Genomic DNA, 93548 nt, shown 5'->3' with positions numbered 1-93548 from the left:
GGGAAACCGGGCCGCTCCGCGCCCCGGCGGCCGCCCTCCGGCCGACCCGTGGCCTCCGCGTCGCTCCAGCCACCCGCTGGTAGCCCACCAACTGCCCCGCGGGGCAGGCGTGCCACGCTCCGCGCGGCCCACCCATGGATCTGCGGCTCGGGCAGCGGTGAGAGGGGCGGGCGTGTTGCACAGCTCCCTTCGAGTTCTGCTCGGAGGGAGCTGTGCAGGGTCCGCTGCGCTCCCTCCCGGCACATCCTCTCCTCGGACTGGGCCCGGTGTGCTCACGCAGGCCGGGAAGCGGAGTTCAAGCGTGTACGTGGTCGGGGGTGGCGGCCCGCCGGGGTGCGGCGTGGTGTGCCGGGGTGCGTGGCAAGGCTTTTTGGACGCGATGCAGCCACCAGGAGACGGTGGTGAGCAGGCCGGTGAAGACCACCATGAGGAGCAGGGAGACCCACATCTGTCGGCTCCCGGGATGAGTCGACCCCGTCCAGAGCGCGATGGCCGCCCACAGCAGGGCTCCTGCTTGGTAGAAACCGCGGGTCCGGCGCAGTTGTCGTGCGGCCCGCAGGGACAAAGAGTGTTCGGTCTTCGGTGGCATGTTCATCCGTGTGCCCTTGATGTGTTGCGTCTACCGGGCGCGTAGGGGTGCTTCTGCCGGTCCCAGCTGCTGGGGCCGGCAGAAGCACCTCGCGGCCCGGACTCTTTTCGTTCTGGTCAGGGTCGCTGCCTGCCGTCTCCCTCAAAGACCCTTCGTGCAGCTACACCCTGGTCTCCAACCAGCCCTGCGTTGTCCGGCAGGCCCAGGACGCTGCCGCAGTGCTCGCATAGCTTCCCGTCCTCTGCAGGTGTGCCGCATGCCTTGCAGAACCGGTTTCCCTGCTGGTCTTCAGTCCTCTGGTTCATGGCGTCTCCGATACGGTGGTGGACAGTATTCGTATCCGCGTACCCATGGCGTGCGTGTTGAGTCGTCTCTGATCTGATTCATTTTTTTCTTCAGATAGGCTCTGCAATGAGATGCCTATCAGGCTTGAGCGGCAGGCATCTCGGGCCGGTGCGGGGTCCCATGTCCGGGCGGCTTCGCTGTAGTCCTGCTGGGCGGTGTCCATGGGCCTGTATGTGAGCCCCGGGCCGGATGCAGGGACTCCTGCGGCCGAAAGAGAAGGGGGACATCGCAATGGCAGTCAGGGAACTACGTGCCCACCAGCGGGAAGCCGTAAATGCCGTATTGCGTGCTCTCGAATCTCCTACAGGCTCACTTGTACCCGAGCAAGAACTCCGGACCCAGGCCCAGGTCATCATGGCGACCGGATCTGGAAAAGCGCCGAAGAGCTCCACACCCGACCGGGTACTGGCGCTCGTGCCCTCGCTGGACCTGCTCACCCAGACCGAGGCCACATGGCGCGAAGGAGGCCGCAGGAAACCGATAATCGGAGTGTCCTCCCTGCGGGGTGAGGAAGTGTCCCTCCCCAACACCACGGACGTGGACGAGCTGGTGGAGTGGACGCGAAGCATGGACAAGGTAACCGTCTACGCCACGTACGCCAGCCTCGGACTCGGCACACTGGAGCGGGCACACGCCGGGGGCCTCGCAGCCTGGGACCTGATCGTCGTGGACGAAGCCCACCGCGTCTCGGGCCGGATCGGAAAGCCCTGGGCCGTCGTCCACGACAACCAGAAGATCCCCTCCCTGCGCCGCCTCTACATGACAACCACCCCCCGGCTCTGGCAGCTCGGAGACAATGACGAGGTCGGTGCACCGGGTGAGCTGGCCGCGAGCATGGACAACAACCCCAAGGGCCCCTTCGGCCGCCGGGCGTTCACTTTGACGCTCTCAGAAGCGATCGACCGGGGAATCTGCGCCCCCTACCAGGTCGTGTGTGGACATCACCAACACCCAGCTCAAAGTCGCCCAGCTCCGGGGTACTGAGGGCCGTTCGGCAGAAGTCCGCAGGGCCCGACTCGCCGCCCGGCAAACCACCCTGGTGAAGGCATCGGCCGAAGAGGGCTTCCGCAGGACGCTAGTCTTCAGGGGAGACGCAGCAGGTCAGCGACCCGCTGATAGAGGGCCTGGTGTCCGGCGTCGTTGGGGTGGAAGCCATCGGTGGTGTAGCCGCCGAAGGCCGGTCGCCCTGCCGGAAGTCGATGGGCGGGGACGTCATAGAGATCGGCGCACGGGACGAAGATCCCACCGTTCTCGGCCCAGCACTCCGCGAGGAGCTCGTCCCAGTACGCGACCCTGGAGACCGGGCGGGGACAGTCCTCCGGGCTCCAGAGGAGCGTGCGGTCGCCCCAGACGCCGAGACCGACGACGACCGCGCCGGGGCTGGCGGCCGCGACTGCAGTGAAAAGTGCCCGGGCGGCGCTACGGGTGTCTTTGGGTGTGTAGACGTATCTGTTGTCCCGTCGCTCGCGGCAGTCGTTGGTGCCGAGGCCCACGACGACCAGATCGCATCCGAAAGGCACGGTGTCCACGGTCGCCAGGCAGGTCAGGCCCTGGCCGTCCCGTGAGGTGACGCCGTTGACGCGGGTGACCTGCCAGGTCTTCGACAGGCGGGCCTGCAACAGAGAAGTCCATGCCAGGTCGGCGCTGGAGGCGAAGCTGCCACGGCCGGTGATGCTGTCACCGATGACTCCGTAGACGAGTGGTTCCCCAGGGCCGACCAGAGCACGCGGACGCTGCGCCACGGCGGCCCCGGCAGCCGTGCCGATGGTAAGGAGCGTAGCGGGGGTGGTGAGGGCGGCGGTGGTGAGCAGGGCGCGACGGCTGGGGTGCATGGGCATTCCTGACGTTCAGTAGGTGTCGGGCGGGTCAGCGGGCCCGAACCGGGCCACCGTGCGTGCCTTACGGACCTCGGTGTCGAGGCCTTCCAGCGTTGACCGGCGGATGCTCTCCCGCTCGGTCTCCGCCATCGCCGCGAAGAACGCGAACAGCAGCTTCCCCGGCCCGATGGGGTCGTAGATGCCGGACAGGAGCCCGGCGGGCATCTCCAGGACGGGTATGAAGCAGTCGGCACCAACCCGGAGGAAAAATTCTGGTGCTGGTGCGGGTATGCGGCTAAAGGAAAAGTGCTCTGCGTAGAACAGGACATACTGAGACGCACCTTTTCCTTGGCCTTGCGTCCCGGTGTCGGCGCTTTTCCCACCTGGTCGGCGGCACGTCGATGGTCTGCGGCCATCGTGCAGGCCTATGAATGCGAGGAGCAGGGGCGGGCCGATCAAGTCGACGATCAGCTACCTGGCGGAGCATCGTCCGAAGCTGCCCGGTCGGAACCACGCGGCCCCACTGTCTGACCGCGACAGTTCACGGGGACCTGCACTTCGCGAACCTCACCATGGACGGGCCTGTTCTTCTCGACCTGGGGGGACACGGCCTCGGGCCGGTTGGGTATGACGCGGCAACGCTGTACCTGTACGGGCTCCTCGCGCCGCACACCGCGGTACGGAGAACCGAGGACCACCGTTTCGCCAGCGTCCTCATCGTCGAGACAGCACCCGACGGACGGCTCGACACGGTCGACTGCGGCCGTGTACGCCCTCGTTCCTGTCCGCCGAGGGGATACGCGAGGTCGTCCTGCCACCGGGAGCACTGCCAGGCGTGTTCGCCCACATACCTGGCAGGGCACCTCAGGCGGTTTCCTGCACGATCCCGCCCGGGGCGTGCCTACTGGTGGTCGCGGACGGGGTCACCGAGGCCCGAGAATCCCGGCCGAATTCTTCGACCTGAAGGAATTCTTCCGTCGGCAAGCTCCTGGCTCCTGCCCGTGCGATAGTGCGACCGCTCTGCTTGCAGCCCTGGCCGCCCATAACGGGGGCGTTCTTTTCGACGACGCCGTCCGCGGTCTGCGACACCGCCCGCCGCAGCCTGAAAGCGGTGTCGGCACCGGCGCGTCCAATCGCGGTGTGCACGCCGTCGCAGGCCCGGCCTACGGCCACGAGGCCGCTCCAGGCCGGCCGACAGCTGTGGCCTACAGCTTCGAACGGGTTCGCGCGGCGGGCAGCCGCCCGGTATGGGAGGCAGCTCGAAAAGGTCCCCAGTAATTGTGGCCGAGTCCCTGATGATCTCGGGCCTCGGCGGGGTGGCGGGCGCGACCCTGGGCGCGGCGGCGACGGGCGGGTACGCGTACGTCGCCGGGCTGCCCTGGGTGGTGGGCGGTAGTTTCGGCGCGACGCTGGTGATCGGGACGGTGGCTGGGCTCCATCCGGCGGTCCGGGCCTCCCGGCTGTCCCCGACGCTGGCGCTCCAGGCGTAGGAGAGGGGACGCCCGGGGGCCGGGGCGGCTTCGCCCCTCGGCCCCCGGGCTTTCCGGGGATGTTGCTCGCGGGCCGGTCTGGTCAGATGCGGGAGTTGCGTACCGACTGCCAGACCGCGCCGGCCAGGGCCCGCGTCGCCCGCGGGACGGACAGGTGCTCGTGCTCCCGGTAGAGGGCCCAGTTGTACTGCACGAGGGAGAGCTTGTTGGAGGACAGCGAGCCCGCCTGCTGGGCCCGGTAGACGGCCAGGGGCTCGGCGAGGCCCCGGGCGTCGGCGCCGTCGCGCATGATGCTCAGCCACAGCGCGTAGTCCTGGCGCTTGCGCATCTGCGGCATCAGCCTCGTGCCGAGGGCGTTGCGGTCGTACATGGCGGTGAGGGCGCCGATGTGGTCCTGGACCAGCATGTCGCGGTAGGTGACGTGGGCCCGCGCCTGGATCACCCGTCCGTTCGGAATCCAGTCGGTGCTCTCGCCGGGGTAGGAGGCGTCCATCTTGAAGTAGGAGGTGAACGTCAGCGGGGCGGTGCCCTCCTGGGCGAAGGCAAGCTGCTTCTCGGTCTTCTCCGGGAGCCACATGTCGTCACTGTCGAGGAAGGCGATGTAGTCCCCGCGGGCCCGCTCCATCGCGAGGTTGCGGGCCCGGCCGGCGCCGCCCTGTTCGGGTGCGGTCCGCGGCAGGACGCGTTCATCCTGCGCGGCGAACTCGCGCAGCAGTTCCATGGAGGCGTCGGTGGACCGGTCGTCGGTGACCAGCAGCTCCAGGTCGGTGTGGGTCTGGGTGAGCACCGACCGGACGGCCGCGCCGAGAGTGGCTGCCGAGTTGTAGACGGGCATGACGACAGACACCAGGGGCACAGCACTTCTCCTCGCAGACCAGGAACGACTGGTCTATTCAAGCACTGCGGCCGGGCGGGAGCCGCCACGCCCGTGGTCGTCGCTGATCATGGACTGCGGATGCCCTTCCCGGTCGCGGGTGCGCACGCTTCCCCTTACTGGACGTGCGGCTTCAGCCGTTCCGCCAGGTGGGCCAGGATCTCGTCCCGGGCGCGGACGGTGGGGTGGCCCTCCTCGTCGACGAAGTGGGCCGTGACGACGCTGTGGGCGCAGCCGACGACGTCGCGGAAGAAGGGCGGGGGGTCGGGGTTCGCCGTCTCGGCCGCAAGCACGCGGCCGTCGAAGGCGTCGCCCAGCAGCTTCTGGTAGGCGGCGAAGCGTCGGCCCGTGCACCAGGCGTCGTTCTCGAAGCGGTAGGCGAGGACGGTGAGGCCGTCCCGTTCGACGCGGGCGGCGACGGCTGCGGCGTCCTCGTCGCTGAGTTCGAGGGCGCCGGGGTCGTCGAGCGGGAGGGAGGGGTGGTTGACGACGGGGGCGATGACGGCGGGTTCGAGGGCCATGGTCAGGGCAAAGTTGCCGGTGAAGCACAGGCCGACGGCGCCGACTCCCGGACCGCCGCACTCGGCGTGTGCCAGGCGGGCGAGGCCCCGCAGCCAGGCGGTGACGGGGCTGGTACCGCCGCCGGCGAAGGCGCGGAACTCAGCGCTGACGCAGGCGCGGGCGACCACGGTGCGGCGGGCCTCGGCCAGGGGGTAGGCGCCGTCGACGCCGAAGAGGGAGGGCAGGTGGACGGTGAAGCCCGCGTCCCGGATCCAGCGGGCGAAGCGGGCGACGTCGGGGCTGATGCCGGGCATCTCGGGCATGAGGACGACCGCCGGTCCGGAACCGGCGACGTACACGGTCTTCTCCGTCCCGTCGACGGAAACGGTTCTCCGTGTGAAGTCGTCCAGGGGGTCGCGCTGTCCGCGTGTCAGGGGCATGGGAGTGATGGTGCGTGCCGGTGACCGGTGCGCGGAAGCGGCGGCATCGCCAGGCTTCCCGGTAATCTCGCCACACCGGTGGCGGGAGGGGGAGCATGGGTGCGTTGCGGATCGGTGTGCTGGCCCATCCGGGTTGTTTCGCGTCCGAGGTGTACGGGGTGCCGGATGTGCTGACGATGGCCGGGCACGTCAGTGCCGTCGGGGAGGCGGCGTTCGACGTAACGGTCCTCTCGCCGCGGCGACGGGTGACCGCGTCCGGTGGCACGAGGCTCGACGTGGCGGCGGTGCGGCCGGTGGACGTACTGGTCGTGCCGGGTTTCGAGCTGTCGCCGGCGCTCGATCTCGACGCGGCGCTGGGGCGGCTCGGGCCGGAGACGGCGGTCATCCGGGAGCGGGCGGCGGCCGGTACGGCGGTCGTGTCGATCTGCGTGGGGGCTTTCCTGCTGGCCGAGGCCGGGTTGCTGGACGGGCGGGAGGCGACGACGTCGTGGCTGTTCGCGGATCGGCTCGCCCGTCGGTATCCCGAGGTGCGGATGTGTCCGGAGAGGCTGGTGGTGACCGACCGGGGGGTGACGACGACCGCGGGTTTCAGCACGATGTACGACTTCGCGCTCCAGCTCGTGCGCACGCATCTCGGCCCCGGCGTCGCCCGGAGTACCGCGCGCGTCGCACTGGTGGACGACGCACGGTCCACGCAGGCCCCGTACGTCGACGCGGCGCTGCTGCCGACGCCCGGCCTGGAGTTCTCGCTCGGCGTCAAGCGGTGGCTGGATCAGCATCTCGACGTCCGGTACGACCTGCCCGCGCTGGCCCGGGAGTTCCACGTCAGTACGCGCACTCTGCTGCGGCGCTTCGGTGACGAGGCCGGTGAGTCGCCGCTGGCGTACTTGCAGGCGGCCCGGGTGCAGCGGGCGCGGCGGTTGCTGGAGAGCACCGACCGGAGCGTCGCGCGCGTCGCCGCCGATGTCGGCTACCGCGACGCCGGCACGTTCAGTTCCGTCTTCGCCCGGCACACGGGGCGGCGGCCGCGGGAGTACCGGGCGGCGTTCCAACGCCGGTGATCCCCGGGGCCGCCTGGAGCGGGCCCCGGGGACGGGGCGGGGTCAGACGCGGTCGGCGGCGATCAGGACGTACTGGAAGGAGCCGTCCTCGTACGCGTTGACGAACGCGTCCTCGATGCCCGTGACCAGGGACGACGTGGCCCGGAGCTTCCAGTAGGGCAGCGTGTCGGGGGTGAGGTCGATGACGGCCTGCGGGACGAGACGGTTGTCGGCCATGGCGCGCAGGTATTCGCGGCGGGAGTGGATGTTGCACTCGAAGTGGGCGTTGATCTGCGAGACCCACTTGGAGGGCTGGCCGTAGCGGGGGTTCCAGCAGCCGGTGATGGTGACGTAGCGGCCGCCGACCGCGAGGACGCGGGAGTGCTCGGCGAAGAGGTCGTGCAGGTCGACGTACATGCTGGACTCGTTGTTCCAGGAGCCCTGGGCCTGCCCGGTTTCGAAGGGCATGGTGAGCATGTTGCAGACCTGGGCGCGGACGTGGTCGTCGATGCCGAGTTCCTGGGCGCGCCGGTTGCCGAATTCGGCCTGCTTGGCGGAGAGGGTGACGCCCTCGACCGTGCAGCCGAAGCGCTGGTGGGCCATGACGCTGGTGCCGCCGCGGCCGCAGCCGGCGTCGATGAGGGTGTCGTCGCGGCCGATGTCGCCGAGGTGGTCCAGGAGGAGTTCGGCCTGGGCGGATTCGAGGCGGTGCAGCTCGGCGACGAGCTTCTTCTCGGCCTCGCTGTCCTGGGGGTCGCCCAGCGCCGTGTGGTCGACCTCGCCGATGCCGTAGTGGTGGTGGTACAGGCCGTCGACGTCGCCGAGGCGCAGGTTGACGGGCCGGGCCTCGCCGTCCCAGTAGCGGGCGATGTCGCCCTGGTAGGGGGTGGCGGGGGCGGGGACGAAGGCGGAGGTCGTGCTGGTCACAGATGATTCCGTTTCTGTTCGGTGAGTGGTGCGGCTCGATGTGCTGTGCGGTGCCGCTCGCTGCGCGGTGGCGGGTGCGGGCCCGTCACCAGAAGTCGGGCAGGGTGTAGCGGTAGGTGTTGGTGCAGTGCCAGCGGTGGTTGCCGTCGACCCAGGCGGCGACGCCGCGCAGGAAGCGCTGCACGCTCGGTACGGGGCAGGCGGCGGCCAGGGCGGCGGCCTCGGACTCGAAGGTGTGCATGAGGTCGTTGTGGACCTCGACGGCCTTGAGGTAGGCGTCGCGTTCGGAGAGGTCCTCCCGTTCGGCGAGGACCACCGGCAGGTTCAGGTGGATGCCGGGGGCGTCGAGTTCCTTCGTGTACGAGTAGAGGTCGTTGACGATCGTGGTGGCGTTGCCCGCGAGCGCGATGACGCGCTGCATGGCGGGCTGGGCGTGCAGGTCGGCGGGGAGTTCGTAGCCGCCGACGGTGTCGGTGATGGTGGGGCAGGGGCGGAAGTTGTTGAACTGGCGCATCGCCAGGTACTCCCACACCTCCGGTACGCGTTCCTCCAGGGCCCAGGCGGCTTCGGCGAGGTAGCCCAGGTGGAGGCGGGCCATGTCGTGGCGGAGCCGGTCGGCCTGGGAGGCGGTGGCCGCCTTCATGAAGTGCTCCATGGCGGAGCGGTAGGCGCGGCGGGGGGCGTCCGCGTGCAGGGACCGGGCCCAGCCGCCCGCGTACTCCGTGGTCGTGTGCAGGGGGTCGAGGGCGGTGTGCGCCAGGAGCAGGCGTTCGCCGAGGCCCACGGGCGAGCCGCCGTGGTCCTCGCAGTAGCAGTCGTCGACGGCGTTCTCGGCGACCATCAGGCGGGTGGCGAGCATCAGGTGGTCGACGGTGGGGGCGTCCGGGTGGCAGCCGACCATGTAACCGGCGACGGAGAAGCCGTCGAACTCCTCCTCCCAGTCGTCGGGGTAGAGGTCGACCTCGTCCATCGCCCAGTCCTTGATTCGGCGGCTGACCTCGGCCACGCGTACGGGATCGGGTTCGGGCACCGGATGGAAGTAGAGGCCGGGAATGGGGCGGCCGGCGGGCTGTGCCGGGGGTGGTTCGGGCGGTGGGGCCGGGGCGGTCGCGGTGGTCAGGCGCAGGCCGGAGGTGCCGAGGCCGCTGGGGCCGTGCGGGAGGTGCGGGGTGGGCGGCGGAGGTGTGGCGGCGTCGGGGGCCGCGGGGGTCGCGGGTGGCCGCGGCGGGGAGGGTACGAGCGCGGGGCCCCCGGTGGCCGCGGTCGCCAGGCCGAGGGCGCGGGCCGCCGCTTCGGCGAGGACGTGCACCCCGGGGTGCGAGGCGGCCTCGAGCATGTTCGGCTGCGCGGGGGTCGGGTCGGGCACGGGCATGGGGCTCCTTGTCCGAGGGGGCGGAAGGGCGGGGCGGGGAGCCGGTCAGGTGCGCCAGTGGCCGATCTGGACGTTCTCCAGCACGCCGAGGGCGTCCGGGACGAGGACGGCGGCCGAGTAGTAGGTGGTGACCAGGTAGGAGAGCAGGGCCTGTTCATTGATGCCCATGAAGCGGACGGAGAGGCCCGGTTCGTACTCGTCGGGCAGGCCGGTCTGGTGGAGGCCGATGACGCCCTGGTCGTCCTCGCCGGTGCGCATGATGAGGATGGAGCTGGTGTTGTCGTCGGCGATCGGGATCTTGTCGCAGGGCAGGATCGGCACGCCGCGCCAGGCCCGCACCGGCTCTCCGCCGAGGTCGACCTGGTCCGGGCAGAGGCCGTGGGCGTTCCACTCGCGGCCGATCGCCGCGATCGTCCTGGGGTGGGCGAGGTAGAACTTGGACCCCCGTCGGCGGCACAGGAGTTCGTCCAGGTCGTCGGGGGTGGGCGGGCCGGTGCGGGGCTGGATGCGCTGCTTGAAGTCGGCGTTGTGCAGGAGTCCGAACTCCCGGTTGTTGATCAGCTCGTACTCCTGGCGCTCCCGCAGCGCGTGCACGGTGAGCCGCAGTTGCTCGGAGGTCTGGTGGAAGGGGCCGTTGTAGAGGTCGGCGACGCGGGAGTGGACGCGCAGGACGGTCTGCGCGACGGAGAGTTCGTACTCGCGGGGCCGGGCCTCGTAGTCGGCGAACGCGCCGGGCAGTGCGTGTTCGCCGGTGTGGCCGGCGGACAGGGCGATCTCGGCCTCGCCCTTGTGGTTCTGGCGCTGGCGCGGCAGCGACCGGATCCGTTCGATGTGCGTGTGCAGGGCGGGAGCGGAGGCACGCACGGACTCGAAGGCGTCGCGGGTCAGGGTGAGCAGGGTGCCGGCGGTCTCGGCGGTGGCGGTGTACTCCCACCGGGCGTCGGAGTCCAGGAGGGCCTGGTCGCCGAAGCGTTCGCCGTCGGCGAGTACGGCCAGTTCCTGCTCGTCGCCGTACTTGCCGGCGGCCTTCTTGCTGATGCGGCCGTGGGCGATGAGGTGGAGCCGGTCGGCGGGGGCGCCCCGTTCGACGAGCGTCTCGCCCGCGCGGAAGTCGCGCTGCTCGCAGCGGTCGGCGAGCGCGGTCAGGACGTCCTCGTCGTCGAAGCCGCGCAGCAGGGCGAGTTCGCCGAGTTCGCGGGGGATGACGCGCACGTGGGCGCCGTCCTGGACGAATTCGACGCGCCCGTCGCCGACGGTGTACGTCAGGCGGCGGTTCACCCGGTACGCGCCGCCCTTGGTCTCCACCCAGGGGAGCATCCGCAGCAGCCAGCGGGAGGTGATCTCCTGCATCTGCGGGGCGGACTTGGTGGTGGTGGCGAGATTGCGGGCGGCACCGGTGCTCAGGGCCTGCTGGGGTGTCTCCACGTGCCGTTCGGGGCTCGTTTCCAGGCTCATCGGGCGGCTTCTCCTTGGGCAGGTCGACTCGGTGGGATGCCGGTGGGGTACGCCCGCCCGGCGGGCAAAGGGGCAGAAGGGGGGTCAAAGGCCGGGGAATCGGCCCGGACACCGTGGAACAGTAGCCACGGGTACGGCCCTTCGGCCCGCGAAATCCGGTGACATTAACTCGATACGATGATCGCGCCCGCAGAATGTTTGCCCTGGGGACGACGTGATCCGGCCACGCCGAAGCGGACTTCCCCCTCGGCTCCGGGTCGCTTCGGCGGAGTCCGGCGGGGTGCCCCCGGGACGGCGGTCAGTCCGCCCAGGACCGGGTCAGGCAGCGTCGGCGCGACGGGTCGGGGTGGTCGGTGAAAGCGGTACGGCCGTGCAGTACGGCGGTGTTGTCGAGCAGGAGGAGGTCACCGCGGCGAAGGGGCACCCGGAGGGCGAGGTCCTGGTCGGCGAGCACGCCGTCGAAGGCGTCGAGGGCGCGGGTCCGGGCCTCGCCGAGCGGGACGCCCGCCGCGTGGTGGCCGCGTTCGATCTGGTGCCTGTTGTAGTGGACGGCGAGCCGGCTGTCGTGGCGGGCGAAGACGGGGCCGGTGCGTGCGAGGCCGGGTTCCGCGCCGAAGTGGAAGTCCGCGTACAGCGCGGCCAGTTGGCCGGGGTGACGGGCCGCGAGCCTGTCGTGCACGGTGGTGGCGCTGATCAGCAGTGAGGCGCCGCCGGTCGGCGCGGGCCGCACGCACAGCAGGGCGAGGAAGTGCGGGGGGCCGGGCGGACCGGCACGGTCGGTGTGGGGGGCGAGTGCCGGGACTTCGGGCATGGGGTCCTGGGTGTCCGCGGGGCCCGTGGGGGCGGCCGGCGGCGGGGCCGTGGCGAGGGGGGCGGTGCTGAGCAGGTGGTCCCCGGGTGCGGCGGATTCGTGGGGGCGCGGAGTGCCCGCCAGCGCGGCGATCCGTCGGCCGAGTTCCGCGCAGGCCTGGTCGTCGAGCCCGTCCAGCCGCAGGCCGCGCAGCACGGCGAATCCCGGCCCCTCGCGCAGGGCGGCGAGCAGGCGGGCGGCCGGGCCGGGCGGCAGGCACGTGGGGGCCGATCGGGCGGTGGGGGCCGTCGCGGGGCGGGCGTCGGGCAGATGGATCAGCCAGTCCCGCTCGCTCAGGGCTGCCGGTTCCCACGCGTGCGGTCCTGAGGCGGCGACGAACTTCCCCATGAGCACCCCTGGCGTCGTGCGGTCAGGAACCACGAGGGCATCCCTTCCCCGCCCGGCAGCGGCGAAGCGCCACCGGGCCGGGGAGCGGACGCACCGGTGGGTCGGCGTGCGCGGCGGCACGTGCGCGGGCGCCCTCCCCGACGGCATGCCGCGGGAGGGACGCAGCGGGCTCACCGGTCGCTCGTCCCTCCCCGCCGTCCGGGAACACCGCCGCGGGACAAGGACGTTGTACCGGCGCAGCACTGTGACGTACCGGAAGACGCCCCTCATCGAGCTCCCGAGCGAAGGACACAGATGACCCTCCCCATCACTCTGGACGACGTACGCGACGCCGCCGCCCGGCTGAAGGGTGCCGTGCACCGCACCCCCGTGCTGCGTTCGCGCACGCTGGACGAGCTGGTCGGCACCCAGGTGCACCTGAAGTGCGAGAACTTCCAGCGGATCGGCGCCTTCAAGATCCGTGGTGCGTACAACGCGATCTCCCGGCTCTCTCCAGGACAGCTCGCCAAGGGGGTGGCGGCCTTCTCGTCCGGCAACCACGCGCAGGCCGTCGCGCTGGCGGCCCGGGAGCTCGGGACGAGCGCGGTGATCCTCATGCCCGAGGACGCCCCGAGGTCGAAGGTGGAGGCGACTCTCGGGTACGGGGCGGAGGTCGTCACGTACGACAGATACGCGGGTGACCGGATCGCGCTCGGCAGCACCCTGGCGGCGGAACGCGGGCTGGCGCTCGTCCCGCCGTACGACCATCCGCACGTCATGGCCGGGCAGGGCACGGTCGCGCTGGAGCTGGTCGAGGAGAGCGGCGAGCTCGGGGCGCTGGTGTCCCCGGTGGGCGGCGGCGGCCTCATCGCAGGGAGTTCCACGGTGGTCAAGGGGCTGTACCGGAACACCCGGGTGGTCGGGGTCGAGCCGGAGGCGGGGGACGACACCAAGCGGTCGCTGGAGGCGGGACGGCGGGTCACGGTGCCGGTGCCGCGCACCATCGCCGACGGGCAGGCGATCCAGAGTCCGGGCGAGCTGACCTTCGCGGTCAACCGGCAGTTGGTGGACGAGGTGGTGCTGGTGACGGACGACGAGATCCGGGAGGCGATGCGGTTCGCCTTCGAGCGGCTGAAGATCGTCGTGGAGCCGAGCGGGGCGACCGGGCTTGCCGCGCTGCTGGCGGGGCGGATCGGGGACCTGCCGGACCGGGTGGGCGTGATCGTGTCCGGTGGGAACATCGACGCCCGGCGCTTCGCGGAGCTGTGCGCGCGTTGAACAGGCCGGCCGGGAGGGTCCGGGCGTCGGCGGGAGCGCCGGGGGCCGTCCGGGCGGCGGCCCGCGCCCCCGGCGCCACTCCCCCGACGGCCGGGGTCGTGGCCGAGCCGGGGGCGGGGGCCCGGGCCGGCCGCGCGGGTTTCAGACGAACGCGCCGAGGCCGGTCACCGCACGCCCCGTGATCAGGGTGTTGATCTCCCGGGTGCCTTCGTACGAGTAGAGGGCCTCGGCGTCGGCGACGAAGCGGCCGATGCCGTAGTCGAGGACGATGCCGTTGCCCGCGAGGAGTTCGCGGCCCCAGCCGACGACTTCGCGCATCCGGGTCGTGCAGTGCGCCTTCGCCATGGCGGAGTGTTCGTCGCGGAAGGTGCCCGCGTCCTCCAGCTGGGCGAGCCGTACCACCATGCCGAGGCAGGAGGTGGCGTCGCTGAGCATGCGCACCAGGAGGTCCTGCACGAGCTGGAAGCGGGCGACGGGGCCGCCGAACTGCTCGCGTTCGCGGGTGTAGTCGAGGGCGATGCGGTAGGCGGCGAGCATCACCCCGACGGCTTCCCAGGCGACGCCGCTGCGGGTGTGGCGCAGGACGTCGGCGGTGTCGCGGAAGCCGTTCGCCTCCTGGAGGCGGTTCTCCTCGGGAACGCGGCAGTCGGTGAGGACGATGTCGGCGTTCTCGACGGTGCGCAGGGCGATCTTATTCTCGATGAGGGTGGCGCGGAAGCCGGGGGTGGCGGTGTCGACGACGAAGCCCCGGACGCCGCCGTCCTCGCCCTCCTCACGGGCCCAGACGACCACGAGGTCGGCGAAGGTGGCGTTGCCGATCCACCGCTTCTGGCCGTTGAGGACCCAGGTGTCGCCCTCGCGGCGGGCGGTGGTGCGCAGGCCCAACGCAACGTCGGAGCCGCCCTGCGGTTCGGTGAGGGCGAACGCGCCGACCTTCTCCATGCGGCCCATCGCGGGGAGCCAGCGCTCGCGCTGCTCCGGGGAGCCGCAGCGGGCGATGCTGCCCATGGCGAGGCCGGAGTGCACTCCGTAGAAGGTGGCCAGGGAGGCGTCGACGCGGGCCATCTCCAGCGCGACGAAGCCGTTGAGGAGGCTGCTGGCGGGGGTGTCCGTGCATTCCTCGTAGGCCATGCCCGCGATGCCCAGCTCGCCGTAGCGCGGGATCAGGTGGTGGGGGAAGGACGCCTTGCCCCACCAGGTGTCGGCGTGCGGGGCGACCTCGTCGCGCAGGAACTCGCGGACCCGGTGGAGGGTCTCGCGCTCCGTGTCGTCGAGGAGTTCCTCGAATCGGTACAGGTCCTCTTCCAGCAGGTTGTCCGCCATGCGTCCGCCTCCACGACCGTTCGGTGAGCCAAGGTGCCCGACCTCGTACCCGGTGATCCATTGGGGATGCGCGCGCCGCCCTCAGAGGGGTCGCGCGTACGTCACGGACTCGCGGTCGGCCACGAATCCGGTCTGTTCGTAGAAGCCGAGCGCGCCGCTGGGGTTCGCGGTGTCGACCGTGAGCGAGGCCGTGTCGTACCCGGCGTCGGCGGCCGCGCGCAGCAGGTCGGCGAGCAGGGCGGGGGCCGCGCCCCGGCCGCGCCAGGCCCTGCGCGTACCGAGGTAGCCGACGTGGCAGTCGCGGCTGCCGGTCGCCCTGGTGTCCGCCTCGTTCTCCTCCGCCAGGAGGTAGGCCACGACCTCGTCGCCCGCGACCAGCAGCCGGGACAGGGCGGGCCGGAAGGCGCTGACGCCGGTCACCCAGGTCTTCCAGTCGGCGGCGTCGAGGCGGGCGAAGTCCCAGTGGTCGCGGAAGGCGTCGTTGTGCGCGAGCCGGGTGCCTTCGTCGTACGCGGTGTCGTACGGGACGATGCGGGTGCCCTCGGGGGCGGGGCGCGGCTCCTGGAGGTCCTGGAGCGGGTGCTTCATGAAGAACCACCAGCGGACGGGTGTGAAGCCGCACGCGGCGGCCAGCTTGCGCAGTCCCTCGTCCCCCGCTGTGCCGCCGAGGAGGAGTTCGCCGTTCAGGGCGGAGAGTTCCGCGTCGGCCGCGTACCGTTCCCGCGCGCGGTCGTGGAGCCAGGTGACGAGCCGGGTGCCGATGGAGCGCCTGCGCCAGTCGGGGTGCACCGCGGCGTCCGCGCCGAAGCGTGCCGCGTCGACCGCGCCGTGCGGGGTGTGCAGGAGGGCGTACGCGACCATGCGCGGCCCCTCCCAGAGGGCGAGGCTGTCCTGCCGGAGGTCGAGTTTGGGGTCGTCGAGGGCTTCGGCGAGTTCGGCGGCGCCGACGTGTTCGCCGGTGCGGTCGGTGCGTTCGACGGCTTCGTGGAGTTCCAGCCAGGCGGGGACCGCGTCCTCGGTGAGGGGGCGGGTTTCCAGGCCCTCCACGGTGATGGCGTGCTGTCCCTGCATGGTCTGCCGTCCTTTCGGGTGCGAGCGCCCCGGTGGGGTGCCCCGGGGCCTGGAACGATCAAATCATCATCAGGACAAGGACGGCATTTCGGGGCAGCGCCGCAGGCTCCCGGGGCGGCCGGCCACGGTGCGCGGTCAACGGACGGTCAAGGACGCGGTCGCGGGGGAATCCTCGGAATAGTCGCCCCAGGAAACAGGTTCGAGTGGCACGTACCCTGCCGGCGACTCCTGGCCGGCCCCCGGCCTGTTGCCCGTTCCCGCCCGAGACCGCTCCCCGGAGGCCCCTTCCCATGCCACAGCCGACGACTTCCACGCGCCGGACGGGCGGCGTCGTCCCTGTCCTCGCCTTCGCCGGAATCGTCGTCGCGGTCATGCAGACCCTGCTCGTACCGGTGATCAAGGACCTGCCCGCGCTCCTCGACACCTCCCCCTCGAACGCCACCTGGGTCATGACGGCGACCCTGCTGGCCGGCGCCGTGGCCACGCCGGTCATGGGCCGGCTCGGCGATCTCGCGGGCAAGCGCAGGATGCTGGTCACCAGCCTGGCGGTCATGGTGGTGGGGTCGCTGATCTGCGGTCTCACCGATCAGTTGCTGGTGATGATCGCGGGCCGGGTGCTCCAGGGCTTCGCCATGGGCGCCATTCCGCTCGGCATCGGACTGATGCGCGACATGCTGCCCCCGGAGAAGCTGGGCTCGGCCATGGCGCTGATGTCCTCCTCCATCGGCGTGGGCGGCGGGCTCGCGCTGCCGGTCGCCGCCCTCGTCGCCCAGCACGCGAACTGGCACGCGCTGTTCTTCGGCGCGGCCGGGCTCGGCGTCCTGTCGATCCTGCTGACGCTCCTCGTCGTCCCGGAGAGTCCGCTGCGCGCCCGGGGCAGCTTCGACGTGCCCGGGGCCCTCGGCCTCACGCTGGGCCTGGTCCTGCTCCTGCTGCCCCTCACCAAGGGCAGCGACTGGGGCTGGGGCAGCGGCACCACGCTGGGCCTGTTCGGCGCGGCCCTCCTGGTGCTCCTCGGGTGGGGCGTGCTGGAGCTGCGGCTGAAGGCCCCGCTGGTCGACCTGCGCACCTCCGCCCGGCGCGAGGTGCTGCTCACCAACCTCGCCTCGGTCATGGTCGGTGTCGCCTTCTACGCGATCTCGCTGGTGCTGCCCCAGCTCCTCCAGCTTCCGTCCGCGACCGGGCACGGGCTCGGCCAGTCGATGGTCGTGGCGGGGCTGTGCGTGGCCCCGCTCGGCCTGACGATGATGTTCACCGCACCCGTGTACGCCCGTCTCTCGGCGCGGTTCGGGCCGAAGGTCACGCTGATCCTCGGGCTGCTGGTCATCGCGATCGGGTACGGGGCCGGGCTCGGCCTGATGAGCGCCGCCTGGCAGACCGTCGTCGTCTCGGTGGTCGTCGGCGCGGGCATCGGGCTCGCCTACTCCTCGCTGCCCGCGCTCATCATCGGGGCGGTCGACCCGTCCGAGACGGGCGCGGCCAACGGGCTCAACACCCTGATGCGGTCGATCGGCACCTCGGTGTCGTCGGCGGTCATCGGCATGGTGCTGGCCGACACGGCCGACCACGTGGGCGGGGTGGCGGTGCCCACCCTGCACGGCTTCCGCCTCTCGTTCCTGATCGCGACCGGTGCGGTCGTCGCCGGTGTGCTGCTCGCGCTGTTCCTGCCCGGCCGTCGCGGGCCGGCCGGGCAGTTGCGGGCCGGCAGCGAGCAGGACGCGGTCCTCGCGCGGGCCGAGGAGGCCCTCGCGGCCTTCCGGGGCAGGGTCGTGGGCGCGCAGGGCGCGCCCGTCGCCCGCGCCCGGGTGACCCTGCTCGACCGGGGCGGACGCCGGGCCGGGACCGCCGTGACCGACGCGGCGGGCCGGTACGTGCTCGCGGTCCCGGCGCGGGGCCCGTACATCCTCGCGGCGAGGGCCCCCGGTCACGCTCCGCGTGCGGCGGCGGCCACCCACTCCGGGGAGGACCGGGCCGTACACCTGGACCTGGCGCTGGAGGCCGCCGAGGAGGTCGCCCCGGGGTAGGGACGCGGGCCCGGGTACCGCGTACGGCCCACTCCCCCGCGACCGCGGGCCCCGCGGCTCCTTCACTGGAGGGATGGACCATGCACCCGAGCCCGCGGCCGTCCGGCCCCCGGCCGCCGCGTACCGGAATCTGCTCGTGGCCACGCTGGGGTTCACGCTCACCTTCTGGGCGTGGGACCTGATCGCTCCGCTGGCGGCCGACTACCGGGACCGGCTGGGGCTCAGTTCGTTCCAGCAGTCGCTGCTGGTGGCGGTGCCGGTGCTGGTGGGGTCGGTGGGGCGCATCCCGGCGGGCGCGCTGACCGACAGGTTCGGCGCGAAGCTGATGTTCCCGCTGGTGTCCGCGCTGACGATCGTGCCGGTGCTGCTGCTGATTCCGGCGCGGGACAGCTATCTCGTGCTGCTGCTGGTCGGGTTCCTGCTGGGGCTGGGCGGAACGACGTTCGCGATCGGGGTTCCGCTGGTCAACTCGTGGTTCCCGCCCTCCCGCAGGGGGTTCGCGCTGGGCGTGTTCGGCATGGGCACGGGCGGGGTGGCGCTGTCCGGGTACTTCACGCCGCGGATCGCGGCACACGGGGAGAATCTGCCCTTCGTGGTGGTGGCCGTGGCGCTCGCCGTCTTCGCCGTGCTGGCGGCCGTGCTGCTCACGGACCCGCCGGACCGCACGGTGCCGACGGCCTCGCTCGCCTCCCGGCTGGGGCGGGCGGGCAGACTGCGGGTGACGTGGGAGCTGTCGGCGCTGTACGCGATCGGGTTCGGCGGTGTGGTCGCGTTCGGCGTGTACCTGCCGACGTATCTGAAGACCTGGTACGAGCTGTCGCCGACCGACGCGGGCACCAAGGCCGCCGGGTTCGCCCTGGTCACGGTGGTCTTCCGGCCGATCGGCGGGCGGTTGTCGGACCGCTTCCACCCGGCCGCGGTGACGGCGGGCGCGCTGGCGGCAGTGGCGGTGTTCGCCGTCGTGCAGGCCTTCGACCCGGCCCTTGGGCCGCTGGGGACGATCGCGCTGCTGTCGATGGCGGCGGGGCTCGGGGCGGCGGGCGGCAGCGTCTTCGCGCTGGTGGCGCAGGTGACTCCGCAGGCCCAGGTGGGCAGTGTCACGGGCATCGTCGGGGCGATGGGCGGGCTCGGCGGGTTCCTGCCGCCGTTGCTGATGGGCGCAATCTACAGCGCCAAGGACTCGTACTCGATCGGTTTCATGCTGCTGTCGGACCTGGCGCTGGCCGGGTGCGTGTACGCGTACGAGCGGATGCGCGTCCGGCCTCCCTCGCCATAGCCCCGTAGCCACCCGTAGTCCCGCGCGGCCGTGGCACGGTCCGGGGGCCCGTACGGAGGCGCTTGCCGCACCGCGTCACGCCGTGAGGCCCCGTCGGACGGCGTGCGCGTCCGACGGGGCCTCACGGCCGGGGCGGGCAGGATCAGTCCGTGCCGAACTCCATGGCGGCGCGGTCCAGCGCCTCGTCCTCGGCGGAGACCTCGCCGCGCGAGGCGATGGCCTGCGCCCCGCCCTCCGGCATGTCCGGCATCGACGAGCCGATCAGACCGGTCGAGGCGGCCTGGGCCGCGCCGATCGCCGGATCGGAGGAGCCGATCAGGCCGAGGCCCGCGTACTGCTCCAGCTTGGCGCGCGAGTCGGCGATGTCGAGGTTGCGCATGGTGAGCTGGCCGATCCGGTCGACCGGTCCGAAGGCCGAGTCCTCGGTGCGCTCCATGGACAGCTTGTCCGGGTGGTACGAGAAGGCCGGGCCGGTGGTGTCGAGGATCGAGTAGTCCTCGCCGCGCCGCAGCCGCAGCGTCACCTCGCCGGTGACGGCCGCGCCGACCCAGCGCTGGAGGGACTCGCGGACCATCAGCGCCTGCGGGTCCAGCCAACGGCCCTCGTACATGAGGCGGCCGAGCCGCCGGCCCTCGTTGTGGTACTGGGCGAGGGTGTCCTCGTTGTGGATGGCGTTGACGAGGCGTTCGTAGGCCGCGTGCAGCAGGGCCATGCCGGGGGCCTCGTAGATGCCGCGGCTCTTGGCCTCGATGATCCGGTTCTCGATCTGGTCGGACATGCCCATGCCGTGGCGGCCGCCGATGGCGTTGGCCTCCATGACGAGGTCGACGGCGGAGGCGAACTCCTTGCCGTTGATCGTGACCGGGCGGCCCTGCCGGAAGCCGATCGTCACGTCCTCGGCGGCGATCTCGACGGAGGGGTCCCAGAACCGGACGCCCATGATGGGGTCGACGGTCTCGACGCCCGTGTCGAGGTGCTCCAGGATCTTGGCCTCGTGGGTGGCGCCCCAGATGTTGGCGTCCGTGGAGTACGCCTTCTCGGTGGAGTCCCGGTAGGGCAGGTCGTGGGCGAGGAGCCACTCCGACATCTCCTTGCGGCCGCCGAGCTCGGTGACGAAGTCCGCGTCGAGCCAGGGCTTGTAGATCCGCAGGTGGGGGTTGGCGAGCAGGCCGTAGCGGTAGAACCGCTCGATGTCGTTGCCCTTGTAGGTGGAGCCGTCGCCCCAGATCTGGACGTCGTCCTCCAGCATCGCCCGCACCAGCAGGGTGCCGGTCACGGCGCGGCCCAGCGGGGTGGTGTTGAAGTAGGCGCGGCCGCCGGAGCGGATGTGGAACGCGCCGCAGGCGAGTGCGGCCAGGCCCTCCTCGACCAGTGCGGCGCGGCAGTCGACCAGGCGGGCCAGCTCGGCGCCGTAGGCCTGGGCGCGGCCGGGCACCGAGGCGATGTCGGGCTCGTCGTACTGGCCGATGTCGGCGGTGTAGGTGCACGGGACGGCACCCTTGTCGCGCATCCAGGCGACCGCGACGGAGGTGTCGAGACCACCGGAGAAGGCGATGCCGACGCGCTCGCCGGCGGGGAGGGAGGTGAGGACCTTAGACATAGGAAGAGTATGCATAAAGATGCATGCCCATGCAAAGTCGTTCGGTGTGACACGGCCGACTTCGGACGGGTGTACGAGTTTCTGCGCAAAACGGCTCGCCGGGGCGGGCCGCGTGCCTACGGTTTCGGGCATGACACGTTTCGGCGGACACGGCGTACTCATCACCGGCGCGGGCCAGGGCATCGGGGAGGCGACCGCGCGGCGGTTCGCGAGGGAAGGGGCCGGGGTGCTCGTCACCGACCGGGACGAGGCGCGCGCCGGGCGGGTGGCCGCGGCGATCCGCGCGGAGGGCGGGTCGGCACTGGCACGGGCGTGCGACGTCGTCGACCGGACGGCGGTGGAGGCGGCGGTCGGGGCGGCCGTCGAGGCCTTCGGGCGGCTGGACGTGCTGGTCAACAACGCGTACGCCTGTCATGCGGAACCCGCGCTCTTCGAGGAGACGCCGGACGGCCCCTGGTACGAGGACTTCGAGGTGAGCCTGCACGGCGCGTTCCGCTGCGTGCGCGCCGCCCTGCCGCACCTGGCGGCGGCCGGAGGGCGCGGCGCGGTCGTCAACATCGGCTCGGTCAACGCCGAGCGGCACTTCGGCAACCACGCCTACAGCGCGGCCAAGGCGGGCCTGGCCTCCCTCACGCGCACGCTGGCCGTGCAGTGCGCGCCGCGCGGGGTGCGCGTCAACGTCGTGGAGCCCGGAACCGTCCGCACGAGGGCCTGGGAGGGGCGGGAGACGCCGCTGGACGCACTGCCCGCGCACTATCCGCTGGGGCGGCTCGGGGAGCCGGAGGACGTCGCGGCGGCGGTCGCTTTCCTGGCCTCGGCGGACGCGTCGTGGATCACCGGGGTGACGCTGCCGGTGGACGGCGGGCTGCTGGTGAGCAACATGGCGATGCGGCGGACGATGGACGGGCTGCCCGCCGAGTAGCGGCGGGAAGGGGGTCCGGCGCCGGGGCGGGCGCCGCCGGGCGGGAATGCGGTGATCGCCTAGACTCGGCAGATGGCCAAGTACTTCGACGTGCACCCCGAGAACCCCCAGCCGCGCACCATCGCGAGCGTGGCCGACAGCATCCGGGCGGGCGCGCTGGTCGCGTATCCGACGGACTCCTGTTACGCGCTGGGCTGTCAGCTCGGCAGCAAGGACGGCATCAACCGGATCAGGACCATCCGGAACCTGGACGACCGGCACCACTTCACCCTGGTCTGCCACGACTTCGCGCAGCTCGGGCAGTTCGTGCAGCTCGACAACCGGGTGTTCCGCACCATCAAGGCGGCGACGCCGGGCAGTTACACCTTCATCCTGCCCGCGACGAAGGAGGTGCCGCGCCAGTTGCTGCACCCGAAGAAGAAGACGGTGGGGGTGCGCATCCCCGACCACGTCGTCGCACAGGCGCTCCTGGCGCAGCTCGGCGAGCCGCTGGTGTCGAGCACGCTGCTGCTGCCCGACCAGGAGGAGCCGATGACGCAGGGGTGGGAGATCAAGGAGCGGCTCGACCACGTCGTGGACGCGGTGATCGACTCCGGCGACTGCGGAACGGTGCCGACGACGGTCGTCGACTTCTCGGGCGGCGAGGCGGAGATCGTCCGGCGCGGCGCCGGGGACACCGAGCGTTTCGAGTAGGCCGCGGGAGCGGAACGCGGTCGGTCCGCGTCGTGACGCAGCCACCGGAAGAGCATTAGGTTAGGCTTACCTAAGTTGCTCGATCCGGCGTCCTGCCGTTGCCTCTTGGAGATCCCGCATGCGCCTGCCCCGCCCCTCCCGCGCCCAGCAGCCGACCAACGCCGAGCGGGCCAGGTCCGTCCTGGCCGCCGCCCACTCGATGACCGTCGTCAGCGACGGTGTGCACACGGAGGTCCGCAGGCTCGACGGGGAGGGCGTGATGAGCCGCGTCCACGTCCACGAGCCCACCGACGAGGCGTCCCCCTCCCCCGGGCACCGGCGCATCCCCGTACGGCTGGAGTTCACCGATGTCGCGCCCACTCCGGTACGGGACCGGGTGCGCTGCCGGGTGACGGTCACCGGACTGCTCGCCGCGCCCTTCGACGCCACGGAGGCGCACCAGGGCAGTACGTGCATGGAGTTCGGGCAGGCGGTGATCGAGGACGCGGACGGGCGGGCGTTCGTCGCCCTCGAAGAGCTGGAGCAGGCGGTCGTGGATCCGCTGGCCACCTGCGAGGCGGGCATGCTGACCCATCTGCTCGACGCGCACGCCGAGTTGGTGCCGCTGCTGCTGCGTCTGGTGCGTGCGCCCCGGACCGCCGATCTGACGCGGGCGATGCCGGTGGCGATGGACCGGTACGGGCTGACGCTGCGTCTGGAGTACCCGCGTGCGCACGCCGACGTACGGCTGGCCTTCCCCACGCCGGTGACCGGGGTGGAGCAGGCGGGCCCGCAGATCCAGGGGCTGCTGCGGGCGGCGCGCCGGATGTCGCACCCCAACCGGCTGCCGGCCTGAACCGGGGGCGCGGTCCGGGCGCCCGGCTGCTCTTGCGGTCTGCGGCTCCCGAGGTGAGGCCTGCGGGCTCTGACGCTGCCTCCCCGCGTCGTCAGAGCCCGCAGATCTCGCAGCCGAGCCGGGCGGCCTCCGCCCGCCAGGCCGGCTCGGGATCGGCGTAGTACTGGACCTCGCCGCGCCGGTAGGCGTCGAGGTCGTGCTGGATGACGGCGCAGCGGTCCTCACCGGGGCCGGGGCGGTCGGCCGCCGCGGCGCCGGACAGGAGGCCGGTGGCGAGCAGGGCGGTGGCGACGGCCGCGGAGGCGGGGCGGGGGCGGAACATGGCGGGACCTCCCGGCGGGTGGAAGGCTGACCGGGGGCGGCCAGTCCTGCTCCCAGTAGGCAGCGCGGGCGCCGCTTTCGCACGCGGGGCCGGGGGCGCTCCCCCGGCCCCGGGCGGGCCGCGGCGCACCGGCTTCCGGGAAGCAGTCCGGCCGTCGCTGACCGGCCTGCGCGACGCCCTGCGGTATTAGGGTGGCCGCATGGCTTCGGAGACGGGAACGGTACGGATCGACAGCTGGGTGTGGTCGGTGCGGCTGGCCAAGACCCGGTCGGCTGCCGCCGCGGCCTGCCGGGCCGGGCACGTGCGCCTCAACGGCGAGCGGGTCAAGCCCGCCCAGTCGGTGCGGATCGGCGACGAGGTGCGGGTGCGGCAGGAGGGCTGGGAGCGCGTCGTGATCGTGTCCCAGCTCATCCGCAAGCGTGTGGGCGCCGCACCGGCCGCCGAGGCCTATGTCGACAAGAGCGCGCCGCGTCCGCCGCGCGAGGCGATGGGCGCGGGTGTGCGCGACCGTGGTGCGGGCCGTCCGACCAAGCGCGATCGCCGGGAGTGGGAGCAACTGCGCGGGGGTCTCTGAGCCCACGGGCCGGATGCGGTGCGGCCCCCTGCCGGGCGGGCGCGCCGGGGTGCGGGACCGGGCCCCGGCCGGGTCGGAGAAGATGGGCACATGTCCAAGGCCTCACGCTCCCGTCCTTCCCGTACGTCCTCCGCGGCTGCCGGACCGGCCCGCTCCCCCCGGTCCGCGCCCGTTCCGGCCGGCCCCGGCGGCAGCCCCTGCCCGTGCGGGCGCGCGGAGCCGTACCGGGACTGCTGCGGCCGCTTCCACCGCGGTGACGCCGTCGCCCCCACCGCCGAGCGGCTGATGCGCTCGCGCTACAGCGCCTTCGTGGTCCTCGACGTGCCCTATCTCCTGCGGACCTGGCATCCGACGACCCGGCCGGCCGGCCTGGACCTGGAACCCGCGATGCGGTGGGCGGGGCTGGAGATCCTGCGCACCGAGGGCGGCAGCGCCTTCCACCAGGAAGGGGTCGTGGAGTTCCGGGCGCACTACGTCCATGAGGGCGAGGCCGGCAGCCAGCACGAGGTGAGCCGGTTCGTACGCGTCGACGGGCTCTGGACGTACCTGGACGGTCAGAACAGCGGGAGCTGACCGGGGAACTCCGGTACCGCGTAGCCGTCGAGGGACGGCTGCACGGCCGAGCCGAGCGGTGCGGTGGTCCGGGAACCGGGGCAGGAGATCAGCTCCGTCGTACCGCGCGCGCCCGGCGGGTCGTGACGGGCGAAGCGCGCGGCGACGACGGCGATCTCACGACGGCACACGGGACAGACACGGCGAGGAGAAGACACGTCGCTCAGTGTGCCTCATGTGCCCGCGGCTCCCGGCTGCCCCCGGCCCACCTCCTCGCCGACGCCTTCCACGACCGCCACGGCACGCGGTCCAGACCGCGCAGCAGCCGGACCCGGTGTGCCGGGAGACTTTCACCGGGTCCGCCGCCGCCCGTGCCTGCTTGACCGGCGTCTCCGCCTTGACCCGTGCTCCCTCCTTCGGCCGTGTCGCGTCACAGGCCCGGGTCATGTCGCACGCCCGTGCCTCGTCGCGCGCCCGTGCCTCGTCGAGTGACATCGCCAGGTTCAGCACGATCCAGTCGGCCTCGTCGGGATCGTCGGCCACCAGCAGCTTGTGCACCGCTTCGCGGGCGGCGGGGCCGCGGGGCTCCGCCGCGACGAGCCCGGCGCGCAGCCCGGCGAGACGGTCCGCCTCCCGCGGAGTGTCCACCACCCGGGCGACCCGGTCGGGCTCCAGCAGTGAGCTGAAGAGGGCGGCCTGCTCCCAGGGGTCCTCGGTGCGGGACAGGAACTCACCGAGCCGTCGGCTGCGCCAGTTCCGCGGCCGGCGGTCCTCCCCCGCGGCGAGGACGGCGCGCATGGCCGGCGGGTAGCCGCCCCGGAGCAGCTCCGGGTGCCGGGCCGCGAAGTCGGTCAGTTCCTCCACCAGGTAGAGCCAGACGACCGCCCGGTAGCGGTTGAGGTAGAAGCGCACGGGCCGCAGGTACCCGGCGCGGGCGAGCCCGGTGAAGCGCGCGCTCCCGATGCCCAGCAGCGCCGCCCCCTCGCTGGTCCCCGCGGTGCGCAGGCGTTCCCCGAGCGGGGTGGCCGTCCGCTCCGACTCCAGCAGCCGGTCCAGCTCTTCGCGGGCCACCCGTCGCCGTCCGCCGCCGCAGTCGGCGACGGTGCGGATGCGTCCGAGCTGCACCGCGAGATCGAACTCGCGTTTCTTCAGGCCCAGTTCCCGGGCCGCCCGCACGGCGGTGACACTTCCGTGCCCCAGCCGGCCCGAATTCCGGTCGGCGTGCTCCTCGGCGCGGGCTTTCCGCATTTCCTGTACGGCCACGACGGTCCTCCCCAGTACGGTTGGCATCACTCTCAGTGACGACCGTAGCCCGGGCGGACCTGACCGCGCCCGGCCTGTGGAAAACTCTCAGACCGAGCGCGTTCATGCAGGTCAGCAGCGATTCTGACGGGTCAGTCAGAAGCCCGGCTGGCGTGCGTCCACTGTGAGGTGCTCGCCGACGCGGTTGACGAGCAGCGTCATCTCGTAGGCGACCTGTCCGAAGTCGGCCTCGGCCGCGCCCAGGACGCACAGGCAGCTGCCCTCGCCCGCGGCGGTGACGAAGAGGACTCCGTCATCGAACTCGATCATCGTCTGACGCACCTTTCCGGCCCCGAAATGCCGGCCGGAACCCTTCGCCAGACTGTGCAAGCCCGAGGAGACCGCGGCGAGATGCTCCGCGTCGGGTCGTGCCAGTCCCGAACTCGCTCCGGTCACCAGTCCGTCGTTGGACAGGACCAGGGCGTGCCGGACGTGCTGGATCCGGTTGGTCAGGTCGTCCAGCAGCCAGTCAAGTCCCTTGCTCAGTGCCATGTTTCGGCTCTCCCCGCTCGGTCGTTCCCCGTTTCCCGTTTTCCCCTGTTCTCCCGCAAGCCTTACCCACAGTCGCCGCAGCGGCAAGCAGATCGGGATCACGGAGGGAGACGCCTGTTCGGTCGCGGGTGCCGGAGGCCCGGTCAGCTGATCGCGTCGAGCATGCGCGCGGTGTGGACACGGCCCGCGTACTCGACGAGCCGGATCAGCACCTCTTTGCCGGAGTCGCGGTCCCGGGCGTCGCACAGCACGACCGGGGTGCCCCGGTCGAGGTCGAGGGCACGGGAGACTTCGAGCGCCCCGTACGTCTGCGAGCCCGCGAAGCAGTTGACGGCCACGACGAAGGGGATGCGGCGGTCCTCGAAGTAGTCCACGGCGAAGAAGCTGTCGGCGAGCCTGCGGGTGTCGGCGATGACGACGGCGCCGAGCGCCCCGTGCGAGAGGTCGTCCCAGAGGAACCAGAAACGGTCCTGCCCCGGGGTGCCGAACAGGTACAGGGACAGGCCGGAGCGGATGGTGATGCGTCCGAAGTCCATGGCGACGGTGGTCGCCGCCTTGCGGTCGAGCCCGGCGGTGTCGTCCACCGACTCCCCCGCCGCGCTGAGCACCTCCTCGGTGCGCAGCGGGCGTATCTCGCTCACCGAGCCGACCAGGGTGGTCTTGCCGGCGCCGAATCCGCCGGCGACCAGTATCTTCAGGGCGAGCGGCGCGGCCTCCTCTTCGACGCCCTCTCCCGGGCTGCCGGCGGTCTCGGCGCGGGAGGGGTCGGTGCTGTCCGGGCGGTCGCTGCGGTCGAGGGCCATCGGGTGCTTCCTTCGGAGGTGGGTCGGAGGCCGGGAGGGGCCCGCCCGGCGCCGGGCGTCCGTCACAGGGCGCGCAGGGCGTCGACGACGTCCTGCAAGGGGAGGCCGGCGGGCAGGGCGGTGGGGCGGGCGGGCCCGCGCAGCTCCAGCCGGCCCGCGCTGAGCAGGTCGTTCAGGAGGGTGCGTACGGCTCCGGTGGGCAGCCCCACGGACGACGCGAGGTCCGCGACGGTGTGCGTGCCGCCGCGGCACAGGGAGAGCAGCGCCTGGTGTTCGCGGCCGAGCAGGGAGGCGTCGGGCGCACCGGCTCCGTCGGCCGCCGTGACGTGGGCGACCAGGTCGAGGTGGCGGCCTCCGGTGCCGGTGGCGGCACCCGTCGCGGTCGTGGCGTAGGGGCGTACGAGGGGGCCCGCGTCCGCGTCGTACCACTGGTCGGTGCCTTCGGCCGCCCTCTGATGCTCGGTCATCCGTGGGTCTCTCCGGCTCCGGCCTGGGTGCGGCGCGCTGCGCACCTGTGAGGTGTGGACGGTAGTACCGGGACCTCGGCTTTCCGGGGCTCCTTTCGAAAGGCGGCGCAATGTGGCCGCGGGGTGTCCCGGGGGGATCATGTGGACATGACGAATGACCACACGCGGGTTCACGACCGGACGCAGGTGCAGGAGTTCTTCGGGTCCCGTGCCGCCCGGTGGGACGAGCGCTTCCCCGACGACGGTCCCGCCTACGAGGCCGCCGTGGCCGCGCTGGGGCTGGGTCCGGGCGACGCGGTGCTGGACGCGGGCTGCGGCACGGGGAGGGCGCTGCCGTACCTGCGGCGGGCGGTGGGCGGCGCCGGGACGGTGCTGGGCGCGGACCTCACCCGGGAGATGCTGGACGTGGCCGCCGGCAAGGGGCGCGGGCGCGGGGCCCTGCTCCTGCAGGCCGACGTGGCGCGTCTGCCGCTCGGTACGGGCGTGCTGGACGCGGTGTTCGGGGCGGGGCTGATCTCCCATCTGCCCCGCCCCGGGGAGAACCTCGGCGAGCTGGCCCGCACGGTGCGTCCCGGTGGGCTGCTGGCCCTGTTCCACCCGGTGGGCAGGGCCGCCCTCGCGGCCCGCCAGGGGCGGCGGATCACCGAGGACGACCTGCGGGCCGAACCCCGGCTGCGGCCGCTCCTGGAGCGGTCCGGGTGGCGTCTGCTGTCGTACGTCGACGAGGACGACCGGTATCTGGCGCTGGCCGTCCGCGAGGAGTGAGCCGGGGCGTCGCGCGTGAGCCGGGGGTTACGGGGTGCGTCGGCCGTGCGGTACGGGGCAGCCGCGCACGCCGGGCACCGGGAACGTGCCAAGGGCGGCGAGGTCGTACCCGTCCGGGTAGCCCTTGATCTCGGGGTTCTGGCGGGCGTAGTGCGGTGCGCGGCGCGGTGGCAGCAGGCGCACCGCCCGGCCGCGCAGCCGCAGGGCTCCCCGGACGGCGGCGCGGGCCGCCGGGTGCGGTCGTTCGTAACGGAAGGCCCGCAGCAGCGGATCGTCCAGGAGGGCGAGGCTGGCCCCCTTCGCGAGGGGTGCCAGGGGCCCGTACCAGGAGCCCATCAGGTCGAGCGTCGCGTCGGAGACCTTGCGGGCGCCCTCGTCCCAGCCGAAGCGCTCGGCCTCGTAACTGTCGAGGAAGCTCTCGAAGTCCTCGTAGGTGCGCGGCAGTTCCCGGATGCCGAGGTGTGCGCCGAGGGTGCGGTAGTACGCCGCGCAGGCACGCAGTTCGTGGTCGCAGAGCCTGCGCCACCCGTAGGCGTCGATCCAGCGCTTGGGGGTGACGACGAACGTGCACAGGACGTACCGCATGTCGTCGTCGCTGATGTCGTAGCTGCGGTGCATCCGGTTGATGCGCTGGATGGCGGTGCGCCCCTCCGCACTGGCGAAACCGTGTTCCACGACGGCGTCCAGCAGCAGCGCGGTGTCGTCGTAGCGCTTCTGCGAGCGGTCGGTGAGCTCGGCGGTCTCGGCGAGGAGGCGGCCGATGGAGGGGACCGCGTAGGTGCGGTAGAGGGCCAGTTCCAGGGCCCGGGTGAAGTCCCAGGGGAATTCGTAGGTGGACGTCAGGCGGTAGATCCGCAGGAAGTCCTTCTCGGGGTCGAGTCGGCGGATCTGACGGAGCCGGTCGTAGCGCTTCACCATGTGTCGCCCTTCTGCCGGGTCGCCTCCGGCGGTCGGTCCCTGCTCGCGCCGCACCGCGCGAGGCACTGTCGCTCACCATCGCGGACGGTCCGCGGCGGCTCAACCCTACGGCCAGGGGGCACACTTGGAGCATCCGAGACCTACGGCTCACGGGATGTGGTGCGGATGCTGAACAGAATCGCCCGGCTCTTCCGGTCCTCGCAGGAGCCTCGTCCGGTGAAATCCCCGACGGCACGTCCGCACAACCTCTTCGAGGCGGCCGCCGAGTACGTGGCGGCCCGCGTGGAGGACGACGAGCCGCGCAGCGACGAGGCCGCGGGCTGGGTGTCGCCCGAGGCGCTGTCGTTCGGGGTGACGGAGCTGGCGTGCCGGGCGGTGATCGCGCTCGCCCGGGAGCGCGACGAGGAGCCGCAGCGGGTGGCCCGCAGCCTGCTCGGTCTGCCCGCGGCCTGACCTCGGCGGCGGGCCGACCCCGGGGTGCGGGGCGGCCCGTAGCGGATCGGCCGTCACCTCTCGACGCGCAGGTTACCCACTGGTTAAGGTGCGCCGACGACCGAACGTCTGGGGAGGGTGCTGTGACCGGGACGGAAGCTGCCGGGGGCGACTTCCCGCAGGAGACGGCGGCCGCGCGTCAGGAGACTGCCGGGGAGGACGAGCTGTTCGTGCTCACGGCGGTGCTGCTCACGCCCGCGCAGTTCCCCGCGGTGCTCGGCGACGACTTCCCTGAGGCGTGCGGGGCGCTCGGCCTGGCGCCCGACGAGCGCGGCTACGGGCTGGTGCTCGGGCAGGACGGGTCCGGGGCGCGCTGGACGGTGGTCGTGGACGACGTGTCCCTGGTGGCGGTGGCGATCGCCGCGTGGGACTGCGGCATGGAGTACGACCTGTCGCCGCCGGAACGCTCGGTGGTGGCGGCTCTGCCCGGCTGGCCGCTCGCCCTCGCGGTCGCCGCTCCCGGTGTTCCCGCGCCGCACGACCCCGAACTGCCCGACGGCTCCCCGGACGGGCCGCTGCTGACGCCGCCCGACACCGGGGAGTGGGGTCCCGCCCAGCGCCGGCTGGGCGCCGACGAGATCGCCCGGCAGTGGGCGACCTGGCGCGGCCGGCTCGACGAGCAGAGCGCGTCGGACACCTTCGAGGGCACCGAGGGCGAGCTCCATCCGCTGGTGCGCCGGGTGATCGACGCCCTGCACGGGTACGTCGCGGACCCGCCGCCGGCCGGGCGGGTGCGGTCGGCGTTCGCCCCGGGCGGGGCGCGGACACTGCGGGCGGACGGCCCGGGCTGGTCGTTCGTGGCCAGGACCGACGACATCGCCTTCCTGCTGCTCGACGACGAGCCCGGAGAGCTCCTGCCGGTGGGACGGGGGGCCGAACTGCCGGGGCTGCTGGAGTCGCTGGAGAAGCTGGCGGCGCGGCCGTCCTGACGCCCGCGCCGGGCTGGGGGCCTGACGCGTCCGAGCTCGGCGGTGAGGAGTGTCGGACGCGCCCTGGCCGGGCGCCGGTGCCGGCGAGCGTCGGATGCGTACGAGCGGGCGGTGCGGGATGTCCGTCGCGTCCGGGCGGGCGGTGGCGAGTACTCAGACGCGTTCGAGCGGGCGGTGCGGGGCGGGGGGCAGTTCGACGGTGTTGGGGTCGCCCGGGCGGACCACGCCGCCGGTGCGCACGACGCTCATGATTCCGGCCTTGCGGACGACCTTGCCCTCCGCGTCGCGGCCGACGACCTGCTTGAGCAGCCCGTCCTGGAAGGCGTCGATCTGCAGGCAGGGGTTGCGCAGGCCGGTGACCTCCACGACCGCCTCCTCGCCCAGCCGCAGCAGGGTGCCGGTCGGCAGGGCGAGGAGGTCGATGCCGCTGGTGGTGACGTTCTCCCCGAGCCGGCCGGGGCCGACGTCGAAGCCCGCTTCGCCCACCTCGTCGAAGAGTTCCCGGTGGATGAGGTGGACCTGGCGAAGGTTGGGCCGGGTGGGGTCCTGGGCGACGCGGGAGCGGTGCTTGACCGTCTCGCCGCAGTGGACGTCGCCCTCGACGCCGAGCCCGGCGAGCAGGGTGATGCTGTCGCGGTCGGGCTTGGTGAACGTGTGGGTGCCGTTGCTGCTGACCGCCGTGACTGCCGCGCCCATGACGGGGCTCCCCTCCTCCCGGACCGATGATCGTTCCTGACCTTGGTACGGACGGTTCTGGCGTCTTCCGGCAGGAGCGGCCGGGCGCCCGGGCGGGCGGGGCCTCAGCGGCCGAGCTCCTTGCGGGTGATGCGCTGCAGCCTACGCCGTTGGGTCTTGTCCAGCATCAGGTAGGCGGCGACGGGCACGCCCACCATGACCAGCAGGGCGGGCCAGAAACCGATGAACCAGATGAGGGCGATGCCCACGACGACACCGCCGGCCGCGACCTTCGAACTCTTCGACATCTTCGACGCCTCCTTCGCGGCTGTCGCCGCTCCTGCCTGAGACAACGCAGTGCGGGCCGGTGTGGTTCCCTCCCGCCCTGGTTCACACGTTCGGGGGACGGGGCTCCTCACGCAGCGGTGCGCCGACCTCGTGCATGTGGCGGAGCGCCTGCCGGTAGGAGTCGAGGAGTCCCGTCTCGGTGTACGGGATGCCGGCCTCGCGGCAGTGGTCGCGTACCAGGGGCTGCGCGAGCCGCAGGTGGGGGCGCGGCATGTTCGGGAACAGGTGGTGCTCGATCTGGTAGTTCAGGCCGCCGAGGAACCAGTCGGTGACGGGACCGCCGCGCACGTTGCGCGAGGTGAGCACCTGGCGGCGCAGGTGCCCCCAGCGCTCGCCGTCGGGGTCGGGCATCTCCATGCCCTTGTGGTTGGGGGCGAAGGCCATGCCGAGCTGGAGCCCGAACAGGGCGTGGTGCAGGAGGGCGAAGGCGAGCGCCGTCAGCGGGGCCATCGTGGTCAGCAGGAGCGCCGCGTAGAGGGCGAGGTGCGTGAGGAGGAGGGCGCCTTCCGTCCTCGCCTCGCGCCGGTCCTGGCGGCGCAGGTCCTGGAATCCGTACACCTTCAGGGCGATGCCTTCGAGGAGCAGCATGGGGAAGAAGAGCCGGGCCTGGTTGCGGGTGAGCCAGCGGGCGAACCCCGCGCGTCCGGCGGCCTGTTGCTGGGTCCAGACCAGTGCGCCGACGCCCACGTCCGGGTCCTTGTCGACGTGGTTGGGGTTGGCGTGGTGTTTGTTGTGCTTCTCGTTCCACCACGCCTGGCTCATGCCGAGGAGCAGATTGGCGTGGGTGAGGGAGATCCACCTGCCGGTGCGGCGGCTGCTCGATATCTGCGCGTGCCCGGCGTCGTGGCTCAGGTAGGCGGCGCGGGTCCACACCAGGGAGAACGGGACGGCCAGCAGGAGCACCCACCCACTGTGTCCCAGCAGGACCACGCCGGTGACCACGGCGGCCAGCGAGCACAGGTTCACGAGGACGCGGGCGGTGTACCAGCCGTGCCGGCGGTCGAGCAGTCCCTGTCCCCTGACCGTGCGCAGCAGGGGGGCGAAGTCGCTTCCCGGGGTGGTTCCGGCGGAGGGCGCCGGTGCGGCGTCGACGGCCTGGGGCATGTGGGGCTCCGGTCTGTGGCGGCGCGCTTCGCCTCTGCGGCGCGCGTCTACCGGAAAAGCTACGGAGCGGGGCCTGTCGCGGCCATGACGGCACCACCCGGACCCGGTGGGGGGCTTTCCCCCGTGACACCCGGAGGCGGGCGTGCACCGGCGCGGGTGTCAGGGAAAGGAGGTGCCGAAGTCGGAGGGGAAATCGGACGGGAGGCCGGAGAGGAGGTCCGAGGGGAAGCCGCTCGGCAGTTCGGTGGGGAATGCCGAGGGGAGCTCCGTCGGGAAGCCCGACGGGAGGCCGGTGGGGAACTCCGACGGCAGGTGGAAGGTGGGCTTCGGCGCCGGGCTGGTCGTCGTGGGTGCGCCGGGTTCCTTCGCACCGTTGTCGCCGGTCAGCACGAGGACGACGGCCACCGCGGCGGCGATCGCCAGGACCACGGCGAGCACGATCAGCAGCGGGCGCCGCCCGCCGCCGCCCCCGCCGGGCGGCCCTGCGGGACCGGGCGGGGGCGGGCCCTCTGGGGGCCACCCGTGCCCTCCCCCGGCCGTCGGCGGGCCGAAGCCTCCCGGCGGACCGGGCGGCGGATCGTACGGCGGCCCCCCGGGAGGCGGCCCCGGAGGGGGTCCGGAAGGGGGCCCGGGAGGCGGGGCCTGAGGGGGGCCGAAGCCTCCTTGCGGCGGTGTTCCGGGCGGCTGGTGCGGAGGAGGTGCGGGCGGCGTGGCCATACCCTCCAGGGTCGGCCGTACGGGGGCGACTCGCGACCCCCGTACCGAAGTTGCGGCCCGGCCCGTGACGGATCGCGACATTCCGCCTCCTGTGCGGCCGGTCGCGGCACCGTCCTGCCCCTCGGCGGGCGGCGCCGACCGGCCGCGTGCCTCTGGACGGTCCTCCGGGCGGCCTGTACCAAGGTTCCGACCCGTCCCGCCCCGGAAGTGGAGCAGCGCAGCGATGACCGATCCCCGCGTGGTGACCGTACGACCGCAGGAGGGCGACTACGCCTGGACGTTCGGCGGGGCCGCACCCGTCGCGCGGATCGCACCGGGCACGGTGCTCGACCTGTACACCGAGGACTGTTTCGCGGGGCGGGTGCGCTCCGAGAAGGATCTCGTCTCGCAGGTGTGCGAGTTCCCGTTCCTGAATCCGCAGACGGGCCCCTTCCACGTGGAGGGCGCCGAGCCCGGCGACACGGTGGCGGTGCACTTCGTGTCGATCGAACCGGCCCGCGACTGGGCGGCGTCGACGACGGTACCGCTGTTCGGCGCGCTCACGTCCACGCACACCACGGCCTCCCTGCAGGCGCCGCTGCCGGAGGTGGTGTGGATGTGGGAGCTGGACCGTGAGCGGCGGACCTGTCTGTTCCGGGCGCGGGACAGCGGCATCGAGGTGGAGCTGCCGATGGACCCGATGCACGGCACGGTGGGGGTGGCCCCGGCGAATCTGGAGGTGCGCTCGGCGCTGGTGCCCGACGCGCACGGCGGCAACATGGACACCCCGGAGATGCGGGCGGGGGTCACCTGCTACCTCGGCGTCAACGTGGCGGGCGCGCTGCTCAGCCTGGGCGACGGGCACGCCCGGCAGGGCGAGGGCGAGACCTGTGGCGTGGCGGTGGAGTGCGCGATGAACACGGTGGTGGTCGTGGAGCTGCTCAAGGGGGTGGCGACGCCGTGGCCGCGGCTGGAGTCGGACACGCATCTGCTGTCGACGGGGTCCGCGCGGCCCCTGGAGGACGCGTTCCGGATCTCGCAGCTCGATCTGGTGAGGTGGCTGGCGCGCGACTACGGGCTGTCCGAGCTGGACGCGTACCAGCTCGTCAGTCAGGCCGGCGAAGCGCCGCTGGCGAACGTGTGCGACACGAACTACACGTGCGTGGCCAAGATCCGCAAGGAGTGGCTGCCGCCCGGGGACCCGCACCGGGGGCTGCACCGGCACCTGCGGCAGGTGGCCGGGACGCTCGGCGCCCTCGGCTGACCCGCACCTCCGGTTGGCCGTGTGCTCCTCCGCCGTGCCAGTATCCGCAGCATGGACACCGAGAAGAGCCTGGCTCCGCTGGAACTGGCCGTGCAGCGCCTGCAGGAGGCCGAGGTCGCGCTGAACGCGGCCCGTGCGGACGTCGAGACCGAGGCCGTGGCAGCCGCCCGGGCCGGGGCGGACGTCGAGGAGGTGGCGGCCCTTTCGGGGATCTCCGCGGGCGATCTGCGGACGCTGAGCGCCCAGCTCGGCGAGATCCCGCCCCGGTAGGCGCGCGGTCGTGGAGGAGTTCGAACTGCTCGACCCCTGGTCGATCGAGATGCTCGCGCCGATCGTGGTGGCGGGCGAGGGACCGATGGCGTGCCCCGGCTGCGCGGCCGTCACCGGTTTCTCGGCCGGGGGCAGGTGGGGCGACGTGGTGCGGATGCGGTGCCGGTGCGGGCGCGACTGGCTGCCGTTCGAGGACGATCCGGAGCTGAGCCGCGAGCTGATGAAGGAGCTGATCATCGCCGCGCAGTCGGAGGGCTGAACCGGCCCGGGAAGCAGTCGGAGGGCTGCCCCGGTCCGAGGGAACAGTCAAAGGGGCTGACCCGGCCCGGAAGGGGCACTGCCGGGACGGTTGCCGCCCTCCCCCGGCGGGGCGACGATGGGGCTCATCGGCCGCTCGGCACCGGCCGAGAAGCCCACTGTCGCCCGAAGTCTTCGCCGGGGAGGCCGAGTTGACCGATGCCTGGGTGGCTCTGGAACCGGGCGCCGATCCCGGTGCGCGGCTCGGCGTGCTGCGCCGGGCGCACGAGGCGTTCACCTCGGCGGGCCGGGTGGAGCGTCCGGTGCGCCCGGTGGTGGCCGCTTCGTGGCGGCGTTCGGCGCGCGCCCGGGTGAGCCCCGACGGCAGCGCGCGGGTGGAGCTGGCGGAGGACGACCTGAGCGCGTACCGCGAGGGTCACCCGCTGGCGCGGGCGATGCCGCTGTTCCGGGAGCTGATGGGCGCATACGCCCGTGACGGGGAGCACCTGGTCGCCGTGTGCGACGCGTCCGGCCGCCTGTTGTGGGTGGAGGGGGACGCCCGGTCGCGGCGGCGGGCGGGGCGGATGAACTTCGTGCCGGGGGCCCGCTGGGCGGAGTCGTCGGTGGGCACGAACGCGCCGGGCACGGCGCTGGCGCTGGACCGGCCGGTCCAGGTGTTCGCGGCGGAGCACTTCCTGCGCCCGGTGCACCCCTGGACCTGCGCGGCGGCCCCGCTGCACGATCCGCACACCGGGCGGCTGCTGGGCGCGGTGGACATCACCGGCGGCGACAGCCTCGCCCATCCGCACAGCCTGGCGTTCGTGCAGGCGGTGGCGCGGGCCGCGGAGTCGCACCTGGCTCTGTCGGCGCCCCTGCCGCGTGACGACGACGACCGCGCCCTGCTGTACGCGCTGGGGCGGGACGAGGCGCTGCTGGTGGCGGGCGGCTCCCGGGTCCGGCTGAGCAGACGGCACAGCGAGATCCTGGTGCTGCTCGCCCGGCACCCCGAGGGCCTGTCGGGCGACCGGCTGCTGTGCGAGCTGTACGAGGACGAGTCGGTGACTCCGGTGACCCTGCGCGCGGAACTGTCGCGGTTGCGACGCCTGTTGGGGGACGGGCTGCTGCGCTCGCGCCCCTACCGGCTGACCGTGCCGGTGGAGGCGGACTTCACGGTGGTGGCCCGGCGGCTGGGCTCGGGTGCGGTGGCCGCCGCGATGGGCGCGTACGCGGGGCCGCTGCTGCCCCGCTCGCAGGCTCCCGCCGTGGTGCGGCTGCGCGGGCGGCTGGAGGGCGAACTGCGGGCGGCGCTGGTGGCGCGGGCGGACCCGGGGCTGCTGTCGGACTGGGTGCACAGCCCGTGGGGCGAGGACGACTGTGCGGCGTGGCGGGCACTGGCGGAGGTCGCTCCCGTACGGCAGCGTCCCGTGGTGCGTGCGCGCATGAGGGAGCTGGACGGTGAGCTGCGCGCGCCGGCGCCGGTGCGCGGGTCGCCCTTCGCAACGGTGTCGCAACGTCCGCCGTCCTAGCGTGCCTGCCGGTGCCGCCCGACGGCTGGCGGCGCCGCCCGAGGGAGGCCACGCCATGACCCGATACTCCGCACCCGGCAGCGACGGCGCGATCATGTCGTACCAGGGCCGCTACGACCACTGGATCGGCGGCGCGTACGTCGCCCCGGTGCGCGGCGGTTACTTCGAGAACCCGAGCCCCGTCGACGGACGCCCCTTCACCGAGGTCGCCCGCGGCACCGCCGAGGACGTCGAACTCGCCCTGGACGCCGCGCACGCGGCCGCGCCCGGCTGGGGGCGGACCGCGCCGGGCGACCGTGCGAACGTCCTGCTGCGGATCGCCGACCGGATGGAGGCGCACCTGGAGGAGCTGGCGGTCGCCGAGAGCTGGGAGAACGGCAAGCCGGTCCGTGAGACCCTCGCCGCCGACATCCCGCTGGCGATCGACCACTTCCGGTACTTCGCGGGCGCCCTGCGCGGGCAGGAGGGGTCGCTCAGCGAGATCGACGACGACACGGTCGCCTACCACTTCTACGAGCCGCTGGGGGTGGTCGCCCAGATCATCCCGTGGAACTTCCCCCTCCTGATGGCGACGTGGAAACTGGCGCCGGCGCTGGCGGCGGGGAACGCCGTCGTCCTCAAGCCCGCCGAGCAGACCCCGGCCTCGATCCACTACTGGATGGGCCTGGTCGCCGATCTGCTGCCGCCGGGCGTGGTGAACATCATCAACGGCTTCGGCGCGGAGGCGGGCAAGCCGCTGGCGTCCAGCCCGCGGGTCGCGAAGATCGCGTTCACCGGGGAGACCACGACGGGGCGGCTGATCATGCAGTACGCCTCCGAGAACATCAAGCCGGTCACCCTGGAACTGGGCGGCAAGAGCCCGAACATCTTCTTCGACGACGTGTGGAGCGCGGACGACGACTTCCGCGACAAGGCCCTCGAAGGGTTCACGATGTTCGCCCTCAACCAGGGCGAGGTGTGCACCTGCCCCTCGCGCGCCCTCATCCAGCGCGGGCACTACGGCGAGTTCCTGGAGGCGGCGATCGCCCGCACCGAGCGCATCAGGCCGGGCCACCCCCTCGACACGGACACCATGATCGGGGCGCAGGCATCCAACGACCAGCTCCAGAAGATCCTGTCCTACCTGGACATCGGCCAGCAGGAGGGCGCGAAGATCCTGACGGGCGGCCAGCGCGTCGAGCACGGCGGCGACCTGGCGGGCGGCTACTACGTCCAGCCGACCATCTTCGAGGGCGACAACCGGATGCGGGTCTTCCAGGAGGAGATCTTCGGCCCGGTCGTCGCGGTCACGTCGTTCACCGACTTCGACGACGCGATGAACACCGCCAACGACACCCTGTACGGGCTCGGCGCGGGCGTGTGGACCCGCGACATGAACACCGCGTACCGGGCGGGCCGCACGATCCAGGCGGGCCGGGTGTGGACCAACTGCTACCACGCGTATCCGGCGCACGCGGCTTTCGGCGGCTACAAGCAGTCCGGCATCGGGCGGGAGACGCACAAGATGATGCTGGACCACTACCAGCAGACGAAGAACCTCCTCGTGTCGTACTCGCCGAAGAAGCTGGGCTTCTTCTAGACACAGAAGAAGGGTGCCTGACCATGGGTTTTTCCTACCAGGCACCCTTCGGTGCGTATGACCAAGAGGCCCTAACAGAAGTCGTTGATCATGTGACTTTCGGTTTGGGCGGTTGTTGGTCCGGCCGTGGGGAAACGTGAGTCGCGACCGTGGATCGTGTCGGATGAACCGTGGCCACTCATCGAGCCGTTGCTGCCGCAGCCGGTGCCGGAACAGGTGGAGGGGCGCCCCCGGGGTCCCGGACCGGCAGGCACTCTGCGGGATCCTGTTCGTGCTGCATACCGGAATCCGGTGGGAGTACCTGCCGCAGGAGCTGGGCTTCGGATCAGGCATGACCTGCTGGCGGCGCCTGGCCGCGTCGAACGATGCCGGCGTCTGGGACCAACCGCACGTGGTGCTGCTGGAGAAGCTGCGGGTCGCGAAGAGGCTGGACTGGTCGCGGGCGGTGATTGACTCCCCCCACGTCAGGGCAGCCCGGCGGGGCCCGAATGCGGGCCCGGCCCGGTCGACCGGGCACGTCCGGGCAGCAAGCACCCCCTCGTCGTCGACGGCCGGGGCATCCCGCTCGCCGTCTCGCCGACCGGCGGCAACCGCAACGACATCATCCAACTGATACTCCTGCTCCAGAAGATCCCGTTCGTGACCGGCCTGGTCGGACGGCCACGCCGGCGACCCGACAGCCTCCTCGGCGACCGCGGCTACGGCCACGGCAAACACCGCCGCCTGGTCTGGGCGCCGGGCATCAAACCAGTGATCGCCCGCCGCGGCGTCCCCCACGGATCCGGCCCGGGAGTCCACCGCTGGTGTTGTCGAGCGGACCACCGCCTGGCTCCACGGCTTCCGCCGGCTCCGCGTCCGATGGGAACGACGCGACGACATTCCCGAAGCCCTCCTCGGCCTCGCCGCCTGCCTCATCGCCCACCGACACGTCCAACGCCTTTGTTAGGTCCTCTAACAGACGAAGAACGTTCTTTGCTCTTACAGCCCGAAGAAGCCCGGGTTCTTCCAGAGCTTCAAGTGAGTTTCCTGGAGCCCGCGTTGCGCTCCAGGCAACCCCCACAAGAGATCACGCACTGCAATCGTCCATGGGGCTGGGTCACCATTCGCCCGTCGAACGGTTCCCTCTCGGACCAGCCGCGGACCGAACGGTGCCCTCGCGGCACTCCCTCCGCTGCCTGAACGCAAGGATCTTTGACAGTCTCACTCTTCCGCCCGCCGGCTCCGGTCGCACCAGCGTGCTCTTGTCGCCCTGATCTCCCTCCGCGGGCCCTGCCACCACCATCGACCTGGACGCCCCGCCCTTCCGGCACCTCACCGTCCGAGGAGTCTCCCGCCGTCGCTCCTGCGGAACCGGGTCCAGTGGGCAGGAAGACCCGCCCTAGGAGTTCGACGCGGGGACCACGCCTTCGACGAGGCCCAGGTGGATCAGATGCGCGACGGTGGGCGCGGTGCGCTTGCTGCGGATACGGCGCAGATAGGTGCTCACCGTGTGCACGCTGATGCCCAGACGTTTGGCGACCTGCTTGTGCGAGAAGCCTGCCGCGACGTACGCCAACACCTGCTTCTCTCTGTGGGATAACGCAGGCCGGCTCTCAGGGCAGCTGTCTACTGGCATTTTCCTTCCAGGAGGAATGTCGACTTTTGCGGCGACCTCGAACACAAGTGGATCTAACCATGGCCATGTGGAAACACAAAGGGTGCTGCGCATCCGGGGGGCCAACGAGACGGCCGGCCTTCGATGTTGGCGCGACGTCGATGCCAGACGTCGGCGCTGGAACCGCAGCCCCGCCTCCTCATCCATGCGGTCGAGGAGGGCAAGTACCGCACCCAGGACCTTCCCTGCCTCGCCCCCCGCTGCGGTCGTACCCGGCGGGGGGCGAGGGTGGAGGCGGACTCCGCCGCACGTGCTTCGGGCCGGCTGCACCGCTGACGCCGTACACCGCGCCCCTGGACCGCCCCCGTCGCCGTCCTGTCGTACGAGATTGGCGCAGGAACTCCAGCGACCCTGTCAAGTCACCAGTTCGGGTGACTTTAAGCGCACTTCCGTGCGAGTGAGTGTGAAGGCGGCCTCGGCTGAGCGCAGCCGTGCACGACCGTGCGTACAGCTCAGTAGCGGACCAGGGAGAACACGTGAGGCAATTTCGCCTGCTCGTCGTGGGCAACGGCTTCTCGGCGTACGGCAGTTACCTGAACATGGTCGCCCTCAACGTCTTCATCTACGAGGTGACCGACAGCGCCCTGGCCGCAGGGATCTTCATGGCCGTACGCCTGATGACCAGCGTCGTATCCGGCTTTGCGAGCGGAAGGCTGGTCTCGGCGTACGACCGCAAGAGGTTGATGGTCGGCGCCGATCTGACCCAGTGCGCGGCAATGGTAGCCCTGCTGATCGCTCCTGAGCCCTCGCGCGCGGGACTTCTGTACCTGCTGGCCGTCGTCACCGGCTTCTGCTCGACCCTGTCGGGGGTGGCGCTGCGCACCAGCATCCCGGAGATCGTCGGCAGTGATCTGCGCATGCGAGCCAACGCGCAGCTGTCGACGGGGCGTTCTCTGGCGATGATCGCCGGGTTCGCCTCCGCCGGTGTGGTGGTCGCCCAGTGGGGATACGTCGCCGCCATCTCGCTGGACGCCGTCACGTTCGCGGTGTCGGCCTGCCTTCTGCTCTCGCTGCCGATCCGTACGCGAGCGCAGAAGGAGAAGAGGGAGGAGAGGAGCGGGGAGGAGAGAAGCGAGGACGGCTCGGTGTCCGGGCGAGCGCGGAAGGCAGGCTCGCTCATGCTGCTGTCTGCTGCCCCCGTGCTCGCGGTCATGCTGGTGGTCCGGGCTGCCGACGGCCTCGGCTCCTCGTCGCACAACGTCGCCCTGCCCGTTTACTCCAGCATCCTGGACCCGTCCCACCCGGCCACGTTCGTCAGCCAGTTCTGGGCGACGTGGGCCATCGGCAACATCGTCATGCAACAGGTGTGCAGCAGGTGGGCCGGGCGCGGCGGACGACAGGGACCCGGGGAACGGGCCTTCGCGATCGGGGCCTGTGTGATGTCTGCCGCGTTCATCGTGGTGTTCGCCGGCCTGCCCACGGGCGTGGCCGTCGCGGCGGCCCTGATGGCGGGAATGGCCGACGGGCTCACCGAGACCGCCTACGTCACCCGGCTCCAGGCGGCCCCCGACGAGCAGCGCGGCCGGCTCTTCGGCCTGTCCGCGTCGGTCGAGAACACCGGTTTCGGTCTGGGGATGCTGGTCAGCGGCGCGCTCCTGGACCGCTTCACACCGTTCCACGTGGTGGGCCTGCTGCACGGACTGGCGATCGTGCTGTGCGTCGGGCTCTTCATCGTTCTGGTGCGGCACTCGCGTCGGCCCGGGTCCGCGCCCCCGGGAGAACAGAGCGCGCCGGCCGTGGGGAGCGAGGCCCGATGACCGTCAGTCGCGATGTTCCCGTGGCCGTCGTCGGGATGTCCTTCCGCTTTCCCGGTGCGAACACGCCGGAGGAGTTCTGGCGCACGATCCACGACGGTACGGACCGCATCCATCGCTTCACCGAGGCCGAACTGGCCGCTGCGGGAGTGCCCGAAGAGCAGTACAGCGCCGACGACTTCGTCGGAGCGAGCGGACTCCTCGCCGACATCGCGGGCTTCGACGCGGGCTTCTTCGGGATGAGCGCGCACGAGGCCGAGATCACCGATCCGCAGCACCGGCTGTTCCTCGAATGCGTGCACCACGCCCTGGAGAACGCCGGGTACGCGGGAGGTGCGGAGGGCGCCTCGGAGGGGGCGGATTCCGACGGAGGAGGCCATGAGATCGGTGTCTATGCCAGCACCGGCTACCACCTCTACTCCCTGCAGACCTACCTCCAGAACAACGTCCTCCCGGGCGGCATCGACGACTGGCTCGCCGGAATGCAGGCGACCGTCGGCAACTTCACCGACTTCAACGCCAACCGCGCCGCCTTCCGCCTCGGTCTGACGGGCCCGGCGGTCAACGTGCAGACGGCCTGCTCCAGTTCACTGATGGCGGTGCACCTCGCCGCGCAGGCCGTGGCCGCGGAGGACTGCGCCGTCGCCGTCGCCGGAGCCACCGCCGTCCACGTGCCGCAGGTCCTCGGCTACCCGTACGTGAAGGGCTCCATCCTCTCCAGGAGCGGGCGGCTGCGGCCCTTCGACGCCGCATCGGACGGGACGGTCGGCGGCACGGGTGTGGCAGCCGTGGTACTCAAGTGCCTCGAACGGGCCGTCGCGGACGGTGACCACATCCATGGCGTCATCCGAGGCAGGGGGGTCGTCAACGACGGTGCGGGCAAAAGGACGTTCGCAGCGCCCAGCGCGGACGGCCAGCGCAAGACAATCCGGCGTGCCCTGGAGAGGGCGGGCATTGGCGCGGGCACCGTCGGCTACCTGGAGACGCACGGGACCGGAACGTACAAGGGCGACCCGATCGAGTTCGAGGGTGCCACCGCCGCGTTCCGCGCGGACACCGATCGCACGGGCTACTGCGCCCTGGGCTCGGTCAAGGCGAACATCGGTCACCTCGACGTGTGTTCGGGCCTGGCGGGGATGATCAAGGCTCTGCTCGTGCTGCAGCACGGAGTCATCCCGCCGATGGCGGGCTTCCGCCGCCCCAACCCGGCACTCGACCTCGCGGCGAGCCCGTTCTACATCCCCGAGTCCGCTCGGCCCTGGCCGCGGAGCGACGTACCTCGCAGGGCCTGCGTCAGTTCGTTCGGCATCGGCGGCACGAACGTCCACATCGTCCTGGAACAGGCCCCCGAGCCCGCGCCGCGCCCCGCCGACGCGTTGCCTCCCCCGGCCGTCCTGACGATCGCGGGCCACACGCCGGCGGCCCTCGCCGACAACGCCCGCGCCCTGCGCGACCACCTGCGTACGCACCCCGGCACGCACCCCGCGGACCTCGTGACGACGCTGGCGCTCGGCCGCGCCCACCGCAGGCACCGCCTCGCGGTACGCGGCGACACCGTGGGCGCGTTCACGAGCGCTCTCGACGCCTGGATCACGGATCCACGCCCGACGGGAGACGCGGAGGCCGCGGGCGTCGGGTTCCTGTTCACCGGGCAGGGCAGCATCCACCGGGGCGCCGCACGCACCCTCCATGCGCGCTTCCCCGTCGTACGCGAGGTCCTGGACTCCTGCGAGCGGCAGTACGCCGCGCTCACCGGCGGCGACAGCCTCCTCGAACCGCTGCTCTGCGAGGAGTACGAGGGCGGGGCCGAGCCCGCCTGGCCCACCGAGGTCGCACAGCCTGCGCTCTTCGCGTTCCAGTGCGCGCTCGTCCGCCTGTGGCGCGCGGCCAACATCGTGCCCCACGTGGTGGCCGGGCACAGCGTGGGCGAGTACGCGGCGCTGTACGCGGCCGGGGTGCTGTCCGCCGAGGACGGGCTCCGCCTGACGGCGGAGCGCGGCAGGCTGATGCAGCAGTACTGCGCGCCGGGCGCGATGGTCGCGGTCCCGATCGGGGCACGCGCGGCGCGGGAGCTGGCCACCGAGGTTCCGGGGGTGGAGCTCGCCGTCACCAACGGCGCACGCAGCCAGGTCCTGGCGGGCCCGGCCGACGCCGTGGCACGCCTGAAGGAACTGCTGGCCGAGCGCGACGTCCCGGCCCGTGGGCTTCCGGTGCACCACGCGTTCCACACCGCCCTGATGGATCCCGTCCTCGACGGGCTGCGGGAACTGTTCGCAGGGGTGGAACTCCGGCCGTGCGAAGTGCCGTTCGTCAGCGGCCTGGATGGGCGCACGCGGCCGGCGGGCTGGGTCGCGGACCCGGAGTACTTCGTACGGCAGGCGCGTCAGCCGGTGCAATTCGCTGACGTACTGAGGGAGTTGGGGGCATCTCACAGGAGCTTCGGCGCCCTGGTGGAGATCGGACCGCACACAACGCTGAGCGGGCTCGCACGGCGGGAGCTGCCGGGCAAGGCCGCGTATCCGACGCTGCGGCGCGGGGCGGGGCTCGAACCGCTGTGGGACGCGGTGGCGGGCCTGTACCGGGGCGGGGCTCCGGTCGACTGGCGGGTGCTGGCGGAAGGGGCGGGCCGCAGGATCCCCCTGCCCGGATACCGATTCCAGCACAAGGACTACTGGACAGGGCCGGAGAACCACTTCTCCAGGTCCGCACAACCGACAAGGGACGGGTTCGCAGTGGCACAGGACGAGGCAGCGGTCGAGCGCGTGCTCCAGCACATCATCAAGGTCACCGCGAAGCATCTCGGCTACGACACGAACGAGGTGGCCGAGGACGCCAACTTCTTCGATCTCGGCGCCGACTCACTGCAAATGATCGGCGTACTGCGCGAGTTGGAGGAGGAACACCAGGTCAAGGTGTCGATGCGGGAGCTCTTCGAGGAAGCGGGCACGGCGAAGGAGCTGGCGCGGATCATCGCGCGGAAGGCAGGCGGCCCGGAAGTGGCCGCACCGCCCCGGGCGCCCGCCTCATCCGAGCCCGCCGCACGGCCCGTGGCGCCCGCCCCGTCAGTGGCCGCCGTGCCACCTGCCCGCGCGCCGGAGCCGGTGGTCCATGAGCCCTCGTCCGTGGCCCATGAGCCCGTGGCGGTCGACCCGGCGCCCGTACCGGTCGCGGCCTTCACCCCCGCCCCGGTCGAGTACGCCACGCGCCGCGAAGTGGACGATCTCGTACGCCAGGTGCACCAGCTCTCCCAGATGCAGCTTCAACTCATGCGTCACCTCTCGCAGCTGCTGGCCTCGCAGACCGGGGAGGCGGGCCGATGACCGGGACTGACGCCGTCGGCGCATCGGCGGCGGTCGACCAGGATCTCGCCGCGATGACCGAGCTTTCGCAACGCATCTCCCGCCAGATGGGGCCGCCAGTCGCAGAGGAGGAGCAGCCCAGCGTCAGGGCCGCCCAGCACGGGCCGCGCCTGGAAGTCGCCCGCGCGTCCGGCATGGTCCGCGGCGGCGCGTCCGACGCCCAACGGGCGCACCTGGAGGACCTGGTGCGCCGCTACACCGCCAAGACGCCCACCTCGAAGCGGATCGCCCAGCGCTACCGCCGGGTGCTCGCCGACAGCCGCGCGGCCGTCGGGTTCCGCAGCAGCACGAAGGAGATGCTGTACCCCATCGCGGGCCGGCGGGCGCGGGGCTCGCAGCTTGAGGACATCGACGGCAACCGCTACGTCGACATCACCATGGGCTTCGGCGTGCTGCTCTTCGGCCACGAACCCGCCTTCGTCACCGAGGCGGTCCGCGAGCACCTCTCCCGTGGCGTCCAGCTCGGCCCGCGCAACGTGGAGACCGGCGAAGCCGCCGAGCTGCTCGCCGAGCTGACAGGCCTGGAACGGGTCGCCTTCGCCAACTCGGGTACGGAGGCGAACTCCGCCGCCATTCGGCTCGCCCGCGCCGCCACCGGACGCTCTCGCATCATCACCTTCGAGGGCGCCTACCACGGCCATGCCGACAACGTCCTCGGCCGCTCCCCCGGCACCGGGGGCGAGGGACTCACCACCGTTCCCCTGTCCGCGGGGATCCCGCACAATGCCGTCGCCGACCTCCTTGTCCTCCCGTACGGCAGTGACGAGAGTCTCGCTGTCATCGAGCAGCAGGCGGGCGACATCGCGGCGGTCGTCGTCGAGCCGGTGCAGAGCCGTCACCCGTCGCTGCGCCCTGCCGACTTCGTACGGCGGCTGCGCGAACTGACCCGGCGGCACGGCATCGTGCTGCTCTTCGACGAGATGCTGACCGGCTTCCGCCCCGCGCTGCGCGGCGCCCAGGAGCTCTACGGCGTCACTCCCGACCTGGCCACCTACGGCAAGGTGCTCGGCGGCGGATTCCCCATCGGAGCGATTGCCGGGCGCTCCGACATCATGGACGGCATCGACGGCGGGCACTGGAATTACGGGGACGACAGCTACCCGTCGGCCGACACCACGTTCTTTGGCGGCACCTACATCCAGCACCCGGTGTCGATGGTCGCCGCCCGCGCCGTACTGGCGCATCTCAAGGAGCACAGCCCTCGGTTGCAGGAGCGGCTGAACGCGCGCACCGACGAGCTGGCCGCGACGCTCAACGCGTTCTTCGAGGCGGAGGGGTTCGCCCTGAGCATGAGCCACTTCGGCTCGCAGTTCCGCTTCGAGCAGCGCGCCGACATGGAGTTGCTCTACCACCACCTCATGCTGCGCGGCGTCCATGTGTGGGAATGGCGGAACTTCTTCCTGTCCACCGAACACACCGACAGCGACGTCGAGTTCATCGTGGAAGCGGTCAAGGGGTCACTGCGCGAGCTGCGCGACGGAGGCTTCTTCCGCGGGAGGCCGAGAGTCGCCCCCGCGCCCTCGCCGGAGCCCCGGGCCCAGGCCATGGCCATGGCCTGGAACAGGGCGGCCACGGCTCGCCCGGAGCCGAAGCCGGCACCGCAGCCAGCACCGGAGCCGGAGCCAGAGCCGGAGCCGGAGCAGCAGCCCCCCTCCGGGGCGGCAGCCCAACAGGACGCTCGAACACTGGACTTCGGCGTCTACTTCTTCGGCGACTATCCGCAGGACGAGACGGCCTCCCGGCACGGAAAGTACGACCAGATTCTGGAGACCGCTCGCTTCGCCGACCGCCACGGCTTCCACTCCCTGTGGATTCCCGAACGGCACTTCCACTCCTTCGGCGGCCTGTTCCCCAACCCCGCCGTGCTCGCTGCGGCCCTCGCCCGCGAGACCGACCGCGTCCGCATCAACGCCGGCTCCGTGGTGCTGCCGCTCCATGACCCGATCCGCGTCGCCGAAGAGTGGTCGATGGTCGACAACCTCTCCGGGGGGCGGATCGGCATCGGCTGCGCCAGCGGCTGGCACGCCGACGACTTCGCCTTCTTCCCCGACCGCTTCGGTTCCCACAAGGAGCTGATGTACGAACAGGTCGAGCAGATAAGGAAGTTGTGGCGCGGTGAGCCGGTGCGCCGCACCACCGGAGACGGCGAGAGCGACCTGCGGCTGTTCCCCCGCCCCGTCCAGGACACCCCGCCCATGTACACGGCCGTCGTCGGCAACCCCGCGTCCTACGAGCTGGCCGCCCGCCACGGCCTGGGCATCGTCACCAATCTGATGACGCAGAGCCTTGAGCAGCTCCGGGAGAACATCGCGCTCTTCCGCCGCACACGCGCCCGGCACGGCCTGGACCCGGACACGGGGCGAGTGGCCGTCCTGCTGCACACCTTCCTCGCCGAGGACCATGTGGAGGCGCGTGCCACGGCGCGCGATCCGCTGTCCCGGTACATGCGCGCCTCCCTGTCCCTGTTCGGGAACGTCGCCAACAGTCTGGGTCACCGGGTCGACCTGTCGGCAATGACCGACGACGATCTGGACGTGGTGTTCGGGCGGGCCTACGACCGTTACTGCGACCAGCGAGCTCTCATCGGCAGCCCCGAAAGCGTGCGGCCCGTCGTGGACGCCGTGCGTGCAGCGGGCGCCGACGAGGTCGTCGCGCTCGTCGACTTCGGCGTCGAGCCCGACGCGATGCGCTCCGGCCTCGTCCATCTCGACGCGCTGCGCCGCGACTGCGCGACCACCCCCGTGGCGACAACGGCCCCCATGGTCGCGGAGACGCCCGGGGCGGGCTCCGCGCCCCTGTTGGTCACGGACACGCCCGTGGCGGACCCCGCTCCCCTGTCCCCCGGCCAGCAGCGGATCTGGTTCCTGGAGCGGATGCTCCCCGGTCGTACCGCCTACAACGAGACCAAGGCGATCGACCTGGAAGGCCCGCTGGACGTCGCCGCGCTGCGGGCCGCCCTGCGCGCCCTGGTCGGACGGCACGAGCAGCTGCGTACGGTGTTCCGGGAAGTGGCAGGCGAGTCAAGGCAGTTCGTACAGCCCGCGGCGGACGTGGACTTCGCGGTCATCGACGGCACGGGCGCAGGGGACGCGGTGACCGACACTCTCCGCGCCGAGAGCGAGCGCCGCTTCGACCTGGCGCGGGGCCCGCTGTTCGCCACGCGCCTCGTCCGACTCGGCGATCGACGACACGTGCTGGTGCTGTCCCTGCACCACATCGTGATGGACGCGGCATCGGCCGCGGTGCTCGCCCGCGACGTGTCCGCCCTGTACCGGGGGGCGTTGCCCGGCGCGCCCGCCGCGAAGCTGCCCGCCCTCACCCGTACGTACGCCGACCATGCCCGTCGGCAGCTCGCTTCCCTCGGCGACGCGAAGACGGCGGAGGACCTCGCCTACTGGAAGAAGACGCTCGCCGGCGACCTGCCCGTCCTGGAGCTGCCCACTGACCGGCCCAGGCCCGCCGTGATGACCTCCAACGGCCGCGCCCTGTTCCGTACGCTCGGCCCTGAACTGTCGGAGCGGGTACGGGCATTGAGCCGCAAGCGGCGCAGCACCCTCTTCATGGCCCTGCTCGCCGGATACGCGGCCGCGCTGCACCGCGTCACCGGTCAGGACGACCTCGTCATCGGCACCCCGATGTCCGACCGCACACCCCCGTACGAGGACGTCGTCGGCTTCTTCGTCAACACTCTGGCACTGCGCATCGACCTCTCCGGCGACCCGGACTTCGGCACGCTCCTGGACCGGGTGCGTGGCGTCGCCCTGGACGCGTACGACCACGCCGACGTGCCGTTCGGGACGGTCGTGCGGGAGCTGGCGCCGGCGCGGGCGCTCGACCGGATTCCGGTCTTCCAGACGCTGGCCGAGTTCGAGACCGGTGACCCCTTCCGGTTCGACCTGCCCGGGGTCCGGGCCACGCCGCTCGACTCGGGTCCCGACAAGGCGCTCGCCGACGTCAGCGTGTACTTCACCGACCAGGAGGACGGCATCCGTTGCCACCTGGAGTACAACACCGATCTCTTCGACGAGGCGACGGTGGACGCACTCTTCGGGACGTTCCGGGACGTTCTCACCGAGGCGGTGGAGACCGCCACCCTTCTCGCATGTGAAGAGGGCACGGCGATCCCGGATGCGTGGCGGCGGGGGAAGGTCCGGCAACCGACCCGGAGCACCGTCGATTCCCTGGTCTCGCGGTGGGCCGCGGTCGCCCCGGATCGCACCGCGGTGAGCTGTGGTGAAGCCGCTCTCACTTACGGTGAGCTGAACGAACGCGCGGATCGCCTCGCGGCGTCTCTGCGGGCGGAGGGCGAGGCCGGAGCGCCGGTCGCCCTGTGGCTGCCGCATGGCACCGACCTGGTCGTCGCCATGCTCGCGGCTCTCAAGTCGGGCCACGGATATGTTCCGTTGGACCCGGGGCAGGGGTGGGCGCGGGCCGAGGCCATCCTCAAGGAGTGCGGCGCACGGATCCTGGTGAGCGACAGCGGGCGGACGGACACGCCGTCAACGCCGCCGGGCGGGATCGTCGTGGTCGCCGTCGACGCCCAAGCAGCACCCGACCCGCTGCGCGACCCGGCTCCTGCGCCCGATCCGATGGACGATCCGCCCCCCGCGCCCGGCCCCGAATCCCTCTGTTTCGTCATCCACACCTCCGGCAGCACCGGTACCCCCAAGGGCGTCGCCGTGCCGCACCGGGCCGTCGTGGACCTGTGCCAGTGGCACCACGAGCGTTTCGGGTTCACCGCGGACGACCGCAGCGCAGCTGTGTGCAGCCAGGGCTTCGACGCCGCAGCCCTGGAGATCTGGCCCGCACTGACCGCGGGAGCGACGGTCGTCGTGGCCGACGAGGCGGTCCGCAGGGACCCGGCCGCGCTGGCCCGCTGGTACGCGGACCTGCGGATCAGCTTCTCCATCCTTCCGACGGCCCTGGGAGAGGCGGTCCTCGCGCTCCCGGCCGCACAACAGCCCCCGCTTCGCCACCTCTTGGTGGGCGGCGACGTGCTGCGCACCCGCCCGCGTCCCGGTGTTCCCTACGAGACGGTGAACGTCTACGGCCCCACCGAGGTGACCGTGCTGTGCACGGTCGAGACGGTGGAACCACAAGCACCGGGCGCCGCGGCGGTCCCGATCCCGATCGGCCGGCCGGTGGACAACGTCACGCTGCGGGTGCTCGACGGGCACGGCCGCGAGGTCCCCGTCGGAGAGGTGGGTGAGCTGTACGTCGGCGGCCCCGGTGTGGCCACCGGCTACCTCGGCCGGCCGGACCTGACGGCGGAGCGCTTCGTCCGCGACCCGCTAGGCACCGAGGGGCGGATGTACCGCACCGGCGACCTCGTGCGCTGGAACGAGTCGGGAGCACTGGAGTTCCGTGGGAGGTCCGACGATCAGGTGAAGATACGGGGTTACCGCGTCGAGCCCGAGGAAGTCTCCCGCGCGCTCAACGGCCTGCCGGAGGTCGGCGAAGCGGTCGTCATGACCCGCCGCAACCGGCGGGGCGAGGCTCAGCTCGCCGCCTTCGTGGTCCCCACGGGGCCGGCCGGACGGCCGCAGGAGTTCGCCGACCGTCTTACGGAGGAGCTGGCCGGAAGGCTGCCGGACCACCTGGTGCCGCATGCCTGGGCTGTGCTGCCCGCCCTCCCCCTGTCCGCGAACGGCAAGCTGGACCGGGCCACCCTGCCCGCCGCCTCCGTCGTGACCGCGACTGCCGCTCCCACTCCCGTCCGGGCGACGACGCCGGTGGCCCGCCCGACGGCTGCCCGGGCCGACGAGGTGCGCCTGAGGCGGCTGTGGGCCGAGGAGTTCGAGGTGGACATCGCGGCGATCGGCCCCGACGCCTCCTTCTTCGACCTCGGCGGCCATTCGATCACGGCGATCCGGCTGACCAACAGGGTGCGTGAGGCGTTCGGTGTCGAGTACCCCATCGCGCGCTTCTACGCGGAGCCCACGCTTAACGCCATGGCGACGTACCTCGCCGGTGGTGGCGCTCTCGGGGGCGCCGACGATCCTGACGGCGCCCCCGGGGACAGCAGGAATACGGGCAGGGAGGCCCGGGAAACCGACAGGGTGACGGTCGGCCGCGCACCGGCCACCGTCCAGCAGAGCACCTTCATCGGCCGCCACCAGTCACACCCCCGTCCGCAGGTCTACAACGTGGCCATGCGCCTCACCTTCACGGGCACGCTGGACGTACCGGCTCTGCGCACCGCACTGACCGGACTGGTTTCGCGCCACGAGGCGTTGCGCACGCGCTTCGTACAGGACGACGAGGGCGAGTGGTGGCAGGAGGCGTTGCGGTCCAGGCCGGTGGAGCTGCCGGAGGAGGATTTGGCTGCGGAGCCGGACCCGGAGACCGAGGCGGCACGCGTGGCAGCGGAGACGGCCGCGGTCCCATTCGACATCCGGGCCGAGCTCGCCCCGGTGTTCCGCCTGCTGCGCACGGGCAGTGACCGTTGGGAGCTGCTCTTCGTCCTGCACCACGCCGCCTGCGACGGATGGTCGGTCAGTGTCCTGCTGCGCGAACTGGCAGCGCTGTACCGGGCTGCGGCCACCGGCGTACCGCACGGCCTCTCGGAGCGCGTACCGCAGCCGAGCGAGTACGCGCGGTGGCAGCGCGAACGGAGCCGCACGCAGGACAAGGGCCGTCTGATCGACTACTGGGCGAGGGAGTTGAAGGGCGCCCCGTTCGGCTCGTCGCTGCCCCTGGACCGGCCCCGCCCGAAGGAGCCCACAGGAAGGGGCGACGTCGTGCTGTTCACGGTGGGGCGCAGAACGCGTACCGACCTGGAAGAACTGGCGCGACGGCGCCGCACGACGCCCTTCGTGGTGACGGCCGCCGCCCTGGCCACGCTGCTGTCCGGACTGACCGGCGAGCCGGACGTCGTCCTCGGCATCTCCCACGCCAATCGCGAGCGGCGGGAGTTCGAGGCGCTGGCGGCCTGCACGGTCTCGTCGTTCACGCTGCGGGTCCGCGGCGAGGCCGAGTCGTTCGGCGCGCTCGTGGACCAGGTGGCACGCAGCACGGTCGAGGCGATGGACCACGCCGCACCGATCCGCGCGATGGCCGCCGAACTGAGTGCCGCGTGGGGCACGGAGGTACCTGACAAGCTGCCGTTCGGTTTCCAGTACCAGAGCTCTCTGGAGACGGACATTGAACTGCCGGGCGTGACCACGGCTGTCGAGGACGTCGTGGTCCCCGGCGCACGCTCCGAGTTCAACTTCGGCCTGGTCCCCACGGGCGACGTACTGTCCGGCTACGTGGAGTACTCGACCGACCTGTGGGACCGCACCACGGTCGAGGCGTGGACCACCGCGTACGTCCGCCTCCTGGGCAGGGAAACCGCAGCCGCCCTGGGCGAGGACGTCTGAGGAGAGAGGGGGCGATCGCGGATCCCGGCGACGGACAAGGCCGCAGAGCGACCTCGTCAAGATCCGGACCGGGAGCGGGCCAACTCCGCTCCCCACCGCGAGCATTCATTCTTTTCCGCAGGTCAGGAAGCTAGGAATCCGTGTACCACCAGCAGACGAAGAACCTCCTGGTGTCGTACTCGCCGAAGAAGCCGGGCTTCTTCTAGACACAGAAGAAGGGTGCCTGAACAGGGGTTTTCCCTGCCGGGCACCCTTCGGGGCGTACGGCTAAGAGATCAGCTCATCTGGCTAGCCCGGTGAAGTGTTGGTCGTGGTGGGGATCGTCGAGCGGCTGGTGCCGGACGAGTTGTGGGAGTTGTTCCAGCGGGTGGTGCCGGAGGCTCCGTCGCGGCCGCAAGGCGGTGGCCGACGTCGGCATGGTGACCGGGAGGCGCTCGCCCGGGTGCTGCGGCGCGACGACGTCATCGCCGTTCCCAGGGCTTCGACGGTGGCGCACGTGGAGGACAATCACGCCGCCCTCGGCATCAGCCTCACCGACGAGGACCTCAAGGCACTGGATGCCGCGTTCCGCGCGCCCGTACGCAAGGAGCCCCCGGAAATCCTGTAGCAGGGGTGCGGGGGGGGCGGCGTCCTGCGCATTCCCGGGCCCGTCGGGGCCCGGCTCGTCCCGGCCGTCGCTCTCCCGGGGCGGCTACTTGATGGCCAGGGGGTTGATCGGCGAGCCCACCGCGCGGGTGAACTTCAGTGGTGATCCCGCGTAGAGGAATTCGTAGACGCCGTCTGCCGCGCAGGACGCCGCCAGGGCTTCCAGGTCCAGGATCTCCGCCAGCGTGACGCCCATGTCCCGGATCAGCACCATGTGCAGTTCGAACATGCCCGCCTTGTTCTCGCCCGGCACCACCTCGATCGCGTGGTTGTCGGCGCCGACCACCGCGACGTCCCGGTCCCGCAGCCACTCGGCGCAGGCCAGGCCGAGACCGGGTTCGGTGTCCATGAACGCCGTCGCGTCTCGGTCGGAGGTGAACTTCCGCCACCAGCCGGTGCGCAGCAACAGGATGTCACCGGGACCCACCGTGACGCCGTGGGCCCGTTCGGCCTCCTCCAGGTCGGCCGGGGAGATGAGGTGGCCGCCGGGCAGCCAGTCGACGCCGTTCAGGCCTGCGATGTCGAGCAGCACACCGCGGCCGGTGATGCCGTTGGCCTGGGTGTGGATGCCGCAGCGCTGAGCGCCCTTGCTCGTCACGTCCCGGCTGGGGTGACCGTTGTAGAGCCGGCCGTCGTAGTGGATGTGGGACAGCGCGTCGTACTGGCTGCCGGCCTGCAGCGGCATGAAGACGTAGTCGTCCGCCCAGGTCAGGCCGCCCGGCAGTTCCTGCTCCTGACCGTTCTCGGACATCAGCCGGATCGGGTTGACGCGGAACCCGCCGGGTTGCGGGCCGTCGGAGTCGAGGGGGATCCCGAGGTCGAACACCTCGCCGGTACGGACCAGCTTCGCCGCCTCGACGATGCGGGCGGGGGTGATCAGGTTGGTGGTGCCGCGTTCGTCGTCGGCGCCCCAGCGGCCCCAGTTGCTCAGCCGGGCGCCCAGGGCCCGTACGTCGGGCACCTCCGGGTCGGCGGGGGGTTCGGTGGCGGCGGTGACGGGATCAGTCATGAGCAGGCCTTTCAGCTGTGGGCAGTTCAGTGGTGCGGAGCCCCGGTGGAACGGATCACTTCATGCCGGCCAGGTCGATTCCCCGTGTCTCGCGCATCGTCAGTGCAGCGACCGCGCTCAGCAGGCACAGCACGGTGGCGTACAGGGTGAAGATCCAGGACAGGCCGGCGTTCTCCAGCAGTTGGCCGAGATAGGGTGCGCTGCCGCCGAACACCGTGTTCGCCAGGGAGGTCGCGATGCCTATGCCCTTGCTGCGGAAATTCGTCGGCAGCATCTCCGAGACCAGGGCCGGGTAGATGGCGGCCATCATGGCCCACAGCAGTACGGCGGACAGTTCCGAGGCGAACAGTGTCTCCGGCTCGGCGCCGACCATCAGCGTGATCGGGAAGGCGAACACCGCACAGCCCAGCGCATAGCCGAGCGCCAGGGGTCTGCGCCCGTACCGGTCGGAGAGGCGGCCCCAGAGCGGCAGGCTCAGGAGCCCGATGAACTGGGCCGCGAATCCCGCCGTGAAGGCCTCGTTGGCGGGCATCCCGTGCCGGCTCACGGCGTTGCCGGCGCCGAAGACGATCCAGGAGTAGTACATGACCCCGATGCTGGCGGTGATGATCACTATGCGGAGTCCGGCACCGATCAGTCTGCGCCGGGGCCAGGCCGCCCGCTCGGCCGCCGCCGTGCCGCCGCCGTCCGCGGACTGTTGTTCCTCGAACACGTCGCTCTCCACTGCGGTGCGCCGCAGATGGAGGGCGAACACGCCGAGCAGCCCGCCGACCATGAAGGGGACCCGCCACCCCCACGAGGCGAGGGCTTCGGTGGGGAGCACGGCCGTCAGGACCGCGCCCAGGCCGGTGGCCAGCAGGGTGCCCGCGGAGACACCGGTGAAGACCGAGCTCGACCACAGGCCGCGCCGGGCGGGTGGGGCCAGTTCCGACACGTATGCGAAGGCTGCTGCGGACTCGCCGCCGTGCCCGAGCCCCTGGGCGAGCCGGGCGAGGAGCAGAAGCACCGAGGACCAGACGCCGATGCTGTCGTAACCCGGAGTCAGGCCGACGACCAGGCTGCTGGCCGCCGTCAGCAGCATCGTGGCGACGAGCACCGCCCGTCGCCCGATCCGGTCGGCCAGCGCGCCGAACAGCACGCCGCCGAGCGGACGGGTCACGAAGCCGACCGCGAACACGGCGAACGTGCTCAGCAGCGCCGACAGCGGATCGGACTTGTCGAAGAGGGCCGACGCGAGGAACGTGGCGAAGACCGCGTAGACGTTCCAGTCGTACCACTCCAGGGCGTTGCCCACGACGCTGGCGACGAGCGACCTGCGCACCGCCCGGGGCGGGGAGTGCCGGTCGCGGACGCGGAGAGCCCCGGACTTCTTCGGGGTCACTTCAGCCCCGGGGGGTTCACGAGCGACCTGTCGATCATCGCCGATTCGAGCCCCCACTTCTTCATGATCTGCTGGTAGACGCCGCTTTCCATGAGTTCCTGGGTGGCGAGCTGCAGGGGCTTGGTGAGCGGGGATCCGGCCTTCAGCAGGAAGCCGATGTGCTCGTTGTAGATCTTGTTGACGTAGGTGAGCCGGTGCGGCTGGCGTTCGGCGGCGTACTGGAGGAACACGCTGGACAGGACCAGGACGTCCATCTTGTTCTGGGACAGCGCCAGCATGCTGTCGGCGGTGCCCCGGTACACGGAGACGCGGTAGCTGTCCTTGCCCTTCGCCGCGCACTTCGAGGCGTTGTTGTGCAGCAGCTCCTCGAAGCTGGTTCCCGCGTTGGTGCCGACCCGCAGCCCGCAGAGGTCCGACACCTCGCGGACGGGCGGCTGTTTGCGCTGGGCCCGTACCAGGAAACCGAATCCGTCGTCGTAGTACGTGACGAAGTCGGCCTGCTTCTTGCGTTCCTCGGTCACTCCGAAGTTGCCCTGCCCGATGTCGTAGCGCCCGGACCTGATCGCCGGGATGATCTGGTCGAAGGTGGCGTCCTCGCTCTCCATCCGGACGCCCAGCACCTTGCCCACGGCCTTCTGCAGGTCGATCTCGACGCCGACCAGTTCCTTGGTGTCCTCCGTGTAGTAGCGGACGGGTGCGCTGCCCTTGGCCGCGGTCGCGACCTTGATGCGGCCCGACGCGCGAACGGCCGCGGGGAGCTGCGCCGCGATGGCGTCGACGCGCGACACCTTGGACAGCACGTCCTGCGAGGGGTCGATCTCGCCGGGCAGCTGTGCCCCGGAGGTGCCGCACGCGGTCGCGGTCAGCAACGCGCACAGGCCCAGGGCCAGTCTCGTACGGGTGCGGGACGTCCAGGAGGGCGGCATGGTCACCTCGCCTCCCGGCCGGCGGGGGTGTGCTCAAGGACCCGGGCGAGGAACTCCCTCGTCCTGGCCTCGCGCGGATCGACGAGTACCTGTTCCGGCGGTCCGCTCTCGACGACCTCACCGGAGTCCAGGAGTACGACCGTGTCGGCGGCCTGCCGGGCGAACGCCATCTCGTGGGTGACGACGACCATGGTCATCCCGCTGGCGGCGAGGTCGCGCATCACGTCCAGGACCTCGCCGACGAGTTCGGGGTCGAGGGCGCTGGTGGGCTCGTCGAAGAGCATCAGTTTGGGCTCCATCGCCAGTGCGCGGGCTATCGCGATGCGCTGTTGCTGGCCGCCGGAGAGGTGGCGCGGGTACGCGTCCTGCCGTCCGGCGAGGCCGACCCGCTCCAGCAGGTCGCCCGCGGTGCGTTCGGCGTCCTGCCGGGACAGTTTCCGCACTGCCGTCGGGGCTTCGACGAGGTTCTCCAGCACCGTCAGGTGCGGGAACAGGTGGAAGCTCTGGAACACCATGCCGATGTCGGCCCTGCGGCGTGCGATGGCGGACTCCTTCAGCTCGTGGAGCTTGCCGTTGCGGCGGCGGTGGCCGATCAGCCGGCCGTCGATCTCCACGGTGCCCGCGTCGATCCGCTCCAGGTGGTTCAGGCAGCGCAGCAAGGTGCTCTTGCCGGAGCCCGAGGGGCCGATGACGCAGGTCACCTCGCCGCGCAGGACGTCCAGGTCGATTCCGTTCAGCACCGGGACGGTGCCGTACCGCTTGGTCAGGCCGCGGACCCGGACCATGGGGACCGCGGCGTCCGTGGGTGTGCCTGGCGCGTTCATCGGGCCGCCTTTCCGGCTGCCCGGCGGACGCTGCCCCGGGCGTAGTGGCGTTCCACGTAGTACTGGACGGCGGACAGCACGCTCGTCACGACGACGTACCAGACCGTGGCCACCATCAGCAGCGGAATGATCTGGTAGTTGCGGTTGTAGATGAGCTGCGTGGCGTAGAGGAGGTCCTCGACGGCGAGCACGCTCACCATGGAGGTTCCCTTGAGCGTGCCGATCAGCATGTTGCCCGCGGCCGGGATGATCGAGCGCATCGCCTGGGGCAGCACGATTTTCCGGAAGGTGCGGAACCTGCTCAGGCCGAGCGCCTGGGACGCCTCCGTCTGGCCGTGCTCCACGGAGAGCAGGCCGCCCCTGATGATCTCCGCGGCGTACGCGGCCTCGTGCAGCGTCAGCCCGATCACCGCGGCCGCCGTGGGCCCGATCAGATTGACCATGTCCAAGGTGTGGAAGGTGGGGCCACCGAAGGGCAGCCCGAGTGTCAGCGTCGGATACAGCGCGCCGATGTTGAACCAGAACAGCAGCTGCACGAGGAGCGGCGTCGAGCGGAACAGCCAGACGTATCCCCAGCTCAGCGATGCCAGCACCGGGTTGCGGGAGAGCCGCATGGTGGCGAGCACGGCGCCCAGCAGGAAGCCGATGACGACGGTCACCGCGGTCAGCCACAGCGTGAGGACGAGGCCGTCCAGCACGCTCTGGGCGGTGAAGTAGCGCCACACCACGGGCCAGTCGAAGTTGCGGTTGGTGACCACCGACCTGATCACCACGAGGAGGACCAGCAGCGCTGCCAGTACCGCGGCCCAGCGCCCGTAGTGCCGCAGCGGAACGACCGGTTCCGGGGTCTCCTGGTGCTGTGGTGGGGTGAGTGTGCCCAGTCCGCTCATCGTGGTGTCCTTACGTCCGGCTCGGCCTCGGGCACCGCGGCGTGCCCGGCGCCCGCCGACTGCTGGGGTACGTCGGCGGCACCGGGCCCCTGCTCGGCGGAAGCGCCGCCACCACGGCCGCGGCCGAGCAGCAGGATGACCAGCAGCGCGGCCAGCGAGGTGCCGGCCAGCAGCCACATCGCGGCCTGATCGCCCGCGGAGAAGAGCGAGTCCAGGAGATCGTCGGCCTCCTTGCCGGTGATCGAGCCGTGCTCCTTGAGCAGGACGAGCGCCGCGTCGGGGTTGGTGACGGCCTCCTTGGTCCACGAGCCGGTCTCCACGCCCCGGGCGGTCAGGTTCTCGACCAGGGAGCCCTCGGCGGAGGAGCGGTAGACGGTCATGCCCACGGCGAGGCCGACGGCGCCGCCGAAGTTGTGGAAGGTCCAGGTGGAGCCGACCGCGAGCCCGGCCATCCGGTCGGGCACCGACGAGAGGGCTGCCACCGCGGCCGGGCCCAGGACGAATGCCCAGCCGATGCCCATCAGCGCGAACGAGAGGATGACGAACCCGAGGCTGCTGTCGGGCTTCAGCATCGACTGGCAGAGAGCCGACAGCGCGAAGGCCGCGAAACCGAAGGACAGCAGCGGCCTCGGCCCGACCCGCTCGACGAGCCGCCCCACGAACGGTGAGGCGATCGCCATCGTCGCCGTGGTCGGCAGCATCATCAGCCCGATGGTGAGCTCGCCGTAGTCCCGTACCCAGCTCAGGTACAGCGGCATCAGGAACAGCGCGAGGGTGTAGAAGAACGCCAGCGCGAAGTCCGCCGACAGGGCGCTGACGAACAGCCGGTTGCGGAACAGCTCGAAGCGGACGATCGGGAACTCGGCCTTCCGCTCCACCACGACGAACAGCACCAGGGCGACGACCCCGACGCCGAGCGGTCCGAGCACCTGCCAGGAACCCCATCCGAAGGTGTCGTTGAAGGTCAGCCCGAAGATCAGCCCGGACAGTGCGAGCCCGACGAGGACAAGACCCGGCCAGTCGATCCGTGCGCCGTCCTCGCCGCCGCGCGATTCACGGACGCTGAAGGCGCAGATCAGCAGTGCCACGGCGGTGAGCGGCACATTGATCCAGAACACCCAGTGCCAGTCCAGCCAGCCGACGATGAATCCGCCGAGCATCGGCCCGACGGCGAGGCCGACGCCGTTGACTCCGAACAGCGCGCCGATGGCCCGGCCCCGCTGCTCCTCGGGGAAGGCGTCCGAGACGATGGTGCTGGAGCTGGTGTACAGCACCGCGCAGGCCGCTCCCTGGAGGAAGCGGAAGGCGATCAGCCACTCGATCTCCGTGGCCAGTCCCGCGCCGAGCGAGGCGAGGCCGAACAGCCCGGCTCCGATGTAGAGCACCTTCCGCCTGCCGAACAGGTCGGAGAGCCGGCCGGCCGTCACCATGAACATGGACAGCGCGACGATGAAGATGTTGACGATCAGCTGGAGTTGGGCGACGTCCGCGTCCAGCTCCTGGCGGATGGCCGGTGCGGCCGTGTTCACGATCGTCAGGTCGATACAGCCCAGAAAGCTCAGCGTGCTGACGCCTACCAGCACCCACCACTTCCGGTTGGTCTCAGTGATCACGCCGCCCCATTCCCGCACACGGTTGCTCTCTCGTCTCTCGATGTCGTTGGTTTGCGTGCCGCAGCCCGGTCAGGCCGGCGGCCCGAGCGGGTCCAGCGCCTCGGCGAGGACCGGCCCGATCACCTTCAGCGCCTGCGGCCGCATCAGCTCGCTGTGCGGCCGGGCCACGTCGTGCTGCGCGATGTGTCCGGCGACATAGGGCTCCCACTCCCGATCGAGCAGCCGGACCTCTGGCGCACCGGCCGTTCCCGGGGCGTCGGTCACCGACCGGAAGAGCAGCAGGTCTCCTGCGTACCTGCTCGGCTCGAACTCCTGCCGCAGCCGGAAGTGGTGCCTGATGACGTCCACGAGGGCGAGGAGTTCGCGCTGCGCGGGCAGGGCGTCGGCGAGTGAGCCGCCCGCCTTGATCGCCTCGGCGACGCCCTCGGGGCCCGTCACTCCTTCCGGCAGTTCCGCCGTGTCCACGCCGACCGCCTCGCACAGCAGGTGCAGCACGTCGCGGTCGATGGGCTCGTGGCCCCGCTCGCGTGGGTACGGTCCGATGTCGACGACGGCGAGGAGGTCCACGCGCTCCCCCGCGTCGTGCAGCTGGGCCGCCATGGTCTGCGCGACGATCCCGCCGAAGGACCAGCCGAGGAGGTGATAGGGCCCGGACGGCTGGAGCATGCGGATCTGCGCGACGTAGTCGGCCGCGATCTCGGCGATCGAGCCGGGACGGATGCCGGGTTCGGCGACACCGCGGGCCTGCAGCGCGTACACCGGTCGGCGCCGGTCGACGTACGGCAGCAGCCCTGCGTAGGACCAGCCGAGGCCGCCCAGTGGATGGACGCAGAAGAGCGGCGGCAGTTCGCCCTTGGCGCGCAGCGGGAACAGCACGTCGAGCCCGCCCCCGTCGTCCTCCGAGCCGACCCGGCGGGCGAGTCCGGCAGGGGTCGGCGCTTCGAACAGTGCGCGCACCCCCAGTTCGGCGCCGAAGGCCGAGCGCACCTTCTCCACCAGCCGGGTGGCCAGCAGGGAGTGCCCGCCGAGGTCGAAGAAGTTGTCCTCCACACCGACCGAGGGCAGGCCGAGCACCTCGGCGAACAGCCCGGTCAGCACCTCCTCCACCGGAGTGCGCGGCCGCCGGGACCCGCTGCCGGCGTGGAACACCGGGGCGGGCAGCGCCTTGCGGTCGACCTTCCCGTTGGCGGTCATCGGCATGGCGTCGAGCACCACCACCGAGGCGGGCACCATGTAGTCGGGCAGCCGCAGCCGGACGAACTCGCGTGCGACCGTGCCCAGTTGCCCGACGTCGCGGGAGGCGGCGGGGTTGTTGCTGAAGGAGGCCGGGTCGCCGACGGGGCGCGGTGCGGTCACGACAACGGGGGAGGACGAAGCGTCCGCCGCAAGGAAGACCGCGTCGAACAGGTCGGCGCCCTCCTGCGACCACAGGGTGGTCACCGGCCGTCCGAGCTGTTCACCCAGCCGGTGCAGACTTTCCGGCACCACCGTGCCGGGAGCCGCGGAGGCGGACGGTTCCAGGACGTCGCCCCTCGTGTGCCCGGCTTCCAACGCGCGTACGGTACGGACGTCCGCCGCCAGCCGCCGGTTGGGGACGCCGGTGACCCGTACGGCCGACGGCAGGGTGCGCAGCCGCTGCTCCAACTGCTCGGCGGAGCCCACGTCGTGGCCCCAGCGCAGTACGGGCAGGGACTCGGCGGGCACGGTCCGCGGGGGTGCGGTGTGCAGGACGACGTCGTAGCGGTAGCGGGACAGCTCGTTGTCGTACCAGCCCCGCTTGAGGGCGATGCCGGCGGCGGCGAACTCGGGTGCGTCGTGGCTGAGCGCGGCGAAGAACTCGGGGGCGACCAGCAGTTCGTTCTCCCGCAGGGCGCGCTGTTCGATCGCGTGCCGGGCTTCGGCCGGTGTCGTGGCGCCGCTGAGGCGGTGCAGTTGGGTCGCGCCGTGGAAGGTACGGGCCAGGTGCAGGTTGCGGACGTCGCCGACGAAGACGGTGCCGCCCGGGGTGAGCAGGGCGGTCACGTTGCGCAGGACTTCGGCGAGGTAGGCGCCACTGGGGAAGTACTGGACGACGGAGTTCAGCACGACGGTGTCGAAGTGACCCTGCGGGAGGGCGGAGAGGTCGTCGGCGGGCGCGGTGTGCAGCCGTACCCGGTCGCGGAGCGCCGGGTCGGCGGAGACCTTGGCGCCGAGCGCCGCGACGACCTCCTTGGAGAGGTCGGTGCCCCAGTACTCGTCGCACTCCCCCGCCAGGCGGGACAGCAGCAGTCCGCTGCCGACGCCGATCTCCAGGATCCGTCGGGGCCGCAGTCCGCCGATGGCGGTGACGGTGCGGTCGAGCCATTCGGCCATCTCGTCCAGCGGAATGGGCGCCTCGTCGTAGCTGGAGTTCCAGCCGGAGAAGTCCTCGCCGAGGGCTCCTGTGTCGGCCGCCCGGTAGACGTCGTTCCAGATCTGCTCCCAGTCGCCGAGCTGCTGGGCGCGCAGCTCGTCCTCCGCCTCGGTGTCCTTGGCGGGTACGACGTAGCCGATGAGCTGCTGGGCGCCGAGGGCATCGGCGCGCGGTGCGACGACGGCGCGGGCGACTCCGGGGGCGGCGGCGAGTGCGGTCTCGACCTCGCCGAGCTCGATGCGGAACCCACGGATCTTGACCTGGTCGTCGCCGCGTCCGAGGTACTCCAGTGTCCCCTCGGCGGTCCAGCGCACGAGGTCGCCGGTGCGGTACATGCGTTCCCCGGCACCGAACGGGTTCGGCAGGAAGCGTTCAGCGGTGAGCGCGGGGCGCCCCAGGTAACCGCGGGCCAGACCGGCCCCCGCCAGGAACAGCTCACCGGGAACACCCACCGGCACCGGTGACAGCTCCGCATCCAGCACGAACGCCGAGGTGTTGGGCAGCGGTCGCCCGATGGTGACTGGGCTGTCGGGGCGGACCTCGCCGCCCGTGGAGTAGATGGTGGTCTCGGTGGGCCCGTAGAGGTTGCTCAGTCGTACGCCGAGCGCGCACAGGTCCTGGGCGAGCTCGGTGGGCAGCGCCTCGCCGCCGGTCAGCCCGGTCAGTCCGGTCAGGCTGGTGGGCGCCTCGTGCACCAGGGCCTTCCACAGGGACGGGGTGGCCTGCAGATGCGTCACGTCGTGCGAGGCGATCTCCTTCGCGAGCGCCTGCGGGTCCCGTACGGTGTCACGGTCGGCGAGTACGACCGCGGCGCCGCAGGTCAGCGGCAGCAGCAGTTCGACCGTCGCGATGTCGAAGGCGAAGGTGGTGATCGCCAGCCAGCGGTCGTCCGCGTCCAGGGCGAAGCGGTCCGACAGCGCGGCGAGGAGGTTGTCGAGGGCGCCGTGCGGCAGGACCACACCCTTGGGCCGGCCCGTGGAGCCCGAGGTGTAGATGACGTAGGCGGGCTGCTCCGGGCGTACGGCGGGCCGCTCGAAGGCGGTCGTACGGTCCCGGGGCTCCGAGTCCGGTGACGCCAAGGCCGTGGACTCCAGCTCGGTCACGGTGCCCGGCGCGTCCAGCAGGGTCCAGGACGCGCTCAGTTCCTCGAACCGCGCGGCCTGCCCGGTGCTGGAGAGTACGAGTGCGGGCGCCGCGTCGCCCAGCACGTACGCGACGCGCTCGGCCGGGTACTCCGGGTCCACCGGCAGATACGCCCCGCCCGCCTTCAGTACGGCCAGTACCGCGACGAACATGTCGACGGAGCGCGGCAGCACCAGACCGACCACGGACTCCGGGCCCACACCCCGCGAAGCGAGCAGTCGCGCGAGCCGGTCCGATGCGGCGTCCAGCTCCCCGTACGAGACGCGCAGGTCGCCGAACACCACCGCGTCCGCGCCGGGGTCGTCGGCCGCGCGGGCGGCGAACCGGTCGGCGATCGTGTCGGGCGGCGGCGCGACCGCAGGCCCGTTCCAGTCGGTCAGCAGCTGCTGCCGTTCCCCGTCGGCGAGCAGGTCGATCCGGTCGAGGGCGAGGTCGGGGGCCTCGACTGCGGCGCGCAGCAGTCGCTCCAGCCGGTCGGCGATCCCCTCGGCGGTCGCCCGGTCGAAGACGTCCAGGTTGAACTCGACGTGTCCTTCGAGGCCCTGGGGGTCGCCGTCCTCGGTGCGGTGCTCGAAGAAGTGCATCACCAGGTCGAACTTGGAGGTGCCGTTGTCGACCAGGAGCGGCGTCACGTCGAGGCCGGGCATGGTCAGCTCGCCGCGGGTGATCTGCCAGGCCAGGCTGACCTGGAAGAGCGGGTGGTGGGCCAGCGAGCGGGTGGGGTTGACGGCCTCCACGACGCGCTCGAAGGGGAGGTCCTGGTGGGCGAAGGCGTCCAGGTCCGTTTCGCGGACCCGTGCCACCAGTTCGCGGAACGAGGGCCGGCCGGAGGTGTCGGCGCGCAGCACCATGGTGTTGACGAAGAAGCCCACGAGGTCGTCCAGGCTCTCGTCCAGCCGGCCGGCGGTGGGCCCGCCGACGGGGATGTCGTCCCCCGCGCCGAGCCGGGAGAGCAGGGCGGCGAGGCCCGCATGCACCACCATGAACAGGCTCGCGTCCGACGCACGGGCCAACTGGGCCAGCTTGTCGTGCAGTTCGGCGTCGAAGCGGACGGTGAAGGTCTCGCCCCGGTGGGACATGACGGCGGGGTGCGGCCGGTCGGTGGGCAGGTCGATGCGGTCCGGGAGCCCTGCCAAATGCTTTTGCCAGTAGCCGAGTTGTTGCGAGATCAGGCTGGAGCGGTCCTGGGGGTCGCCGAGCAGTTCGCGCTGCCAGAGCGCGTAGTCGGCGTACTGCACGGGCAGCGGTGCCCAGCCCGGTGCGGCGCCGGCGCGCCTGGCGGTGTAGGCCTCCGCGAGATCGCGCCACAGTTTGCCCATCGACCAGCCGTCGCCGGTGATGTGATGCAGCATCAGCAGAAGCACGTGGTGCGGCTCGGGGCCTTCGACCTCGTACAGCCAGCCCCGGACGGGGAGTTCCTCGTCGAGCCGGAAGGCATGCCGGGCGGCCTCGCGCATCCGCGCGTCGAGATCCTCCTCGCGCACCGTCCGGAAGGTCACGTCGGGTCGGGCGTCCTCGCCGGTGCGGATCTCCTGGCGCGGAACGCCGTCCACGTCGGGGAAGACGGTGCGCAGGCTCTCGTGCCGCTCGACGACGTCACCCAGCGCCGCGGTGAGTGCCTGCACATCCAGCGCGCCGGAGAGCCGGATCGCCGAGGAGATGTTGTACGTCGGGGAGGGGCCCTCCACGCGGTACAGGAACCAGAGCCTGGCCTGCGCGAAGGACAGCGGCAGTACGTCGGGGCGGGCTCCCCCGCGCAGCACGGGCCTCGCGGTCCGGGCCCCGGACAGCCGCCGGGCGAGCGCGGCCACCGTGGGTGCCTCGAAGAGCTCCCTGAGGCCCAGTTCGAGTCCGAAGACGGAGCGGATCCGCGCGGCCAACCGGGTCGCGGACAGTGAGTGGCCGCCCAGGTCGAAGAAGCTCTCCTCGATGCTCACGTCGTCCAGTCCGAGCACCTGTCCGAACAGCCCGGCGACGACTTCTTCCACGGGAGTCCTGGGGCCGCCCGACGGACCGCCGAACGCCGGGGCGGGCAGGGCACGCCGGTCCAGTTTGCCGTTGGGTGTGAGCGGCAGCCCGTCCAGGACGAGCACCGCGGCGGGCACCATGAACGCGGGCAGTTCGCCGCGCAGCCGGTCGCGCACCGCGGTCGGGTCCACAGTGGTGTTCCCGTCCGGTACGACGTAGCCGGTGAGCTGCTGGGCCCCGAACGCGTCGGCATGGGTCGCGACCGCGGCGCGGGCGACTCCGGGGGCGGCGGCGAGTGCGGTCTCGACCTCGCCGAGTTCGATGCGGAACCCACGGATCTTGACCTGGTCGTCGCCGCGGCCGAGGTACTCAAGCGTCCCCTCGGCGGTCCAGCGCACGAGGTCGCCGGTGCGGTACATGCGTTCCCCGGCACCGAACGGATTCGGCAGGAAGCGTTCAGCAGTGAGCGCGGGACGCCCCAGGTAGCCGCGGGCCAGACCGGCCCCCGCCAGGAACAGCTCACCGGGAACACCCACCGGCACCGGTGACAGCTCCGCATCCAGCACGAACGCCGAGGTGTTGGGCAGCGGACGCCCGATCGGCGGCACCTCCCACGGGTCGTCGCCGCTGAGGGGCTCGCTCATCGTGGCGCACACGGTCGCCTCGGTGGGGCCGTAGATGTTGACGAGCCTGCGGCCCGGAGCCCACTGGGCCACCAGGCTCCTGGTGCTCGGCTCTCCGGCGACGGACAGGGTGAGTCCGGCCGGGAGGCCGTCCTGCGGCATGGCGGCGAGCGCGGTCGGCGGCAGTTTCAGATGCGTCACCCCGTACCGTCGAACCGTCTCGGTCAGGGCCGGCCCTGGCAGCAGCCGCTCCACCGGGGCCACGACCAGCGTCGCCCCCGAGCAGAGGGCCACGAACATGTCGGACACGGACGCGTCGAAGCTCGGCGACGCGAACTGCAGGACCCGGCTCTCCGGGCGGACGCCGAGCCGGTCCGCCTGAGCGCTGATCAGGTTGGGCAGCCCGGCGTGCGGGACGACAACTCCCTTGGGCCGGCCGGACGAGCCCGAGGTGTAGATGACGTACGCGGGATGCTGAGGCTGTATCGCGGGCCGCACGGCTGACGCGTCTGCGGGTGCGGAGGCCGGTTCGGGCATCGTCGAGGGGTCGTCCAGCAACAGCCAGCCGCGGGAGCGCGCACCGAACGGCGCGGCCGAACCGGTGGTGGAGAGTACGAGTGCGGGGGCCGCGTCGCCCAGCACGTACGCGACGCGCTCGGCCGGGTACTCCGGGTCCACCGGCAGATACGCCCCGCCCGCCTTCAGTACGGCGAGCAGCGCGACCACCATGTCGACGGAGCGCGGCAGCACCAGACCCACGACGGACTCCGGTCCCACCCCACGCGCCGCGAGCAGCTGCGCGAGCCGGTCCGATGCCGCGTCCAGCTCTCCGTACGAAACCCGCAGTTCGCCGAAGACCACCGCGTCCGCGTCCGGCGTCCGCAGGGCCTGCGCCGCGAACCGGTCCACCACAGAGGTCTCCGGCACGTGTGCCGTCGGCCCGTTCCATTCGACCAGCAGCCGCTCCCGCTCACCCTCGGCCAGCAGGTCGAGGTCTGCCAGCGTCAGCGACGGCGCGTGCGGAGCGGCGAAGGCGCGGACGACGCGGCGGAGCCGGTCCAGGTGCGCGTCGAGTGCGGCGCGTCCCCCTGAGGAGGTCAGCTCGACCACGGTCGGCGCCCCCGCTGCGGGGGACGGCCGGACGACGACGGCCAGATCGGCGCGGTCGCGTCCTGGCACCTGGTGCGCCGTGGCCTCGACCTGCCCGAACCGCAGGGGGGATGCCTCCGGTGCGCTCCGCACGGTGATCCCTGTGAAGTCCCTGGTGCCGCCGCGCAGCGAGAGGTCGCGGGCGATGTCCTCACCGCGGTGACGCTGATGCGCACGGGCCTCGCGGGCCCGCTCGGACACCTGCTGCACGAGGTCGGCGAGGGCGGTGTCGGACCGTACGGACAGCCGGAGCGGCAGCACGTTGGCGACGGGGCCCGGCACGCGGTCGAGAGTGTCGTCGGGGCGGGCGGGCAGCGACAGGCCGACCACGAGGTCGCCGCGACCGGTGAGCCGGTGCAGATAGCCGGCCAGGGCCGCGGTCACCAGGTCGGTGGGGTCCGTGTGCTGAGCGCCGGGTGCCGGGTCGGAGGGATCGGCCTGCCGAGTACCGGAGGTGTCGCCGGGCACTTCGAACGTGCCGGTGTGCCAGAGGTCTTCGGGGTCCGCGTGCTCCTCCGGCAGCCGCACGGGCTCCGGCAGGCCCGCCAGCCGGCTCTGCCAGTAGCGCCGGTCGGCCTCTGCGGCCGGGGAGTTCTGGTACGCGTGGTCGCTGTCGACGAGCGTGCGCAGCGGACCGAACGGCGTGGGCCGCGCGTCGAGACCCGTGAGCCGCGCCGTGTACAGCGCGGCCACCCGGGCGGCGAGGAGCGACATCGCCCGCTCGTCCATGACGAGGCGGTGCGGCCCCTGGTACCAAAGGGTCCTGCCCGTTTCCAGCAGGAGCAACGCGTAGGAGAACAAGGGGTGTTGGGCCGGGTCCAGCGGCCTGTCCAGGTCGGCGCGCATCCAGGCACGGGCCGCGCGGAGCGGATCGGGCTCCGCACGGAGATCGACGACCGGGAGGGCCCAGTCGCTCTGCTGAGTGATCCACTGCCGGAGCCCGCCGCCGTGGCCGTACTCGCCGGCCTCTCCCTGCCTGTCGCCTCCGGGCTCCCCCTCGCCCGATGCCTCGTCGCCGAACCTCACGTGGAGCGGCTCCGCCTCGGCGACCGCCTCGCGGAGCGCCGACTCGAAGATCCCGATGTCGAGGGAGCCGTGGAGCTCCAGGTACTCGCCGATGCGCAGGCCCTGGCCACCGGGGTTCAGTTGGTGTGCCAGCCACGTCTCGTGCTGGGCGCGCGAAAGCGAGAAACGTGCTTCCTGCGCGTCTTGAGCTGGAATTCGCATTTCCCATCCCTGAAATCGACGTGGCGAGGCCGCGCACCGCCGGACCGGCGGCACGAGGGGGTGTGGCGGGGATCCGTGGCTCCGGTCAGCTCCAGTAGACGAGCGGCCGGTCCTCACCGAGGTAGCCGATGAAGCTGCCTATCGTGATGCGGGTGGCGTCGCTCGACGGCCGTACGGCGTGGATCAGCCGCGGGTTCAGGAGCGCCAGGTCTCCCGGTTCGGGCTTCACCACCACGGTGGGCTCGGGGAGTTCGGCGCGGTCGATTCCGTAGGCGCGGTCGCCGACCCGGCGCTGGTACTCCTCCTCGTCGAGCTCGATGTCCCACATTTCGAGCTCGCCACCCACGTCCGGAATGTCCACATAGATGTTGGTGGACAGCTGTGCCTGCAGACGGGCCTGATAGCCCTCGGGCAGGAACCGCTCCACCCGGTCGCTGTGCGGTACGAGATCCACGTTGTTCCCCTGGAACCGGGCCACGCCGACGAAGCACTTCTCGCCGTTCACGCGCATGAGTTCGGCACCGGACGGCCAGCGCTCGTCGAGGGTCAGCCGCAATTCGTCCTCCGGGGAGGCGTAAGGAGCGAAAATTTTCCGCAGCCTGGCCATCGAAGGCTGAGCTTCGTCGTGGTACTTGCGCCGTGTCGCCTCGTCGGTGATCTCGGAATAGGGGAACCCCAGGCGCCAGAAGTCGCTGTCCACAGTGGACTGTTCGCGGGCACGGTAGGAGGAAAGTTCCTCCTGTGCCCGCTTGAGGCTCTCCGGGCTGCAGAAGTCCTTCACCAGGACGGCAAAGTATTCCTTCTTGACCACCGCGAGAATGTGCTCGTGCGAGAAGTCGTCCTTTGTCGTCAGCAGAACCCGATCCATGATTCTCCGCTCCCCTCCGGGACCACCGGTTGAAGTTCCTCCCTCAGTCAATAGGGCGGCACCGTGGCCGGAAAGCGGATCCGGGGTCAACTTCGTGAGAACGCAGTCAGATTGGTCAACTTGACCGGTAGAGCCGCTGGTGAACACCGCTTCCCCGGACACGCATACGAAAATCGGGCACCCGCTCCTTGGGAGCGGGTGCCCGTATCGCTGCTCTTTGTTCGAGACACTTTGTCCGAGGCCGTCTGAACAGGCCGGTTCGCTCAGCCCTCCAGCTGTGCCAGACGAGACACTTCGAGAACCGATCCGAGGAAATCGTCGATCCTGTCCGCGATTTCATGAACGGCCGCAGTGCGGTTCCGGCGGGCCGATTCGTCGCCCTTCTCCCGTGTGCTCCCGCCGTTGCCGCCGGCCGCGTCGCGGCGCAGTTCGGCCGCCGCGTTGCGCAACGTGAGCATGACCATGTTGATCAGCTTGTCCGGCTCCAGGGCGAAGACGGGCTCCAGGATTTCGCGCGCCTCTCCCAGGTCGTCGAGCCGTAACCGGGCCCGCATCAGGTCGACCCTGGCCAGCACGTCCACGGCGTAGAAGCTCTGGCCCGCGGGGAGCCGCCCGGCCCAGTCCAGCGAGGCGGTCAACTCCCGCAGGGCCCACTCGGGTTCGCCCAGCGTCAGCAGGGTGGACCCGGCGAGGTAGCGCTGCCGGTCGTGCTGGAGGGAGAAGAGGCCGATGCAACTGCCGACGGCGTCGCCCTCCCCTGCCTGCTCCCACTCGCGCAGCGCTTCCAGGGCCCGGTCGGTGAAGCCTGCCGCCGCCCACGACCGGGCGGCCATCAGCTTGAGGAAGACATCGAGCCCGTCACTGGAGGGCCAGGTCGTGCCGTCGACGGCACGCTCGGCCGACTCCACGAAGTTCCGTGACCAGTAGGACTGCCTGGACTGCACCACGCGCACCCAGCGCCGGGCCTCGTTGTCGTCCGCGAGATCCGCCAGGTCCCAGGCGGCCAGCGCCTGGTTGTACGCGGCGTTGCCGTCGCCCAGATCGTCCGACATCCAGGCCAGCAGTGCACAGGACTTGGCGCCCAGCGACAGGAGCACGCGCCGCTGTGCCGGCTTCTGCCGTCCCTGGAGCAGCCGTGCCAGCCGGTCGCGCAGCATCACGGCGCGATAGACCAGCGAGCTGGGCGGCACGTGCAGATAGGAACTGGAGATGCTGCTCAGTTCGCGCCTCAGCTGCTCCAGGGTCGAGTCGTCGGCGTTGGTCTCGGAGGCGTCCTGCACCAGCCGGGCCGAGCTGCACGAGTCCTTGAGGAGTGGCGTCAGACCCGGCTCCCGGGGCTCGCGCGACGCGGTGACGACCGGCGCGGCTCCGTTCGGGCGTGACTGTGGCCATACGGAAGCGATGTCGACCGTCTCCTTCAGGTGCTGCGACAGGACCTGGGCAACGGCTTCAGGAATTTCTCGGCGCGGATACGTGCCGCGCAGCCAATGATATGGGGCTTTGGCACTGACTGTGCCGTCGCCACAGAGCCGATTGATTTCACGCGCAAGTCGCTCCGGCGACCAATTCAATCGTTCCAGGAAGCCTGCTAATCCTACAGCGCCAGCCATGGGAGAGAACGTCACCCCCGTACATATCCCGATCCGAAATTTCACCGATGACCGTAACACGGCGGGCTGGAATCGTGCCACGAATGTGACGGCAGTGTTTCTTGATGAAACCACCGCAGGTGACGGCCGTGCCAACCGCCCGCCCGTGGGCTGCAGCGAACACCCCCGGCGGGGCGGTCGGCTCCGACCACGACTGCGCCACTCCCGTCCCTCAGGCCCTCACTGCCCCCGCAGGCTCAGGGGGCGCATGTCATTCCAGTGCTCTTCTATGTACGTCAGGCATTCCGCTTTCGAACCGGACAATCCTGCCACCTGCCAGCCCTGGGGGATCTCTCGGTCCGCAGGCCAGACCGAATACTGCTCCTCTCCGTTCCGGACGACGGAGTAGGTGCGCTGCTCATCTTCGGACATTCGATGCCTCCGTGACGAATAAGCGGATTCCGGTAGCGCTTCGGCCGCCGGGTGGCCGACATCCTGACAGTGACAGAATGAAGCGGCCGGGGCCACCGGAATTCAGTACCGGACCCTTTTATTCACAGTGCGAAATGAACTGTTGTCGACATCGCAGTAGATCCGGAGTTCGTCGCGCGACAGGGCGCGACAGGGAGCCGGTCCAGGCGCGGCTTCGGGTACGGGTGTCAATCCCCTCGAACTGTGGAGATCCTTTTTTGCCCGTACGTGCGCCGAGTCCAGCACCACACGGGAGACATCGATGAGGCCGGCGTCATCGAGGCGGTGCACCACCGCTTCGTGGAGCCGGCCCCAGACACCGGCTCTCGACCAGATCGTGAAGCGGCGGTGCACCGTCGACTTCGCCACCCCGAAACACGGCGGCTCCGTCCAGCTCTGCGGCATCCCGTCCGGCGGAGCGCCTCCGCAGCGAACGGCGCGGCTTTCTGGTGTCCCAGGACGGCAGACCGGTGACGCTCGTCGCCGCCGTGAAGGTCCTCGGTCCGTACGCCGGTCCCGAGGAACCACGCCTGGCCCCCGCGCGTAAGGCGGCCGAGCAACTGCTGGAGGAGCTGGCGGTACTCCCGGACCGACGACTGGTCGTCGGTCTCGTGACCCCGCGCTTCGGTCAGCTCTCGCAGGTGGACGACGTCGTCCCAGCCGACGGTGCCCCTTCCCCGGCGTGGTGGCGTCGTCCCCGGGGTGTGCGCGGAGCTTCGCGAGCGCCATCGGCCGGCCCCGTCCCGGCCGCAGGGCGGGAGGGCGCGCGGGACCGACTGACAGAGCTCACACCCCCCAGCGCAGAGCATCGTCCACCCACGTGCTTTGCCGACCGGTGGCCCCGCGCCCGCGACCGATCCGGCCCTCTTGCGTGCGTCGGCAGTGCCCTTTCGGGCCGCCGGACATGATGATGAGCGGAAGTACGGGGCGAGGTGGCGCGGTGTCGCGGGGAGCGGCCGCCTGAGCACGCGGGAACAATAGGACCGCACACTCCGTCCCTGACTTCCGGCGTGCGTCAACCGTGGAGCCGATGGAACCGGAGCGAAGCGGCACGTCTTCCCCCCCACGAATTGGAAGAGGCACTGCGGTGAACGATGTCCATGCGACACCCCGAGTGGTCTTCGCGAACTTCCTGTCCGATCTCGCGGTGGACCTCGGTGAGAGCGAGGCACTGGCCCACTGGGCCCAGCAGGCACCCCGGAAGATCTGGACCCTGCGGCCGGGAGACGTACTGGTGACGCCCCTGCCGCTCAGCGAGGCGTTCATGGCCTACGCCTGCGCGCTTCTGCGCATGCCGCCCGCGTCAGTGACGGTGCTGGACGTACCCCCGGCCGGGGCCGTGCCGCTGGCCCAGGCGGTGCGCGAGGCCGAACTGACCGAGCGCGTGCGGGCGCTCGCCGCCGCGCCCGGTACGGTTCTGCTGCCCACCGCCCTGGACGCCTCCGCCATCGGGTTCGCACGAGAGATCGGGGTCACGGTGCACCCGTTCCCGACGGTGGACGCCGCCGGGGCCGCCCTGGAGGTCACCATGCTGCTGAACACCAAAGCGGGATTCCGCGACGTGGCAGGGCAGTTGGGCATGCGGCTGCCCGCCGGGGACGTCTGCCGGCGGGCGGAGACCCCCGCCACCGTGTCCGGCCTCCTGGAGAAGTACCCACGGGTGGTGGTCAAACCCGACCGTTCCGCCGGGGGACACGGACTGCGCTTCGTCGGACGGGAGGACCGGTGGTGGGCCGACGAGCCCCTGGCGGCCGTGGGCGGCGCCGAGGGCCTGTGGGTGGTGGAGGAGTGCCTCGACGTGGCGGCATCGGTCAGCATCCAACTGGAGAACACGGCCGAGGGCACCCGTGCCGTGTTCCACGGGGCGATGCGCACGGTGCAGGGGTCCTTCACGGGCTACCTCTCCCCGCTCCCGCCGCAGTGGGCGCACCTGGTCGACGAGCTGGAGGAGTGGGGGACGAAACTGGGCGGGCACCTGGCACAGTACGGCTACGCCGGGCCCTTCAGCCTGGACGCCCTGGTGACGGAGGACGGACGGCTGTACGCGAGTGAGAGCAACATCCGCCGTACCGCCACCACCACGCCCCACGCCATGGTCACCCGCCTGACGGCGGCGTCGGGCCCCGCGCACCCGACGTGGGCGCTCGGCAAGGGCAGGGCGCGGCACCGCTTCGGACTCCCGGAGGCTCTCGAACGGCTGGCGGCACACCGCCTCGCCTTCGACCCCGCACACGGCGCGGGTGTCGTCCTCTACGCGGACGAGCCCGCGGACGGCCATTCCTGGCGGTACGCGGTGATCGCCCCGCACGCCGCACGCCTCACGGAGCTGGAGGACCGCCTGCCGGGAGCCCTCGGCTTCGTGTCCGTCTGATGGCAGTGGCAGCCCGCACGGACAGGGTGCTCACTCGCACCGCCGGCAACGCGCCAGGGCCGTGCCCCGGAAAGCTGACGGGTCTGAGCGGACGGAGCGGCCTCAGTGGGGCTCCCAGTTGCCCTCGGTGCCCGCGGCAGGTGTGGCAGGTGCCCACTGATGCAGCCGCCAGAGCGCCGCGGGGCGAACTCGCTGTTGCGGGGCGGCGGAAACCTGGAAGCCGTCCGGCACCGTCTGAGCACAGCCACCGGGGCACGGCGGGCAGAGTGCGCCGGCCTGGGCGGTGGCGGCGGAGCCCAAGAGGAGTACCGCGGTGGCGCTGCTCCTGGCCAGCGGACAAGCGGCCGGTCGAAGAAGTGACCTCATTGTTCGCTCCTCCAGGTTCTTCCGGTTCCCTGACCTTGTGCGGTCAGGAAGTGCGGCAGGGTTTCCAGGCGGCCCCTCAGCGCCTCTGGCATGGGGGGGGCGGGGTGCCTGTTGTCGGAATCCGTGTCTCCGTACAAAGGGGAGTCACCGTTGCGATGCCGTATGCGTTTTCCGATACGCCAGCGATACGGCCCCGCTTCTCCCAAAATCCCCCGCTCATACGCCGGCCTTGCGTCTTCCGCGCACGCGGGCCGGATCACCCCGCCATTGCGTAACGGAAAATCACTGGAGTTACAGGACGCCGCCCTCGACGGGGCCATCGGTCAGAGATCAGAGAGTGGACATGGCCCAGATGCCGTTCCCCGCCACTCCACGCCCTGACCGAACTGCGGAACCCGGGCGCGGCATCTGTCCCGCCCCTCCGGTGTCCGGCTGCCCGGCGACCTCGGCGTGATTGTGCCTGTCCCTGGCCAATTTCCACTACTTCATGGCGTCTTCGCGCCGAGTTTTTCGTACCGTCCGAGAACGGCGCGCGGCGGGGGCCTCGGCCTTTCATCCGTGATGGAAAGGGGTGAGCTTCCGAATTCCGTCGGGCCGATGTGCGGACGCATGGGCTGTGCGGCAAGACTGACGCCGTTCCCAGCCGACCTCACCCTCACGAAGGGAAAGGTGATTTCCATGCGCATCCTCGCAGGAATGGCCCTTGCTTCCGCTGTCGCCCTGACCGGGCTGACTTTCACTCCCGCCGCGCAGGCCGCCGACAGGAGCGGCGCTCCGCACCCGAGTACCGTGAGCCCCTACGCACCGACCGCGTTGGTCCTCTCGGTCCACCGGGGCAACGCCGAACACGACACCGCCGTGCAGCGGGCCGTGACGTTGTCCTGTCTTCCCGTCGCCGGCACGCATCCGGCCCCCCGGGCGGCCTGCGCCGAACTCAACGCCGTACAGGGCGACTTCGCCGCGCTGAGCGCTCCCGCACCCGGTCGGGCGTGTACCAAGCAGTGGGATCCCGTCACCGTGACCGTTGAGGGAGTCTTACGCGGGGCACGCGTCCACCACGTCGAGACCTTCGGCAACACCTGCCTGAAGGACGCGGCCGAGAGCGCCTTCTACTCCTTCTGACGGTCACCCCTGGCTGCCCGTCTCCGCCCCACGGATCTTGGAGCGTCCGCCGCGGACACCGCCGTGGGGTGTTCGAGCCCGTTTGCCGCCCGCCCTCCCCGGCGGGCGGCAAACGCCTCACCGATGACATGTTTCGCTGGATACGGCGGCGGCCGGCTGAAGCGCCCGGCCGACTTCCTCGCCCCCTCCAGCTCGCGGAACTCGGAGTCGTCGACGGTATGGCGGGCATCCATCGATGCACGGGTTTCTCCGGGGTCGCCGACGACCGTGTGCAGGCACACCGGCGTCGGCAGCGTCCGCGTCGCCCCGGCTCCGGGCGGCAAGCCGGGCTCCGGCTTGCCGCCCCTCTTCGCCCGCTGCCCGGCCCGTCTCAGGGCCGCGCCGCGCCCGCCCGGCGCATCCCGGGCAGGTGCACGACGAGGAGCGTGAAGACAGCCAGTGCGACGTTGCGGGCCGCGGCGTCCAGACCGTTCCAGTCGGACGACTGCCACATGGCGAACCACTCGCCGCCGATGGCAAGGAAGCCCATCCCGAAGAGCAGCAGCATCATGACCAGACCCACGGTGCTGGCCGCACGGGCGAGATCGTACGCGTCGCGACGCAGCCCCGCGATCCAGAACAAGGTAGCGGCCAGGAGCACGGAAGCGGTCAGCGTCTCCCAGGCGATGACGGTGACGTAGGCGGCATTCTGAACGGCGGGGGATTCGACTGCCCGCCACATCAGGTCAGGGTCCTTGAAGGTGGTGTCCATGCTCAGGACGTGCTGGACGAACTGCTGGTTGGTCCCGAAATCGGTGATGTTCCCGAACGCGACCAGGGACATGTAGAGGGCGACGGCCGCCGTCAGTGCGGTCGCCGCGACAGGCGGTGCGCCCAGCCGAAGGAACCAGTTGCGCGGGGCGGCCGGGGCCGTTCCCGGGGAACGGGGCCCGGAGCCGGTGCCGGTCGGTCGATGGGCCTGTGCCATGCCTGTTTCCTCCCTCGTCGCCCCGCGGGCAGTCGGACCACGGGTCGTGCCTGTTCCTTTTCACGTACGCGGGCCTTCCAACCGTCCTGCTTGGTGACCACTATCGTGCCTCGGCACAACGGATGGGTAGGCGAGCGGTCCCGCAGGGCGGGTGGCAAGGTGAGGTCAGGGAGGATGCTGCGGCGGACGGACTGCCGGCGGTCGCGGTGCGGTCGTACGTCGCGTTCGCGGAGCGCGTCCGCTTCGACAACGGGCTGACCGGGGACTTCCTGCCGCCTTGTGGTACGTGATCCCCGAGGAGGGGCGGGGGACGTGCAGCACATCGTCTGCGTGAAAGGGGCCTGCTGCCGTTCGTTGGACGTCCCGGCACGGAATGTCCTCACAGCGCACTGCCAGCACGCCCCGGTGAGAACCGACCTTGAGCATCAACACGCGTACTGAGTCCCGCAGTTGGCCGCGGAAGTACCAGGCGCAGGCGAGGCCGGTGATCCCGTAGTAGAAGGCGATCAGCAGGCCGAGGCAGAGGATGGCGTCGCCCAGGAAGTCCGCGGACAGCGCGGTCAGGAGGACGAGCACCACCGCGGTCGCGGCCGCCCAGCACACGGTGCCGAAGGCGGGTGTGCCGAAGCGGGGGTGGATGCGGGCGAAGGCGGGCGGGAGCGCGCCGTGGGCCGCCATCGGCTCCGGCCGTCCGTCCGATCAGCCAACCGGACCCGCGGAGCCCGCCCTTTCGACGCGGTGGTCCGTTGGCCGCTCCGGCGCCAGGAGTGAGTGAACAGCCATGCCCGCAGTGCGAGGGGCCCCGCCCCGCACCGGCACGCCGGGGACTCAGGTGGCGGTGCGCTCCCGCAGCGTGCGGTGCCAGGCGGGAGCCGTTTCCTGCGGTTCGGCGGGGGCCGGGTGGCCGCCCCGGGCGAAGAAGTCGGCCAGCGGCAGGATCGCCGCGCCGACGGTCACCGCGTCGGGGCCCAGCGTGCCGAGGCTGACGGTGACCAGGCTCGCCGGGTGGCTGAGGGCGTACGAGGTGGCGTGGGCCCGCACCAGGTCCAAAAAGCGCGCGCCGAGCTGGAGGCCCGCCCAGCCGCCGACGAGGATGCGTTCGGGCTGGAAGAGGTTGATCAGGTCGGAGAACCCGGCTCCGAGGTATTCGGCGGTCTCCTCCAGGACGGCGAGCGCCGTGGCGTCGGGGACGCCGTCGCCGTCCGGCGGGTAGGCGGCGGCGATCATCGCGGTGAGCGCGGTCTCCTCGTCGGCGCCCACCGGGGGCCGCCCGCCCGCCTCCGCCCAGCGGTCCAGGAGCGCTTCGGCCCCCGCGTACGCCTCCAGGCAGCCCAGCGCCCCGCACCGGCACCGGCGGCCCTTGACCCGTACCGTCAGATGCCCCCACTCCAGGCCGCGTCCCGGACTGATCTCGTCGGTGACCACGCAGGCGCCGACGCCCGAGCCGAAGAGCACCACGACCGCGTCCCGCGCGCCGCGTCCCGCGCCGAACCACATCTCGGCCTGGCCGAGGGTCTTGGCCCCGTTGTCGATGAAGTACGGGACGGATGCCGGGAGTTGGACGGTCTCGCGCAGCAGCTTCTCCAACGGGACGGCGTCCCAGCCGACGGTCTGGCCGTGCACGACCGCGCCGTCCTCGGGGGTGCGGGCGACGATGCCGGGGACGCCGACGCCGACGCCCAGGAGGAGTTCGGGGGCGATGGCGGCCCGGGCGAGGACCTCGTCGATGCCGTCGCGGAGGTGGGCGACGACCACGTTGACGTCGTAGCGGTCGGTGCGGTGGGGGCCGCCCGCCTCCAACGGCCTCTCCACGCGCGCGAGTTCGGACAGGGCGAGGTCGAACAGCTCGACGCGGACGCGGGTCTCGCCGATGTCGACGCCGATCAGATAGCCGCTGCGGGGGGCGATGCGCAGCAGGATGCGCGGACGCCCGCCCGCGGAGTCCACGCTGCCGGCCTCCTCGACCAGGCCGTCGGCGACCAGTTCGGTCACCACGTTGCTGACGGAGCCCGAACTCAGCCCGGTGGCGGGGCCGAGCGAGAACCGGCTCATCGGCCCGTCGAAATACAACCGTTGCAGGACCGCGGTGCGGTTCTCCCTGCGCAGGTCACGCACAGTCCGTCCGCCACTGGCCATCGTTCGTCCCCCATGTTCTCGAAACCTGACCGCAACATACCTCTGCCACAGCCCTTGACGCGACATTCCCTTGAGGTTTAACTCACACCATAAATTAAGCCATGAGGGGCTTCGGGAAGTGAACGCGGAACGTTCATCTCCCTTCCCGCTCAGGCGACTTCAGCCTCTTCGAAAGGCCCTGGAGCCATGCCCAGAATCAGAGCCGCACGAGTGGCGGCCGTCGGTGCCGTCACGCTCTCCCTCGTCCTGTCCGCGGCGGCCTGCGGCGGCGGAACGAACGGCGGCGGATCCAACGAGCGGCCCAAGACACTCACCTACTGGGCCTCCAACCAGGGCGCGAGCATCGAGGTCGACAAGGAGGTCCTGCAGCCCGAGCTCGACAAGTTCGAGAAGCAGACCGGCATCAAGGTCAAGCTGGAGGTCGTCCCCTGGGCCGACCTGCTCAACCGCATCCTGACCGCGACGACGTCCGGCCAGGGCCCGGACGTCCTGAACATCGGCAACACCTGGTCGGCCTCCCTCCAGGCCAGTGGCGCGCTGCTCGACTGGGACGACGCCGCCTTCCAGAAGATCGGCGGCAAGGACCGCTACGTCGACTCCGCGCTCGGCTCCACCGGCGCCCCGGGCAAGCCGCCGGCCGCGGTGCCGCTGTACTCGATGGCGTACGCGCTCTACTACCACAAGAAGCTGTTCCAGGAGGCGGGCATCGCCAAACCGCCCACCACCTGGGCCGAGGTGACCGCAGCGGGCAAGAAGCTGAAGGCCAAGGGCAGGAACGGCATCGGCGTGGAGGGCTCCAACCTCTCCAACAACATCCACCAGGTCTTCGTCCTCGGCAAGCAGCACGGCGCCGACTTCTTCACCCCCGACGGCAGGGCCGACTTCACCTCCGAGGGCGCGGTCAAGGCCGTCAAGCAGTACGTCGACCTGATGGCCGCCGACAAGATCGTGGCGCCGGGCAACGCCGAGTACGCGCAGAACCAGTCGCTGAGCGACTTCACCAAGGGCAGGACCGGCATGGTGCTGTGGCAGACCGCCGCCGCCACCTTCAAGGCCCAGGGAATGGCCGACGACGCGTACGGCGTGGTCCCCGCGCCCGTCCAGTCCGGCGCCCCGGGCACGGGCAAGAACGTGAACTCCATGGTCGCGGGCATCAACATGGCCGTCTTCAAGAACACCAGGAACACCGAAGGCGCGCTGAAGTTCGTGAAGTTCATGGGCAGCGACGAGGAGCAGAGGATCCTCAACAAGGCGTACGGATCCATCCCGCCGGTGAAGACCGCGCAGGAGGACCCCGCGTTCAACGGGCCCGCCACCGCCCCGCTGCGCCAGACCCTCGCCACCAGCGCGGCGGCCCTGCCGCAGGTGCCGGAGGAGTCCCAGTTCGAGACGGTCGTCGGCACCGCCGTCAAGGAGCTGTTCGCGGAAGCGGCGGCCGGACGTCCGGTGACCGGGGCCTCGGTGAGGGCGAAGCTCGACAAGGCCCAGCAGCAGATGCCGAAGAAGTGAGTACGGAACCCTCATGACCACTACCGCTGCCCCCCGGGCAGACGAGCGGGCGGTCCGCGAGGGCGGGAGCACGTCCGGAGCGCCGGCCCCCCGTGCGCCGCGCTTCGGGCGGCTCCGCCGGATCGGACTGCCGTACCTGCTGCTGCTCCCCGCTCTGCTGCTGGAACTCCTGGTGCACCTGGTGCCGATGGTGATCGGCATCGTCGTGAGCTTCAAGGAGCTCACGCAGTTCTACATACGCGACTGGGGCACCGCGCCCTGGGCCGGACTCGACAACTACGGCGTCTCGGTCGACTTCGACGCTCCCGTCGGCAAGGCGCTGCTCGCCTCCTTCGTCACCACCTGCCTGTTCACCGTCCTGTCGGTCGGCCTGTGCTGGCTGCTGGGCGTGACGGCCGCGATCTTCCTCCAGGAGGACTTCCGGGGGCGCGGGCTGCTCCGCACGATCTTCCTGGTGCCCTACGCCCTGCCCGTGTACGCGGCCGTCATCACCTGGGCGTTCATGTTCCAGCGGGACAACGGGCTGGTCAACGGCGTGCTGAGCGATCTGGGCCTCACCGACGGCAGCTCGTTCTGGCTGATCGGCGACAACGCCTTCGTCACCCTGCTCGTGGTGTCGGTGTGGAAGGGCTGGCCGTTCGCCTTCCTGATGCTGATGGCCGGGCTCCAGAACATCCCGCGCGACCTGTACGAGGCCGCCGCGCTGGACGGGGCCGGGATCTGGCAGCAGATCCGGAAGATCACCATGCCCTCGCTGGCACCCGTCAACCAGGTCCTCGTCCTGGTCCTGTTCCTGTGGACCTTCAACGACTTCAACACGCCGTTCGTGCTGTTCGGGAAGGCCGCGCCCGAGTCGGCCGACCTGATCTCGCTGCACATCTACCAGTCCTCCTTCCAGACCTGGAACTTCGGCACCGGCTCGGCCATGTCGGTCCTGCTGCTGCTGTTCCTGCTGGTCGTGACCGGTGTCTACCTGGCGATCACCTCCCGGGGCTCCCGAGGAAGGAAGGTCTGAGATGCCCGGACCCACGCCGCGCTCCCCGATGGCGGCCCCGCGCTCGTTCCTGTGGAGCCGCAGGATCTTCCTGGCCCTGCTCACCGGTTTCGTGCTGCTCCCCGTCTTCGTGATGGTCTCCGGCTCGCTGAAGCCGCTGGCCGACGTGACGGGAAGGTTCCAGTGGATTCCCTCCTCGCTCACCGTCCGCCCCTACCTCGACATCTGGAAGACCGTCCCGCTCGCCGACTACTTCGTGAACTCCCTGATCGTGGCGGGCGCGGCGACGGTCTGCTCGGTGGTCATCGCGGTCTTCGCGGCGTACGCGGTCAGCCGGTACGACTTCCGCGGCAAGCGCGCCTTCACCGTGACGGTGCTCTCCACCCAGATGTTCCCCGGCATCCTGTTCCTGCTGCCGCTGTTCCTCATCTACGTCAACATCGGCAACGCCACCGGCATCGCCCTCTTCGGCTCGCGCATCGGCCTGATCGTCACGTATCTGACCTTCTCGCTGCCGTTCTCGATCTGGATGCTCATCGGGTACTTCGACTCGGTGCCCCGGGACCTGGACGAGGCGGCGAAGGTCGACGGCTGCGGGCCGGTCGGCGCGCTGTTCCGCGTGATCGTGCCGGCCGCGCTGCCGGGCATCGTGGCGGTGGCGGTGTACGCCTTCATGACGGCCTGGGGCGAGGTGCTCTTCGCCTCGGTGATGACCAACGACACCACCCGCACCCTCGCGGTCGGGCTCCAGGGCTACGCCACCCAGAACGACGTGTACTGGAACCAGGTCATGGCCGCCTCCCTCGTGGTGAGCATCCCCGTGGTGGCCGGCTTCCTGCTCCTCCAGCGCTATCTGGTCGCCGGCCTCACGGCCGGTGCGGTCAAGTAACTCCCTTCTGTTCCACATTTGGTGACGGTACGTCAGACGCGGCTGCCCGTGTACGCACGCGCGCCCGTCCGTACCTCCCCCGCCCACCGAAAGGTCCTCCGTGTCCGCATCGCCCGACCTCTCCGCCTTCCCGAAGGGCTTCTCCTGGGGAGCCTCCACCGCCGCCTACCAGATCGAGGGCGCCGTCGCCGAGGACGGCCGCTCCCCCTCCATCTGGGACACCTTCTCCCACACGCCCGGCAAGGTCGCGGGCGGCGACACCGGCGACGTGGCCTGCGACCACTACCACCGGTGGCCCGAGGACATCGCCCTGATGAAGGAACTGGGTCTCGACACCTACCGGATGTCGGTGGCCTGGCCGCGCGTGGTGCCCGGCGGCGACGGCCCCGTCAACGCGAAGGGGATCGACTTCTACGACCGGCTGACCGACGGACTCCTGGAGGCGGGGATCAGGCCCTCGGTCACCCTGTACCACTGGGACCTGCCGCAGGTCCTCCAGGAACGCGGCGGCTGGACGGTCCGCGAGACCGCCGAGCACCTCGCCTCGTACGCGAGCGCGGTCGCCGGGCGGCTCGGCGACCGGGTCTCCCAGTGGGCCACCCTCAACGAGCCGCTGTGCTCGGCGTGGATCGGGCACCTGGACGGCGTGATGGCCCCCGGGCTCACCGACCTCACCGCCGCCGTCCGCGCCTCGTACCACCTGCTGCTCGGCCACGGCCTCACCGCGCAGGCGGTACGGGCGGCCGTGCCCGGCGCGCGGATCGGCCTGGTCACCAACCACTCCCCCGTCGAACCCGCGAGCACCCGCCCCGAGGACCTGGCGGCGGCCCGCCGGATGGACGGGCACATCAACCGCTGGTTCCTCGACCCGGTCCACGGGCGCGGCTTCCCGACGGACATGCGCGAGCTGTACGGCGTCGAACTCCCGGAACGACAGGGGGACTTGGACATCATCGCGGCCCCCCTCGACTGGCACGGGGTCAACTACTACTTCCCCGTCACGGTCGAGGACGACCCCGGCGGGCCGATCCACGCCCGCGAGATCAGGCTGCCGGACGTGCCGCGCTCCGGCATGGACTGGCCGATCGACGCGGGCGGCCTGGAGACGCTGCTGATGCGCCTCACCGACGACTACGGGGTGCGCGAGCTGTACGTCACCGAGAACGGCTCGGCCTTCCCCGACACGGTGACTCCCGAGGGCGCCGTCGAAGACCCGGAGCGCACCCGCTACCTGGAGGAGCACCTGGCGGCCTGCGCCAGCGCCCTGCGCAAGGGCGCGCCGCTCGCCGGGTACTACGCGTGGTCGCTGCTGGACAACTTCGAGTGGGCGTACGGCTACGCCAAGCGCTTCGGTCTGATCCACGTCGACTACGAGACCCAGCGGCGCACGGTCAAGGCCAGCGGCCGACGCTACGCGGAACTGATCCGCGCCCACCGCGCCGCCACAGCCCCCTGACCCACTTCCCCACTTCCCCCCTTCCTCCCTGGCCGCCTCGGGCGGCGACGGCCCCCTTGGGCGGCGACGCCACCCTCCAACGCCCTTTCCCCAGCTCCCTTGGACGACGGGCCGCCCTCCCCCGTCGCCTCCCCCGCCCCCTGAAGGGGCCCGGACGACCGGGCCCGCACGGGACCCACAAAGCCACCCACCCCGAGGAACGGCGCCACTCGCACCACCCCACATCACCCGCACGGGAATCCGAGGAGACCCTTCATGCCCGCAGTCGGCACTCCCCCCGCCAGACCCGCGCTCCGGCCACCGGCACCCGCCCTTCGCCGCACGCTCGCCGGAATCCTCGCCGGCGCCCTGACCGCAGTCCTGCTCGTCCTCCTCCCCTCCACCCAGGCCTCCGCCGCCCCCGTCCTGCTCTCCCAGGGCAAGCCCGTCACCGCCTCCAGCCAGGAGAGCGGCGGCACCCCCGCCACCGCCGCCGTGGACGGCGACACCGGCACCCGCTGGTCCAGCGCCTTCGCCGACCCCCAGTGGATCCGCGTCGACCTGGGCGCGCCGACGGCCGTCAGCCAGGTCGTCCTGCGCTGGGAGGCCGCGCACGCGAAGTCGTACCGCATCGAGCTGTCGGACAACGGCACCGACTGGACCTCCGTCCACACTGCGGCCAACAGCCCCGGCGGCACCGAGACCCTGAACGTCACCGGCACCGCCCGCTACGTCCGGATGCTCGGCCTGACCCGGGCCACCGGCTACGGCTACTCCCTGTGGGAGTTCCAGGTGTACGGCGGGACCGACGGCGGCCCGACGCTGCCCGGCGGCGGTGACCTCGGTCCGAACGTGCACGTCTTCGACCCCGCCACCCCCGGCATCCAGTCCAAGGTCGACCAGATCTTCAAGGAGCAGGAGTCCGCGCAGTTCGGCACCGGTCGCCACGCCCTGCTCTTCAAGCCCGGCACGTACAGCAACCTCAACGCCCAGATCGGCTTCTACACCCAGATCGCCGGCCTCGGCCTGCGGCCGGGCGACACCACCTTCCACGGCGACGTCACCGTGGACGCGGGCTGGTTCAACGGCAACGCCACGCAGAACTTCTGGCGCTCCGCCGAGAACCTCACCCTCAACCCCGTGAGCGGCACCAACCGCTGGGCGGTCTCCCAGGCCGCCTCCTTCCGCCGCATGCACGTCAAGGGCGGTCTCAACCTCGCTCCCGACGGCTACGGCTGGGCCAGCGGCGGCTACATCGCCGACAGCAAGATCGACGGCCAGGTCGGCAACTACTCGCAGCAGCAGTGGTACACCCGCGACAGCGCCATCGGCGGCTGGTCCAACTCCGTCTGGAACCAGGTCTTCTCCGGTACGGAGGGCGCTCCCGCCACCGGCTTCCCCGAGCCGCGTTACACCACCCTGGACACCACCCCGGTCTCCCGCGAGAAGCCCTTCCTCTACCTCGACGGCAACGAGTACAAGGTCTTCGCCCCCGCCAAGCGCACCAACGCCCGCGGCACCACCTGGGCGAGCGGGACCCCGGCCGGTGAGTCGATCCCGCTGAGCAGGTTCTACGTCGTCAAGCCGGGCGCGACCGCCGCCACCCTCAACCGGGCCGTGGCGCAGGGCCTGCACCTGCTGTTCACCCCGGGCGTCTACCACGTGGACCGGCCCATCGAGATCAACCGGGCCGGCACTGTCGTGCTGGGCCTGGGCCTGGCCACGATCATCCCGGACAACGGCGTCACCGCGATGAAGGTCGCCGACGTGGACGGCGTCCGCCTGGCCGGCTTCCTGATCGACGCCGGGCCGGTCAACTCCCCCACCCTGCTGGAGGTCGGCCCGCAGAACGCGTCCGCCGACCACGCGGCCAACCCCACCACCGTGCAGGACGTCTACCTCCGCATCGGCGGGGCCGGTCCCGGCAAGGCCACCACCGGCATGGTGGTCAACAGCGACGACACCGTCGTCGACCACACCTGGATCTGGCGCGCCGACCACGGCGAGGGCGTCGGCTGGGAGACCAACCGGGCCGACTACGGGCTGCGGGTCAACGGCGACGACGTACTGGCCACCGGCCTGTTCGTCGAGCACTTCAACAAGTACGACGTCGAGTGGTACGGCGAGCGCGGCCGGACGATCTTCTTCCAGAACGAGAAGGCGTACGACGCCCCCAACCAGGCCGCGATCCAGAACGGCGCCACCAAGGGCTACGCCGCCTACCGGGTGGACGACTCGGTCGACGTCCACGAGGGCTGGGGCCTGGGCAGCTACTGCTACTACAACGTGGACCCGACGATCCGTCAGGACCACGGGTTCAAGGTGCCGGTGAAGCCCGGCGTGAAGTTCCACAGCCTGCTCACCGTCTCGCTGGGCGGCAACGGCCAGTTCGAGCACGTCGTGAACGACACCGGCGCGCCGACTTCGGGAACCTCGACCGTTCCGTCGACGGTCACCTCCTTCCCGTAACGGCCGACGCCTCAACTGCCCGGCGTGCAGTACCACTTGACACGCGTCCGGGCGCACCGCCCCTCTCCGGGCCGGGCGCCTCGCCTCCCGCGAGCCCCGGCCCGGAGAGGCCCGACCCGCACCGTCCGACGCCCGGTTCCCGCAGGCCGCCCGCCCCCCATTGCTTGGCAGGTGCATGCCATGCACACGTTTCGGGCTGCCGGGACCCGGTTCCCCTCCCCCTGGAGCGGTCATGACCCGTCCACCCGTCCCCCTCACCCCGCCCCACGTGCGCGGTCCCGTCGCGCTGATCACCCTCGGGGCACTCCTCGCCTCCTGCGCCACCCTCGCCACCGCGCCCTCCGCCGGGGCGGCCGACACCCTGCTCTCCCAGGGCAGGCCGGCCACCGCCTCCTCCCAGGAGGGTGACGGGCTCGCCGCGGCGGCCGCCGTCGACGGCAACCTCACCGGCACCCGCTGGGCCAGCAAGTGGGCCGACGCCGAATGGCTCCAGGTCGACCTCGGCGCGACCCGCAGCCTCAGCCGGGTGGTGCTGAGCTGGGAGTCCGCGTACGGCAGGTCGTACGCCATCCAGGCCTCCGACGACGGCACCACCTGGCGCACCCTGAAGACCGTCTCCGGCGGCGACGGCGGCACCGACGACCTCGCCGTGACCGGCTCCGGCCGGTACGTGCGCATGCAGGGCGTGGCGCGCTCCGGCGGATACGGCTACTCGCTCTGGGAGTTCCAGGTCCACGGCGGTGACGGAGGGACGAACCCGCCGCCCGGCGGCCCGGTCGAGGTGACCGGCTCGCAGGGCGCCTGGCGGCTCACGGTCGGCGGCCAGCCGTACACCGTCAAGGGCCTGACCTGGGGTCCGTCCGCCGCGGACGCCCCGAAGCACCTGCCCGACGTGAAGTCCATGGGCGTCAACACGATCCGCACCTGGGGCACCGACGGCTCCACCGGGCCGCTCCTCGACAGCGCGGCGGCGCAGGGCCTGCGCGTGGTCAACGGCTTCTGGCTCCAGCCGGGCGGCGGCCCCGGGAGCGGCGGCTGCGTCGACTACGTCACGGACACGGCGTACAAGACGAACGCGCTCAACGAGTTCGCGAAGTGGGTCGACGCGTACAAGAGCCACCCGGCGACGCTGATGTGGAACGTCGGCAACGAGTCGGTGCTCGGGCTCCAGAACTGTTACGGCGGTACGGAGTTGGAGGCGCAGCGCAACGCGTACACCTCCTTCGTCAACGACGTCGCCAAGAAGATCCACTCCATCGACCCGGACCACCCGGTGACGTCCACGGACGCGTGGACCGGCGCGTGGCCGTACTACCGGCGCAACGCCCCCGACCTCGACCTGTACTCGATGAACTCCTACGGGAACATGTGCAAGGTCCGCCAGGACTGGATCGACGGCGGCTACACCAAGCCGTACCTCGTCACCGAGACCGGCCCGGCCGGTGAGTGGGAGGTGCCGGACGACGCCAACGGCGTCCCGGACGAGCCCACCGACGTGCAGAAGGCCGAGGGTTACACCAGGGCCTGGGGGTGCGTGACGGGTCATCAGGGCGTGGCGCTGGGCGCGACGATGTTCCACTACGGCACCGAGCACGACTTCGGCGGCGTGTGGTTCAACCTGCTGCCCGACGGGCTGAAGCGGCTCTCGTACTACGCGGTGAAGAAGGCGTACACGGGCAGCACGGCCGGGAACAACACGCCGCCCGTGATCAGCGGCATGGCGGTCACGCCCGCGGGTTCGGCCCCCGCCGGGGGCGAGTTCACCGTACGGGCGGACGTGCGCGACCCCGACAGCGACCCGATCACCTACAGGATCTACCTGAGCGGCAACTACGCCACCGGCGACAAACGCCTGGTCGAGGCCCAGTGGCGCTCCACCGGCAACGGCACCTTCGCCGTCACCGCGCCCGAGAAGCTCGGCGTGTGGAAGGTGTACGTCCAGGCGGAGGACGGACGCGGCAACGCGGGCATCGAGACGAAGTCCGTGAAGGTGGTCGCCCCGCCGGTGACCGGCACCAACGTGGCGCTGAACAAGCCGACCACCGCCTCCTCCTTCCAGGGTTCGTACGGGGACTGCCCGTGCGCCCCGGCGCTCGCCGTCGACGGCAGGCAGGAGACACGCTGGGCGAGCGACTGGGCCGATCCGCAGTGGATACGGACCGACCTGGGTGCGCCCACCGCGATCCGCACGATCCAGCTGGTCTGGGACCCGGCATACGCGAAGGCGTACGAGGTGCAGGTGTCGAACGACGGCACCACCTGGCGCACGGTCCACTCGACCACCACCGGCAACGGTGACGTCGACACCATCGCCCTCCGGGAGAGCGCCCGTCACGTCCGGCTCCACCTGACGCAGCGCGGCACCGGTTGGGGCTACTCGCTGCGCGAGTTCGGGATCCACAGCTGACCACCGGGCCCCGCCGCCGTGCGGGGCCCGGCCGCACCGCACGTCCACCCACCCCTTCGACATGGGCGGGAGACCCCATGCGAACACACAGGAAATCCAGGTCACGCGGCCTGTCCTTACTGCTCGTCAGCACGGCGACGGTGGTCGGCGCACTGAGCGTCGCCACGGTCGCCACGGCCTCTCCGGACCAGGGCGCCAAGGTCCCGGCGGCAGCCGCTCCGCACGCGGGACACCACATGGCCCCCTCCACCAGGGCCTCCGGCGACGACCCCGACGGGGACGGCTTCATTCCGGCCGTCCCGCAGGTCACCGGGGTGACACCGTCGGACAGGACGCCGCCGCGCGCGTACTTCCACGAGTTCCAGGCCAACTGCGCGGCCACGCACACCGCGCCGGACGACCCGATCGTCTACCCGGGCCAGTTCGGCAGGTCCCACGACCACACGTTCATGGGCAACACGTCGACGAACGCCGCCAGTACGACCGCGAGCCTCCACGGCGGGACCACCTCCTGCAGGGCGCCCGCCGACGCGTCCGCGTACTGGATGCCCTCGCTGTACAACGGCGACCAGAAGGTCATGCCGACCGGTCCGCAGACGATCTACTACAAGTCGGGGGTCACCGACTACACCAGTGTGCGCCCCTTCCCGAAGGGGCTGCGGTTCGTCGTCGGCGACCCGATGCAGAGCGCCTCGGAGTTCCGGGCGCACAAGGGCTTCGTCGAGGGCTGGGAATGCGGTGACAGTTTCTTCAACACCGACATTCCGGCGACCTGCCCGAGCCGGCCGGACGTGCAGCTCAACCTGCGGATGCAGGCGCCCAGTTGCTGGGACGGCAAGTACCTCGACACGCCCGACCACAAGAGCCACATGGCGTACCCCGTCGTGAAGCCCGGCACCAACGACAACATGTGCCCGGCCTCGCACCCGGTCGCGCTGCCGATGATCGAGTTCAAGATGGCGTGGCCGGTCAACGGCGACATGAGCAAGGTCAGGCTGGCCAGCGGGCGCGGCTACTCCTTCCACTACGACTTCTTCAACGCGTGGGAGGAGCGCACGCTGAAGGCCCTGGTCGACCACTGTGTCGTCGGCGGTCTCCAGTGCGACGCGCGCGGGTACGACGAGACGCAGCCGCAGAGGGGAGCGGCGCTGAACGCGGACTACCGGCTCCCGTAGCCGCAGGTCCCGGGCCCGGCCGCCCCTCCTGCGCGTACGGGCGGGGGCTGCCGGGCCACGCGGTTCGGGCCGGGCGGCCAACTGGTCTTTCCGGACCGCCGTGCGGGGGGGGGGAGGGTGAGGGCGGGGGCGGGTGCCGGTCTCCGTACGCACGGGGGAAGTTGAGTACGGGTACTCACGTCCGGGTCTGCCGGGGCGCCCAGGATGAGGACATCGCCGTTGACCTGGAGGTTCTGTGATGCTCAGCCGTCTTGCCGGTGTTCTCGTGCCCTGCGCCGGACGGTTGTCCGTGAGCGCGGACCCGGGGGCCGAGGTGGTGCCGGGCAGCATCGTGGCCGCCAACCACACCTCACTGGCCGACCCCGCGCTCGTCCTGGCCGCGCTCCGCGGGCTGGGGGTGCGGCCGACCGTGATGGCGGCGGCGGGTCTGTGGCGGGTGCCGGTGCTGGGCCGGGTGCTTGAGGAGGGCGGGCACATTCCGGTGCACCGGCGTTCGCGCCGGGCGGCCGACGCGCTGGACCTGGCGGCCGACGCGCTCGCCGAGAGCCGGGTGGTGCTGATCTACGGGGAGGGCGGCATCCCGGACCGTCCGGACGCGGGCGAGGCCGCGCCGGGGGCCTTCCGCAGCGGACTGGCCCGCCTCGCGGAGCGCACCGGGGCGCCCGTGGTGCCGCTCGGGCAGGCGGGGGCCCGGCGGATCACTTCCGGGAGCGTGGCCAAGCAGCTCGCGGGGCTGGCGACGGCTCCGTTGCGGCGGCCCCGGCTGCACGTCCACGTCGGTGCGGCGATCCGCCCGGCCGGGGACGACCTGGCGGCCCGTACCGCGCACGCCCACGCGGCGGTGACGGCGGCCTGGCGCACGGCGGCGACGCGCATCGCCGGGCTGCCCGTCACGCTCACCGTGTGACCTGCCGGGTCAGCCCGTGCCCGGGGCCTTCCAGGGGCTGGAATGACCCTGGTCAGCCCGTGCTCGGCGGCTTCCGGGTGTCGAGGGCGAAGAGGAGTCCTTGGCGGCGGTCACGGCCAGGGCGCGCCCGGCGACGGCCGCCCGGGGGCTCACGTCCTTCACCGGTGAGGCGTCGGCCCGCGGGTCGGTCGTGCACAGCGGGCGGCCAGCCGGGGGGGGTCCCGGCCCGGTGCCCGGGGTGCCGTGGGAGAAGACCTCCAGGCGCGGCCCGGCACCGAACAGCACCTGCCACGGCGTCAGGAGCTGCTCAGCGATGTCGGGACGTCCGGCAGACAGTGCGCGCACGGGCTCGGAGGCGGGCCCCGGCATGCCGTTCGGCCCGTCGGTGCCGTGCGCGGCGAACGCGTCGTGCGGCACGACCGGAGGCCCGTCGGTGCGGTGGCCGAGGTCCTCCTGGACGACGGCTGCCTCGACCTCAGCCGCGATCACCTGCCCGGCACCTACCGCGCCATCGCCGGCCTCGTCCCCGACCGCGCCGACAACGGCTGACAACAGGCCAGGGACAAGCCGAACACGCCTCACCCCCTGTTCACGCACCAACTCGTCGGGCGGGGCGCGGCAGGCGGGCACATCCGTGCCCCGGGCGGTCAGCGGGCGTCGACGAGCAGGTGTCCTTCCTCGTGGGTGTGCGTGGCGGCACGGATGCCGTAGGCGGACTCGACCCGGGCCCGTTCGGCCGCGTTGGGGACGGAGTTCTTGCAGCCGGTGCCGGCGCTGGAACCGGACATCAGCTGGGAGCACGGTCCGGGCTTGGTGTCCGGCAGGCCGAGGTTGTGTCCGATTTCGTGGGCGGCGATGCGTGTTTTGTCATGGCCCTGGGCGACCGCCTGGTTGCCGAGTTCCACCCTGGCCCGGCCGCCGGGACGGACCGGTCCCAGTGTGGCCTGCGGCCAGCCGTTGGTGGCGACGATCTGGATCTCGGCGCGGGCGCCCGGGCCGGCCTTCGCCAGCTTGACCTTGCTGGTGTTCGCGTTCCAGGAGGCGACTCCAGCGGCGACGGCGGCTTCCCAGCCACGCGCGAGGCTGTCGTCGTAGTAGAGGGTCGTGACTGCGGAGGCGCCGGTCGGCGCAGCCGTCGCGGGCGCGGGCACGGCGTACGCGGCGGGCACCGCGAGCACGGTGAGGGCTGCGGCGGTGCCGACTGCGGCGAACCACTTCGAGCGGGACATGACGATCCCTTCATCAGGCTGGTCTCAGCCAGGGGGAGGCCCCGGGGGGCGGGGGCGCGAGCAGCGGAGGCGACCCCTTGCGGGAGGAGCGCGCCCCCGTCTTGTCAATGCACTGTCAATGCTTCCTGGTGGGGAGTGTGGAGCACCACGTCGGCTGCCGCCAATGCCAGTGGGTCATAACACCCGTGGATGCACCTGATGCCCGGGGAGGGCGGTTGGGGGAGCGTTCTCCGTGCCCGGCGGGGCAGTTCGGCATCGACCCTTCGTTGTCGCAGCGCGCTCGCTGGAAGACGGCGAGCGCGGTCACGGATTCCGCTGTCCGTTGTCCGTCACCGTTGGCGGACGGGTGCTGTCCGTTGTCCGTCACCGTGGCGGACGGGTGCTGTCCGCGGCCGACGGCGGGGGCGGGGGCGGGGTCAAGGCGATCAGGAAGTCCTGGTCGGGGGCACCGGAGCAGCGGCCGTGGACGACCTCCGCGCCGTCCTGGGTGTCCTGGCCGCGCAGGCCCAGACATTGGCCGGTGACGGCCGGGCGGATACGGAAGCGGGCCGCGGCAGCCGGGCCGAGGAGTTCGAGGCGGAACTGTTGCGCGGGATCGGTGTCGGCACAGCCGTCACGGGGTTCGATCAGGTCGCGGCCCGGTCCGTCCGTCAGGACGGTGAGACAGCCGATGCCGTGTTTCGGGTGGTGCCACTGGATCTGCACGGCGTTCCCGCTCAGCGGTTCGAGGAACACCTGCGGCAGTGCTTCCTTCGTGCAGAGGCGCTGGGCGGCGACCGCGGTGGCGTACCGGCCGCTGCGGTCCCGGCCCTCGGTGAGGCAGAACTCGGGCGTGCGGGCGGGGTGGATCCGCGCCCAACTGCCCACGGCCGGCATGCGCAGTCCGGCGACCGCCGTCTCGGGCAGGGTGCCCGGGGTCGGGGAAGCGTGCAGCAGACCGGTGACGCCCAGGGTGCCGACGACGCCGATCCCGGCGGCACCGAGCAGTCCGGCGGCCCGGCGCCAGCGCGGAATCCGTGCCGGGGCGCCCGCGGGCGGGGCGGCGGGACGGTCGTCGCTGTCGGCCGTGGCCGACGCCGGGCCGGTGGTGGCGATGCGCCGGCGTGCCTCGCGCCATTCGCGTACGTCCTCGTCACTCAGTCCGCACGCGCGGGTGAAGGCGTCGACGAACTGTTCGCGGGGCAGGGTGACGCGGCCGAGGGTGGTCGCGATGGTGCTGGTCGGAAGGGTGTCGGAGCGTGCGCCCGCCCTGGCCTCCAGCTGACGGTAGGTCAGCCCGCTCCAGAGCCGCAGCGCGCGGAGGGAGGCGGTGAACTCGGCGGGAGTCCCGGTCCGTGCGGGCTGCGGTGCTTCCGCCGACGGGTCGTCACAGCCGTCCCCCTTCTGCTCCATCACCGCAGCATGACCCACTGGTCGCTCAGGTGCAGGGCCCAAATCAGCCGTGTTCGGGCACGGACGGAACGAGGTGAGCTCCGTTCCGAACAGACACGAACACCGGATCGTCTTGTCGTGCCTCCGCCCGGGCGGCCATTGTCGGCGGCGGCCGGTCCCGGTCACCGCCCCGGGACCCGAAGGCACGCTCGGACGTCTCCGCAACGGAGCCTCCGCTGCCTCCCGGGCCGGACCGCCGGCCGGGCGGTGTCGCACCCAGTGACCCGAACCCAGGTATCCGCACGCGAAGAACCGACGAAGGAGACACCATGCGTACTCGTACACGGCTCGCCAGTTTCGTGGCGGGAACAGCTCTGCTGGCCGCCGGACCGGTGGCCGCCGCACACGCGGCTCCCGTGCCCTCCGTGGTGGGCACGACGGCGGCCGTCGCGGCCGACGGGGCTGAAGCCGGGGCGGAGATGGCCCGCAAGTACACCGACGTCGGCACCTACCACACCAAGCGTGCCTGCGAAGCGGACGGGCGGGCTTCCGTCTACTCCGACTGGTACTGCCAGAAGAGCAGCACCACCAGCAACTACCACCTCTGGGTCAACTTGGACTCGTAACGCCCGTCGAGTCGTGGACCGCGCCTGCCGGGCCCGCGAACCGTAGACCGCGACAGCCTGCGACGGCCACGCGGTCCGGAGTCGGGGGGCGGGGTTCGGAGCGCGGCCGCAGCGGCGGGGGGGGGGGGGCCCCCGGGGGGGGGGGGCCCCCCCCCCCCCCCCGGGCCGCCCCCGCCCCCGCCGCCCCCCCCCCCCCCCCCGGGGGGGGCGGGGGCCCGGGGGGGGGGGGCGGGGGGGGGGCCCGGGGCCCCGGGGGGGGGGGGGGGGCGGCCGTGGGGGGGGGGGGGGGGGGGGGGGGGGGTTTGGGGGGGGGGCCCGGGGGGGGGGGGGGCGCCCGGGGGGGGGGGGGCCCGCCCCCCCCCCGT

General features: G+C 71.5%; 73 protein-coding genes and 3 pseudogenes. 36 read left to right on the top strand and 40 right to left on the bottom strand.

All coding sequences use genetic code 11. The features are described 5' to 3' along the window. Positions 1 to 295: 295 nt before the first annotated feature. Positions 296 to 595, bottom strand: a complete 300-nt coding sequence (locus tag ACIP93_RS24655) for a hypothetical protein (RefSeq protein ID WP_401761727.1) — start codon at positions 593 to 595, stop codon at positions 296 to 298. A 528-nt stretch (positions 596 to 1123) separates the two neighbouring features. Between ACIP93_RS24655 and ACIP93_RS24650 the strand changes: the two genes are divergently transcribed. Continuing rightward, a complete protein-coding gene (locus tag ACIP93_RS24650) occupies positions 1124 to 1918 on the top strand; it encodes a DEAD/DEAH box helicase family protein (RefSeq protein WP_401761726.1) in 795 nt (264 codons plus the stop codon). A 98-nt stretch (positions 1919 to 2016) separates the two neighbouring features. Here the strand turns inward: ACIP93_RS24650 and ACIP93_RS24645 are convergent, their stop codons facing one another. Together ACIP93_RS24645 and ACIP93_RS24640 are read right to left on the bottom strand one after the other, a co-directional pair. Then, positions 2017 to 2766 carry an SGNH/GDSL hydrolase family protein gene (locus tag ACIP93_RS24645; RefSeq protein WP_401761724.1) on the bottom strand — a complete coding sequence of 250 codons (750 nt, stop codon included), beginning with the start codon at positions 2764 to 2766 and terminating at the stop codon, positions 2017 to 2019. 15 nt (positions 2767 to 2781) lie between these two features. Then, positions 2782 to 2976 (bottom strand): hypothetical protein, encoded by a 195-nt coding sequence (locus tag ACIP93_RS24640; RefSeq protein ID WP_401761723.1) that lies wholly within the window; start codon positions 2974 to 2976, stop codon positions 2782 to 2784. Positions 2977 to 3182: 206 nt separating this feature from the next. On the opposite strand from ACIP93_RS24640, the gene ACIP93_RS24635 reads away from it, so the two are divergent. Both ACIP93_RS24635 and ACIP93_RS24630 read left to right on the top strand, forming a co-directional pair. Next, the gene (locus tag ACIP93_RS24635; protein WP_401761721.1) at positions 3183 to 3761 is read left to right on the top strand and encodes a phosphotransferase; all 579 of its coding nucleotides are present in this window, start codon (positions 3183 to 3185) and stop codon (positions 3759 to 3761) included. Between the two features lie 270 nt (positions 3762 to 4031). Next, positions 4032 to 4241, top strand: a pseudogene (locus ACIP93_RS24630) (ABC transporter permease); the annotation flags it as partial. An 82-nt stretch (positions 4242 to 4323) separates the two neighbouring features. Here the strand turns inward: ACIP93_RS24630 and ACIP93_RS24625 are convergent. Further along, a complete protein-coding gene (locus ACIP93_RS24625) occupies positions 4324 to 5097 on the bottom strand; it encodes a glycosyltransferase family 2 protein (RefSeq protein ID WP_380837550.1) in 774 nt (257 codons plus the stop codon). Positions 5098 to 5231: 134 nt separating this feature from the next. Further along, positions 5232 to 6056 (bottom strand): dienelactone hydrolase family protein, encoded by an 825-nt coding sequence (locus ACIP93_RS24620; protein WP_401761719.1) that lies wholly within the window; start codon positions 6054 to 6056, stop codon positions 5232 to 5234. Between the two features lie 95 nt (positions 6057 to 6151). Between ACIP93_RS24620 and ACIP93_RS24615 the strand changes: the two genes are divergently transcribed. Next, on the top strand, positions 6152 to 7117 hold the full coding sequence (locus ACIP93_RS24615) for a GlxA family transcriptional regulator (RefSeq protein ID WP_401761717.1): 966 nt from the start codon (positions 6152 to 6154) through the stop codon (positions 7115 to 7117). 42 nt (positions 7118 to 7159) lie between these two features. Here ACIP93_RS24615 and ACIP93_RS24610 read toward each other — a convergent pair whose 3' ends face one another. From ACIP93_RS24610 to ACIP93_RS24595, 4 genes are all read right to left on the bottom strand, one after another. Further along, entirely contained in the window at positions 7160 to 8023 is an 864-nt protein-coding gene (locus ACIP93_RS24610) for a geranyl diphosphate 2-C-methyltransferase (protein WP_380837542.1), read from the bottom strand. 85 nt (positions 8024 to 8108) lie between these two features. Further along, the gene (locus ACIP93_RS24605; protein ID WP_401761715.1) at positions 8109 to 9395 is read right to left on the bottom strand and encodes a family 2 encapsulin nanocompartment cargo protein terpene cyclase; all 1287 of its coding nucleotides are present in this window, start codon (positions 9393 to 9395) and stop codon (positions 8109 to 8111) included. A gap of 45 nt (positions 9396 to 9440) precedes the next feature. Continuing rightward, positions 9441 to 10850 carry a family 2B encapsulin nanocompartment shell protein gene (locus tag ACIP93_RS24600; protein ID WP_401761714.1) on the bottom strand — a complete coding sequence of 470 codons (1410 nt, stop codon included), beginning with the start codon at positions 10848 to 10850 and terminating at the stop codon, positions 9441 to 9443. A gap of 298 nt (positions 10851 to 11148) precedes the next feature. After that, positions 11149 to 12048: a TauD/TfdA family dioxygenase gene (locus ACIP93_RS24595; protein WP_401761712.1), complete on the bottom strand. Its 900-nt coding sequence runs from the start codon at positions 12046 to 12048 to the stop codon at positions 11149 to 11151. Positions 12049 to 12342: 294 nt separating this feature from the next. Here ACIP93_RS24595 and ACIP93_RS24590 point away from each other — a divergent pair, with 294 nt between their 5' ends. Beyond that, the gene (locus tag ACIP93_RS24590; RefSeq protein WP_401761710.1) at positions 12343 to 13305 is read left to right on the top strand and encodes a pyridoxal-phosphate dependent enzyme; all 963 of its coding nucleotides are present in this window, start codon (positions 12343 to 12345) and stop codon (positions 13303 to 13305) included. A gap of 141 nt (positions 13306 to 13446) precedes the next feature. On the opposite strand, the gene ACIP93_RS24585 is transcribed toward ACIP93_RS24590, so the two are convergent. Together ACIP93_RS24585 and ACIP93_RS24580 are read right to left on the bottom strand one after the other, a co-directional pair. Beyond that, positions 13447 to 14628, bottom strand: coding sequence for an acyl-CoA dehydrogenase family protein (locus ACIP93_RS24585; RefSeq protein WP_345226268.1), 1182 nt, complete (start codon positions 14626 to 14628; stop codon positions 13447 to 13449). Positions 14629 to 14709: 81 nt separating this feature from the next. After that, the gene (locus ACIP93_RS24580; protein ID WP_401761709.1) at positions 14710 to 15699 is read right to left on the bottom strand and encodes a GNAT family N-acetyltransferase; all 990 of its coding nucleotides are present in this window, start codon (positions 15697 to 15699) and stop codon (positions 14710 to 14712) included. Between the two features lie 290 nt (positions 15700 to 15989). Here ACIP93_RS24580 and ACIP93_RS24575 point away from each other — a divergent pair, with 290 nt between their 5' ends. Both ACIP93_RS24575 and ACIP93_RS24570 read left to right on the top strand, forming a co-directional pair. After that, complete coding sequence (locus ACIP93_RS24575; RefSeq protein WP_401761707.1) at positions 15990 to 17723, top strand: MFS transporter; 1734 nt, start codon at positions 15990 to 15992, stop codon at positions 17721 to 17723. A 73-nt stretch (positions 17724 to 17796) separates the two neighbouring features. Then, complete coding sequence (locus ACIP93_RS24570) at positions 17797 to 18999, top strand: nitrate/nitrite transporter (protein ID WP_401761706.1); 1203 nt, start codon at positions 17797 to 17799, stop codon at positions 18997 to 18999. 142 nt (positions 19000 to 19141) lie between these two features. On the opposite strand, the gene argG is transcribed toward ACIP93_RS24570, so the two are convergent. After that, the gene (gene argG, locus ACIP93_RS24565) at positions 19142 to 20599 is read right to left on the bottom strand and encodes an argininosuccinate synthase (protein WP_345226259.1); all 1458 of its coding nucleotides are present in this window, start codon (positions 20597 to 20599) and stop codon (positions 19142 to 19144) included. A 130-nt stretch (positions 20600 to 20729) separates the two neighbouring features. Between argG and ACIP93_RS24560 the strand changes: the two genes are divergently transcribed. The 3 genes from ACIP93_RS24560 to ACIP93_RS24550 all read left to right on the top strand — a co-directional run bounded on the left by ACIP93_RS24560 (position 20730) and on the right by ACIP93_RS24550 (position 23049). Beyond that, positions 20730 to 21521 (top strand): SDR family NAD(P)-dependent oxidoreductase, encoded by a 792-nt coding sequence (locus ACIP93_RS24560; RefSeq protein WP_401761704.1) that lies wholly within the window; start codon positions 20730 to 20732, stop codon positions 21519 to 21521. A 72-nt stretch (positions 21522 to 21593) separates the two neighbouring features. Further along, positions 21594 to 22214 carry an L-threonylcarbamoyladenylate synthase gene (locus ACIP93_RS24555; protein ID WP_345226254.1) on the top strand — a complete coding sequence of 207 codons (621 nt, stop codon included), beginning with the start codon at positions 21594 to 21596 and terminating at the stop codon, positions 22212 to 22214. A gap of 118 nt (positions 22215 to 22332) precedes the next feature. Further along, positions 22333 to 23049, top strand: coding sequence for a DUF2470 domain-containing protein (locus ACIP93_RS24550; RefSeq protein ID WP_345226251.1), 717 nt, complete (start codon positions 22333 to 22335; stop codon positions 23047 to 23049). A 91-nt stretch (positions 23050 to 23140) separates the two neighbouring features. Here the strand turns inward: ACIP93_RS24550 and ACIP93_RS24545 are convergent, their stop codons facing one another. Beyond that, positions 23141 to 23371 (bottom strand): hypothetical protein, encoded by a 231-nt coding sequence (locus ACIP93_RS24545; RefSeq protein WP_401761701.1) that lies wholly within the window; start codon positions 23369 to 23371, stop codon positions 23141 to 23143. A 199-nt stretch (positions 23372 to 23570) separates the two neighbouring features. Here ACIP93_RS24545 and ACIP93_RS24540 point away from each other — a divergent pair, with 199 nt between their 5' ends. Further along, positions 23571 to 23945, top strand: coding sequence for an RNA-binding S4 domain-containing protein (locus tag ACIP93_RS24540; RefSeq protein ID WP_345226247.1), 375 nt, complete (start codon positions 23571 to 23573; stop codon positions 23943 to 23945). Positions 23946 to 24035: 90 nt separating this feature from the next. Then, complete coding sequence (locus ACIP93_RS24535) at positions 24036 to 24518, top strand: YchJ family protein (protein WP_401761699.1); 483 nt, start codon at positions 24036 to 24038, stop codon at positions 24516 to 24518. On the opposite strand, the gene ACIP93_RS24530 is transcribed toward ACIP93_RS24535, so the two are convergent. The 5 genes from ACIP93_RS24530 to ACIP93_RS24510 all read right to left on the bottom strand — a co-directional run bounded on the left by ACIP93_RS24530 (position 24500) and on the right by ACIP93_RS24510 (position 27561). Further along, positions 24500 to 24715, bottom strand: a complete 216-nt coding sequence (locus ACIP93_RS24530; protein ID WP_345226244.1) for a hypothetical protein — start codon at positions 24713 to 24715, stop codon at positions 24500 to 24502. The two genes, ACIP93_RS24535 and ACIP93_RS24530, sit on opposite strands and share 19 nt — an antisense overlap. Next, a complete protein-coding gene (locus ACIP93_RS24525; RefSeq protein WP_401761697.1) occupies positions 24675 to 25760 on the bottom strand; it encodes a DUF6397 family protein in 1086 nt (361 codons plus the stop codon). Before ACIP93_RS24525 ends, ACIP93_RS24530 begins: the two co-directional genes overlap by 41 nt. Before the next feature lie 135 nt (positions 25761 to 25895). Further along, positions 25896 to 26291: a roadblock/LC7 domain-containing protein gene (locus ACIP93_RS24520; RefSeq protein WP_345226239.1), complete on the bottom strand. Its 396-nt coding sequence runs from the start codon at positions 26289 to 26291 to the stop codon at positions 25896 to 25898. A gap of 143 nt (positions 26292 to 26434) precedes the next feature. After that, positions 26435 to 27094 (bottom strand): GTP-binding protein, encoded by a 660-nt coding sequence (locus tag ACIP93_RS24515; RefSeq protein ID WP_401761695.1) that lies wholly within the window; start codon positions 27092 to 27094, stop codon positions 26435 to 26437. A gap of 62 nt (positions 27095 to 27156) precedes the next feature. After that, a complete protein-coding gene (locus ACIP93_RS24510) occupies positions 27157 to 27561 on the bottom strand; it encodes a DUF742 domain-containing protein (RefSeq protein ID WP_401761693.1) in 405 nt (134 codons plus the stop codon). A 147-nt stretch (positions 27562 to 27708) separates the two neighbouring features. On the opposite strand from ACIP93_RS24510, the gene ACIP93_RS24505 reads away from it, so the two are divergent. Then, entirely contained in the window at positions 27709 to 28326 is a 618-nt protein-coding gene (locus ACIP93_RS24505) for a class I SAM-dependent methyltransferase (RefSeq protein ID WP_401761692.1), read from the top strand. A gap of 27 nt (positions 28327 to 28353) precedes the next feature. Here ACIP93_RS24505 and ACIP93_RS24500 read toward each other — a convergent pair whose 3' ends face one another. Then, the gene (locus ACIP93_RS24500) at positions 28354 to 29244 is read right to left on the bottom strand and encodes an oxygenase MpaB family protein (RefSeq protein ID WP_401761690.1); all 891 of its coding nucleotides are present in this window, start codon (positions 29242 to 29244) and stop codon (positions 28354 to 28356) included. A gap of 165 nt (positions 29245 to 29409) precedes the next feature. Between ACIP93_RS24500 and ACIP93_RS24495 the strand changes: the two genes are divergently transcribed. Next, on the top strand, positions 29410 to 29697 hold the full coding sequence (locus tag ACIP93_RS24495; RefSeq protein WP_345226230.1) for a hypothetical protein: 288 nt from the start codon (positions 29410 to 29412) through the stop codon (positions 29695 to 29697). Between the two features lie 122 nt (positions 29698 to 29819). After that, a complete protein-coding gene (locus ACIP93_RS24490) occupies positions 29820 to 30665 on the top strand; it encodes a hypothetical protein (RefSeq protein WP_401761687.1) in 846 nt (281 codons plus the stop codon). A 153-nt stretch (positions 30666 to 30818) separates the two neighbouring features. Here the strand turns inward: ACIP93_RS24490 and ACIP93_RS24485 are convergent, their stop codons facing one another. From ACIP93_RS24485 to ACIP93_RS24470, 4 genes are all read right to left on the bottom strand, one after another. Continuing rightward, on the bottom strand, positions 30819 to 31361 hold the full coding sequence (locus ACIP93_RS24485; protein ID WP_401761685.1) for an MOSC domain-containing protein: 543 nt from the start codon (positions 31359 to 31361) through the stop codon (positions 30819 to 30821). 104 nt (positions 31362 to 31465) lie between these two features. Next, a complete protein-coding gene (locus ACIP93_RS24480) occupies positions 31466 to 31648 on the bottom strand; it encodes a hypothetical protein (protein ID WP_345226225.1) in 183 nt (60 codons plus the stop codon). Positions 31649 to 31730: 82 nt separating this feature from the next. Then, a complete protein-coding gene (locus tag ACIP93_RS24475) occupies positions 31731 to 32792 on the bottom strand; it encodes an acyl-CoA desaturase (protein WP_401761684.1) in 1062 nt (353 codons plus the stop codon). Between the two features lie 159 nt (positions 32793 to 32951). Then, positions 32952 to 33221, bottom strand: coding sequence for a hypothetical protein (locus ACIP93_RS24470; RefSeq protein ID WP_401761683.1), 270 nt, complete (start codon positions 33219 to 33221; stop codon positions 32952 to 32954). A gap of 511 nt (positions 33222 to 33732) precedes the next feature. On the opposite strand from ACIP93_RS24470, the gene ACIP93_RS24465 reads away from it, so the two are divergent. The 6 genes and pseudogenes from ACIP93_RS24465 (at position 33733) to ACIP93_RS24440 (ending at position 39310) form a co-directional block, all read left to right on the top strand. Beyond that, on the top strand, positions 33733 to 34752 hold the full coding sequence (locus ACIP93_RS24465; RefSeq protein ID WP_401761681.1) for an acetamidase/formamidase family protein: 1020 nt from the start codon (positions 33733 to 33735) through the stop codon (positions 34750 to 34752). Positions 34753 to 34803: 51 nt separating this feature from the next. Further along, positions 34804 to 35022 (top strand): hypothetical protein, encoded by a 219-nt coding sequence (locus ACIP93_RS24460; protein ID WP_345226217.1) that lies wholly within the window; start codon positions 34804 to 34806, stop codon positions 35020 to 35022. A 10-nt stretch (positions 35023 to 35032) separates the two neighbouring features. Then, positions 35033 to 35281, top strand: coding sequence for a hypothetical protein (locus tag ACIP93_RS24455; RefSeq protein ID WP_345226215.1), 249 nt, complete (start codon positions 35033 to 35035; stop codon positions 35279 to 35281). Between the two features lie 190 nt (positions 35282 to 35471). After that, a complete protein-coding gene (locus ACIP93_RS24450) occupies positions 35472 to 36785 on the top strand; it encodes a GAF domain-containing protein (protein WP_401761679.1) in 1314 nt (437 codons plus the stop codon). A gap of 55 nt (positions 36786 to 36840) precedes the next feature. After that, positions 36841 to 38364, top strand: a complete 1524-nt coding sequence (locus ACIP93_RS24445) for an aldehyde dehydrogenase family protein (protein ID WP_401761677.1) — start codon at positions 36841 to 36843, stop codon at positions 38362 to 38364. Between the two features lie 153 nt (positions 38365 to 38517). Continuing rightward, positions 38518 to 39310: pseudogene (locus tag ACIP93_RS24440) on the top strand (IS5 family transposase). Positions 39311 to 39742: 432 nt separating this feature from the next. On the opposite strand, the gene ACIP93_RS24435 reads toward ACIP93_RS24440, so the two are convergent. Continuing rightward, positions 39743 to 39979, bottom strand: coding sequence for a response regulator transcription factor (locus ACIP93_RS24435; RefSeq protein WP_401761753.1), 237 nt, complete (start codon positions 39977 to 39979; stop codon positions 39743 to 39745). 515 nt (positions 39980 to 40494) lie between these two features. Here ACIP93_RS24435 and ACIP93_RS24430 point away from each other — a divergent pair. From ACIP93_RS24430 to ACIP93_RS24415, 4 genes are all read left to right on the top strand, one after another. Further along, complete coding sequence (locus tag ACIP93_RS24430; RefSeq protein ID WP_401761675.1) at positions 40495 to 41775, top strand: MFS transporter; 1281 nt, start codon at positions 40495 to 40497, stop codon at positions 41773 to 41775. Further along, positions 41772 to 45092 (top strand): type I polyketide synthase, encoded by a 3321-nt coding sequence (locus tag ACIP93_RS24425; protein WP_401761673.1) that lies wholly within the window; start codon positions 41772 to 41774, stop codon positions 45090 to 45092. The genes ACIP93_RS24430 and ACIP93_RS24425 overlap by 4 nt, the downstream gene beginning before the upstream one ends. Further along, a complete protein-coding gene (locus ACIP93_RS24420) occupies positions 45089 to 52492 on the top strand; it encodes a MupA/Atu3671 family FMN-dependent luciferase-like monooxygenase (protein WP_401761671.1) in 7404 nt (2467 codons plus the stop codon). Before ACIP93_RS24425 ends, ACIP93_RS24420 begins: the two co-directional genes overlap by 4 nt. Before the next feature lie 310 nt (positions 52493 to 52802). Continuing rightward, the gene (locus ACIP93_RS24415) at positions 52803 to 53099 is read left to right on the top strand and encodes a hypothetical protein (protein ID WP_401761669.1); all 297 of its coding nucleotides are present in this window, start codon (positions 52803 to 52805) and stop codon (positions 53097 to 53099) included. Positions 53100 to 53183: 84 nt separating this feature from the next. Here the strand turns inward: ACIP93_RS24415 and ACIP93_RS24410 are convergent, their stop codons facing one another. From ACIP93_RS24410 to ACIP93_RS24360, 11 genes and pseudogenes are all read right to left on the bottom strand, one after another. After that, on the bottom strand, positions 53184 to 54146 hold the full coding sequence (locus tag ACIP93_RS24410) for a cyclase family protein (RefSeq protein ID WP_345226201.1): 963 nt from the start codon (positions 54144 to 54146) through the stop codon (positions 53184 to 53186). Between the two features lie 55 nt (positions 54147 to 54201). Then, on the bottom strand, positions 54202 to 55527 hold the full coding sequence (locus tag ACIP93_RS24405) for an MFS transporter (protein WP_401761667.1): 1326 nt from the start codon (positions 55525 to 55527) through the stop codon (positions 54202 to 54204). Beyond that, positions 55524 to 56453: an ABC transporter substrate-binding protein gene (locus ACIP93_RS24400; RefSeq protein WP_345226768.1), complete on the bottom strand. Its 930-nt coding sequence runs from the start codon at positions 56451 to 56453 to the stop codon at positions 55524 to 55526. The genes ACIP93_RS24405 and ACIP93_RS24400 overlap by 4 nt, the downstream gene beginning before the upstream one ends. Before the next feature lie 2 nt (positions 56454 to 56455). Continuing rightward, positions 56456 to 57277, bottom strand: coding sequence for an amino acid ABC transporter ATP-binding protein (locus ACIP93_RS24395; protein ID WP_345226197.1), 822 nt, complete (start codon positions 57275 to 57277; stop codon positions 56456 to 56458). Further along, a complete protein-coding gene (locus tag ACIP93_RS24390) occupies positions 57274 to 58167 on the bottom strand; it encodes an amino acid ABC transporter permease (RefSeq protein WP_401761665.1) in 894 nt (297 codons plus the stop codon). The genes ACIP93_RS24395 and ACIP93_RS24390 overlap by 4 nt, the downstream gene beginning before the upstream one ends. Beyond that, a complete protein-coding gene (locus ACIP93_RS24385) occupies positions 58164 to 59780 on the bottom strand; it encodes an MFS transporter (RefSeq protein ID WP_345226192.1) in 1617 nt (538 codons plus the stop codon). Before ACIP93_RS24385 ends, ACIP93_RS24390 begins: the two co-directional genes overlap by 4 nt. Positions 59781 to 59849: 69 nt before the next feature. Continuing rightward, on the bottom strand, positions 59850 to 68282 hold the full coding sequence (locus ACIP93_RS24380) for an amino acid adenylation domain-containing protein (RefSeq protein WP_401761664.1): 8433 nt from the start codon (positions 68280 to 68282) through the stop codon (positions 59850 to 59852). Between the two features lie 85 nt (positions 68283 to 68367). Next, a complete protein-coding gene (locus tag ACIP93_RS24375; protein WP_401761662.1) occupies positions 68368 to 69150 on the bottom strand; it encodes a hypothetical protein in 783 nt (260 codons plus the stop codon). Positions 69151 to 69413: 263 nt separating this feature from the next. Further along, the gene (locus ACIP93_RS24370) at positions 69414 to 70430 is read right to left on the bottom strand and encodes a hypothetical protein (RefSeq protein WP_345226185.1); all 1017 of its coding nucleotides are present in this window, start codon (positions 70428 to 70430) and stop codon (positions 69414 to 69416) included. A gap of 549 nt (positions 70431 to 70979) precedes the next feature. Continuing rightward, positions 70980 to 71171, bottom strand: coding sequence for an MbtH family protein (locus ACIP93_RS24365; RefSeq protein WP_401761660.1), 192 nt, complete (start codon positions 71169 to 71171; stop codon positions 70980 to 70982). A 201-nt stretch (positions 71172 to 71372) separates the two neighbouring features. Beyond that, a pseudogene (locus ACIP93_RS24360) lies at positions 71373 to 71594 on the bottom strand (IS5/IS1182 family transposase); the annotation flags it as partial. Positions 71595 to 72297: 703 nt separating this feature from the next. Here ACIP93_RS24360 and ACIP93_RS24355 point away from each other — a divergent pair. Together ACIP93_RS24355 and ACIP93_RS24350 are read left to right on the top strand one after the other, a co-directional pair. Then, a complete protein-coding gene (locus tag ACIP93_RS24355) occupies positions 72298 to 73581 on the top strand; it encodes a peptide ligase PGM1-related protein (protein ID WP_401761658.1) in 1284 nt (427 codons plus the stop codon). A 1044-nt stretch (positions 73582 to 74625) separates the two neighbouring features. After that, on the top strand, positions 74626 to 75069 hold the full coding sequence (locus ACIP93_RS24350; RefSeq protein ID WP_345226178.1) for an SSI family serine proteinase inhibitor: 444 nt from the start codon (positions 74626 to 74628) through the stop codon (positions 75067 to 75069). A gap of 370 nt (positions 75070 to 75439) precedes the next feature. On the opposite strand, the gene ACIP93_RS24345 is transcribed toward ACIP93_RS24350, so the two are convergent. Continuing rightward, positions 75440 to 76036 (bottom strand): DUF2165 domain-containing protein, encoded by a 597-nt coding sequence (locus tag ACIP93_RS24345; protein ID WP_401761656.1) that lies wholly within the window; start codon positions 76034 to 76036, stop codon positions 75440 to 75442. An 828-nt stretch (positions 76037 to 76864) separates the two neighbouring features. Further along, positions 76865 to 78172 carry an ROK family protein gene (locus ACIP93_RS24340; protein ID WP_401761654.1) on the bottom strand — a complete coding sequence of 436 codons (1308 nt, stop codon included), beginning with the start codon at positions 78170 to 78172 and terminating at the stop codon, positions 76865 to 76867. A 195-nt stretch (positions 78173 to 78367) separates the two neighbouring features. Here ACIP93_RS24340 and ACIP93_RS24335 point away from each other — a divergent pair, with 195 nt between their 5' ends. The 8 genes from ACIP93_RS24335 (at position 78368) to ACIP93_RS24300 (ending at position 89957) form a co-directional block, all read left to right on the top strand. Further along, positions 78368 to 79681 (top strand): ABC transporter substrate-binding protein, encoded by a 1314-nt coding sequence (locus ACIP93_RS24335; protein ID WP_401761752.1) that lies wholly within the window; start codon positions 78368 to 78370, stop codon positions 79679 to 79681. Positions 79682 to 79694: 13 nt separating this feature from the next. Further along, complete coding sequence (locus ACIP93_RS24330; protein ID WP_401761653.1) at positions 79695 to 80696, top strand: carbohydrate ABC transporter permease; 1002 nt, start codon at positions 79695 to 79697, stop codon at positions 80694 to 80696. A gap of 28 nt (positions 80697 to 80724) precedes the next feature. Further along, positions 80725 to 81564, top strand: a complete 840-nt coding sequence (locus ACIP93_RS24325; RefSeq protein ID WP_345226761.1) for a carbohydrate ABC transporter permease — start codon at positions 80725 to 80727, stop codon at positions 81562 to 81564. A gap of 100 nt (positions 81565 to 81664) precedes the next feature. After that, complete coding sequence (locus ACIP93_RS24320; RefSeq protein ID WP_401761651.1) at positions 81665 to 83020, top strand: GH1 family beta-glucosidase; 1356 nt, start codon at positions 81665 to 81667, stop codon at positions 83018 to 83020. 255 nt (positions 83021 to 83275) lie between these two features. Then, positions 83276 to 85468, top strand: coding sequence for a discoidin domain-containing protein (locus tag ACIP93_RS24315; RefSeq protein ID WP_401761650.1), 2193 nt, complete (start codon positions 83276 to 83278; stop codon positions 85466 to 85468). A 232-nt stretch (positions 85469 to 85700) separates the two neighbouring features. Further along, complete coding sequence (locus tag ACIP93_RS24310) at positions 85701 to 87875, top strand: discoidin domain-containing protein (protein ID WP_401761648.1); 2175 nt, start codon at positions 85701 to 85703, stop codon at positions 87873 to 87875. A 77-nt stretch (positions 87876 to 87952) separates the two neighbouring features. Beyond that, the gene (locus ACIP93_RS24305) at positions 87953 to 89050 is read left to right on the top strand and encodes a DUF1996 domain-containing protein (RefSeq protein ID WP_401761646.1); all 1098 of its coding nucleotides are present in this window, start codon (positions 87953 to 87955) and stop codon (positions 89048 to 89050) included. A gap of 238 nt (positions 89051 to 89288) precedes the next feature. Continuing rightward, positions 89289 to 89957 (top strand): lysophospholipid acyltransferase family protein, encoded by a 669-nt coding sequence (locus ACIP93_RS24300; protein ID WP_401761644.1) that lies wholly within the window; start codon positions 89289 to 89291, stop codon positions 89955 to 89957. Positions 89958 to 89966: 9 nt separating this feature from the next. Here ACIP93_RS24300 and ACIP93_RS24295 read toward each other — a convergent pair whose 3' ends face one another. From ACIP93_RS24295 to ACIP93_RS24285, 3 genes are all read right to left on the bottom strand, one after another. Next, positions 89967 to 90446: a hypothetical protein gene (locus ACIP93_RS24295; protein WP_401761642.1), complete on the bottom strand. Its 480-nt coding sequence runs from the start codon at positions 90444 to 90446 to the stop codon at positions 89967 to 89969. 158 nt (positions 90447 to 90604) lie between these two features. Further along, positions 90605 to 91186, bottom strand: a complete 582-nt coding sequence (locus tag ACIP93_RS24290) for a snapalysin family zinc-dependent metalloprotease (RefSeq protein ID WP_401761640.1) — start codon at positions 91184 to 91186, stop codon at positions 90605 to 90607. Between the two features lie 363 nt (positions 91187 to 91549). Then, positions 91550 to 92578, bottom strand: coding sequence for a helix-turn-helix domain-containing protein (locus tag ACIP93_RS24285; RefSeq protein WP_401761638.1), 1029 nt, complete (start codon positions 92576 to 92578; stop codon positions 91550 to 91552). A 308-nt stretch (positions 92579 to 92886) separates the two neighbouring features. Here ACIP93_RS24285 and ACIP93_RS24280 point away from each other — a divergent pair, with 308 nt between their 5' ends. Further along, a complete protein-coding gene (locus ACIP93_RS24280) occupies positions 92887 to 93183 on the top strand; it encodes a hypothetical protein (protein ID WP_401761636.1) in 297 nt (98 codons plus the stop codon). Positions 93184 to 93548: the final 365 nt, after the last annotated feature.

It is taken from the genome of Streptomyces sp. NPDC088745 (assembly GCF_044751045.1).
Taxonomy (GTDB): Bacteria; Actinomycetota; Actinomycetes; order Streptomycetales; family Streptomycetaceae; genus Streptomyces; species Streptomyces cremeus.
The sequence above is the reverse complement of the archived record's forward strand: the minus strand, read 5'-3'. Positions and strand labels throughout refer to the sequence as shown.

Bases quoted from the DNA above. Each gene is read 5' to 3' on its own strand.
- ACIP93_RS24655 (WP_401761727.1), bottom strand. From the start codon at position 595: ATGAACATGCCACCGAAGACCGAACACTCTTTGTCCCTGCGGGCCGCA.
- ACIP93_RS24650 (WP_401761726.1), top strand. From the start codon at position 1,124: ATGCAGGGACTCCTGCGGCCGAAAGAGAAGGGGGACATCGCAATGGCA.
- ACIP93_RS24645 (WP_401761724.1), bottom strand. From the start codon at position 2,766: ATGCACCCCAGCCGTCGCGCCCTGCTCACCACCGCCGCCCTCACCACC.
- ACIP93_RS24640 (WP_401761723.1), bottom strand. From the start codon at position 2,976: ATGCCCGCCGGGCTCCTGTCCGGCATCTACGACCCCATCGGGCCGGGG.
- ACIP93_RS24635 (WP_401761721.1), top strand. From the start codon at position 3,183: ATGCGAGGAGCAGGGGCGGGCCGATCAAGTCGACGATCAGCTACCTGG.
- ACIP93_RS24620 (WP_401761719.1), bottom strand. From the start codon at position 6,056: ATGCCCCTGACACGCGGACAGCGCGACCCCCTGGACGACTTCACACGG.
- ACIP93_RS24615 (WP_401761717.1), top strand. From the start codon at position 6,152: ATGGGTGCGTTGCGGATCGGTGTGCTGGCCCATCCGGGTTGTTTCGCG.
- ACIP93_RS24605 (WP_401761715.1), bottom strand. From the start codon at position 9,395: ATGCCCGTGCCCGACCCGACCCCCGCGCAGCCGAACATGCTCGAGGCC.
- ACIP93_RS24600 (WP_401761714.1), bottom strand. From the start codon at position 10,850: ATGAGCCTGGAAACGAGCCCCGAACGGCACGTGGAGACACCCCAGCAG.
- ACIP93_RS24595 (WP_401761712.1), bottom strand. From the start codon at position 12,048: ATGGGGAAGTTCGTCGCCGCCTCAGGACCGCACGCGTGGGAACCGGCA.
- ACIP93_RS24590 (WP_401761710.1), top strand. From the start codon at position 12,343: ATGACCCTCCCCATCACTCTGGACGACGTACGCGACGCCGCCGCCCGG.
- ACIP93_RS24585 (WP_345226268.1), bottom strand. From the start codon at position 14,628: ATGGCGGACAACCTGCTGGAAGAGGACCTGTACCGATTCGAGGAACTC.
- ACIP93_RS24580 (WP_401761709.1), bottom strand. From the start codon at position 15,699: ATGCAGGGACAGCACGCCATCACCGTGGAGGGCCTGGAAACCCGCCCC.
- ACIP93_RS24575 (WP_401761707.1), top strand. From the start codon at position 15,990: ATGCCACAGCCGACGACTTCCACGCGCCGGACGGGCGGCGTCGTCCCT.
- ACIP93_RS24570 (WP_401761706.1), top strand. From the start codon at position 17,797: ATGGACCATGCACCCGAGCCCGCGGCCGTCCGGCCCCCGGCCGCCGCG.
- argG (WP_345226259.1), bottom strand. From the start codon at position 20,599: ATGTCTAAGGTCCTCACCTCCCTCCCCGCCGGCGAGCGCGTCGGCATC.
- ACIP93_RS24560 (WP_401761704.1), top strand. From the start codon at position 20,730: ATGACACGTTTCGGCGGACACGGCGTACTCATCACCGGCGCGGGCCAG.
- ACIP93_RS24555 (WP_345226254.1), top strand. From the start codon at position 21,594: ATGGCCAAGTACTTCGACGTGCACCCCGAGAACCCCCAGCCGCGCACC.
- ACIP93_RS24550 (WP_345226251.1), top strand. From the start codon at position 22,333: ATGCGCCTGCCCCGCCCCTCCCGCGCCCAGCAGCCGACCAACGCCGAG.
- ACIP93_RS24545 (WP_401761701.1), bottom strand. From the start codon at position 23,371: ATGTTCCGCCCCCGCCCCGCCTCCGCGGCCGTCGCCACCGCCCTGCTC.
- ACIP93_RS24540 (WP_345226247.1), top strand. From the start codon at position 23,571: ATGGCTTCGGAGACGGGAACGGTACGGATCGACAGCTGGGTGTGGTCG.
- ACIP93_RS24535 (WP_401761699.1), top strand. From the start codon at position 24,036: ATGTCCAAGGCCTCACGCTCCCGTCCTTCCCGTACGTCCTCCGCGGCT.
- ACIP93_RS24520 (WP_345226239.1), bottom strand. From the start codon at position 26,291: ATGGCACTGAGCAAGGGACTTGACTGGCTGCTGGACGACCTGACCAAC.
- ACIP93_RS24515 (WP_401761695.1), bottom strand. From the start codon at position 27,094: ATGGCCCTCGACCGCAGCGACCGCCCGGACAGCACCGACCCCTCCCGC.
- ACIP93_RS24510 (WP_401761693.1), bottom strand. From the start codon at position 27,561: ATGACCGAGCATCAGAGGGCGGCCGAAGGCACCGACCAGTGGTACGAC.
- ACIP93_RS24505 (WP_401761692.1), top strand. From the start codon at position 27,709: ATGACGAATGACCACACGCGGGTTCACGACCGGACGCAGGTGCAGGAG.
- ACIP93_RS24500 (WP_401761690.1), bottom strand. From the start codon at position 29,244: ATGGTGAAGCGCTACGACCGGCTCCGTCAGATCCGCCGACTCGACCCC.
- ACIP93_RS24495 (WP_345226230.1), top strand. From the start codon at position 29,410: ATGCTGAACAGAATCGCCCGGCTCTTCCGGTCCTCGCAGGAGCCTCGT.
- ACIP93_RS24485 (WP_401761685.1), bottom strand. From the start codon at position 31,361: ATGGGCGCGGCAGTCACGGCGGTCAGCAGCAACGGCACCCACACGTTC.
- ACIP93_RS24480 (WP_345226225.1), bottom strand. From the start codon at position 31,648: ATGTCGAAGAGTTCGAAGGTCGCGGCCGGCGGTGTCGTCGTGGGCATC.
- ACIP93_RS24475 (WP_401761684.1), bottom strand. From the start codon at position 32,792: ATGCCCCAGGCCGTCGACGCCGCACCGGCGCCCTCCGCCGGAACCACC.
- ACIP93_RS24465 (WP_401761681.1), top strand. From the start codon at position 33,733: ATGACCGATCCCCGCGTGGTGACCGTACGACCGCAGGAGGGCGACTAC.
- ACIP93_RS24460 (WP_345226217.1), top strand. From the start codon at position 34,804: ATGGACACCGAGAAGAGCCTGGCTCCGCTGGAACTGGCCGTGCAGCGC.
- ACIP93_RS24445 (WP_401761677.1), top strand. From the start codon at position 36,841: ATGACCCGATACTCCGCACCCGGCAGCGACGGCGCGATCATGTCGTAC.
- ACIP93_RS24435 (WP_401761753.1), bottom strand. From the start codon at position 39,979: ATGCCAGTAGACAGCTGCCCTGAGAGCCGGCCTGCGTTATCCCACAGA.
- ACIP93_RS24425 (WP_401761673.1), top strand. From the start codon at position 41,772: ATGACCGTCAGTCGCGATGTTCCCGTGGCCGTCGTCGGGATGTCCTTC.
- ACIP93_RS24420 (WP_401761671.1), top strand. From the start codon at position 45,089: ATGACCGGGACTGACGCCGTCGGCGCATCGGCGGCGGTCGACCAGGAT.
- ACIP93_RS24410 (WP_345226201.1), bottom strand. From the start codon at position 54,146: ATGACTGATCCCGTCACCGCCGCCACCGAACCCCCCGCCGACCCGGAG.
- ACIP93_RS24400 (WP_345226768.1), bottom strand. From the start codon at position 56,453: ATGCCGCCCTCCTGGACGTCCCGCACCCGTACGAGACTGGCCCTGGGC.
- ACIP93_RS24395 (WP_345226197.1), bottom strand. From the start codon at position 57,277: ATGAACGCGCCAGGCACACCCACGGACGCCGCGGTCCCCATGGTCCGG.
- ACIP93_RS24390 (WP_401761665.1), bottom strand. From the start codon at position 58,167: ATGAGCGGACTGGGCACACTCACCCCACCACAGCACCAGGAGACCCCG.
- ACIP93_RS24380 (WP_401761664.1), bottom strand. From the start codon at position 68,282: ATGCGAATTCCAGCTCAAGACGCGCAGGAAGCACGTTTCTCGCTTTCG.
- ACIP93_RS24375 (WP_401761662.1), bottom strand. From the start codon at position 69,150: ATGGATCGGGTTCTGCTGACGACAAAGGACGACTTCTCGCACGAGCAC.
- ACIP93_RS24365 (WP_401761660.1), bottom strand. From the start codon at position 71,171: ATGTCCGAAGATGAGCAGCGCACCTACTCCGTCGTCCGGAACGGAGAG.
- ACIP93_RS24350 (WP_345226178.1), top strand. From the start codon at position 74,626: ATGCGCATCCTCGCAGGAATGGCCCTTGCTTCCGCTGTCGCCCTGACC.
- ACIP93_RS24345 (WP_401761656.1), bottom strand. From the start codon at position 76,036: ATGGCACAGGCCCATCGACCGACCGGCACCGGCTCCGGGCCCCGTTCC.
- ACIP93_RS24340 (WP_401761654.1), bottom strand. From the start codon at position 78,172: ATGGCCAGTGGCGGACGGACTGTGCGTGACCTGCGCAGGGAGAACCGC.
- ACIP93_RS24330 (WP_401761653.1), top strand. From the start codon at position 79,695: ATGACCACTACCGCTGCCCCCCGGGCAGACGAGCGGGCGGTCCGCGAG.
- ACIP93_RS24325 (WP_345226761.1), top strand. From the start codon at position 80,725: ATGGCGGCCCCGCGCTCGTTCCTGTGGAGCCGCAGGATCTTCCTGGCC.
- ACIP93_RS24315 (WP_401761650.1), top strand. From the start codon at position 83,276: ATGCCCGCAGTCGGCACTCCCCCCGCCAGACCCGCGCTCCGGCCACCG.
- ACIP93_RS24310 (WP_401761648.1), top strand. From the start codon at position 85,701: ATGACCCGTCCACCCGTCCCCCTCACCCCGCCCCACGTGCGCGGTCCC.
- ACIP93_RS24305 (WP_401761646.1), top strand. From the start codon at position 87,953: ATGCGAACACACAGGAAATCCAGGTCACGCGGCCTGTCCTTACTGCTC.
- ACIP93_RS24300 (WP_401761644.1), top strand. From the start codon at position 89,289: ATGCTCAGCCGTCTTGCCGGTGTTCTCGTGCCCTGCGCCGGACGGTTG.
- ACIP93_RS24290 (WP_401761640.1), bottom strand. From the start codon at position 91,186: ATGTCCCGCTCGAAGTGGTTCGCCGCAGTCGGCACCGCCGCAGCCCTC.
- ACIP93_RS24285 (WP_401761638.1), bottom strand. From the start codon at position 92,578: ATGGAGCAGAAGGGGGACGGCTGTGACGACCCGTCGGCGGAAGCACCG.
- ACIP93_RS24280 (WP_401761636.1), top strand. From the start codon at position 92,887: ATGCGTACTCGTACACGGCTCGCCAGTTTCGTGGCGGGAACAGCTCTG.